General features: G+C 59.2%; 98 protein-coding genes, 1 tRNA gene and 1 pseudogene (2 of these 100 running past the window's edge). 35 read left to right on the top strand and 65 right to left on the bottom strand.

The annotated features are described in order from the left end of the window. On the bottom strand, positions 1-215 hold the 5' end (the start) of the coding sequence (epsC, locus tag PSH64_RS01240) for a serine O-acetyltransferase EpsC (RefSeq protein ID WP_305479709.1). Its footprint begins 712 nt before the window's first position; the window shows 215 of its 927 coding nt (coding positions 1-215); its start codon is at positions 213-215; the stop codon falls past the left edge of the window. Between the two features lie 190 nt (positions 216-405). Here epsC and PSH64_RS01235 point away from each other — a divergent pair, with 190 nt between their 5' ends. From PSH64_RS01235 to PSH64_RS01180, 12 genes are all read left to right on the top strand, one after another. Continuing rightward, positions 406-1,398 (top strand): D-cysteine desulfhydrase, encoded by a 993-nt coding sequence (locus tag PSH64_RS01235; RefSeq protein WP_105347323.1) that lies wholly within the window; start codon positions 406-408, stop codon positions 1,396-1,398. A gap of 339 nt (positions 1,399-1,737) precedes the next feature. Continuing rightward, positions 1,738-2,532: a cystine ABC transporter substrate-binding protein gene (gene tcyJ / locus PSH64_RS01230; RefSeq protein WP_105347327.1), complete on the top strand. Its 795-nt coding sequence runs from the start codon at positions 1,738-1,740 to the stop codon at positions 2,530-2,532. Next, on the top strand, positions 2,532-3,197 hold the full coding sequence (gene tcyL, locus PSH64_RS01225; RefSeq protein WP_007939566.1) for a cystine ABC transporter permease: 666 nt from the start codon (positions 2,532-2,534) through the stop codon (positions 3,195-3,197). The genes tcyJ and tcyL overlap by 1 nt, the downstream gene beginning before the upstream one ends. A 4-nt stretch (positions 3,198-3,201) precedes the next feature. Beyond that, positions 3,202-3,951, top strand: coding sequence for an L-cystine ABC transporter ATP-binding protein TcyN (gene tcyN / locus PSH64_RS01220; RefSeq protein ID WP_305410784.1), 750 nt, complete (start codon positions 3,202-3,204; stop codon positions 3,949-3,951). 501 nt (positions 3,952-4,452) lie between these two features. Beyond that, complete coding sequence (locus PSH64_RS01215) at positions 4,453-5,217, top strand: hypothetical protein (protein WP_305479705.1); 765 nt, start codon at positions 4,453-4,455, stop codon at positions 5,215-5,217. 359 nt (positions 5,218-5,576) lie between these two features. Then, positions 5,577-6,818, top strand: a complete 1,242-nt coding sequence (locus PSH64_RS01210) for an SfnB family sulfur acquisition oxidoreductase (RefSeq protein ID WP_305479703.1) — start codon at positions 5,577-5,579, stop codon at positions 6,816-6,818. A 23-nt stretch (positions 6,819-6,841) separates the two neighbouring features. After that, complete coding sequence (locus PSH64_RS01205; RefSeq protein WP_305479701.1) at positions 6,842-8,035, top strand: SfnB family sulfur acquisition oxidoreductase; 1,194 nt, start codon at positions 6,842-6,844, stop codon at positions 8,033-8,035. Next, positions 8,035-9,387, top strand: coding sequence for an LLM class flavin-dependent oxidoreductase (locus tag PSH64_RS01200; RefSeq protein WP_305479699.1), 1,353 nt, complete (start codon positions 8,035-8,037; stop codon positions 9,385-9,387). Before PSH64_RS01205 ends, PSH64_RS01200 begins: the two co-directional genes overlap by 1 nt. Before the next feature lie 146 nt (positions 9,388-9,533). Continuing rightward, positions 9,534-10,343: a MetQ/NlpA family ABC transporter substrate-binding protein gene (locus tag PSH64_RS01195; protein ID WP_305479697.1), complete on the top strand. Its 810-nt coding sequence runs from the start codon at positions 9,534-9,536 to the stop codon at positions 10,341-10,343. Positions 10,344-10,345: 2 nt separating this feature from the next. After that, positions 10,346-11,467: a methionine ABC transporter ATP-binding protein gene (locus tag PSH64_RS01190; RefSeq protein WP_305479695.1), complete on the top strand. Its 1,122-nt coding sequence runs from the start codon at positions 10,346-10,348 to the stop codon at positions 11,465-11,467. Continuing rightward, the gene (locus PSH64_RS01185; RefSeq protein WP_305479693.1) at positions 11,457-12,101 is read left to right on the top strand and encodes a methionine ABC transporter permease; all 645 of its coding nucleotides are present in this window, start codon (positions 11,457-11,459) and stop codon (positions 12,099-12,101) included. Before PSH64_RS01190 ends, PSH64_RS01185 begins: the two co-directional genes overlap by 11 nt. Before the next feature lie 208 nt (positions 12,102-12,309). Beyond that, positions 12,310-12,936, top strand: coding sequence for a bifunctional 2-polyprenyl-6-hydroxyphenol methylase/3-demethylubiquinol 3-O-methyltransferase UbiG (locus tag PSH64_RS01180; protein ID WP_305479691.1), 627 nt, complete (start codon positions 12,310-12,312; stop codon positions 12,934-12,936). A 135-nt stretch (positions 12,937-13,071) separates the two neighbouring features. Here the strand turns inward: PSH64_RS01180 and PSH64_RS01175 are convergent, their stop codons facing one another. The 3 genes from PSH64_RS01175 to PSH64_RS01165 are packed head-to-tail and all read right to left on the bottom strand — an operon-like array spanning position 13,072 to position 18,286. After that, on the bottom strand, positions 13,072-16,125 hold the full coding sequence (locus tag PSH64_RS01175; protein WP_305479689.1) for an efflux RND transporter permease subunit: 3,054 nt from the start codon (positions 16,123-16,125) through the stop codon (positions 13,072-13,074). After that, positions 16,125-17,189: an efflux RND transporter periplasmic adaptor subunit gene (locus PSH64_RS01170; protein WP_105347352.1), complete on the bottom strand. Its 1,065-nt coding sequence runs from the start codon at positions 17,187-17,189 to the stop codon at positions 16,125-16,127. Before PSH64_RS01170 ends, PSH64_RS01175 begins: the two co-directional genes overlap by 1 nt. Then, positions 17,186-18,286, bottom strand: coding sequence for an efflux RND transporter periplasmic adaptor subunit (locus tag PSH64_RS01165; protein ID WP_305479687.1), 1,101 nt, complete (start codon positions 18,284-18,286; stop codon positions 17,186-17,188). Before PSH64_RS01165 ends, PSH64_RS01170 begins: the two co-directional genes overlap by 4 nt. A 255-nt stretch (positions 18,287-18,541) precedes the next feature. On the opposite strand from PSH64_RS01165, the gene PSH64_RS01160 reads away from it, so the two are divergent. Then, positions 18,542-19,702, top strand: coding sequence for an AAA family ATPase (locus PSH64_RS01160; protein WP_305479685.1), 1,161 nt, complete (start codon positions 18,542-18,544; stop codon positions 19,700-19,702). Positions 19,703-19,848: 146 nt separating this feature from the next. Here PSH64_RS01160 and PSH64_RS01155 read toward each other — a convergent pair whose 3' ends face one another. From PSH64_RS01155 to PSH64_RS01120, 8 genes are all read right to left on the bottom strand, one after another. After that, positions 19,849-20,730: a transporter substrate-binding domain-containing protein gene (locus PSH64_RS01155; RefSeq protein WP_305479684.1), complete on the bottom strand. Its 882-nt coding sequence runs from the start codon at positions 20,728-20,730 to the stop codon at positions 19,849-19,851. Beyond that, a complete protein-coding gene (locus PSH64_RS01150; RefSeq protein WP_305479682.1) occupies positions 20,727-21,509 on the bottom strand; it encodes an amino acid ABC transporter ATP-binding protein in 783 nt (260 codons plus the stop codon). Before PSH64_RS01150 ends, PSH64_RS01155 begins: the two co-directional genes overlap by 4 nt. Then, entirely contained in the window at positions 21,506-22,165 is a 660-nt protein-coding gene (locus PSH64_RS01145; protein WP_305479681.1) for an amino acid ABC transporter permease, read from the bottom strand. Before PSH64_RS01145 ends, PSH64_RS01150 begins: the two co-directional genes overlap by 4 nt. Next, positions 22,146-22,811, bottom strand: a complete 666-nt coding sequence (locus PSH64_RS01140; RefSeq protein WP_305479680.1) for an amino acid ABC transporter permease — start codon at positions 22,809-22,811, stop codon at positions 22,146-22,148. The genes PSH64_RS01145 and PSH64_RS01140 overlap by 20 nt, the downstream gene beginning before the upstream one ends. A gap of 642 nt (positions 22,812-23,453) precedes the next feature. Next, a complete protein-coding gene (locus PSH64_RS01135) occupies positions 23,454-24,236 on the bottom strand; it encodes a MetQ/NlpA family ABC transporter substrate-binding protein (RefSeq protein ID WP_007941045.1) in 783 nt (260 codons plus the stop codon). Between the two features lie 271 nt (positions 24,237-24,507). Continuing rightward, positions 24,508-25,443, bottom strand: a complete 936-nt coding sequence (locus tag PSH64_RS01130; RefSeq protein ID WP_105347370.1) for a sigma 54-interacting transcriptional regulator — start codon at positions 25,441-25,443, stop codon at positions 24,508-24,510. A gap of 62 nt (positions 25,444-25,505) precedes the next feature. Beyond that, a complete protein-coding gene (locus PSH64_RS01125) occupies positions 25,506-26,087 on the bottom strand; it encodes an alpha/beta hydrolase (RefSeq protein WP_064615794.1) in 582 nt (193 codons plus the stop codon). A 487-nt stretch (positions 26,088-26,574) separates the two neighbouring features. Next, on the bottom strand, positions 26,575-27,648 hold the full coding sequence (locus tag PSH64_RS01120; protein WP_305479679.1) for a fatty acid desaturase: 1,074 nt from the start codon (positions 27,646-27,648) through the stop codon (positions 26,575-26,577). A gap of 100 nt (positions 27,649-27,748) precedes the next feature. Here PSH64_RS01120 and PSH64_RS01115 point away from each other — a divergent pair, with 100 nt between their 5' ends. Further along, on the top strand, positions 27,749-28,753 hold the full coding sequence (locus PSH64_RS01115; protein WP_105347375.1) for an AraC family transcriptional regulator: 1,005 nt from the start codon (positions 27,749-27,751) through the stop codon (positions 28,751-28,753). 153 nt (positions 28,754-28,906) lie between these two features. Here the strand turns inward: PSH64_RS01115 and PSH64_RS01110 are convergent, their stop codons facing one another. Together PSH64_RS01110 and PSH64_RS01105 are read right to left on the bottom strand one after the other, a co-directional pair. After that, complete coding sequence (locus PSH64_RS01110; RefSeq protein WP_305479678.1) at positions 28,907-29,272, bottom strand: response regulator; 366 nt, start codon at positions 29,270-29,272, stop codon at positions 28,907-28,909. Between the two features lie 77 nt (positions 29,273-29,349). Beyond that, positions 29,350-30,036, bottom strand: coding sequence for a Crp/Fnr family transcriptional regulator (locus PSH64_RS01105; protein WP_305479677.1), 687 nt, complete (start codon positions 30,034-30,036; stop codon positions 29,350-29,352). Positions 30,037-30,120: 84 nt separating this feature from the next. On the opposite strand from PSH64_RS01105, the gene PSH64_RS01100 reads away from it, so the two are divergent. Continuing rightward, positions 30,121-30,645 (top strand): DUF962 domain-containing protein, encoded by a 525-nt coding sequence (locus tag PSH64_RS01100; RefSeq protein ID WP_305479676.1) that lies wholly within the window; start codon positions 30,121-30,123, stop codon positions 30,643-30,645. Positions 30,646-30,688: 43 nt separating this feature from the next. On the opposite strand, the gene PSH64_RS01095 is transcribed toward PSH64_RS01100, so the two are convergent. The 9 genes from PSH64_RS01095 to dibA all read right to left on the bottom strand — a co-directional run bounded on the left by PSH64_RS01095 (position 30,689) and on the right by dibA (position 41,350). Further along, entirely contained in the window at positions 30,689-32,899 is a 2,211-nt protein-coding gene (locus tag PSH64_RS01095; protein ID WP_305479674.1) for a GMC oxidoreductase, read from the bottom strand. Then, positions 32,896-33,408, bottom strand: a complete 513-nt coding sequence (locus tag PSH64_RS01090) for a sorbitol dehydrogenase (RefSeq protein ID WP_105347386.1) — start codon at positions 33,406-33,408, stop codon at positions 32,896-32,898. The genes PSH64_RS01095 and PSH64_RS01090 overlap by 4 nt, the downstream gene beginning before the upstream one ends. Further along, positions 33,405-34,769, bottom strand: a complete 1,365-nt coding sequence (locus PSH64_RS01085) for a cytochrome C (RefSeq protein ID WP_305479672.1) — start codon at positions 34,767-34,769, stop codon at positions 33,405-33,407. Before PSH64_RS01085 ends, PSH64_RS01090 begins: the two co-directional genes overlap by 4 nt. A 270-nt stretch (positions 34,770-35,039) precedes the next feature. Then, positions 35,040-36,029, bottom strand: coding sequence for a sulfate/molybdate ABC transporter ATP-binding protein (locus tag PSH64_RS01080; protein ID WP_105347390.1), 990 nt, complete (start codon positions 36,027-36,029; stop codon positions 35,040-35,042). 3 nt (positions 36,030-36,032) lie between these two features. Further along, positions 36,033-36,902, bottom strand: coding sequence for a sulfate ABC transporter permease subunit CysW (gene cysW / locus PSH64_RS01075; RefSeq protein WP_007972954.1), 870 nt, complete (start codon positions 36,900-36,902; stop codon positions 36,033-36,035). A gap of 13 nt (positions 36,903-36,915) precedes the next feature. Next, a complete protein-coding gene (gene cysT / locus PSH64_RS01070; RefSeq protein ID WP_033058556.1) occupies positions 36,916-37,734 on the bottom strand; it encodes a sulfate ABC transporter permease subunit CysT in 819 nt (272 codons plus the stop codon). A 187-nt stretch (positions 37,735-37,921) separates the two neighbouring features. Further along, entirely contained in the window at positions 37,922-38,935 is a 1,014-nt protein-coding gene (locus PSH64_RS01065) for a sulfate ABC transporter substrate-binding protein (protein WP_305479670.1), read from the bottom strand. Positions 38,936-39,064: 129 nt separating this feature from the next. Further along, positions 39,065-39,247 carry a sulfur starvation response protein OscA gene (oscA, locus tag PSH64_RS01060; protein ID WP_007941032.1) on the bottom strand — a complete coding sequence of 61 codons (183 nt, stop codon included), beginning with the start codon at positions 39,245-39,247 and terminating at the stop codon, positions 39,065-39,067. Positions 39,248-39,424: 177 nt separating this feature from the next. Beyond that, positions 39,425-41,350, bottom strand: coding sequence for a phosphodiesterase DibA (dibA, locus tag PSH64_RS01055; RefSeq protein WP_305479668.1), 1,926 nt, complete (start codon positions 41,348-41,350; stop codon positions 39,425-39,427). 147 nt (positions 41,351-41,497) lie between these two features. Here dibA and desA point away from each other — a divergent pair, with 147 nt between their 5' ends. Both desA and PSH64_RS01045 read left to right on the top strand, forming a co-directional pair. After that, positions 41,498-42,679: a delta-9 fatty acid desaturase DesA gene (gene desA, locus PSH64_RS01050; RefSeq protein WP_305479666.1), complete on the top strand. Its 1,182-nt coding sequence runs from the start codon at positions 41,498-41,500 to the stop codon at positions 42,677-42,679. A gap of 239 nt (positions 42,680-42,918) precedes the next feature. Continuing rightward, positions 42,919-43,908 (top strand): sensor domain-containing diguanylate cyclase, encoded by a 990-nt coding sequence (locus PSH64_RS01045; protein WP_105347399.1) that lies wholly within the window; start codon positions 42,919-42,921, stop codon positions 43,906-43,908. 128 nt (positions 43,909-44,036) lie between these two features. Here PSH64_RS01045 and PSH64_RS01040 read toward each other — a convergent pair whose 3' ends face one another. From PSH64_RS01040 to gabD, 3 genes are all read right to left on the bottom strand, one after another. Then, positions 44,037-45,251 carry a response regulator gene (locus PSH64_RS01040; RefSeq protein ID WP_305479665.1) on the bottom strand — a complete coding sequence of 405 codons (1,215 nt, stop codon included), beginning with the start codon at positions 45,249-45,251 and terminating at the stop codon, positions 44,037-44,039. Positions 45,252-45,387: 136 nt separating this feature from the next. Then, complete coding sequence (gabT, locus tag PSH64_RS01035) at positions 45,388-46,665, bottom strand: 4-aminobutyrate--2-oxoglutarate transaminase (RefSeq protein ID WP_105347404.1); 1,278 nt, start codon at positions 46,663-46,665, stop codon at positions 45,388-45,390. Positions 46,666-46,863: 198 nt separating this feature from the next. Continuing rightward, the gene (gene gabD / locus PSH64_RS01030; RefSeq protein ID WP_008068633.1) at positions 46,864-48,306 is read right to left on the bottom strand and encodes an NADP-dependent succinate-semialdehyde dehydrogenase; all 1,443 of its coding nucleotides are present in this window, start codon (positions 48,304-48,306) and stop codon (positions 46,864-46,866) included. Between the two features lie 349 nt (positions 48,307-48,655). Here gabD and PSH64_RS01025 point away from each other — a divergent pair. The 3 genes from PSH64_RS01025 (at position 48,656) to PSH64_RS01015 (ending at position 50,678) form a co-directional block, all read left to right on the top strand. Beyond that, a tRNA-Arg gene (locus tag PSH64_RS01025) sits at positions 48,656-48,732 on the top strand. A 167-nt stretch (positions 48,733-48,899) separates the two neighbouring features. Continuing rightward, entirely contained in the window at positions 48,900-50,135 is a 1,236-nt protein-coding gene (locus PSH64_RS01020) for a tyrosine-type recombinase/integrase (RefSeq protein WP_305479663.1), read from the top strand. A gap of 249 nt (positions 50,136-50,384) precedes the next feature. Then, positions 50,385-50,678, top strand: coding sequence for a pyocin activator PrtN family protein (locus tag PSH64_RS01015; protein WP_305479662.1), 294 nt, complete (start codon positions 50,385-50,387; stop codon positions 50,676-50,678). A 53-nt stretch (positions 50,679-50,731) separates the two neighbouring features. Here PSH64_RS01015 and PSH64_RS01010 read toward each other — a convergent pair whose 3' ends face one another. Then, positions 50,732-50,953: a hypothetical protein gene (locus PSH64_RS01010; RefSeq protein WP_305481224.1), complete on the bottom strand. Its 222-nt coding sequence runs from the start codon at positions 50,951-50,953 to the stop codon at positions 50,732-50,734. Between PSH64_RS01010 and PSH64_RS01005 the strand changes: the two genes are divergently transcribed. The 9 genes from PSH64_RS01005 (at position 50,913) to PSH64_RS00965 (ending at position 56,923) form a co-directional block, all read left to right on the top strand. Further along, entirely contained in the window at positions 50,913-51,104 is a 192-nt protein-coding gene (locus PSH64_RS01005; protein WP_305481107.1) for a helix-turn-helix domain-containing protein, read from the top strand. The genes PSH64_RS01010 and PSH64_RS01005 overlap by 41 nt on opposite strands. 98 nt (positions 51,105-51,202) lie before the next feature. Continuing rightward, positions 51,203-51,457, top strand: a complete 255-nt coding sequence (locus PSH64_RS01000; protein WP_305481105.1) for an AlpA family transcriptional regulator — start codon at positions 51,203-51,205, stop codon at positions 51,455-51,457. Then, on the top strand, positions 51,454-51,759 hold the full coding sequence (locus PSH64_RS00995) for a hypothetical protein (RefSeq protein WP_305479660.1): 306 nt from the start codon (positions 51,454-51,456) through the stop codon (positions 51,757-51,759). Before PSH64_RS01000 ends, PSH64_RS00995 begins: the two co-directional genes overlap by 4 nt. 376 nt (positions 51,760-52,135) lie before the next feature. Further along, positions 52,136-52,294 carry a hypothetical protein gene (locus PSH64_RS00990; protein WP_305479659.1) on the top strand — a complete coding sequence of 53 codons (159 nt, stop codon included), beginning with the start codon at positions 52,136-52,138 and terminating at the stop codon, positions 52,292-52,294. Beyond that, entirely contained in the window at positions 52,291-52,575 is a 285-nt protein-coding gene (locus PSH64_RS00985; protein WP_305479657.1) for a hypothetical protein, read from the top strand. Before PSH64_RS00990 ends, PSH64_RS00985 begins: the two co-directional genes overlap by 4 nt. After that, positions 52,572-52,844 carry a DUF3077 domain-containing protein gene (locus PSH64_RS00980; protein ID WP_305479656.1) on the top strand — a complete coding sequence of 91 codons (273 nt, stop codon included), beginning with the start codon at positions 52,572-52,574 and terminating at the stop codon, positions 52,842-52,844. The genes PSH64_RS00985 and PSH64_RS00980 overlap by 4 nt, the downstream gene beginning before the upstream one ends. Beyond that, a complete protein-coding gene (locus PSH64_RS00975; RefSeq protein WP_305479654.1) occupies positions 52,841-55,735 on the top strand; it encodes a DUF927 domain-containing protein in 2,895 nt (964 codons plus the stop codon). The genes PSH64_RS00980 and PSH64_RS00975 overlap by 4 nt, the downstream gene beginning before the upstream one ends. A gap of 92 nt (positions 55,736-55,827) precedes the next feature. Then, the gene (locus PSH64_RS00970; protein ID WP_305479652.1) at positions 55,828-56,670 is read left to right on the top strand and encodes a chromosome segregation protein SMC; all 843 of its coding nucleotides are present in this window, start codon (positions 55,828-55,830) and stop codon (positions 56,668-56,670) included. A gap of 64 nt (positions 56,671-56,734) precedes the next feature. After that, positions 56,735-56,923 carry a hypothetical protein gene (locus PSH64_RS00965; RefSeq protein ID WP_305479651.1) on the top strand — a complete coding sequence of 63 codons (189 nt, stop codon included), beginning with the start codon at positions 56,735-56,737 and terminating at the stop codon, positions 56,921-56,923. Positions 56,924-57,123: 200 nt separating this feature from the next. Here the strand turns inward: PSH64_RS00965 and PSH64_RS00960 are convergent, their stop codons facing one another. From PSH64_RS00960 to PSH64_RS00940, 5 genes are all read right to left on the bottom strand, one after another. Next, on the bottom strand, positions 57,124-57,888 hold the full coding sequence (locus tag PSH64_RS00960; protein WP_305479650.1) for a hypothetical protein: 765 nt from the start codon (positions 57,886-57,888) through the stop codon (positions 57,124-57,126). Between the two features lie 5 nt (positions 57,889-57,893). Beyond that, a complete protein-coding gene (locus PSH64_RS00955) occupies positions 57,894-58,985 on the bottom strand; it encodes a hypothetical protein (protein WP_305479649.1) in 1,092 nt (363 codons plus the stop codon). A gap of 22 nt (positions 58,986-59,007) precedes the next feature. Next, positions 59,008-61,353: a sensor histidine kinase gene (locus PSH64_RS00950; RefSeq protein WP_305479648.1), complete on the bottom strand. Its 2,346-nt coding sequence runs from the start codon at positions 61,351-61,353 to the stop codon at positions 59,008-59,010. A 28-nt stretch (positions 61,354-61,381) separates the two neighbouring features. Further along, positions 61,382-62,692 carry a class I SAM-dependent methyltransferase gene (locus PSH64_RS00945; RefSeq protein ID WP_305479647.1) on the bottom strand — a complete coding sequence of 437 codons (1,311 nt, stop codon included), beginning with the start codon at positions 62,690-62,692 and terminating at the stop codon, positions 61,382-61,384. Between the two features lie 601 nt (positions 62,693-63,293). Next, positions 63,294-63,647 (bottom strand): hypothetical protein, encoded by a 354-nt coding sequence (locus tag PSH64_RS00940; protein ID WP_305479645.1) that lies wholly within the window; start codon positions 63,645-63,647, stop codon positions 63,294-63,296. A gap of 121 nt (positions 63,648-63,768) precedes the next feature. Here PSH64_RS00940 and PSH64_RS00935 point away from each other — a divergent pair, with 121 nt between their 5' ends. Together PSH64_RS00935 and PSH64_RS00930 are read left to right on the top strand one after the other, a co-directional pair. Next, a complete protein-coding gene (locus PSH64_RS00935; protein ID WP_305479644.1) occupies positions 63,769-64,380 on the top strand; it encodes a hypothetical protein in 612 nt (203 codons plus the stop codon). Between the two features lie 544 nt (positions 64,381-64,924). Continuing rightward, the gene (locus PSH64_RS00930) at positions 64,925-65,671 is read left to right on the top strand and encodes a Cthe_2314 family HEPN domain-containing protein (protein ID WP_305479642.1); all 747 of its coding nucleotides are present in this window, start codon (positions 64,925-64,927) and stop codon (positions 65,669-65,671) included. 176 nt (positions 65,672-65,847) lie between these two features. Here PSH64_RS00930 and PSH64_RS00925 read toward each other — a convergent pair whose 3' ends face one another. From PSH64_RS00925 to PSH64_RS00905, 5 genes are all read right to left on the bottom strand, one after another. Further along, positions 65,848-66,774 (bottom strand): DUF5655 domain-containing protein, encoded by a 927-nt coding sequence (locus PSH64_RS00925; protein WP_305479641.1) that lies wholly within the window; start codon positions 66,772-66,774, stop codon positions 65,848-65,850. A gap of 189 nt (positions 66,775-66,963) precedes the next feature. Next, positions 66,964-69,981 (bottom strand): type I restriction endonuclease subunit R, encoded by a 3,018-nt coding sequence (locus PSH64_RS00920; RefSeq protein ID WP_305479639.1) that lies wholly within the window; start codon positions 69,979-69,981, stop codon positions 66,964-66,966. 311 nt (positions 69,982-70,292) lie between these two features. Next, positions 70,293-71,762: an ATP-binding protein gene (locus tag PSH64_RS00915; RefSeq protein ID WP_305479638.1), complete on the bottom strand. Its 1,470-nt coding sequence runs from the start codon at positions 71,760-71,762 to the stop codon at positions 70,293-70,295. Beyond that, entirely contained in the window at positions 71,762-73,072 is a 1,311-nt protein-coding gene (locus tag PSH64_RS00910) for a restriction endonuclease subunit S (RefSeq protein ID WP_305479636.1), read from the bottom strand. Before PSH64_RS00910 ends, PSH64_RS00915 begins: the two co-directional genes overlap by 1 nt. Continuing rightward, on the bottom strand, positions 73,065-75,464 hold the full coding sequence (locus tag PSH64_RS00905) for a class I SAM-dependent DNA methyltransferase (RefSeq protein ID WP_305479635.1): 2,400 nt from the start codon (positions 75,462-75,464) through the stop codon (positions 73,065-73,067). Before PSH64_RS00905 ends, PSH64_RS00910 begins: the two co-directional genes overlap by 8 nt. Before the next feature lie 577 nt (positions 75,465-76,041). Here PSH64_RS00905 and PSH64_RS00900 point away from each other — a divergent pair. Further along, complete coding sequence (locus PSH64_RS00900; protein WP_305410755.1) at positions 76,042-76,335, top strand: DUF3077 domain-containing protein; 294 nt, start codon at positions 76,042-76,044, stop codon at positions 76,333-76,335. Between the two features lie 158 nt (positions 76,336-76,493). Here PSH64_RS00900 and PSH64_RS00895 read toward each other — a convergent pair. The 7 genes and pseudogenes from PSH64_RS00895 to PSH64_RS00865 all read right to left on the bottom strand — a co-directional run. Then, a pseudogene (locus PSH64_RS00895) lies at positions 76,494-76,676 on the bottom strand (type II toxin-antitoxin system HicB family antitoxin); the annotation flags it as partial. After that, positions 76,673-76,825, bottom strand: coding sequence for a type II toxin-antitoxin system HicA family toxin (locus PSH64_RS00890; RefSeq protein WP_305479633.1), 153 nt, complete (start codon positions 76,823-76,825; stop codon positions 76,673-76,675). The pseudogene PSH64_RS00895 and the gene PSH64_RS00890, both read right to left, overlap by 4 nt. Positions 76,826-77,233: 408 nt before the next feature. Beyond that, positions 77,234-77,503, bottom strand: coding sequence for a hypothetical protein (locus PSH64_RS00885; RefSeq protein ID WP_253417307.1), 270 nt, complete (start codon positions 77,501-77,503; stop codon positions 77,234-77,236). A 20-nt stretch (positions 77,504-77,523) separates the two neighbouring features. After that, complete coding sequence (locus PSH64_RS00880; RefSeq protein WP_305479632.1) at positions 77,524-78,144, bottom strand: hypothetical protein; 621 nt, start codon at positions 78,142-78,144, stop codon at positions 77,524-77,526. After that, the gene (locus tag PSH64_RS00875; RefSeq protein ID WP_230174042.1) at positions 78,141-78,722 is read right to left on the bottom strand and encodes an RNA polymerase sigma factor; all 582 of its coding nucleotides are present in this window, start codon (positions 78,720-78,722) and stop codon (positions 78,141-78,143) included. The genes PSH64_RS00880 and PSH64_RS00875 overlap by 4 nt, the downstream gene beginning before the upstream one ends. A gap of 8 nt (positions 78,723-78,730) precedes the next feature. After that, positions 78,731-80,464 carry a VWA domain-containing protein gene (locus PSH64_RS00870; protein ID WP_305479630.1) on the bottom strand — a complete coding sequence of 578 codons (1,734 nt, stop codon included), beginning with the start codon at positions 80,462-80,464 and terminating at the stop codon, positions 78,731-78,733. Positions 80,465-80,551: 87 nt separating this feature from the next. Beyond that, entirely contained in the window at positions 80,552-81,112 is a 561-nt protein-coding gene (locus PSH64_RS00865; RefSeq protein WP_105347433.1) for a YbhB/YbcL family Raf kinase inhibitor-like protein, read from the bottom strand. Between the two features lie 140 nt (positions 81,113-81,252). Here PSH64_RS00865 and PSH64_RS00860 point away from each other — a divergent pair, with 140 nt between their 5' ends. After that, the gene (locus PSH64_RS00860; protein WP_105347436.1) at positions 81,253-82,782 is read left to right on the top strand and encodes an apoptosis inducing factor family protein; all 1,530 of its coding nucleotides are present in this window, start codon (positions 81,253-81,255) and stop codon (positions 82,780-82,782) included. A 23-nt stretch (positions 82,783-82,805) separates the two neighbouring features. On the opposite strand, the gene pgaD is transcribed toward PSH64_RS00860, so the two are convergent. The 14 genes from pgaD to PSH64_RS00790 all read right to left on the bottom strand — a co-directional run bounded on the left by pgaD (position 82,806) and on the right by PSH64_RS00790 (position 99,661). Continuing rightward, positions 82,806-83,333 carry a poly-beta-1,6-N-acetyl-D-glucosamine biosynthesis protein PgaD gene (gene pgaD, locus PSH64_RS00855; protein WP_305479629.1) on the bottom strand — a complete coding sequence of 176 codons (528 nt, stop codon included), beginning with the start codon at positions 83,331-83,333 and terminating at the stop codon, positions 82,806-82,808. Further along, positions 83,330-84,685, bottom strand: a complete 1,356-nt coding sequence (gene pgaC, locus PSH64_RS00850; protein ID WP_105347442.1) for a poly-beta-1,6-N-acetyl-D-glucosamine synthase — start codon at positions 84,683-84,685, stop codon at positions 83,330-83,332. The genes pgaD and pgaC overlap by 4 nt, the downstream gene beginning before the upstream one ends. Before the next feature lies 1 nt (position 84,686). Next, complete coding sequence (pgaB, locus tag PSH64_RS00845) at positions 84,687-86,684, bottom strand: poly-beta-1,6-N-acetyl-D-glucosamine N-deacetylase PgaB (RefSeq protein ID WP_105347444.1); 1,998 nt, start codon at positions 86,682-86,684, stop codon at positions 84,687-84,689. Positions 86,685-86,696: 12 nt separating this feature from the next. Next, the gene (pgaA, locus tag PSH64_RS00840) at positions 86,697-89,177 is read right to left on the bottom strand and encodes a poly-beta-1,6 N-acetyl-D-glucosamine export porin PgaA (protein WP_305479627.1); all 2,481 of its coding nucleotides are present in this window, start codon (positions 89,175-89,177) and stop codon (positions 86,697-86,699) included. Positions 89,178-89,562: 385 nt separating this feature from the next. Next, positions 89,563-91,068: a YdgA family protein gene (locus tag PSH64_RS00835; protein ID WP_305479626.1), complete on the bottom strand. Its 1,506-nt coding sequence runs from the start codon at positions 91,066-91,068 to the stop codon at positions 89,563-89,565. A 299-nt stretch (positions 91,069-91,367) separates the two neighbouring features. Then, complete coding sequence (locus PSH64_RS00830; RefSeq protein ID WP_105347451.1) at positions 91,368-92,003, bottom strand: NADH:ubiquinone oxidoreductase subunit N; 636 nt, start codon at positions 92,001-92,003, stop codon at positions 91,368-91,370. A gap of 81 nt (positions 92,004-92,084) precedes the next feature. Beyond that, positions 92,085-93,533 carry an efflux transporter outer membrane subunit gene (locus tag PSH64_RS00825; RefSeq protein ID WP_305479624.1) on the bottom strand — a complete coding sequence of 483 codons (1,449 nt, stop codon included), beginning with the start codon at positions 93,531-93,533 and terminating at the stop codon, positions 92,085-92,087. Further along, entirely contained in the window at positions 93,530-94,417 is an 888-nt protein-coding gene (locus PSH64_RS00820; RefSeq protein ID WP_305479622.1) for an HlyD family secretion protein, read from the bottom strand. The genes PSH64_RS00825 and PSH64_RS00820 overlap by 4 nt, the downstream gene beginning before the upstream one ends. Continuing rightward, a complete protein-coding gene (locus PSH64_RS00815) occupies positions 94,414-94,623 on the bottom strand; it encodes a DUF1656 domain-containing protein (RefSeq protein ID WP_105347459.1) in 210 nt (69 codons plus the stop codon). Before PSH64_RS00815 ends, PSH64_RS00820 begins: the two co-directional genes overlap by 4 nt. Next, entirely contained in the window at positions 94,620-96,692 is a 2,073-nt protein-coding gene (locus PSH64_RS00810) for an FUSC family protein (protein ID WP_305479620.1), read from the bottom strand. The genes PSH64_RS00815 and PSH64_RS00810 overlap by 4 nt, the downstream gene beginning before the upstream one ends. Next, on the bottom strand, positions 96,689-97,117 hold the full coding sequence (locus tag PSH64_RS00805) for a MarR family winged helix-turn-helix transcriptional regulator (RefSeq protein ID WP_305479619.1): 429 nt from the start codon (positions 97,115-97,117) through the stop codon (positions 96,689-96,691). Before PSH64_RS00805 ends, PSH64_RS00810 begins: the two co-directional genes overlap by 4 nt. A gap of 133 nt (positions 97,118-97,250) precedes the next feature. Continuing rightward, positions 97,251-98,726 (bottom strand): Fic family protein, encoded by a 1,476-nt coding sequence (locus tag PSH64_RS00800; protein ID WP_305479617.1) that lies wholly within the window; start codon positions 98,724-98,726, stop codon positions 97,251-97,253. Positions 98,727-98,827: 101 nt separating this feature from the next. Further along, the gene (locus PSH64_RS00795) at positions 98,828-99,073 is read right to left on the bottom strand and encodes a DUF2789 domain-containing protein (protein WP_018929387.1); all 246 of its coding nucleotides are present in this window, start codon (positions 99,071-99,073) and stop codon (positions 98,828-98,830) included. Positions 99,074-99,193: 120 nt separating this feature from the next. Beyond that, complete coding sequence (locus PSH64_RS00790) at positions 99,194-99,661, bottom strand: aminoacyl-tRNA deacylase (RefSeq protein WP_305479616.1); 468 nt, start codon at positions 99,659-99,661, stop codon at positions 99,194-99,196. 213 nt (positions 99,662-99,874) lie between these two features. On the opposite strand from PSH64_RS00790, the gene PSH64_RS00785 reads away from it, so the two are divergent. Both PSH64_RS00785 and PSH64_RS00780 read left to right on the top strand, forming a co-directional pair. Then, entirely contained in the window at positions 99,875-100,408 is a 534-nt protein-coding gene (locus PSH64_RS00785) for an NfeD family protein (protein WP_305479614.1), read from the top strand. Between the two features lie 2 nt (positions 100,409-100,410). Beyond that, positions 100,411-101,169 carry a slipin family protein gene (locus tag PSH64_RS00780; protein ID WP_105347475.1) on the top strand — a complete coding sequence of 253 codons (759 nt, stop codon included), beginning with the start codon at positions 100,411-100,413 and terminating at the stop codon, positions 101,167-101,169. Here the strand turns inward: PSH64_RS00780 and PSH64_RS00775 are convergent. The 7 genes from PSH64_RS00775 to PSH64_RS00745 all read right to left on the bottom strand — a co-directional run. Continuing rightward, complete coding sequence (locus PSH64_RS00775) at positions 101,135-102,106, bottom strand: sulfotransferase family protein (protein WP_305479612.1); 972 nt, start codon at positions 102,104-102,106, stop codon at positions 101,135-101,137. The genes PSH64_RS00780 and PSH64_RS00775 overlap by 35 nt on opposite strands. After that, positions 102,094-102,879 carry an aspartyl/asparaginyl beta-hydroxylase domain-containing protein gene (locus PSH64_RS00770; protein WP_305479611.1) on the bottom strand — a complete coding sequence of 262 codons (786 nt, stop codon included), beginning with the start codon at positions 102,877-102,879 and terminating at the stop codon, positions 102,094-102,096. The genes PSH64_RS00775 and PSH64_RS00770 overlap by 13 nt, the downstream gene beginning before the upstream one ends. Beyond that, positions 102,876-103,481 (bottom strand): adenylyl-sulfate kinase, encoded by a 606-nt coding sequence (gene cysC / locus PSH64_RS00765; protein WP_305479610.1) that lies wholly within the window; start codon positions 103,479-103,481, stop codon positions 102,876-102,878. The genes PSH64_RS00770 and cysC overlap by 4 nt, the downstream gene beginning before the upstream one ends. Beyond that, positions 103,465-104,979, bottom strand: coding sequence for a TolC family protein (locus PSH64_RS00760; RefSeq protein WP_026331886.1), 1,515 nt, complete (start codon positions 104,977-104,979; stop codon positions 103,465-103,467). Before PSH64_RS00760 ends, cysC begins: the two co-directional genes overlap by 17 nt. Positions 104,980-105,019: 40 nt before the next feature. Beyond that, a complete protein-coding gene (locus PSH64_RS00755) occupies positions 105,020-112,888 on the bottom strand; it encodes an Ig-like domain-containing protein (RefSeq protein ID WP_305479608.1) in 7,869 nt (2,622 codons plus the stop codon). Between the two features lie 49 nt (positions 112,889-112,937). Beyond that, positions 112,938-113,783, bottom strand: coding sequence for a sulfotransferase (locus PSH64_RS00750; RefSeq protein WP_019581668.1), 846 nt, complete (start codon positions 113,781-113,783; stop codon positions 112,938-112,940). A gap of 151 nt (positions 113,784-113,934) precedes the next feature. Further along, on the bottom strand, positions 113,935-115,343 hold the 3' portion of the coding sequence (locus PSH64_RS00745; RefSeq protein ID WP_305479607.1) for a glycosyltransferase family 39 protein. The gene runs 163 nt beyond the window's last position; the window shows 1,409 of its 1,572 coding nt (coding positions 164-1,572); the start codon falls outside the window, past its right edge; the stop codon is at positions 113,935-113,937.

Genomic DNA, 115,343 nt, shown 5'->3' with positions numbered 1-115,343 from the left:
TCACTTTCCTCGCGCAAATCCACCGGGCCCAAGCGCATCGGGAACAGCGCACCGCACAAGGCTTCAAGAATGTCCGCCATGGCCGCTCGGGACGGCAACTCGCGACCGCCCTGCTCGCCGCTGGCGCGGCCGTTTTGTGCGCGCCACTGGTCGCGCGCCGTACGCAGTTGGCTGACGATGGTCTGCAATTGCCAATGGCTGGAACGCTCGCTCACGGTAAAAACTCCTCACGGGCGGCCGGACGGTCTGGCCGCGTTAACCGCGATTACTTTACGGCAACGGCTTGCAGCCGAATTAAGAACCAATAGTGCTGTGCTCAATACTTTTAGCTATAAGCGATTGGCAGTTGCCCCGCTAAATACCCGTGCCTATAGTCCTGACATCTTCCTCCGCCAGTACGGACCCATGATCAAACAACAGCTTGCCCGTTTTAACCGCCTGGACCTGCTCGGTCACCCTACCCCCCTGGAAAAACTCGAACGCCTGTCGACCTGGCTGGGCCGCGATGTGTACGTCAAACGCGATGACCTGACGCCATTGGCACTGGGCGGCAACAAACTGCGCAAACTCGAATACCTCGCCGCCGATGCCCTGGCCCAGGGCGCCGATACCTTGATCACCGCTGGTGCGATCCAGTCCAACCACGTGCGCCAGACCGCCGCCATTGCGGCCAAGCTTGGCCTGGGCTGCGTGGCGCTGCTGGAAAATCCACTCGGCACCGACGACAGCAACTACGTCGGCAACGGCAATCGGCTATTGCTGGACCTGTTCGATGCCAAGGTCGAGCTGGTGGAAAATCTCGACAATGCCGATGAACAATTGGAGGCGCTGGCCGCACGCCTGCGCAGCAACGGCAAGAAGCCTTATCTGGTGCCGATTGGTGGCTCCAATGCAGTGGGCGCTTTGGGTTATGTCCGTGCGGGCCTGGAACTGGCCGAACAGATCAAGGACACCGGGCTGCAATTTGCCGCGGTGGTCCTGGCTTCCGGCAGTGCCGGCACCCATAGCGGCCTGGCGCTGGCCTTGAGCGAAGTGCTGCCGGATTTGCCAGTGATCGGCGTGACCGTTTCCCGTAGCGATGAAGCTCAACGACCAAAAGTCCAGGGCCTCGCCGAACGCACCGCCGAGCTGCTGGGCGTGGGCCTGCCGGCGAGTTTCAAAGTCGAACTGTGGGACGAATATTTCGGCCCGCGTTATGGCGAGCCGAATGCCGGGACGCTGTCGGCGGTGAAACTGCTGGCGAGTCAGGAAGGGTTGTTGCTGGATCCTGTGTATACCGGCAAGGCCATGGCCGGTTTGCTCGACGGCATCGGACGTCAGCGCTTCGATGAGGGCCCGATCATCTTCCTGCACACCGGCGGGGCGCCGGCGTTGTTTGCCTACAAAGACTTTTTATAGCCGATAGTCCTGTGGCGAGGGGGCTTGCCCCCGTTGGGTCGCGCAGCGGCCCCTTGTGTCCGGCAGTCATATCGAGTCAGCAGACATTACGACTGCTTCGCAGCCGAACGGGGGCAAGCCCCCTCGCCACAGGAATGCATTCCTCCAATATTCATTTAAAGAATAACAAACTTAATATTTAGTATTTTCCTATCTAAAGACAGCATCATATAGTCACGCCGCAGGCGAATTTGCAGCAAGACGCATAAGCTGCTTTAGGGCAGGATATCGCAGTCGTTCAAATCCCGAATTTGCCAACTTTCCTTAAGCGTCTTCCATAAGAAAACACAGGGGCTTGTCATGAATTTTTCCGCACTACGTAGAAATCTGCTGGTGGGCTCGTTGGGCCTGGCACTCAGCGCCGGCCTGCTCGGGCAAGCGGTTGCCGGTGAGCAGCTGCAAAAAATCAAGGACGCCGGCGTGATCAACGTCGGCCTGGAAGGCACTTATCCACCGTTCAGCTTCGTCGACGAGGCCGGCAAACTGAGCGGCTTCGAAGTCGAGTTCTCCGAAGCCCTGGCCAAAGAGCTGGGCGTGAAGGTCAAACTGCAGCCGACCAAATGGGAAGGCATCCTCGCCGCCCTGGAATCCAAGCGTCTGGACGCGGTGATCAACCAGGTGACTATCACCGAAGAGCGCAAGAAGAAGTACGACTTCTCCCAGCCATACACCGTTTCCGGGATTCAGGCGCTGACCCTGACCAAAAACAAAGACACCATCAAGACCGCCGCCGATCTGGCCGGCAAGAAAGTCGGCGTAGGCCTGGGCACCAACTACGAGCAGTGGGTGAAAGAGAATGTGCCTAAGGCTGACGTCCGCACCTACGAAGATGACCCGAGCAAGTTCCAGGATCTGCGCGTCGGCCGCATCGACGCCATTCTGATCGACCGCCTGGCCGCGCTGGAATACGCCAGGAAGGCCAAGGACACTGCCGCCGCCGGCGAAGCGTTCTCCCGCCAGGAAGCCGGTATTGCCCTGCGCAAAGGCGAGCCTGAGCTGCTGGCCGCGGTGAACAAAGCCATCGACAAGCTGCGTGCCGACGGTACGCTGAAAAAGCTTTCGGAAAAATACTTCAGCGCTGACGTCACTCAATAATGGGAGAAGCTTTCCAACTCGCGCTGGACTCCGCGCCCTTTCTACTCAAGGGCGCGTACTACACAGTCATCCTGAGCCTGGGCGGAATGTTCTTCGGCCTGCTGATGGGCTTCGGCCTGGCGTTGATGCGCCTGTCGCGCTTCAAACTGGTGAGCTGGATTTCCCGCATCTACGTGTCGTTCTTTCGCGGCACGCCGTTGCTGGTGCAACTGTTCGTGATCTATTACGGCTTGCCGCAATTGGGTATCGAACTTGATCCGCTGCCGGCAGCCCTGATCGGCTTCTCGCTGAACATGGCCGCCTACGCCTGCGAAATCCTGCGTGCCGCGATCAGCTCCATCGAGCGCGGCCAGTGGGAAGCCGCCGCCAGTATCGGCATGACCCGCGCGCAAACCCTGCGCCGGGCCATCCTGCCGCAAGCGATGCGCACAGCCCTGCCCCCGTTGGGCAACAGCTTCATCTCGCTGGTCAAGGACACCGCGCTGGCAGCCACCATTCAGGTGCCGGAGCTGTTCCGCCAGGCGCAGCTGATCACCGCCCGTACCTTCGAAATTTTCACCATGTATCTTGCCGCCGCGCTGATCTACTGGGTTCTGGCGACTGTACTGTCGCACCTGCAGAACAAGTTGGAAGAGCGGGTCAATCGGCACGACCAGGAGTCCTGACCCAATGATTGTCGTGGAAAAACTGACAAAGCAGTTCAAGGGTCAGGTGGTGCTCAACGGCATCGATCTGCAGGTGAAGGAAGGCGAGGTGGTGGCAATCATCGGCCCCAGCGGCTCGGGCAAGACCACGTTCCTGCGTTGCCTGAATTTTCTGGAGGAACCCACCAGCGGCCGGATCAAAGTCGGCGACATCGAGATCGATGGCAGCCGCCCCTTGAACCAGCAGCAGACCCTGGTACGACGCTTGCGCCAGCATGTGGGTTTCGTGTTCCAGAACTTCAATCTGTTCCCCCATCGTACGGCCCTGGAAAACGTCATCGAAGGCCCGATCGTGGTGAAGAAAATTCCACGGGCCGACGCCGTTGCCTTGGGTAAGAAGTTATTGGCCAAGGTTGGCCTGGCGGGCAAGGAAGACGCTTACCCGCGACGCCTTTCCGGCGGTCAGCAACAGCGCGTGGCGATTGCCCGGGCGCTGGCGATGGAACCGGAAGTGATCCTGTTCGATGAACCGACCTCGGCGCTGGACCCGGAATTGGTGGGCGAAGTATTGGCGACCATCCGCGGCCTGGCCGAAGAGAAACGCACCATGGTGATCGTCACCCACGAGATGGGGTTTGCTCGGGACGTGGCCAACCGTGTGGTGTTTTTCGACAAGGGTGTGATCGTCGAACAGGGCGAAGCCAAGGCGCTCTTTGCCAACCCGAAAGAAGAACGGACCAAGCAGTTTCTCAGCAAGTTCCTTAATAACGCTTAATTGCGTCCTTTCAAAAAACCGTCAACTTCCATGGATGGAAGTGCCCCCCTTCATCTAAAAACCTCATACCCCTCCTTCCCGACCTATTTGATTCATCCAAACCATAAATAACTTCCGGTCACCCCGTGCGGTACATATATATGTCCTGCAACAGATTCATCTCTCTTAAAATCCATGAAATCCGTCACCACCCTCACTCAATGGGTTGCTGCCTCCAGGGCATAAAACCCACCAAATATTGGTCTAAATTCGACAGCACGATGCGGTTTACTAACTACATCGCGTAGGAAATTTCTGAATAACCCAAGAACCAAACTTTAACCAATCAGTTCTATTGACACCTATTCGATCGCACTCTTATCTAGTCTCCAACAGACGACTTTCATCAAACTCGATCACTCTTCAAACACACAAAAAGTGAATCGTTTTGTTGCCTGGTAATTCACGCCTTTCGATCTTTCAGAAACGGACTTCGCGGTAAGGCTTCAAGGAGAGAACCCCATGACAAGCACTTCGAACAAACCCGAACTTGCAGCCCCGACCCTGGCGCAAACTCACAAGGCTGGCATCAACATCACCTCGGCCGCTCATCTCATGATCGATGTGCCGCCCTACCCCGGCATGGACGAAGGCGACCTGATCGAACTGTTCTGGAACAACTGCTACGTGGCCTCCTGTGTATTGGGAGCGGATCATGGCGACAAAGCGGTGAGCCTGCGGGTGCCGGAAAGCTTCATTGCCAACGGTTCTGCTCGCGTCCATTACAAGGTCATGCAGGTCGGGCAAGGGCCGGCGGTATCTCCAGCGACGCGTGTCCAGATCAAACTGGATTGCCCCGGTGGCCTGCCCTCCCCACTTTGCGATGAGGAAAACCAAAGCCTGGCACCCGTGTTCATCCCCGAGACCATTCGCCGTCACGGGGTCAACCCGAACCAGGTCAAACGCGGCGTGCCATTGACCATCGAACCGTACCTGAACATGGCCGCCGACGACGAAATCACCCTGCGCTGGGGCGATGTGCGCATGGACCTGCCCAAACTCAAGGCCAGCGATGTGGGCCAGCCGATTCAGGTCTGGGTGCCGCCGGCGATCATTCTCGAAGCCGGCGAAGATCTTCGACTGGAAGTGACCTACTGCATTCTCGATCGGGTGGGCAACAACTCGCGCTGGGCACCGGCCCGCACACTGAAGATCGGCTGTGCCAATCCCTACCTGAAAGTGCCGCCGAAAGAAGTGCTCGAAGCCGCAGAACCCAGAAAGCGGTGAGGCCCTGTAGCAGCTGGCAAAGCCTGCGTTCGGCTGCGAAGCAGTCGCAAAAACCGTGTACCGCAGTCATTCAGGTTGATCGCGGGCTCAGGATTTACGACTGCTGCGCAGCCGAACGCAGGCTTCGCCAGCTGCTACAGGGAAGAGACTGATACCTCTTCTATCTATATTCCTAAAAGTTAGTTCATTAATTATTTATACGCGTTTAGGGTATATACACCGGACCACCGGACATTCGTGTTTTTCGTTCGCCGCAACACCTGCGGCGTTTTCATGAGATGTGAGGTAGGTATGGTCCGGAACACAATCACCCCAGTGCAAATCGCCAGGGCATTGCGTGCAGCCAAGGAGCGGCACTGATGTCCAGTCTGGCAGATGCAATCGTCCAGAGTGATCTGGACGTCGCCCCATTGTTGTTGCCCGCGCAGGTCTTGCGCAACGACGCACAAGCCATCAAGGCGGCCCATGAGCTGGCGCAAGTCGCCCGCCTGCAAGCCGCCAAACGTGACCAGCAGCGCAAGTTGCCCTGGTCGGAAATCGAGCAGTTCACCCGCAGCGGCCTGGGCAGCATTGCCATCCCCCGTGAGTACGGCGGCCCACAGGTTTCATTCGTCACCGTTGCCGAAGTCTTCGCGATCATTTCCGCGGCCGACCCGGCCCTGGGGCAGATTCCGCAGAACCAGTTCGGGATTCTCAATCTGATACTCGGCAGTGCCACTGAATCGCAAAAAAAACAGCTGTTCAAAAGCGTGCTCGAAGGCTGGCGAATCGGTAACGCAGGCCCTGAGCGCGGTACCAAAAATACCCTGGAGCTCAAGGCGCGAATCACTGCCGACGGCGATGGCTTCGTCATCAACGGGCAGAAGTTCTACTCCACCGGCGCCTTGTTCGCCCACTGGGTGGCCGTCAAGGCGCTGAACGACGACGGCAAGCAAGTGCTGGCCTTCGTTCGTCGTGGCACCCCGGGCCTGCGCATCGTCGATGACTGGTCGGGTTTCGGCCAGCGCACCACCGCCAGCGGCACCCTTTTGCTCAACAACGTGTGGGTCGACGCCGAGCTGGTGGTGGATAACTGGAGGATCAACGACAGCCCGAACACTCAGGGCGCCGTATCGCAGCTGATTCAAGCAGCCATCGACGCCGGCATCGCCCGGGGCGCTATCGATGACGCCATCGAATTCGTGAAAACCCGTGCCCGGCCCTGGATCGACGCCAATGTCGAACGGGCCAGCGACGACCTCTACGTGATCGCCGATATCGGCAAGCTGAAAATCGAACTGCACGCCGCCGAAGCGCTGCTGCGCAAGGCCGGGCAAGTGCTCGATCAGGTCAACGCCGCGCCGCTCACCGCCGAGTCCGCGGCCCGCGCCTCGATTGCCGTTGCCGAGGCCAAAGTGCTGACCACCGAGATCTCGCTGCTGGCCAGCGAAAAGCTCTTCGAACTGGCCGGCAGCCGCGCCACCCTCGCCGAATTCAACCTCGACCGCCACTGGCGCAATGCCCGGGTGCACACGCTGCACGACCCGGTGCGCTGGAAGTATCACGCGGTTGGCGCTTATCACTTGAACGGCACGTTGCCGGCTCGCCACTCCTGGATTTAACGACCAGATCTCTGGAGAAACACATGTCTCTTTCTCACCACGTCGCGGTCATCACCAGCGATGAACAAGCCCTGATCGTCGCCAGTGACCTGGCCGATGATTTCAAACGCGACAGTGCCCTGCGCGACCGTGAACGTCGGTTGCCGCACCCGGAGCTGGAAGTGTTTTCCCGTTCGGGTCTTTGGGGCATCAGCGTGCCGAAAGAATACGGCGGCGCCGGAGTTTCCAATGTCACCCTGGCCAAGGTGATCGCGTTGATCGCCCAGGCTGACGGTTCACTCGGACAGATCCCGCAAAACCATTTCTACGCCCTCGAAGTGCTCCGTGTGAACGGCAGCCATGAGCAGAAAAAACGCCTGTACGCAGAGGTATTGGCCGGTCAGCGCTTCGGCAACGCATTGGCGGAACTGGGCACCAAAACCGCCCATGACCGCGTCACTAGCCTGACCCGCGACGGTAGTGGCTATCGCATCAACGGCCGCAAGTTCTACGCCACCGGCGCGATTTACGCCCAACGCATCCCCACCTCTGTAGTGGACGAAAACGGTGTGCAGCAACTGGCCTTTGTCCCGCGCAACAGCAAAGGCCTGACGGTCATCGACGACTGGAGCGGCTTCGGCCAGCGCACCACCGGCAGCGGTTCGGTGGTGTTCGAGGATGTCTACGTCGCAGCCGAAGATGTGGTGCCGTTTCAAAGCGCGTTCGAACGCCCGACCACCGTTGGCCCGCTGGCGCAGATTCTCCACGCCGCCATCGACACCGGCATCGCCCGCGCCGCCTATGAAGATGCCCTGCATTTCGTGCGGACCAAAACCCGGCCATGGATCGACGCCACGCATGAAAAAGCCACCGAAGACCCACTGACCCTCAAGAGCTTCGGCCACTTGAGCATTCGTCTGCATGCCACCGAAGCCTTGCTGGAACGCTCCGGCGAATTCCTCGACCGGGCCCAGGCCGACACCAACACCAAAACCGTCGCCGCCGCGTCGATTGCGGTTGCCGAAGCCCGGGCCATCAGCACTGAGATTTCCCTCGCCGCAGGCAGCACGTTGTTCGAACTGGCCGGTAGCCAGGCGACCCTGATCGAACACGGTCTGGACCGTCACTGGCGCAACGCCCGGGTGCACACCCTGCACGACCCGGTGCGCTGGAAGTATCACGCGGTGGGCAATTACTACCTCAACGATGAAAACCCGCCGTTGCGGGGGACCATTTGATGAGCAAAAAGAAGATCCTGCTCAACGCGTTCAACATGAACTGCATCGGGCACATCAACCATGGCCTGTGGACCCATCCACGGGACACGTCCACCCAGTACAAGACGATCGAATACTGGACCGAACTGGCGCAACTGCTGGAGCGCGGACTGTTCGACGGTCTGTTCATCGCCGACATCGTCGGCGTGTACGACGTCTACCAGAACTCGGTCGACGTGCCGCTCAAAGAGTCGATCCAGTTGCCGGTCAACGACCCGCTGTTGCTGGTATCGGCCATGGCTGCGGTCACCAAGAACCTCGGCTTCGGCCTGACCGCCAACCTGACCTACGAGCCGCCGTATCTGTTCGCCCGGCGCCTGTCGACCCTCGATCATCTGAGTCGCGGCCGGGTCGGCTGGAACATCGTCACCGGCTATCTGGACAGTGCCGCCAAGGCCATGGGCCTCAGCGAGCAGGTGGAACACGACCGACGTTACGACCAGGCCGACGAATACCTGCAAGTGCTCTACAAACTCTGGGAAGGCAGCTGGGAAAACGCCGCGGTGCTCAACGACCGCGAGCAACGGATCTACGCCCAGCCAGACAAAGTGCACAAGGTCGAGCACAAGGGTGAGTTCTATCAGGTCGAGGGTTATCACCTCTGCGAGCCGTCGCCGCAACGCACGCCGGTGCTGTTCCAGGCTGGCAGCTCCGATCGCGGCCTGCTGTTCGCCGGGCGGCATGCCGAGTGCGTGTTCATCAGCGGCCAGAACAAACCGGCGACCCGGATTCAGGTGGACAAGGTACGCGCCAGCGCCGTCGAAGCCGGGCGCAAGCCTGAGGACATCAAGGTGTTCATGGGTTTGAACGTGATTGTCGGCGCCACCGAAGCGCTGGCCTGGGCCAAGCATGCCGAGTACCTGAGCTACGCCAGCGCCGAGGCCGGCGTGGCGCACTTTTCGGCGTCCACCGGGATCGATTTTTCCGAATACGAACTCGACGAACCGATCCAGTACGTGAAAAGCAACGCCATCCAGTCCGCCACCAAAAACCTGCAAAACAACGACTGGACCCGCCGCAAACTGCTGGAACAACACGCCCTCGGTGGCCGCTATATCACCGTGGTCGGCTCGCCTGAGCAAGTGGCCGATGAGTTGGAATCGTGGATCGCCGAAACCGGCCTCGACGGCTTCAACCTGACACGGATCGTCACCCCGGAAAGTTATGTGGATTTCATCGACCTGGTGATTCCCGAGTTACAGCGCCGTGGGTCGTACAAGACCGCTTACGACGACGGCAGCCTGCGGGAAAAACTGTTCCGGCGTGACGCGCATTTACCTGAGCAACATACCGGCGCCGGTTACCGGCGCTAAAAGCTTCGCGAGCAAGCCCGCTCCCACATTAGATCCGTGGTGAACAAACATTTTGTGCCCGACCCGATCCACTGTGGGAGCGGGCTTGCTCGCGAAGAGGCCCGACCCGACACCACACATTTCATGCCCTGACTGGAAGACATCTCATGACCAAAAAACTCTTTACCCACCCAGTCAAAGCACTGGCCCTGGCCCTCGGCCTCTTCAGCTCCATCACCTTCGCCGCCGACGCGCCGTTGAAGGTCGGCACCACCGCCGCCTTCGCCATTCCGCTGGAGGCCGCCGTAGAGGAAGCCAGCAAACAAGGCCTGAAAGTCGAACTGGTGGAGTTCAGCGACTGGATCGCTCCCAACGTCAGCCTCGCCTCGGGCGACATCGACGTGAACTATTTCCAGCACATCCCGTTCCTGGAAAACGCCAAGGCCGCGGCCGGATTTGACCTGGTGCCGTTCGCCCCGGGCATCATCAACAACGTCGGCCTCTATTCGAAGAAATACAAAAGCTTCGCCGAGTTGCCCGAGGGCGCCAGCGTGGCCATCGCCAACGACCCGATCAACAGCGGTCGCGGTCTGCAACTGTTGGCCAAGGCCGGGCTGATCACCCTCAAACCGGGCGTCGGCTACAAGGCCACTGAAGAAGACATCACCGCCAACCCGAAGAAAATCAAAATCCTCCAGGTCGAAGCCGTGCAACTGGTACGCGCCTACGACGACGCCGATCTGGTCCAGGGCTACCCGGCTTACATCCGTCTGTCGAAGACCTTCGATGCCAGTTCCGCCCTGCTGTTCGATGGCCTCGATCACAAGGAATACGTGATCCAGTTCGTGATCCAGCCGAAAAGCAAAACCGACCCGCGCCTGATCAAGTTCGTCGACATCTATCAGCACTCGCCAGCCGTTCGCGCGGCACTGGATAAAGCCCACGGCAAGCTCTATCAAGCCGGCTGGGAAAGCTGAGCATGACCGCCGCCATCCAACGGCGACTGGAGACTCCAGAGCCGCACAGTGCTGAACGCACCGAGCTGCACCCCGAACTGAACCGCGCCCACGTGCGCTTCATCGGCCTGGGCAAAACCTACACCGGCCAGCAAGGTCCGGTGGCGGCCCTGGACGGTATCGACCTGGCGATCCAGCGCGGCGAAGTGTTCGGCATCATCGGGCGCAGCGGTGCCGGCAAGTCGTCGCTGATCCGCACCATCAACCGCCTCGAACAACCGAGCAGCGGGCGGGTGCTGATCGATCAGGTGAATATCGGCGAGTTCGATGAAGAGCACCTGGTAGGACTGCGCCGACGCATCGGCATGATCTTCCAGCACTTCAATTTGATGTCGGCCAAGACAGTTTGGCAGAACGTCGAATTACCATTGAAAGTCGCCGGTGTGCCCAAGGAAAAACGCGAGCAGAAGGTCCGTGAATTGCTCGAACTGGTGGGTCTGCAAGGTAAACACAAGGCTTATCCGGCGCAGCTTTCCGGCGGGCAGAAACAACGTGTCGGCATCGCCCGTGCGTTGGTGCATGACCCGGAGATTCTGCTGTGCGACGAGGCCACTTCGGCCCTCGATCCGGAGACCACCCAATCGATCCTCGGCCTGCTGCGCGAGATCAACCAGCGACTGGGCCTGACCATCGTGCTGATCACCCACGAGATGGCGGTGATCCGCGATATCTGTGATCGGGTCGTGGTGCTGGAGCACGGGCGAATCGTCGAGCAAGGGCCGGTCTGGGAGGTCTTCGGCAACCCGCAGCATGAAGTGAGCAAGACCTTGCTCGCACCGCTGCAACACGGCCTGCCGGACGAACTGCAAAGCCGCTTGCGGGCACAGCCACAGTCTTCGGACGCTGCCGTGGTCCTGCGCTTGCAATTCACTGGCAATACACGCGACGAGCCAGACCTGGCGGCGCTGTTCAGCGCCCTCGGTGGCCGCGTGCGTTTGCTGCAAGGGGGTGTGGAACGGATTCAGGGCCATGCGCTGGGGCAATTGCTGCTGGCGGTGACCGGTTCGTCCCTCGGCGCCGAGGAATTGCGTCAGCGCGCCAGTCATTGGGCGCAACAGGTGGAGGTGCTGGGTTATGTGGTTTGATCGATTGCTGCAAGGCTTCATCGACACCTTCCTGATGGTCGGTGTGTCGTCACTGATCGCGCTGTTGGCGGGCATTCCGTTGGCGGTGATTCTGGTTACCAGCACCAAAGGCGGGATCTACGAAGCACCGGCGCTGAACCGCGCATTGGGCGCGTTCGTGAACCTGTTCCGCTCGATCCCGTTTCTGATTTTGATGGTGGCGTTGATTCCGTTTACCCGGTTGATCGTCGGCACCACCTATGGCGTATGGGCCGCTGTGGTGCCACTGACCATCGCCGCCACACCGTTCTTCGCACGCATCGCCGAGGTCAGCCTGCGGGAAGTCGACCATGGGTTGATTGAAGCGGCGCAGGCGATGGGCTGCCGGCGCTGGCATATCGTCTGGCATGTGCTGTTGCCTGAAGCGCTGCCGGGGATTGTTGGTGGTTTCACCATTACGCTGGTGACCATGATTAACTCGTCGGCCATGGCCGGCGCGATTGGGGCCGGTGGGTTGGGGGACATTGCTTATCGGTATGGGTATCAGCGGTTTGATAGCCAGATCATGCTGACGGTGATTGTGTTGCTGGTGGTGTTGGTGGCGATGATTCAGTTGGGTGGAGATCGATTGGCCCGTGGACTCAACAAGCGCTGATCGAGATAGCAGCCGTGGCTGAAGTCATTGGTCGCCAGTGATACCGCTTTCGCGAGCAAGCCCGCTCCCACACTGGATCGCGTCGAACACCAATTCTATGTTCACCGAAGATCAACTGTGGGAGCGGGCTTGCTCGCGAATGGCTGCGCAGCAGCCCCCGGCGTCATGGCGTATATTCGACACATTCCCATTGCCTGCGCAGCCAACCATGAAACAGACTCCCGACGACCTGGAGCAGATCACCTCCACTACCCTGGGCCATTACAACGCAGTGGCCGAGGACTTCCGTGAAGGCACTCGCGATCACGATGTCAGCCAGAATATTGATGCCCTGCTGCGGCATATTCAGGGTAATGCGCCCTTCAGTATTCTCGACTTTGGCTGCGGCCCCGGTCGCGACCTGAAAACCTTTACCCGCATGGGCCACATAGCCATCGGGCTCGATGGTTCGGAAAAGCTTGCGCAGATGGCCCGGGAGGACAGTGGTTGCGAAGTCTGGCAGCAGGACTTTCTGAAACTCGATCTGCCGGCCGAGCGCTTTGACGGGATTTTTGCCAATGCGGTGCTGTTTCATGTCCCGAGCCAGGAATTGCCGCGGGTGTTGAAGCAACTGCGCGCGGCGTTGAAACCGGGCGGCGTGTTGTTCAGTTCCAATCCCCGTGGCGAGAATCAGGAAGGCTGGAACGGGCCGCGTTATGGGGCGTATTACGATCTTCAGGTGTGGCAGGACATGCTGACCGAGGTGGGGTTTGTGGAGCTGGAACATTACTACCGGCCGGCGGGGCTGCCGCGGGAGCAACAGCCTTGGTTGGCCAGTGTTTGGCGTAAGGTGTAAGCAGCTCAAGTCTGAGGTGTCGGTACTGACGCTTTCGCGAGCAAGCCCGCTCCCACATTCGACCGAGTTGTCCAGACGGACGCGATCAAATGTGGGAGCGGGCTTGCTCGCGAATAGAGCGCGAAGCGCTCGCCTTTACTGCATCTCTTTCTTCGGCTCGCGCACCTTGTACCAGGCCACGTACAGCGCCGGCAAAAACAGCAGCGTCAGCAACGTCGCAATGATGATCCCGCCAATCATCGCGTAGGCCATCGGCCCCCAGAACACTTCCCGGGCAATCGGGATCATCCCCAGGCTCGCTGCCGCCGCCGTCAACAGAATCGGCCGCCGCCGATGTTCCGTGGCCTGCACCACCGCGTCCCACGGCGTGTAGCCGTCCTTCTCGAAGGCGTCGATCTGGGTCACCAGAATCACCGAGTTGCGGATGATGATGCCGATCAGCGCCAGAATCCCGAGGATCGCCACGAAGCCCATGGGCGTGCCCGTGGGGATCAGCGCCAGCACCACGCCGATCAAGCCGAGCGGCGCGACGCTGGCCACCAGGAACAGCTTCTGCACACTGTGCAGCTGGATCATCAGGAAGGTCGCCATCAAAAACAGCATCAACGGCACCACCTTGGCAATTGGCCCCTGGGCCTTGCCGCTTTCCTCCACCGTGCCGCCGGTGGCGACTTTGTAGCCCACCGGTAAACCGGCGGCGAACTTGTCGATGTCCGGTTGCAGCTGTTTCACCAGGTCGGTCGGCTGAATCTCGTCGCGCACGGCGGCCTTGATGGTGATGGTCGGTTTGCGGTCACGACGCCACACCAGCGGCTGCTCGAGTTCATAACCCACTGTGGCAAACGCCAGCAGCGGAATCGAAGTGCCACCGGGGGTGACGATCTGCAGGTTCTGCAAGGTTTCCGGGCTACCGCGCTCGGCATCTTCAGCGCGGCCGACCACGTCGATCAGGTAAATATCGTCATCGACCTGCGTCACCGGCGAGCCGACGACGATGCTGTTCATCAGGTTCGCCACGTCTTCCGACGACAGTCCCAGTTGCCGCGCCTTGTCTTGCGCGATGTCGATGCGCAGGACTTTGCCCGGCTCGTTCCAGTCGTAAATGATCTCGCCGATGTGCGGATTTTTATCCAGTTCAGTGGCCAGGGCGATCGCGTGTTTGCGCACTTGATCGATGTCTTTGCCGCTGACCCGGTACTGAATCGGCCGCCCCACCGGCGGGCCCATTTCCAGGGCCTGGACGTAACTGCCGATGCCGACGAACTCTTCACGCAAGCGCTTTTGCAAACGAGCAGTCAGCGCCGTGCGTGACTCCAGGCCTTTGCTGACGATCACCAGTTGCGCGTAGTACGGGTTCTGCAGTTGCTGGTCGAGGGGCAGGTAGAAACGGATCGCGCCCTCGCCGATGTAGGTGCTCCAGCGCACGATGTCCGGGTCGCCCTTGAGCGTTGCTTCAAGCTTGTCCACCACCTTGCGGGTTTCGGCAATCGAGGCGTTTTGCGGCAGGTTCAGGTCGACGAGAATTTCCGGACGGTCCGAGGACGGGAAGAACTGGTTCTGCACGAACTGCATCGAGAACACCGAGAGCACAAACAGCGCCACGGTAATGCCGATGGCCCACCAGCGATTGCGCATGGCCCATAGCAGGCCGCCATTGAACGCCCGACCGATGCGCCCTGGCTCTGCGTCGTGAGGTTTCACGTTGGTACTCAGAATGTGCACACCGAGCACCGGAGCGAACAGCACCGCGACGATCCACGACACCAGCATGGCCACCGCGATCACCGCGAACAGCGTGAAGGTGTACTCACCGGCCGAGCTTGCGTTCAAGCCGATCGGCACGAAACCGGCGACGGTGACCAGCGTGCCGGTGAGCATCGGGAAAGCGGTCGAAGTGTAGGCGAAGGTCGCCGCCTGTTCTTTGGTTTCGCCCATTTCCAGACGCGTGACCATCATCTCCACCGTGATCATCGCGTCGTCCACCAGCAGACCGAGGGCGATGATCAGCGCCCCGAGGGAAATCCGCTGCATGGTGATGCCGCTGTATTCCATGAAAAGGAAGACCATCGCCAGCACCAACGGAATCGAACACGCCACCACCAGACCGGCGCGCACGCCAAGGCTGACGAAGCTGACGATCAGCACGATCACCACCGCCTCGAACAACGCACTGGTGAAGCCGCCGACGGCGTCTTCCACTACTTCGGCCTGGTCGGACACGTTGTGCACGCCAACGCCCACCGGCAAGTCGGCGGTCAGCTCGTTCATGCGCAGGTGCAGCGCCTTGCCGAAATCCTGAATGTTGCCGCCCTTCTTCATGGCAATCGCCAGACCGATGGCGGGCTGGCCGTTGAAACGAAACTCCGGGGTGGCCGGATCGACATAGCCACGGCTGATGTCGGCGATATCGGCCAACCGGTAGAAGCGCTCGTTAAGCTTCAGGTTGACGTTGGACAGGTCTTTCTCAGAGACAAACTGCCCCGAGGTCCGCACCGAAATCCGTTCCGGCCCGGCCTCGATCACCCCGGCCGGGGTCACGGCGTTCTGCGATTGCAGGCTCTGCACCACCTGACGCTGATCGATGCCGAGGGCGGCGAGTTTGCGGGTGGAGAAGTTCAGGTACAGCACTTCATCCTGCTCGCCGATCATTTCGACCTTGCCCAACCCCGGCACTTCACGGATTTCGGCACGCACCTGTTCCACGTAGTCGCGCAACTGGCGCATCGACAGGCCATCGGAGGTAAACGCATACACCGAACCGAATACGTCGCCGAACTCATCGTTGAAACCCGGCCCTTGCAGGCCTTGCGGGAAGTCGCCGCGAATGTCGTTGATCTTCTTGCGCACCTGGTACCAGATTTGCGGAATGTCCTTGGCGCTGGTGGTGTCGAGCAGGTTGACGAAGACCGTCGATTCGCCGGGGCGGGTGTAGCTTTTCACGTAATCGAGCGAGTCGAGTTCTTCGAGTTTTTTCTCGATCCGGTCAGTGACTTGCTTGAGAGTTTCTTCCTGGGTCGCGCCGGGCCAACGGGTCTGGATCACCATGGTTTTGATGGTGAACGACGGGTCTTCTTCGCGACCCAGGTTCAAGTAGGAGAGCACGCCCATCAACAGCGCGACGAACATCAAATACCAGACAAACGACTGATGCTTGAGGGCCCACTCGGATAAGTTGAAACTCCCTTTCATTACGGGCTGTCCTCGTCGATTTTCACTTTCTGCCCCGGCTTGAGGCTATTCACGCCGGCACTGACCACCCGCTCGCCGGACTTCACGCCGTTGGCCACGACCACCGTGTCGTCGGTCCGGCTGATCAGGCTGACCTCCCGTGGGGCAACGGTTTGCGTCTGTGGATCGACGATCCAGATCCGCTTCTTCCCATCGACCTCCTGCAATGCGCTCGCCGGCAGTTCGAGGCGCGGTTTGATGGCGGAGCTGAGGGTCACGCTGATCGCCGTGCCGAGGTGAAAACCCGGGGGCGTATCAGTCAGGCTCAGGCGGGCACGACGGGTACGGGTCGCGCTTTGGGCCTGGGGTTCGATTTCGCGCACGATGGCGGTGCTGGTGATGCTCGGGTCCAGCTGTGAGGCGACCTGGAACACCACGTCGGCCGGCAAATCATCGACCAGGGTATCGGGCAAATCGATCACCGCTTCCTTGATGTCCGGCTGCGCCAGGGTCACCACTTGCTGGCCGGCGGTCACCACTTGCCCGGCTTCGGCATTCCACGCGGTGACAATGGCTTTGTGATCGGTGCGCAGCTCGACGTAGTTGAGTTGGTCCTTCGCCTGGTTGACTGCGGCCCTGGCTTGATCGAGGGATGCCTGGGTGGTTTTCAAATCGGTCTGGGCGATGTCCAGTTGCGCCTGGGCGCCGACCCCGCGATTGAACAATTCCTGCTGACGCCGGGCGTTGGCCTGGGCGTTGATGAGCTGCGCCTGAACACGCGCCAGATCACCCTGGGCCGAGCGCAACTGGTTCTGCTGATCGGTGGGGTCGAGGGTGGCGAGCAAGGCGCCTTTCTGGACTTCGGCGCCGACATCGACATTGCGGCTGGCGATACGCCCCGGCACCCGGAAACCGACATTGCTTTCGTAACGGGCCTGAATGCTGCCGGCAAACCGGCCGAGGTCCTCTTGATTGAGCACTTTCACTTCCACAGACAACACCGGCCGCACTGGTTCTGGCGGTGCTTCTTCCTTGGAACAGGCACCCAGCAGTACGGCGGCGGACAACAGCAACAGGCGTTTCATGGCTGGGCTCCTGCTGCTGGGGTCTGGGTGTTTTCGACGATTTCCACCCTCGCGCCCGGGTGCAGCAACTGGCCGCCCGCTGTGACGACTTTTTCGCCAGCGGTGAGGCCGGCGCTGACAATGACTTTGCCGGTCAGGTAGCGCCCAACGGTGACGGTGTGCAACTGCGCCTTGCCCTCGGCGTCCACCAGCCACACGGCCGGGTCGCTGAGGTTTTTGGTCAGGGCCGCCCAAGGCAGTTCCACGGCGGTTTTGCCCACTGGCTTGGCCGTGGCGCTCACCACCGACCCGAGCTGCATGCCCTCGGGAAGACTGTCGAGGCTGACTTTGACTTGCACCGTGCCGGTCTGCGCGGACACTGCCGGCGTGACTTCCCGAACGGTGCCCGTGGCCTTGATCTTCGGATTGTCGAGCAGGCTGACCACAATCGATCGGTCCGACGGCGGTTCGGTCAGCAGCGATTCGTAAACGTTGAACACCGCGTCACGCTCGCCGTCCCGGGCCAGGCTGAAAATCGGCACCGTGGCCTGTACCACCTGGCCGACTTCGGCCTGGCGCGCGGTAATCACGCCTGGCGCATCGGCAATCAACGCGGTGTAGCTCAATTGATCGCGGGCGTTGGCCAATTGCGCTTGAGCCGCGCTCAATGCGCTCTGGCTGCTGCGCAAGGCCGCTTGGGCAGAGTCGTATTCGCTCTGGCTGGTGTAGCCCTTGGGCAGGAGTTTTTGCTGGCGAACGAAGGCGGCGGCAGTCTGTTTGACCCGTGCCTGTTCGGCAACCACCTGGGCCTGGGCCGAGTCGACATTGGTTTGCAGGTCTTTCGGGTCGAGCCTGGCCAGCACTTGTTTGGCCGACACCCGGTCACCGACATCGACCATGCGCTGGATGATCTTGCCGCCCACGCGGAACGACAACTCGGTCTGGACTCGGGCCTGAACATCGCCGGTGAGTGTCACCGCGGCGGCGTAATCGGTTGGCTTGACCTCTTGCACGAAGACTCGCGGACGGTCCTTCTCGACGGGCTTTTTTTCGCCACAGGCGGTCAGCAAGGCGAAGAGGCTCAGGCCAACCATTAATTTCAATCCGGGACCCGCCATGCAAACTCCTTTGCGTTGTACGTACGTGCCAGTGACGATACGACTGTGAGCTTAGAACAGGGTTCAACAGCTGCATGGGCTTGTTGCTTACCTTGTTCCCGCTCGGCCGCGCAGCCGCCGTAAACCGGCTGGCGCCGTTATCCTGAAAAACGCGGTAACTGATTTTAGGGCGGCATCGCTACCCAAATGGGGCAAGTCCCCCCGCCCAAGGCCGACGATAAGGCAAACTGACGGCCCTGCTGCTGGAAGCTTCCCATGCTCAAAACACTCGCGGTGGCCAATTACCGCTCGATCAATAAATTGGTGATTCCGCTTCAACGGTTGAACCTGATCACCGGCCCCAACGGCAGCGGCAAGTCCAACCTCTACCGCGCCTTGCGCCTGCTGGCGGAAACTGCTCAGGGTGGAGTGGTCAATGGGTTGGCACGCGAGGGTGGACTGGATTCTACCTTCTGGGCCGGACCGGAAACCATCACCCAGCGCATGCGCAATGGTGAGATCCCGGTCCAGGCCACCATGCGACACGGCGCCAAGCGCCTGCGCCTGGGGTTTGCCGGCGAAGACTTCAGCTACTCGATCGCGCTGGGCCTTGCGGAACCGAGTCTCTCCATGTTTTCTCTGGACCCGGAAATCAAAAGGGAATGCATCTGGTCAGGGCCGTTCTATCGCCCGGCCAGCCTGCTGGTGGATCGCGACGGCCCGATGATTCGCACACGGGCCGGACGCGGCTGGGAGGTGCTGGCCCAGCGCACACCGAATTTCGACAGCCTGTTCGATCAGGTCGGTAGCTTGCGCACCTCGCCGGAGGTCTTGCAGCTGCGTGAATTCATCCGCCGCTGGCGCTTCTACGATCACTTTCGCAGCGATGCCGATGCCCCGGTGCGACAACCACGGCTGGGCACTCGCACGCCGGTGTTGCACCACGACGGTCGCGACCTCGCAGCGGCGTTACAGACCATCCGCGAAATCGGCGATCCCGAAGCCATGCAGGCGGCGATCAGCGATGCCTTCCCCGGCTCGACGCTGAACATCGCACTGCTGCAGGGTGGGCGATTTGCGATCGAGTTTTATCAGGAAGGGTTGCTGCGGCCATTGTCCGCCGCCGAGTTGTCGGACGGGACGTTGCGCTACCTGTTGTTGGTCGCGGCACTGCTGACGCCTCGACCGCCGACGCTGATGGTGTTGAACGAGCCGGAAACCAGTCTGCATCCGGACCTGTTGCCGGCGTTGGCGCGCTTGATTATGCGAGCGTCCGAGCAGTGTCAGGTGTGGGTGGTGTCCCACGCACGGCGCTTGATCTCGGCGTTGCAGCAAGACCCGGAGTGCAATTGCATTGTGCTGGAGAAAAATTTCGGCCAGACCGGGATGGTCGGGCAGCGGATGCTGGATGAGCCGGTGTGGTATTGGCCGGATTAAGCGGCGTCTGATAAGCCGCCTTCGCGGGCAAGCCCGCTCCCACATTTGATCAGAGACGTACACAAATCTTGTGTCCACTAAAGATCGAGTGTGGGAGCGGGCTTGCCCGCGAAGACGGTGGCAGGGTCACAACAAGGCCGAGAGAATCACCCCTGCCACTTCCCACCCTCGACAATCACGCTCTCAGGCCTGGTGTCATCGCTGAGTTCTTTACGCACGTACTGGTCGTACAGCTTGAGCAGGTACTTCTCCTCACCCAGCTTCGCCAGCTCGGCATTCACCCAATCGCGCAGTTCGATGTTGCCCTTCTTCACCGCCGGGGCGATCGGTGCTTCGGCACCCAATTTCTGCTCCAGTACACGGTAGCCCGGGTTTTGTTTGGCCCAACTGAACAGCACCAGATTGTCCTGCGCATAAGCGTCGCCGCGACCATTGGCCAGGGCTTGCAGAGACTCGGAGTTTTTCTCGAATTTCAGCAGTTTCCAGTCCGGATGATTTTTGGTCAGCCAGATGTCCGCCGTAGTGCCCGTGGTGACAATGGTGGTGCGGGTTGCCAGGTCATCGAGGGTCTTCACCGAACTCGCCTGCGGCACCAGTGCCTGCACCGCCACTTTGAGGTTCGGGTTGGTGAAGTCCACCGCGTCCTTGCGCTCCGGGGTGACGGTCATGTTGGCCAGGATCAGGTCGACCTTGTCGCTTTGCAGGAACGGAATCCGGCTCGCCGGCTCCACCGCCACGAACTCGACCTTGCTCTCGTCGCCCAACAGATCCTTGGCGAATTGGCGACCAATGTCGGTATCGAACCCCACGTAGCGCCCGGTCTCATCGACAAAACCGAACGGCGGTTTGTCGGTGAACACGCCGACAATCAGCTTGTCCCGGGCTTTGATCTTTTCCAGGTAACCGGCTGGTGCGCTGCTGACGCTGGCGACTTTCGGCTTGGCCGGTTCTTCGGTTTTGTTGCAACCGGCCAGCAGCGCCAGGCCGAACAGCGGGAGTAGCAGTAGAGAAGACTTGGCAGTTTTCATGGCAGTTCCAGTTCCTTTGTTTGAGTCGTTTTGGGTAGTGCGGCGACATAGGAGAACTTCTCCAGGAACTGCTGCGCTCGTGCGGTTTGCGGGTTCGTAAAGAAAATCTCGGGTGGGTGTTGCTCAAGGATGCGCCCGGCGTCCATGAATACGATGCGGTCGGCCACGGCGCGGGCGAAGGCCATTTCGTGGGTGACGATCAGCAGCGTCATACCTTCGCGGGCCAGCCCCTGAATCACTTCGAGTACCTCCTTGACCATCTCCGGGTCGAGGGCGGCTGTGACTTCGTCGAAGAGCATGACCTGGGGATTCATGCACAGCGAACGGACGATGGCGATGCGTTGCTGCTGACCACCGGAGAGCTGACGCGGGAACGCGTCGCGCTTGTCCAACAGGCCCACGCGCGCCAGCAAGGCTTCGGCCTGGGCGCGGGCTTCGCGACGTTCGCGTTTCTGCACCTTCAGCGGGCCGAGCAACAGATTGTCGAGTACGCTCATGTGCGGGAACAGGTGGTAGCTCTGGAACACCATGCCGATCTGCTGACGCACTTCACGCCAATCGGTGCCCTTGTCCAGCAGCTCGCGGCCGTTGAATTTCAAACTGCCGCTGTGGGCGACTTCCAGGCCGTTGAGGCAGCGCAGCAAGGTGCTTTTGCCACAGCCGCTGGGGCCGAGGATGACGATCACTTCGCCCGTTTTCACCTTCAGGTCGATGCCATTGAGCACCTGCTGCTCACCGAAAAACTTGTTGAAACCCTTGAACTCGATCAATGCGCTCATGCTTGCGTCCAGCGCCGCTCCAGCACGCGGGAAGCGGCTGACAGCGGGTAGCAGATGAAAAAGAAAAACAGGAACAGCGCGCCGTAGATCAGTACCGATTCGTAGGTGCGCTCGATGATCTGCTGGCCGACCTTGATCACGTCCACCACGCCGATCAGCACCGCCAGGGAGCTGGTCTTGATGATCCGCGTGTAGACGTTGATGGTCGGCGGCGTCATGCGTTTCAGCGCCTGGGGCAGCAGCACATAGCCGTAGAGTTGCGGGCCGTTCAAGCCAATCGACAACCCCGCCTCACGCTGCCCACGTGGCAATGAATGCAAGGCGCCGCGCACCACTTCCCCGACTTCGCTGGCGCCCCACAGCGACAGCACCAGCACCGCGCACCAGAAGCTCGGAATGCTCAGGCCGAAAAAAATCGGCAGGCCGAAGAACAGCAAATACAACCAGACCAGCACCGGGATCGCCCGGAACAGTTCCAGATAGACCCGCAAAATTGCGTTGAGCCATGTCGAATTCAGCGTGCGCAACACGCCGTAGAGCACCCCGCCGACGGTGCTGAAGGCGATGCTCAGGAATGAGATCGACAAGGTTTGCGCAGCGCCCCTGCCCAGTTGCGGCAACGACACCCAGAGCAACTCAAGACCCGAACTGGCCATGCTGGAGCCTCCTTTCCAGACGGCTGAGCAGCAGCGACAACGGTAAAAACAGCAGCACGCAAATCAGCGTCAGCACGGCGAGCATTTCGTAGGTTTTGTAATAGAGCGCGATGTAGCTCTTGGTGGTGTAGAGAATCTCCGGCACCGCCACCGCCGAGACCACCGTGGTTTCCTTGAGCAGGAAAATGAAATTGGCGAACAGTGACGGCAGGCTGAGGATCCCGGCTTGCGGAAGGATCACGTAGCGCAGCAATTGCCCGTGGGACAGGCCGATAGAACGGCCGGACTCAAGTTGCGCCTGGGGCACCGCATCCACCCCGGCGCGCAGGACTTCGGTGAGATAGGCACCGCCGAGAAAAGTCATGGTGATGATCGCCGCCGCAAAGCCCGAGACCTTGATGCCCAGCACCGGCAAGGCGAAGTAGACGAAGAACAACTGGATCAGCAATGGCGTGTTACGCGCCAACTCCACATACAGCCCGACCAGGCGCTGTAGATAAGGCGTGCGGAACACCAGAATCGTCGCGTTGATCAGCGCCACCAGCAACGAAGTGCCAATAGCGATCAAGCCGACCTGCAGCGTCACGCCAACGGCTTTGAGAAACGCCGGCAGGGTGCTGAGGATAAATGCGTAATCGAAGGTCATTGAACATCCTGTACGCCGCTCGGTAAGCGACGATGGCGCAGTCCATGGGCAGTGGATAACTACCCGGCAGGCACCGACTTTAAAGGTATAAAAAGAGGAATTTAAATACCGTTAAAGCATATTGATATCACGCAAAAAACTATCCTGCGGATTTGCGGCGGCAGGGGAAGACGACTATTTTCCCTTGCGCTGTAGGAGGGATCTTTTTTTCAAAATGCCCCTCCAAGGACGTGCAGCTTTTGGTCAGACTCCCTGGCCGAACCATCACAAGGAAGAGAACATGGCTGACGTAAAAGTGCCGCCGCGGCTGGATCCGCAGGACATCGTGAAATTGCTGGTGGCGCTGCGCAGGGCGTTGAAGGCCAGAGAGGCCTAGACCGAGAGCAGGTTCCCTGTGGCTGGGGACTTGCTGTGGCGAGGGGGCTTGCCCCCGTTGGGCTGCGAAGCGGCCCTAAAACCTGCATTCCGATTCCCTCTGACACACCTCATGGACTGATCGGCGACTGCTGCGCAGCCGAACGGGGCGAAGCGGCGTTCCGACAAGCCCCCTCGCCACAGGTGAAACACACCTCAATAAAAAACGCCGACGCTGTAGTAGCCGTCGGCGTTTGAAACCTTGAAGGGGTTCGAGACTGCGATCAATCAGAACGCCGGCAGTACCGCGCCGCTGTATTTCTTGTCGATGAACGCCTTCACTTCCGGGCTGGTCAGGGCCTTGGCCAGTTTCTGGATGGCAACGCTGTCCTTGTTGTCTGGACGTGCCACCAGGAAGTTCACGTAAGGCGAATCGGCACCTTCGATCACCAGCGCGTCTTTGGCCGGGTTGAGGCCCGCGTCCAGCGCGTAGTTGGTGTTGATCATGTCCAGGTCGACCTGATCCAGAACACGCGGCAGCATGGCCGATTCCAGTTCCTTGAACTTGAAGTTGTGCGGGTTCTTGGCGATGTCTTTCGGGGTGGCCAAAGCGTTTTTCGGGTCTTTCAACTCGATCAGGCCAGCCTTCTGCAGCAGGATCAAGGCACGGCCGCTGTTGCTACCTTCGTTCGGGATGGCGATGGTTGCGCCGTCTTTCAGCTCAGCCAGGGTTTTGACTTTCTTCGAGTAGCCGCCGAACGGTTCGACGTGCACACCGATCACAGTTACCAGGTTGGTGCCTTTGCCTTCGTTGAAGCTTTTCAGGTACGGCAGGGTCTGGAAGTAGTTGGCGTCCAGACGCTTCTGGTCGACCTGCACGTTCGGCTGAACGTAGTCGGTGAAAACTTTGATCTCCAGGTCCACGCCTTCTTTGGCGAGGGTCGGCTTGATCAGTTCAAGAATCTCGGCATGTGGAATCGGCGTCGCCGCAACCACCAGTTTCTCGCCAGCCTGGGCCAGGCCCGCGGTCAGGGCAGCCGCCAATGCGGTGAACAACAGAACCTTTTTCATGCAGTGTCCTTATCGAAAATCGCGGTCATCATCGACGACGGCTAGATGTTTAGGTGCCAGTGAAGTGCTATCGCTGGCGTGACGCGGACAATACCGGGATTTTTTATTCCAGAACAATATCTTTTATTCACTTTCATATTCCATTTTGCTCATAAAACAAAACCACCCCCACAACCTCTGTGGGAGCGGGCTTGCTCGCGAAAGCGGGCTGTCAGTCGACATTAATGTTGCCTGGCACACCACCTTCGCGAGCCAGCCCGCCCCCCCAGGTCTACAGCGTTCGGCTCAAGCTTTCGAGTAAGTCCTTTAGTGCCGAACGCTCGGCGGTCGTGCCATTTTTGCTCACTTGCGCGATTAGCCGCTCGATCTGCAGCAACGACGCCGGCGCCTCGGGCAGATTCAAATGCTCCGGCAAAATCTCGTCGCCGGTACTCACCAGCAGCGCAAAGTGAATGACGTTCTCCAGCTCCCGGGTGTTGCCCGGCCAACTGTGTTGCTCCAGCAACTGCTGCGCGGCTTCGCTGATCAGTGGCACCGGCAGGTCGAGGCGTTGGCTGTAGATGCCGAGGAAGTATTCGGCCAGCGACAAAATATCGCCCACCCGCTCACGCAAGGCCGGCAGTTCCAGCTGGCCCTCGCTGAGGTAGTGATAAAGCCGCTCATGGAATTTTCCGGCAGCCACTGCCTGGGCCAGATCGATGCTGGTGGCCGCCACCAGACGCACGTCCACCGGGCTCGGCTGGTGCGCGCCGACGCGGGTGACTTCGTGGTTTTCCAGGGCCGCGAGCAATTTGATCTGGATCGGCAGCGGCAGGTCGCCGATCTCGTCCAGGTACAGGGTGCCGCCGTTGGCCGAGCCGAACCAGCCGGCACGACTGCTGGCCGAACCGCTGTAACTGCCAGCGGCATAGCCGAACAGTTCAGCGTCGGCATAAGTCGGGCTGATCGCGCCGCAATTGACTGAGACGAACAACCCGCCACGGTCACTGGCGCGATGGATATGCCGCGCCAGCAATTCTTTACCGCTGCCGGTTTCACCGCGAATCAACACCGAGATCGAACGTGGCGCCAGCTGTTCCAGCTCCTGGCGCAATTGCCGGGAACGCGGATCGACGAACACCAGCGCCTTGGCGCGAATGCTCAGCGGGCTTTTCTCCGCATCGGGAAAGGTCAGCAATGGCTGACCGAAGGTTTCATGCAAACTCATGGCAGACTCCCGCCCAAAACCGCCGGGAGACGGGGGCGATTTTTAAAGAAAAAGAATGTGGTTCAAGCGCGGCGCAGGGCGTGCTGCTCCATGCGGTTCTGCAGCCGATAAAGGTAGGCAAAACCCTGCTCCCAGCGCCGGTGACCGGACTTCACGTTGATGTGCCCCGCCCCCGATAAAATCCCCGCCTCGGCGCCCCACTGACGCGCCAGTTCAAGCGCACGTGGCGCGCTCACGGCGGCGTCGTTGTCAGAGCTGACGACCTGGCTCGGGAACGGCAATAAATGGGTCGGGATCGGCGCAAAGTTGCGCAGGGCCGGCGCGCAGGCCGGGCGCTCGACGTCCGCCGGCGCGACCAGCAAGGCGCCGCGCACTTGACGCAAGAATTGCAGCGGCGCGGTGGCTGCCCAATGGGCAACGGTGATGCAACCCAGGCTGTGGGCGATCAGGATCACAGGCGTGCTGTCGGCGGCAATCGCCTCGGCCAACGCCGCGACCCAGTCTTCGCGACGAGGCGTCAGCCAATCGGCCTGCTCCACCCGCGCGCTGTTTGGCAGGCTGTTCTGCCAGTGGGTTTGCCAATGATCTTCTGGCGATCCTTGCCAGCCCGGCACAATCAGGTAGCGAATTGATTCGTTGCGCATGGGGGAGCTCTCCTGCTGCGTGTCTGTTCCTGATCGAGTATAGGGAGGAGAGTTATATTCGTTAAGGAATAAGAAGCTATTTATTAAGCTCTATATCGAATATATAAAAATCCCTGCGGGAGCGGACTTGCCCGCGATGGCGGTGTGTCAGGCAGCATTTACGTCGACTGATACAGCGCTTTCGCGGGCAAGCCCGCTCCCACAGGGTTGGGTGTTTGTCTGGAATAAAAAAGGGGCCGCACCCTGCCAAGGAGACGGCCCCGGAAACTCAAAACCTGCTAGCGCTGATCAACAGTCCTGAAGCCGATGATTGGCGAAATCAGTTATCCAATAAAGGAATATTTAATTACTTTATTAGGCCTGAAATGCATATACCAATCCCCCCTCAACAACCGTCGAACCATTGCTGCTTGCGTCACAACGTAGCGTCCCTTTGGGTCAAATTGATGACGAACGTTTTTCGCGTTTGAGTTTCCGGGTGCATTGCTCAAACCTGGGTGGCATGCACCTGACGGGGTTCTGTAGTCGCCTTGTGCGCAAATCGGTTCGCCCGTGCAAACGTTCCGAAATCATTGAACCGAACCCCCATCTCGCGCATCACCTCATGTGCCACCGGCACTGTCATCTGGCGGATGTAAAACGGTTCCTTCACCACAAAATGATGGATCCCGTGGCTGCTGCCGAAGTTGAAGCAGAATGCCTGCAACGGCCACAGCCACCAAGGGTTCAAGACCTGAGTCTGCTGAATCACATTCCCCGGCTCCACGTCACCGTAGTAGTGCATGTTCGAGCTGACAAAGTGCAGGCAGAACGTGCGCAACACGTTCGGACCGATGATCACCACGACAGCGATGTCGATCACTTGCATCACCGCCAATGTCGTCGCCGACCATTCGATGGGCGCACCCGATAGATGCGCGATGCCGTTGGCGGCGTGAAAGCCGAGAAACACGTACCACGCCCCCCAATGCATCAGCGCCAGCGGTGCGTAAACTTTCAGGGAGCGCTTGAGGATGCTGAACTTGTGCGCCCAGGTCTTGGCCCGTAGCAGGCGGATGAACGCCGACATCACGTTATCGCCGACCATCAACAGTCGCGCGATCCCCCAAGGTTCACCGTTGGTAATCGCCCGCTCTTCCATATCGGCTTCGGTGCCGGAGACCTTGTGGTGGTTGAGGTGCAAATGGCGGCGGATCCACGGGTTGATCGTGCTCGGCCGTGCCAGCCACACCAGGCCCATCATCAGGTTGTGCGGCAATCGCTGCTTGCGAAAGTACATGCTGTGGATCAGGTCGTGCTCAAGTTCATGGGTCAGCGAGGCGAAAAACCCGTTAAGCAACAGGCACGCCCACCAGACCAGGTAGCCGTTGATATAGAGCACTGCCGAACCGATCATCCCGGCCAGGGCGAAGGCCAGGATGCCCGCACCCAAGGCGTCCTGATGGTTGAGAATCGGGTAGCGCCGACGCAACTCGACGCCCTTGGCCAATACCACCTGGCGAATATGCGCTGATCGTTGTGCTGCATTCAGTCGCTGGGGACTTGCAGAAGTACCGTCCATGCTTCCATCCTCTGGTTATTGATGTTCGCATCCTGCCCTGTGATGCTTCATACAGTGGTAGCCGTGAACGCCAACCTGTTGACCGGACGCGCCAATCAACATGACTGAACCGACCTCCCTCGCCAGCTGGACCCGTGCTCTGCGCAAGCAGCTCGATGCGCTGGGACTGGACAGCACCGCCCTGTGCCGACAGGCGGGGCTCGACCCACGGTTGATGGACGACCCGAACGCCCGTTACCCGTTGTCCGGCACCACGCGCCTGTGGGAAATCGCGGTGCAGGTCAGCGGCGACCCGGCGATTGGCTTGCGGGTGTCGCGGTTTGTCAGCCCGACCACGTTTCATGCGCTCGGTTATGCGTTGGTGGCCAGCGGCAGCCTGCGGGAAGTGTTCGAACGCATCGTGCGTTATCACCAGGTGGTCAGCGATGCGCTGGACCTGGAGCTGACCCGCACCGAGGATCGCTACCGCTTTCGCCTGAAAATTCCCCAGGGCAACCCCGCGCCCGCCTTCGAAGCCATCGACGCCTTCGCCGCGATTTACGTGCGCACCTGCCGCAATCGCCTGGGCCCGGACTACGCGCCGCTGGCGGTGTACCTGCGTCGCCCGGAACCTGCCGACCCGCATCAATGGCACAAGGTGTTCCGCTCGCCGGTGTATTTCGCCGCCGACGAAGATCGACTGGAATTCGCCCTGGTGGATTTCGACAGCCACCTGGACGACGCCAACCCGGAACTGGCCGAACACAACGAAACCGTGCTCAAACGCACCTTGGCGCAACTCAAACCGCTGACGTGGGAACGCAAGGTTCGCGACGCCATTGAAGAGCAATTGCCCGAAGGCGAACCGGCGGCCGAACGCATCGCCGAGGCGCTGCACTTGAGCTTGCGCAGCCTGCAACGGCACCTGGCGGACGAGGGTTGCCGGTTCGATACGCTGCTCAACGAAAGCCGGGAAAACCTGGCGCTGCTGCACCTGCGCGATCCGCAGTGCTCGTTGAGCGAGGTCAGTTACCTATTGGGATTCGCCGACACCAGCAGTTTCAGCCGCGCGTTCAAGCGCTGGACGGGGATGACGCCGGGGCAGTTTCGGGATGGGTTGCGGTGAAATATCCAAAATATGGGTTGCCTCGACTGGCCTCTTCGCGAGCAAGCCCGCTCCCACAGGGGATTTCCGTTGCTCACCGATTTTGCGTTCACTAGAGATCAAATGTGGGAGCGGGCTTGCTCGCGAAGGCGGTAGTCCATTCGCCGCAAACCTTCAGCGCCCCCGATCCCGCCGCAGCACCTTGCGCACCCGCTTCACCAGCTCACTGACGGTAAACGGCTTGAGCAGGTAATCATCCTCATGCAACTCCAGCCCACGCAGCCGGTCCTCAATGCCGTCCGTGGTGGTGAGCAACAGCACCGGCGTATCGCCGAGCTTGCGGATCTGCTGCAGCAACTGCCAACCGTTGAGGCCGGGTAACATGACGTCGAGGATGATCAGTTGATACTCGCCGGACTCGATGAAGCGACGGCCGTCCATGCCATTGAGCGCCACATCCACCGCATAACTCGCTTCGCTCAGGCCTTTGGCCAGGAGCCTGGCGGTCTCGGGTTCGTCTTCCACTAACAGCACACGCATGGCACACCTCGATTGTCGTCGTTACAGGCTAGGCGCGTTCGGGAACAAAGCCCACCAATACCGTGGCGATCTTTTTTTCAAATCACCGCCAACGCTCGCAACCGCTTTGCATCCAGAATCTCGATCTCGCCGTACTTGAGATTCAGAACGCCTTGCCCCTGCAAGTCCTTGAGGATCTGGTTGGTGGTCTGGCGCGACAACGACAGCATCGACGCCAGTTGCTCCTGGGGCAGTTGCAAGACCCGGCGCGGCGGGTCGATTTCGCCGTAGCCCTCGGCGATCATCAGCAAGCGATGGGCCAGGCGCGCCGGGGCCGGCATCAGGCTCAGCTGCTCGAGGTTGATGAAGGTCAGGCGCAGTTTGTGGCTCATCAGCAATGCCAATTGCCGCCAGTACGCCGGGTGTTCGTCGAGCAATGCCAGCAGCGCCGTTTGCGGGATGTGCAACAGGATGCACTGGCCCACGGAATAGGCATCATGGGTTCGCGGCTGACCATCGAACAGGCAGATTTCGCCGAACCAGTGCGGCGACTCCACCAGGCTCAACAGCGCTTCCTTGCCCTGCTCGCTCACCGCGCCAATGCGCACCGCCCCCTCAAGCACCGCGTACAACCCGCATGGGGGATCGCCGCGCTTGAACAGCCGCTGCCCCGGCGACAGCCTTCGAACCCGGGCGGCAGTCAGCAGACTATCCTGTAAGGAAACAGGCAAGTGACTGAACCATTGCCCCGTCATCAGGCGCGAACGCCAAACCTGCATGTCCATGAAAACTCCTGGAGATTGTCGCCTGGCTGACAGAGCGAGAGATGAACCCGGGGCATCATCAATCACCCTACAGGAGGAATAACAATGAAAAGCCTCGTTGACCATCTCAGTCAATACGCCGCCTACCATCGCGACCCGCGCAACATCGCCAGCCACTTCGTGGGCATTCCGTTGATCGTTGTGGCGGTCGCGGTGTTGCTGTCACGGCCACAGTGGTCGCTGGCCGGGCTCTGGCTGTCACCGGCGGTGCTGTTGGCGTTGGCCTCGGCGTGGTTTTACCTGCGCCTGGAACTGCGGCTGGGGGTGCTGATGACGGTATTGCTGGGCCTGTCGGTCTGGCTGGGGCATGTGCTGGCGCAGCAGAGCACGTTCCTCTGGCTTACCAGCGGCATCGGGATGTTTGTGGTGGGTTGGGCGATTCAGTTTGTCGGTCATCATTACGAGGGGCGCAAACCGGCGTTTGTCGATGATGTGACGGGGTTGATTGTCGGCCCGTTGTTTGTGGTGGTGGAAGCAGGTTTTCTGTTGGGGCTTCGGAGCGAACTGAAACGGGCCATCGAAGAACGCGCCGGGCCAGTGGCCTTGCGCAATCAACGCTCAGCCGCCTGAGAAAAAGAGCGGTAACGGATTGATGCCGTTACCGCTCAAGGTTTCACAACGTGCCGAACTCGACCCGAACCGTCAGTGCACCGAAGTTGTCCTTCAAACCCGCACCATAGAGGCCTAGCAGGTCATCATTGATACACAACTGCAGCTCGCCTTGCTGGCCGGCCGGAATCTGCGCCAGATCACCGATCAGGAAGGGAATGCCAAAGTCACCAACACGGCCGATCAAAGCACCTTCGGCGGCCCCCATCAGCGTATAGCCGAACTTGGCGATGTAGTTCGGATTGCCCTTTCCATCCACCCAGTTACCCTCCGGGCTGGCGCACCATAAGCCAAGGACACAACGAGCCAGACGTGGCACCAGCCCGTTGATCTGTACACCGGTGCCCTGCCAGGGCAGATTGGCCAGAACCTCCACCGTCGCAGCCTTCAGGTCGTTGGCCAGCGTATCCCCGGCCTGGAACGACAACGCGGCAATCGTCAGGCTCGGATTCGAGGTGCCGGTGCTGGGGAAGACGCCATCCCCCACCAGGAACAGGTTCTTGTGGTCCCAACTGCGCTGGTATTTGTCGACGACCGATTGGGTTGGATCATCGCCCATGCGATAGGTCCCCATCAGGTGCCCGGCGCCCTGGAAACTGTAAGGCTCATTGTCGTAGGTGAACGTCCCGGGCGTGAGAGGCTTCGTCAGCTCCACCGCGCCGAGCAGTTCGGTGATGATGTGAGTCGCCAACTTCTTCGCCTGCTTGAAGCCCTCCTTGGTGTATTTGGACAGGTCATAGTGAATTTCCGGCCGGGGAATGCCGAGCCGGTCCTTGTACTCGGTCGACGGCACGATGTAACACGTGGGGTGATCGGGATCGTCCTCGACCTGCTCCACCAGAAACGCGATCCGGAACTGACGGATGAACAGGTCGTTGAGCTTTTGAACCAGCGCTGTCCCATAGAGCACTTGCTGTGGTTGCACGGCCGGCGGTAGCGGGTTGGTTTGACTGTGATTCGTCCCGTCAATGAAGTCAGCCACGGTGGTGTAAGGATCGGTGGCAGGCCAGTTCCAGCCCTCGTTACCGATTTCGATGCGCCACGCCGCTCGAGATTTGCGAAAGTCACCGTCACGCAAACTCTCGATGCCCGCCGTGGACAGAGGTCCACGGTACGGAAAAACCGCCTTGCCTTCAGGCATCAGCCCCCATGCCAGGTAGATCGGGTGATCGGCCAGACTGCACCCTACTTGCCCGCTGCTGTTGGCCACACCTTTGGGCCAGGCAGCGCTGACCGAGTTGAGCAATAGCTTGGGTGTCTCGATGGCATGGGCGGCGATCACATAACGCTGCCCGATAGCGACGCCGGTTCCAGTGACCGGGCCGTCGCCAAGCTGATACTGAATGAATTCGATGCCGTTGATATTGCTGTCCGCCCCGACGGTCACTTTGCTGGCCACGGTTCGGTACAACACCTTGACCTTGCCGGTGGCCAGGGCCTTGTTCATTGTCACTGTCGCATCGTACTTGGCCTGGATCGGACAGATCGGTGTGCAGTTGGTGTTGCCGGCACACACCCGGCGCCCCGCGTAAGGTTGGGAATTACGCCCGGCGGGCGTCGGGCTGACCACCAGCGGCAAGCCGTCGAACGTCTGCCCCGTCACGGCCGCGACAAAACTGCCATCGACCAGCGACAACGGAATGCTGTGCATCGGGAATGAATAGCCTTCGGGAAAGGTCATGCCCAGATAGGCCTGGTCGGCGACATTCGCCGCCACGCCGATTTCCGCCTCGGCCCGGCAGTAGGCACTTTGCAGATCGTCGTAGCCGATCGGCCAGTCCACCCCGACGCCGTATTTTGAGTTCAGGCAAAAATCGTTCGGCACCATGCGCAGGCACGTCCCGACCCAATGCCAGGTGGTACCGCCACCCACCCGTTCATAAGTGCTGGTGAAGGGCATCGGGCCTTTCTGTACCAGGTAGCTGATCTTCGGATCGTCCCAGCCCAGAATCAGATCGGCGATGGTCGCTCGCGGAGCGTTCTGTTCGGCCGGATCACGAGGCGTATCCAGGCTCGACACCGGAGGGTAAGGCGATTCCGGGGTTTTCAGCGTCGAGGTGTAGAAGCGTTCCATGTATTGCGAGCGGTTGACCGGAATCTCAGGACCGGACTCGAGCACCAGCACTTCCACCCCGGCCATGCCCAGTTGATAAGCGATGATGCTGCCGGCCAGGCCTGCGCCAACTATCACTACGTCCGCTTGTTCGATACTCATGACGCGGCTCCTTTCTGCGAGTTGGCGGGTACCCCGGTGTAATCCTCAAGGCTCGGCGGCGTGGTGTTCCAATAGCCGAAAAACATCTCGCTGGAGCCCATGGGATGGGCCTGGGCAATTTTCCAGGCCCAGCTGTGGATGTACGCCTGATCGGACACCACCATCGAATCACCCTTTTTGAAATCTCCTGCGTCATAAGGCTGGTACCAGACGCCCAGCAACCACAGCTTCATGATTGCGCGCGCGGCCAGAACGGTTGGCGGAACCGTCGGTGACGCCGAGATATCCAACACCTGCCGGGCGATCTTGTCCGGGGGCACATTGTCGACAGCCAGGTCGGCGTACTGAGTCAGTAACGCATTGAGCACATCGGGTGTGATGCGCGGGGTGACGAAATCGAGAAAGATCGGCGGCAACCCGACCGGGTCGATCTGCGGCGCCAGTCGTGTAGCGGGAATGCCGGTCAGGGCCGACGACAGGCCTACGAAATTGTCCAGGTTACTGCTCATGGGTTGACTCCTTGTCCGCCAGTGGACTGCGCGCGTTCGAGCAAATAAGTGAAATCCGCGAAGCTGGTGCGCGGGGATTCGGTGACGTGGGTGGCCGCATTGCCATGGCAAGCCATGCAACTGGAAGATGTCTGGGGCACCGTGCCCTGGATGTAGGTTTCCAGCGTGGCGTTGGCCAGGAACAAGGGCGCGGGGCTGCCCAGTGGGTTGCTCGCCAATATCTGGCAATTGGGCTGTGGAGGGGCTGACGGCCACTGGGTGCTGATCAATTGATAGTTCGCCCAGACACTCTGTGGATTGACCGTCCGCAGCAGGGCCTGGTACGTGCTGTTCAGGGTTTTGGTGGCATCGCTCAGCGGCGCGTCACGCACGATCTGCGAGGGCGTCGCCTTGACTGCCGGGTTCCACGGCCGTGGCGGAGGCTGGTTGACTTCGCTCTTGCTGTTGGCGTTGTAGAACAGATACGGGCCCACCCGTTGGGCAGGAGGCGTGGATTTCTCCGGTACATTCTTCACATGTTCAAAGGTTGACCACACCCATTGCGCGGCATTGGCGGTTTTATGAACGATGTGCAACCCCACCAGCCCGACCGGCTCGGATACGCACGACTCCTCGACAATCGGCCCATGACTCGGATCGCTGTTGCCCGGCGTATAGACCAGCGCATCGACGGTGTGGAAATCCTCTCGGCGATCATTGGGGCCAAGCACTTTCCACGACGCCTTCACCATCACCGCACCCACCTGTTTAGTGGGGGCGGAGCCACAACTGAAAGCCACGGCGTTGCTCGGGTTCGCGGCGAAAAATTTTTGCTGGCCTTCGATGCTGTACAACCCGTTGTTGACGATGCCGTCGAACATCGATTGGTTGACCACGATTTCGTTGCGCGTATAGACGCCGTTCTGGTCCACCAGCGGGCCACTCTCGAAGGGCTGGATAAACTCATCCAGCACATCGGGTACCTTGCCCATTTGCTGCAGCAGGCGGCCAGGCTTGAGCGATTTGCACGCTTCGGGGAGGGTTGCCGGGGCATTCCAGGGCAGCGGTGTCTGGCCCTTGGCCCGGAATATCTGGTAGCTCTCTTTCCAGCTTTCCCACACCGTGGCCCCATCCTGCTTGCCGATGGGGGTGCCGGTATTTGGATCGCCATTGTCCAGCGCCGGCCAGCTCAGGGCGATGAAGGTCTGCCACGACAAGTCATCGAAATCGGCCTGCAGGCTGGGCAGAGAAACCGGTTGGGTAACCGTGACATCAAAGGGTATCTGCGGCGACAGTGAGGGGGCGGCAATGGCGGACGAGCCCAACAAAGCGCTCAACAAGGCACAGCCAAACGGGCCATGCCGACTGACTTCCATTCTCATGTTTTATCTCCTTGGCATCAGGGCGCCAGGAGATAACACCGGTCCGTCATGGACTCTCACTGCCTCCTGGCAAGTCAGAGTCTAGGTAGGGTTTGAGGCAAAAAAATCACGGGAGTAGAACCGATCGAAGCAAGGTCGGTTGGTGTTATTACAGATTGGGCGAGGTGTTCTTGGAGACGCCATCGCGAGCAAGGACTTTGGGTTGCCGACAGAGTTTGTGGTCAACACCAATCCACTGCTGGAACGAGCCTGCTCGCGATGCTTTGGCCCTTAAATGTTGGCGACTTTCTGCCAGACCTTGGGTTTGAAGAACAACGTTTCACCCTTCGTCAATCCAACCAGGCTGTCGTGATCCTTCACCACTTCAGCTTCAATCAACTCGCTCTGGCCTTCGACCTTCAGCGTCACCCGCGTAGTGGCGCCCAGCGGGCGGATATCCCGCACTTCAGCGGCGTGGTGGCCTTCCAGTTCATGCCGCGACAGCGACACTTCGTGTGGACGGAACAGCACATGCCGGTCTTCGCCCAAATGCAGGCGGTTCGAATCGCCGAGGAAGTGATAGACGAAATCGCTGGCCGGATTTTCGTAGACGTCGCCCGGTGAGCCGATCTGCTCGATCACACCCTTGTTCATCACCACGATCCGGTCGGCCACTTCCATCGCCTCTTCCTGATCGTGGGTCACGAAGACCGAGGTCAGGTTGATGTCTTCGTGCAGCCGCGCGAGCCAGCGCCGCAGTTCTTTACGGACCTTAGCGTCGAGGGCGCCGAAAGGCTCGTCGAGCAGCAGCACTTTCGGCTCCACCGCCAGGGCGCGGGCCAACGCGATGCGCTGACGCTGGCCACCGGAGAGTTGTTCCGGGTAGCGATCGGCCAACCAGTCCAGTTGCACCATGTTCAGCAGTTCGTGGACTTTCACCGCGATCTGGCTCTCGTTCGGGCGCTGGTTTTTCGGCTTCATGCGCAGGCCGAACGCGACGTTGTCGAACACCGTCATGTGGCGGAACAAGGCGTAGTGCTGGAACACGAAACCGACGTTGCGATCACGCACATCGTGGCCGGAAACGTCTTCGCCGTGGAACACGATGCTGCCCTGATCGGGGGTTTCCAGGCCGGCGATGATTCGCAGCAAGGTGGTCTTGCCGCAGCCGGACGGCCCCAGCAGCGCCACCAGCTCGCCGCTTTGAATGTCCAGGTTGATATTGTCCAGCGCCTTGAACGCGTGGAAGTTCTTGCTGACGTTACGCACTTCGATCGACATGACTTATTCCTCCGCGGCGCTGGCGCGCAGGCGGTTAATACGGTTTTCGCTCCACTGCTTGAGCAGCAGGATGAAGAGCGCCAGGATCAGCAACAGGCTCGCCACGGCGAACGCGGCCACGTGGTTGTATTCGTTGTAGAGGATCTCGACGTGCAGCGGCAGGGTGTTGGTCACCCCGCGAATGTGCCCGGACACCACCGACACCGCACCGAACTCACCCATCGCCCGCGCCGTGCAGAGCACCACGCCGTAGATCAGGCCCCATTTGATATTCGGCACGGTGACGTGCCAGAACATCTGCCAGCCATTGGCGCCGAGCAGGCGCGCGGCTTCTTCTTCTTGGGTGCCTTGTTCCTGCATCAGCGGGATCAGTTCACGGGCCACGAACGGCACGGTGACGAAAATCGTCGCCAGCACAATGCCCGGCAAGGCGAAGACGATCTGGATGTCGTGGTCCTGCAACCACGGGCCGAACAGACCCTGGGCGCCGAACATCAGCACGTAGACCAGACCTGCGATCACCGGCGACACCGAGAATGGCAGGTCGATCAGGGTCACCAGCATGCTCTTGCCACGGAATGAGTATTTGCTCACGCACCACGCCGCGCTGACACCGAACACCAGGTTCAGCGGTACCGAGATCAGCACCGCAATCACCGTGAGCTTCAGCGCCGACAAGGCGTCCGGCTCAAAGATCGCGGTGAAGAACGCACCCAGGCCCAGCTTCAGGCCCTGGGACACCACGATGAACAGCGGCAACAACAGAAACAGCGCAAAAATCAGCCAGCCGAGGCCAATGAGGATTCGCCGCGACGTGGCGCTGCCACGGCGGGCGGCGTTCGAGGAGGCTGCTGCAATAGACGATTGGGACATTTTTTGCGCCTCCTTATGGGGTTTCGATGCGTCGCTGCAACAAGTTGATCAGCAGCAACAGGACAAAGGAAACCACGAGCATCAGTACACCAATGGAGGTGGCGCCGGTGTAATCGTACTGGTCGAGTTTGACCATGATCAGCAGCGGCAGGATCTCGGTTTTCATCGGCATGTTGCCGGCGATGAAAATCACCGAACCGTACTCACCGACCCCACGGGCAAAGGCCAAAGCGAAACCGGTCAGCCAGGCTGGCAGCAGTGCCGGCACCAGGATATGACGGAAAACCTGCAACGGTTTTGCTCCCAGGCAAGCCGCCGCCTCTTCCACTTCACGGGGAATATCGGCCAGTACAGGTTGTACCGTACGTACTACGAATGGAAGTGTCACAAAAGTCAGCGCCAGGGTGATGCCCAGGGGGGTGTAGGCGATCTTGAAGCCCAGGTCCGCCGCGAACTGCCCCACCAGGCCGGTGGGGGTGTACAGCGCGGTCAACGCGATACCGGCCACGGCAGTGGGCAATGCGAAGGGCAAGTCGATCATCGCGTCGATGACTTTGCGCCCCGGGAAGGTATAGCGCACCAGCACCCAGGCCAGCAGCGTGCCAATGATGCCGTTGATGATCGCGGCATAGAGCGCGGTGCCGAAGCTCAGCTTCAACGCCGCCAGCACCCGAGGGGCCGAGATAATTGCCCAGAACTGGTCCCAGGTCAGTTGAGCGGCATGCACGAACATCGCCGCCAGTGGAATGAGCACAATCAGGCTGAGGTACACCAAGGTGTAGCCCAGCGTCAGCCCGAAGCCGGGTATGACGGGGGAGATACGACGCGACATAAAAGTCCTTGGTTGAGAACGCGCTAAGCCCCGACAGTGAAATCGGGGCCCGTTGATGCGTAACCTGTGGGAGCGGGCTTGCTCGCGAAAGCGGTGTGTCAGACGACATCTATATTGACTGTGCCGCCGCCTTCGCGAGCAAGCCCGCTCCCACACGAATTGCGCTTAACTGCTGATCTGTTTCAGGCTACTGCGCCTGATAAATCTGGTCGAACACGCCACCGTCATTGAAGAATTTCGGTTGCGCGGTTTTCCAGCCGCCGAAGTCCTTGTCGATGGTCACCAGTTCCAGGGTCGGGAACTGCTTGGCGTACTTGGCGGCGACGTCCTTGTCACGTGGACGATAGAAGTTTTTCGCCGCGATTTCCTGCCCGGCCGGGCTGTACAGGTGCTTGAGGTACGCTTCGGCGATCTCGGTGTTGCCCTTCTTCTCGGCATTCTTGTCGACCACGGCCACCGGTGGTTCGGCGAGGATCGACAGCGAAGGCACGACGATGTCGAACTTGTCGGCACCGCCGTCTTCTTTCAAGGCCAGGAAGGCTTCGTTTTCCCAGGCCAGCAACACGTCGCCCTGACCGTTGTTGACGAAGGTAATGGTCGAGCCGCGAGCGCCGGTGTCCAGCACAGGCACATGCTTGAACAGGGTCTGCACGTACTCTTTGGCCTTGGCTTCGTTACCGCCGTTGGCTTTCAGGCCATAGGCCCAGGCCGCGAGGAAGTTCCAGCGTGCGCCGCCAGAAGTTTTCGGGTTCGGGGTAATGACCTCCACGCCGTTTTTGGTCAGGTCACCCCAGTCCTTGATGCCTTTCGGGTTGCCCTTGCGCACCAGGAAAACGATGGTCGAGGTGTAAGGCGTGCTCGCCTCCGGCAGACGCTTCTGCCAGTCAACCGGCAGGCTCTTGCCGAGTTTGGCGATTTCGTCGATGTCACCGGCCAGGGCCAGGGTCACCACGTCGGCCCGCAGACCGTCGATCACCGCCCGGCCCTGCTTGCCCGAACCACCATGGGACTGCTGTATTTTCACGTTGTCGCCAGCGTGGTCTTTCTTCCAGAAGTTGATGAACTCGGCGTTGTAGTCCTGATACAGCTCACGGGTCGGGTCATACGACACATTGAGCAGTTCGTAATCCTTGGCAACCGCAGAACCAGCAAAAAGGGCACTGGCCAGGACGACCAACGCAAAATGGCGAATCGACGACATGGTGAAAGCTCCTGGAATTCTTGGTGTGTTGGCTTTTTCTTATGGTCTGGAACGGGTTGCCTGTTTGAAAGGATCGCGGCCTGCGGCGGCCCCTGCGCGGCTGTAGGCACCACCGCAGGCTGCGATCTTTTAGCTCGGTTTGTTACCCGGATTCTGCAAACGGAATTTCTCTTTGCGTTCGATCTGAACCACCTGAGCGTTGTGCACGGTGATTTCCACCGCGCCGAAGCGCAGATCGCGCAGGGCACTCTGGATTTCACGCAAAATGGTGGCTTCGTCCTGCCCGTCAACACTGCGTAGGGATGCGCTCATGGTGCTGCTCCTTTAATGAGATGTGCCCGGCAGTGGCGGCACTGCTTAAGGCTTGGAGCAATAGTAGACAGGTGCGGTTATTCTTAAAAAGACTATTTAAGAATGTTTATATAACCAGAATACTGATCGTTCCCATGCTCCTGTGGGAATGCCGCCCGGGACGCTCTGCGTCCCTGATCAGCGCGGGAAAATCACCGGTGCCCGAGCCCAATCCAATGACGCTGCCGGCACCGGCCGCCCAAACCAGTACCCCTGCCCCAAATCACAGTCGTGCTCGAGCAGGAAAGCCGCCTGCTCGACCTGTTCGATCCCCTCGGCATGCACTTGCATCCCCATGCTTTGCGCCAGCGCAACGATCACCCGCGCGATCGCCGCGTCATCCTCATCACCTGGCAAGCCCGCGACGAATCCCTGGTCGATCTTGAGTTTTTGCACCGGCAAACGCTTGAGCCGCAGCAACGACGAATAGCCCGTGCCGAAATCATCGATGGCCAGGCGCACCCCCAACTCGCGCAACCGATGCATCTGCTCCAGGGCTACTTCCGGGTCCTCCATGACCGCGCTTTCGGTGACTTCCAGCTCCAGATACGCCGGATCCAGCCCGGTGTCGTGCAGCGCCTGAGCCACCTGCTGATACAACTCGCGGCGGGCGAACAGGCGCGAAGAGACATTCACCGCGACAAATGACAACTCCACGCCCACCGCTTGCCACTGGCACATTTGCCGACAGGCCTGGCGCATGACCCAGGCATCGATCTCGGCAATCAGCCCGGTGCGTTCGGCAATGGGGATGAATTCAGCCGGTGACACCAGCCCACGCTGCGGATGCTCCCAGCGCACCAGGGCTTCGACGCCGATCAGGCGACTGGTCTTGAGGTCGTGCACGGGTTGGTAATAAACCCGCAACTCCTGCTGTTCCAGTGCTCGGCGCAACTCGAACGCAATCTCCACGCGTTGTTGGGCATGTGCGGTCAACTCTTCGGTATAGAGGGCATAACCGTCGCGGCCCGCGCTCTTGGCCTTGAACAGCGCCGAGTCGGCGTTGCGCAACAATTGCTCGGCACTCAAGGCATCACTGGGGAACAGACTGATGCCGACACTGGCGTTGATGAACAACGAATGCCCGTCGATCTGGAACGGCTCCTTGAGCCCATCGACGACCTGCTGAGCCAACGCCGCGGCATGCCCCGGTTGCGGGCAATTTTCAGCCAATACCGCGAACTCGTCGCCACTGAGCCGCGCCAGGGTGATGCCCGGACCGAACAAGGCTCTCAAACGCTCCGCCACGGCCTTGAGCAATTGGTCACCGACGCTGTGGCCAAGACTGTCGTTGATCAATTTGAAGTGATCGAGGTCGATCATCAGCAATGCACAACCGCGCTTATGCACCTGCGCCGAGGCCACGGCCTGCCCGGCACGGTCGGTCAACAGCAGGCGATTGGGCAGATCGGTGAGCGGGTCGTGGTGGGCCAGGTGCGTCAGTTCATGCTCGGAGTTCTTGATCGCGCTGATGTCGGAAAATACCGCAACGTACTGGCTGAGCCGTCCCTGATCATCGTGAACAAGGCGGATCGTCTGCCATTGCGGATAAATCTCGCCGCTTTTGCGACGGTTCCAGATTTCCCCGCTCCACTCACCGAGACTATCGAGTGTCGCGAACATCGCCTGGTAAAAAGCCGGTGGGTGATGACCCGACTTGAACATGTTCGGTCGCTGCCCCAGCACTTCTTCGCGCTGGTAGCCGGTGATGTCGATAAACGCCCGGTTCACATGGACGATCAGCCCGTTGCTGTTGGTGACCAGGACCCCTTCGCGGGTGCAATCGAACACCGCTGCCGCCTGGCGCAAACGCTCCCGGTCGGCATTACGTTCACGCAATTTGGCGCCGACGCCCAGGCAGCGAAACAATCGTGCCCGTGCGATGAAAATAAGCCCGGCACTGAAGGCCACCCAGGCATAACCGTTGATCAGTTGCCAGCGCAGCAGGTCGGTGGAGTTATCGAAGAAACTGTTCAATAAATAACCACTAAACTGCAGCCAGACTACAGAAAGCACCAGATAGAGCAGCGTTGCACGCAAGGCATCGCGATATGTGGCTGACATTAGAGCGTCCATGTCCCTACAAAAAAGGCTGGAATTATAGATTAAAGAAACATCCGGCCACTCTTATCTGAAAGGGCGACTGGTTTTATCTGTGGGCTAAGTGATAATGCAACGGCTGTTTTTTCTTAATCGAGGGTCCTATAGGCTATGTGGTACGAAGGTTTTCTTGGCTTATCGCCCTGGTCACTGGTGGCAGTCACCCTACTGATGACCCACGTGACGATCGTCGGTGTCACGGTCTATCTGCATCGCTATTCAGCCCATCGCTCGCTTGAGCTCAATGCCGGCCTGAAACATTTCTTCCGCTTCTGGCTGTGGTTGACCACCGCACAGAACACCCGCGAGTGGACCGCTATCCACCGCAAGCATCACGCCAAATGCGAAACCGTCGACGACCCGCACAGCCCGGTCATCAAAGGGTTGTCCACCGTTCTGCGCAAAGGCGCCGAGCTGTACCGCGCCGAAGCGGAAAACCCCGAGACCCTGCGCATCTACGGCAAGAACTGCCCCGAAGACTGGATCGAGCGCAACCTCTACAGCCGCTTCCCGCTGCTGGGCGTGGCGATCATGGGTGTCATCGACCTGCTGCTGTTCGGCACCATCGGCATCACCATCTGGGCCATCCAGATGATGTGGATCCCGGTCTGGGCCGCCGGCGTGGTCAATGGCCTGGGCCATGCCATCGGCTACCGCAACTTCGAATGCCGCGATGCGGCGACCAATCTGGTGCCCTGGGGCATCCTGATCGGCGGCGAAGAACTGCACAACAACCATCACACCTACCCTAACTCGGCCAAACTGTCGGTGAAGAAGTGGGAATTCGACCTCGGCTGGGCCTGGATCCAGGTCTTCAGCTTCCTGCGCCTGGCCAAGGTCCAGCGGGTGGCGCCGATCGCCCACCGTGTCGAAGGCAAAGGCAGCCTGGACATGGACACGGCCATGGCGATCCTCAACAACCGATTCCAGATCATGGCCCAGTACCGCAAGCTGGTCATCGCGCCGCTGGTCAAGCAAGAGCTGGAAAAGGTCGATCACTCGGTCCGCCACCAGTTCCACCGGGCCAAGCGCCTGCTCTCGCGGGAAACCAGCCTGCTGGACGACAAACACCATGTGCGCATCCAGACCATGCTCGAACACAGCCAGGCGCTGAAGGTAATTTACGAGAAACGCCTGGCCCTGCAGCAGATCTGGGTCAAGACAAGCTCAAATGGTCACGACATGCTGGCCGCCATCAAGGATTGGGTACACGAGGCCGAAGCCAGCGGGATTCAATCCCTGCGTGATTTCGCCGACCAGCTGAAAACCTACTCCCTGCGCCCCGCCACCTGACCTGTAGGAGCTACCGCAGGCTGCGATCCTTTGAACTTGAAAGAGCAAAATCAAAAGATCGCAGCCTGCGGCAGCTCCTACAAACGCGTCGCCAATACCGCCCGGCGGGAGCAAGCTCCTTCGCCATAAAAGGCGGGAACTTCACCCCAAATCCCCTATCTCAAAGACACTTCGCCATCCAGGCGGGCTTTGTGTTGGCCGCTGTCGAAATAGCGGCACGCCCTTTGAGATTTGTGCCGATGGTCAATAAAAACCTACAAGACTCATCCCTTCCCCAGTGGCCCGAGGCCGCGCAAACGCTGATGGCGCTGATGCATGCCCAGGGTGAAGTGGCGCGCCTGAGCGAGCGCGAACAGCTGTTCAGCTCGCTGCTGGTCAGTGTCAACGCCGTGCTTTGGGCATTCAACTGGGAAACCCGTCAGGTGCTCTACGTCAGCCCGGCCTATGACCGGATCTTCGGCCGCCCCGCCGGCCTGTTGCTGTCCGACTACAACCACTGGCGCGACAGTGTTTATCCCGACGATCTGGACTACGCCGAGCGCAGCCTGGCGCAAGTGCTGGTCAACGGCGCCGTTGAAGACCGCGAATACCGCATCATCGCGGCCGACGGCCAGGTGCGCTGGCTCAGCGACAAGTGCTTCATCAACCGTCAGGCCGAGCCGGGCCAACCGGTGATCATTGTCGGCATTGCCGAAGACATCACCGAAAAGAAGCAGATGGAAACCGAGCTGCACCGCCTGGCCACCACCGACGTACTGACCCAAAGCAGCAACCGCCGGCACTTCTTCGATTGCGCCCACCGCGAATTCGAGCAGGCGCGACTGCAAGGTGCGCCGATGGCCTTCCTGCTGCTGGACATCGATGACTTCAAAGTGATCAACGACACCTACGGCCATCCGGAAGGCGATAAGGTGCTGCAACGCATCGCCGAGAGTGGCCGCGCGGCCCTGCGGCGTGGTGATCTGTTCGGGCGGATCGGCGGCGAGGAATTCGCCGCGGTGTTCCCCGGTTGCGCACCGGATATGGCCATGCAAGTGGCTGAGCGCCTGCAACGGGAGATTCAACGGTTGAGTTTCAGCCATGGCGGCCAGACGTTCGGCATCACCGTCAGCCAGGGCCTGAGCAGCCTCACACCCGAGGATGAAAACCTCGACAGCCTGTTTGCCCGCGCCGATGCGGCGATGTACCAGGCCAAGCGCCAGGGCAAGAACCGGATAATCTCCGGCTGACAGCCCCCTACACAGACCTAATGTGGGAGCGGGCTTGCTCGCGAAAGCGGTGTGTCAGCCACCATCAATGTTGACTGACACACCGCTTTCGCGAGCAAGCCCGCTCCCACAAAGGTTTGGTGTCGGATTCACTTTTTGCGCAGACGCATCAGCTCCGGCAATCCGATCTTGAGCAACCGCGCCGTGCGGCTCTTGGCCAATGCCTCGATCCCCTCATGCTCGGTCAGGCGCGCCAGTTGCGCGGCCATGTTCATCACCAGCGCTTCGCGGGAGTAGACCCCGCCACCGAGCTGATAAACCGCCGCAATCAGCTCACGCAGCTCCAGCGGCAGGCGCCAGCGGGTGCGTAGTGCCGAACCGTAGGCCGCGCCGAATTCGGCCAGGGCATCGCCGACTTCTTCCCATTCATCCAGCTCACCACCGGCCTGCGTCCACTCCTGCAAACAGCGCAACAACGCCAGATCGCCGAGGCGGTGCAGCATGCCCGCGCAATAACAGCGCTCCTGATCCAGATCCAGCAAGCGCGCCAGCGTTCGCGCGTATTCAGCGGTATGCAGGGACAGTTCCCAATAGCGCTCGGCGTAGTCCGCCAGTTGTGGATCGCTGAGCCGGGCACTGCGCTTGAGGGCGAGGCCCAGAATCAGGTTCATGCTTTGCCCGGTGCCCAAGCGATGCAGCGCCTGGGCCAAAGTTTGCACAGCCACACCATGATGCTGGGCCGCACTATTGGCGGCGGCAATCAGCACGGCGGTGATTTGCGGGTCGGTGCGGATCTCGTCTTCCAGCCGCGTCAGATCGAGACCATCGGGATTGAGGCTACGTTTGATCGCCACCTGTACATCGGTCATCAGCGGCGCACCCTCCGCCAGTTCACGCCGCCGCTCCAGGTACACCGACAAGGTCATGCCCGGCGCCAGTGAGGGCACTTCGCAAGACACCTCTTCACCCGCATTCAGCAACAAATCCTGCAGGCGCTGGGTCAGGTTTTCCATGTTCAGGGGTTTGGTCAGGTACGCCGTGGGCGCCAGGGGCAAGACCTCGCGCACGCTGGCGCTGTCGTTACGGCTGCTCATCAGAATGAAGGGCAGCGGCGGATTACGTTTGCGCTGACGAACACTGCGCAACACATTCAGGCCATCGACGCCGGGCAACTCCCAGTCGACGATCACCAGGTCATAAGGATTTTCCGCCAACAGCTGCAGGGCCTCCTGGCCATCGGCACACAGGTCCAGCCGCGCGTCGCAGCGCACATTCAACAACACCTGCTTGAGCAGGTCGCGGGACCAGGGGTCAGCCTCGGCAATCAGCACACGCGGTACAGCGGGTAACACCACAGCAGTCATCTGCACACTCCAACGGCAATGCTTGCACCTTAGTCAATGCTGGCCATTCGATACAGCCCGATTGCCCCTGTTGTGTTTCAAGGGACATAAAAAAACCCGCCGAAGCGGGTTTTTTGTCGATCAGTTCACAAACCGATCAGAGCTCGGCGAAGCACTCTTCCATGATCGCCAGGCCTTTATCCAGCAGCTCGTCCGACGCGGTCAGCGGTACCAGCACGCGCAGAACGTTGCCGTAGGTGCCGCACGACAGCAGGATCAGGCCCTTGTCGCGCGCCTTGGCCACAACGGCGGCTACAGCAGCCGGGTTCGGCTTGTGGCTGTCGCCGTTTTCGAACAGCTCGACAGCGATCATCGCGCCCAGGGCACGCACGTCACCGATCACCGGGTACTTGGCCTGGATGGCTTTCAGACCAGTCACCAGACGCTCGCCAACCGCTTTGCAACGGTCCAGCAGGTGCTCTTCTTCAAACACTTCCATCACGGCCAGGGCCGCGGCGCAAGCGATCGGGCTACCGGCGTAAGTGCCGCCCAGGCCGCCTGGAGCGATGGCGTCCATGTATTCGGCCTTGCCGCACACACCGGCCAGCGGGAAGCCGCCAGCGATGGATTTGGCGAAGGTGGTCAGGTCGGCGGCGACGCCCATCTGTTCCATGGCGAAGAAGGTGCCGGTACGGCCAGCGCCGGTTTGCACTTCGTCGGCGATCAACAGGATGCCGTGCTGGTCGCACAGGGCACGCAGACGCTTCATGAACTCTTTAGGTGCGACGTAGAAACCGCCTTCGCCCTGCACTGGCTCGATGATGATTGCAGCGATGTCACGCGGCTCGGCGTCGTTCTTAAAGATGCGCTCGATGCTGGCGATCGAATCGTCGATGCTCACACCGTGCAACTCGTTCGGGTACAGCGCGCGGAAGATGCCGCCTGGCATCAGGCCCATGCCGGCCGAGTAAGGCACGACTTTACCGGTCAGGCCCAGGGTCATCATGGTGCGACCGTGGTACGCGCCGGTGAACGCGATCACGCCGGCACGGCCAGTGGCGGCGCGGGCGATCTTGATGGAGTTTTCCACGGCTTCGGAGCCGGTGGTCACCAGCAAGGTTTTCTTGGCGAAATCACCCGGCACCTTGGCGTTGATTTTTTCGCACACTTCCACGTACGGCTCGTAGGCCAGCACCTGGAAGCAGGTGTGGGTCAGCTTGTTCAGCTGCGCAGTCACGGCGGCGATGACTTTCGGGTGCAGGTGACCGGTGTTCAACACGGCGATACCGCCGGCGAAGTCGATGAACTCACGACCTTCAACGTCAGTCACGGTGGCGTTCTTCGCGTGGTCGGCGAAGATCGGGTGAATCTGGCCAACACCACGAGGTACTGCAGCGGTGCGGCGGGCCATCAACTCAGCGTTAGTCTTGCTCATACATTCCTCATTCGCCGCTCATCGGTCGGCGTGGTTCAAGGATTAAGCGGCGGGGAAGCAACTACGGCAGCATGCGATGATCGACTGCCACAGCGTTCCCGGCCGCAGAGAAAATTCCGTTTTGAAGCGCGCAAAGGGACAGCGCTCTCGTGCCCTTTGCGCTTGAAGCAATGCCTTGCCGGGCTTATCCCTTCAGGCTTAGATGCCCAGGCAGAGGTATTTGATTTCCAGGTAATCCTCGATGCCGTACTTGGAGCCTTCACGGCCCAGGCCCGACGCCTTGATGCCGCCGAACGGCGCGACTTCGTTGGAGATCAACCCGGTGTTGACGCCGACCATGCCGTATTCCAGGGCTTCAGCCACACGGAACACACGGCCCAGGTCACGCGCATAGAAGTACGAGGCCAGGCCGAATTCGGTGTCGTTGGACATCGCAATCACGTCGGCTTCGTCTTTGAAGCGGAAGAGCGGCGCCAATGGACCAAAGGTTTCTTCCTTGGCCACGGCCGCGTTGTTCGGCACGTTGGTCAGGATGGTCGGCTCGAAGAAGTTGCCTTGCATGCTCTTGCCACCCGCCAGCACGGTAGCGCCTTTGCCAACGGCGTCAGCAATGTGCTCTTGCACCTTGGCCACGGCTTTTTCGTCAATCAGCGGGCCAGTGGTGGTGCCGTCTTCCAGACCGTTGCCGATCTTGAGTTTGGCCACGGCCACTTTCAGTTTTTCGGCGAACGCGTCGTACACCGAATCCTGAATGTACAGGCGGTTGGCGCAGACGCAGGTCTGGCCGTTGTTGCGGTACTTGGAAATGATCGCGCCTTCGACGGCCTTATCCAGGTCCGCGTCGTCGAACACGATGAACGGCGCGTTGCCGCCCAGTTCCAGCGAGACTTTCTTAATGTCCTTGGCGCACTCGGTCATCAGCTGACGCCCGATTTCGGTCGAACCGGTGAACGACAGTTTGCGCACGATCGGGTTGCCGGTCAGCTCGCTGCCGATGTCGCCGGCGCTGCCGGTCACTACACTGAACACGCCGTTCGGAATACCGGCACGCTGGGCCAGTTCAGCCAGGGCGAACGCGGAAAACGGGGTTTGCGATGCAGGCTTGAGCACCATGGTGCAACCGGCGGCCAGGGCCGGGCCGGCTTTACGGGTGATCATCGCGGCCGGGAAGTTCCACGGAGTGATCGCAGCGGTCACGCCGATTGGCTGCTTGATCACGATCAGGCGCTTGTCTGGCTGGTGGCCCGGAATCACGTCGCCGTAGACGCGCTTGGCTTCTTCAGCGAACCACTCGATAAAGGAAGCGGCGTAAACGATCTCGCCCTTGGCTTCGGCCAATGGCTTGCCTTGTTCCAGAGTCATCAGGCGAGCCAGGTCATCCTGGTTCTCGATGATCAGCTCGAACCAGCGACGCAGCTTGTTCGCGCGCTCCTTGGCGGTCAGTCCACGCCAGGCCGGCAGCGCCTTGTCAGCGGCTTCAATCGCACGGCGGGTTTCGGCAGCGCCCATTTTCGGCACAGTGCCCAGAATTTCGCCCGTTGCCGGGTTATTGACCTTGATCGTCTGACCGTTGTCCGCATCGACCCAAGCGCCATCGATAAAGGCTTGCTGGCGGAACAACTGGGTGTCTTTAAGCTGCATGTCGGCTTTCCTTAACAGCACCGCGGCCAGCGCGGAGCGAATTATGATTGTAGAAAGGCGCCTTATAGGCTGCCGTCAGGGAAATCATTCACCGGGCTGAAGCACATAAATAGCGCACTGATCGAACTCGTGCGGTTCAGCACCCAGACAAGAGCGTTTGAAATCTCAAACGAATCCTAGGATCAAAGGGGGTAAAGGACAATAGGCTGTTCGAAAAAAAGAACGAAAACGCCGCATTTGCTTATTTTTTCTGATCAACGTAGCAAACGCAGGTTACGCTTTGGAAAAACGCAGGCGATTCAGCGGCATGGACGCCCGCAGCGCATATGAGTATCATGGCGCCCGCATTGCACCAGTAGCTCAGCTGGATAGAGTACTGCCCTCCGAAGGCAGGGGTCGTGGGTTCGAATCCCGCCTGGTGCACCATATAGCAGTCTAGGCCTGTCTCAGACAGTCTACGAAACTCCCCAAGAAGCCCGCCCCGTGCGGGCTTTCTTGTTTCTGGCTATCCATCCCTGTCTACCCCTATAACTTCACGCCGTGTATGCCCACGTGTATGCTTTGAGATTCCTTGAACTGGAGGCATACACGCAGTGAAGCGTACTGAAATCAAACGCCGCCCACTGGCAGACACAACTCTGGCTGGCCTGGAACCAGAAAGCGCGACCTACCGAGAGCAAGACGGCAACGGACTGTACTTTCGGGTCAAAGCCAATGGGCAGAAGTCTTGGGAGTTGCGCTACAAAAAGCCGGACGGGAAATGGTCTTGGCTGGGACTAGGCGGCTACCCGGAAATCAGTGGCTCAGTAGCCAGACAGAAGGCAGCCCAACTGCGAGATGACGCATCGACTGGCAAAAATCCTTTAGTCAGCAAACAGGCTCGCAAGATTGCTGACCGCGTGGCTGCCAACAACACATTCGAAGCATTAGGCCGCGAATGGTTTGAGGCGAGGCGCTCAAGCTGGGAAGCCGGTACGTCCCGTCGAGTCCTTGGTGCCCTGGAACTTCATGTGTTCCCCGTTTTCGGCAAACGCACCTACACAGAAATACTGCCCCTTGAATGGATGGAGTTTCTGCGCGGCATGGAGCAGAAAGGGATCATCGAGCAAATGGGCAGAGTTCGCGCCTTCTGCAAAGAGATCTACGACTTGGCACGCGTGACAGGCCGAGCCATACACAATCCCCTTGAAGGCCTCAATAAATTCCTACAGACGCGTAGCGCTGAAAACTATGCGCACGTGTCGATAGAAGAGCTGCCAGCATTGCTCCGGGCGATTAACTCTTACCCTCACGCAAAGGATGTTCGTCTAGGGCTCCGCTTGCTTGCTTTATTAGCGGCGCGCCCGAGCGAGATTCGAGAAGCACGCTGGTCAGAAATCGACCTCAACAAAAAGCTTTGGACAATTCCAGCCGAGCGAATGAAGCGTCGTCGCGAGCACGTAGTGCCTCTATCTCGCCAGGCCATTGAAGCGATAACGGAACTGCGCACACTCACAGGGGCCTACCCTCTCCTATTTCCTGGAAGAAAAGATCGCACCATACCTCGTAGCAATACCGTATTTCTGATGGCGTTGCGTAGGCTGGGATATGCAGGCAGGCAAACTGGTCATGGTTTCCGTCACATCGCTAGCACGATCCTGAATGAACAGGGATTCGACGAGAACCACATTGAGGCTCAACTCTCCCACGTAAAAGAGGGAATTGCAGGTGTATATAACAAGGCCGTGTACCTGCCGCAGCGTAAAGTCATGATGCAATGGTACGCCGACCACCTTGATGAATTGGTGCAAGGCAACATTGTTCAGGGCCAGTTTGGAAAGGCTGTCTAAGAGTTTGCCACCCTCGAAATATCGGTGTAACAGGTGTGTCACGTGTTACAGATTGCATCATCTTATTGATTTATATGGATTTATCCTGCGTAACACGCATTCAACTTAATGCTGGAGATTGGTGTAACAGGACGAAAGGGTGTAACACATGACCAGAGCCAATCGCATGCTGCTGGCGCCTCCAGCGCTGGGAAATTGCCGAAAATGCGCGCTGCTTAACCACAACCAAATGGGGCACGGGGAGCCTGAATGACTGATTTTCCGACGTTGGAATTCTTAACAAAGAAATACGGTAGCGTGTGCATTCCGCTGGATATCGTCAGACGCCATTACGCGAGCCACCTGGGGATGCCACAACTTCTACGCAAAATCCGAGAAGGGAAGATAACGCTACGCGTAGTGAAAGGGGACTGGGGTGGCCGGACGCAGCGAGTGGTTTATCTTCACGACCTCGCGCAGTGGATCGAAGGCGCCGATTGGAAAATGATCTATCCACCAGGCTGGAACGATACCCCAAATGATGACGACCGTTCGTCGGAGTGATCTGGTGCGTCTAGTAGGCGTCGTACTGCCAACTAGATGTTATGTGGATAAGATCAGCACAACAAAATATTGCTCGTTTCCTTTATCGAATAAACCGCATAAATAGATGGCCCTGTGACCTTCCACAACCACAGGGGACCATCAATGACTATCACCGCCCAAGATTCAAAACGCGACACAACCGCAAAATCAGCGCTCCAAAATATCGCCATTTCTACTCCCGTTTTTGGTTTGATGACATCAAGCCAAGTTGCCGCCGCGCTGGCACTCTCCAACAAAACCCTCGCTGCCTGGCGTTGTTCCGGGCGTAGCCCACTGCCTTTCCTCAGACTCGGTTCTCGGGTGCGTTATCGCTCAGAGGATGTTTTTGCATGGCTCGAAAGTCGGAAGTGCTCCGCTGTCGATGCTGCGCGAGGGCCTCTTTGATGAGTAGAGTCGAACAAACACAAAAGCTTTTAAAGCTCGCTCCTGCACTGCCTTCAGCCAATGCATTGCAAGAAAATGCGTTGCCCTTGACCTCAGCAATGCAGGCGCGCGATCTAGAGCTAGGACACTTCGATCCTGCTGCAACGCTTATCCGCGTTCCCATGGTGATGTCCATCACTGGCATTGGCAGAGCCACCGTTTACAAGCTCATGAGCCAGCCCGAAAGCGGCTTTCCACAGCCCGTAAAACTTACCGATAGCAATGCCCGTGGAGCTCCAGTTGCTTGGGTTTTGTCTGAAGTCTTGAATTGGACACGTGCACGTATTGCCGCTCGCGACAAGGCTGCTGCATGAGACTACACATAGCCTACAAGGCAGAGCTAAAGCCGTTCTCAGTCCTTCGCGAGATCGGTCTATCGGCATCCTACATGCAACGCCTCGAGCGCTACCGGACCAAACACGAACGCCTTAATCGCGTCGTGGGAGTGTTGAAGTGGCCTGATGGAACCTGGTGCGCCCTAGCCATCCATAGCGAAAAATTCAATGCAGTGATTGTCGACGAAGGCCAGCAAGCGGCCGCCTACGAAGATGCTCGCTCCATGATCGATGGAGACTTCCTGCCCCTGCTTTCCCTGCGCTGGGAAGTTCATGCCTGAAATGAAAACGCCTCCGGGGGCGATCCGGAGGCGCTGAGGTAAATCTACATGCCCGAACAATTTATGCCGCGCTTGAAAAATATACAAGCCATCCACACGGTTGCACTTTCGAAAATGGGACGTTACTCTCTGGCCGTCGCTGCAAAATCAGCGACCGGGTTTGGCGACCCGAGTTTAAGAAGGCGCACAGGCGCCCCCATCTCGATTGCAGGCGCTTTTTTTGTGCCCGCATTCCTGCTTTATGGCGGCTGTGCGTGGGAGACCTTCGGGTCTGCCGGGTTCCTTCTTACCCGGTTCGCCAACCTGCGCACAGCTGCCACCCCAATTCGTTTGGCGACGAATCGTGGCAGTTCCTACTTAAGAAGGAGCTCCACCTATGCACACCCTCAATCCGTCCAAAATTCGCGCCGCTGCACACCGTGCAATGGCTCTCGCCGCTTTACACGCCAACTCCAGTCTCACAACACGCCTCAGCCGCTACAACGCACACATGGCCAAAGCCCGCGAACTCGAAACCGCAGGCGGTGCCCAATGAACAGCCCCCTGAGTTTCGCCCTGCCCGAAGATCTGCTGTGCGTCACTGCGACCGCCGAAGCCGGTGTACCCATCGACGCCATCACCTGCGCCATTGACCGCGCCGACTCTGTGCTGACACTACTTGAAGATCACTTCGACAGCGAGTCGCCGCGTCTTGCCAACCACGTCATTGCCGCCGTCCTTTGGGACGTGCGCGGCACCCTCGGCCTGATCAAGACACTCGCCTTGCACGGCGACATCACCTCGATTCCTGCGGCGCAGAAAGGCGGTGCGCTATGACCTCGTCAACCACACTGGGCCATGCCACCTTTTCCCGCGTCAACGCCACCGATTTGAAGCTGTTTCGGGTTAATGCCGGCATTCCGGTAGAGGATGCTTTGGAGATGGTGTCACTGCTACAGCATCACGCCAACCAGCTCACTTTCGACGCCGCCATGAGCGACCAAGGCGAGCGTTTCAGTTGGCCAGCCCTGTACCTCGGTGAAATGGCCAAAGCCCTGATCGACGACATCAATGACGCGCTGTTTCTGCCGAGGGCCAACGCATGAGCCAACGCCCGAACAGCACTGCGAAACGTCCGAGCTTCGCCGACGTAAAAGCCGCCTCTCTGAAGGACATTGATCGCGTCTTGTCTCACTGGCTACCGAACGGCAAACGCATCGACGGCGGCAAGGAATACACAGCTCCCAATCCAACACGCGCCGACATGCGGGCCGGCTCCCTCAAGGTCAATTTGAGCAAAGGCACTTGGGCTGATTTTGCCACCGGCGACAAGGGCGGCGACCTGATCGATCTGGTGCGCTATCTGGATGGTGGCACCGACGTCGGAGCCTGCAACAAGCTGGCAGATCTGCTGCACATTACCGCAAGGACGGACCAATCGAAGCCGAGCCCCAGCAAAAGCAAAACACCGGAATGGCTCGCCATCCAGCCGATCCCGGCCGAGGCCATGAACAAGTGCCCGACCAAACACCGGCAACACGGAACGCCGTCCAATATCTGGATTTACCGCGACGCTCAAGGCCAGCCGGTCATGGCGCTCTATCGCTTCGATTTGAGCCCGGACGAAGACGGCAAACCGCGTAAGGTGTTTGCCCCCTTGACCTGGTGCCAGCGTACCGACGGTCAAACGCAGCAATGGCGTTGGCAAGGTCTGCCTGAGCCACGTCCTCTGCTGCGCTTGGATGAACTGACACAACGCACAGAGGCTCCGGTCATTCTGTGCGAAGGCGAAAAGGCCGCCGACGCCGCAGCGGAGCTGCTGCCCAGCTACGTGGCCACGTGCTGGCCGAATGGCTCGAACTCCTGGCACAAAGCCGACCTCACACCGATCATAGGTCGGACAGTGGTGTTGTGGCCCGACAACGACGCCAGCGGCAAAAGCTGCATGAGCGCCGTAGCCGAACAACTGCAACAGATCGGCGCCGCGTCGGTTCGCGTGATCGCCCTAGACGTCTTCAAACGCAAGCCCACCTTCAAAAGTGACCAACCGACCTTCGCCAAAGGTGGTCAATGGGATGACGGCGACGACGCAGCCGATGCACAGGCCAAAGGTTGGACGGCGGCGCACGTCGCCGAGCTGGAACGCAGCGGTGAATTGTTTGGCGTCGAGCCGGAGAAAGCACCGGCCGAACCACCCGAAGCCAAGACTAAGCCGGCGACCAAGCGCGCCGCGAAACCCAAAAACGATCTGTTGCCCGGCGGCTTCCGCCTGACGCCCGAAGGCGTGTTTTATTCCGGTGACGATGGCGAGGCACGTCCAGTGTGCTCGCCACTGGAGATCCTAGCGCGCACCCGAGATGCGCAGGGTCACAACTGGGGTCTGCTGGTCGAGTTCGACGACCCGGACGGGGCGAAAAAGCGCTGGAACATCCCGGCGCGAACCATGACCGGAGACTTCGGCAAGGACGTGCTCGGCCCGCTCGTCGACATGGGTTTGCGTCTCGCCGGCAGTCGCTCAGGTCGCAATGCCCGCAACGATCTGCAGAGTTACCTTGGCGGCTTCGACAGCGCCCAGCGCGCTCGACTGGTCACCCGTTTGGGTTGGCACGACAGCGCCTTCTTGCTGCCCGAACAGCAGGTCGGTTCACACGCCGAACACCTGCACTTTTATGAGGCCGGCGCGCAGCTGCCGCCGATCAGCGAAGCCGGCACCTTGGAGCAATGGCAAGAGCAAATCGGAGCCTTGTGCATCGGCAACCACCGCTTGGCGTTTGTGGCCAGCGTGGCGTTTGCCGGTCCACTGCTGCACCTACTCGGCCACGAGTCGGGCGGTTTTCACCTCTATGGCGACAGCTCAGGTGGCAAGACCACGCACCTGCAAGTGGCCGCTTCGATCTACGGCGGGCCGCGTCTGGTGCGCTCCTGGCGCTCTACGGATAACGCTTTAGAATCCATCGCCGCCGCGCATTCGGACGGGCTCTTGGTGCTGGATGAAATCGGCATGTGCGACCCGCGCATCATTGGCGAAACGGTGTACATGCTCGGTAACGGCACCGGCAAGGCTCGCGCCAATGATCGAGGACAAGCAGGCCGACAGGTGCAGGAGTGGCGCGTGCTGTTTCTCTCGACCGGAGAGAAGACCTTGGCGCAGCACATGGCCGAAGCCAACAAAGAGCTGAAAGCCGGCATGGAAGTGCGCATGCTCGCCGTGCCAGCGGACGCCAGTAAAGGCCTAGGCATGTTCGACGTGCTGAACGGTTTTGATGATGCGGCGGCCCTCTCCGATGCACTCAAGGCACGGGTAGCCAAGTACTACGGCACACCGCTCACCGCGCTCCTGTCGGCTCTCTGTGAACCAGGCAAGCTGCACGGTTGGTCGGCCATCTTGCGCCACACCTTGGAGAGGTTCATCACCAAAGCACTGCCTGCCTCGGCTAGCGGCCAAGCGCACCGTGCCGCCACTCGCTTTGGTCTGGCTGCAGCTGCCGGCGAGCTGGCCACCGCAATGGGCATAACGGGCTGGCCCGATGGCACAGCCACCACCGCCGCCCGAGTTTGCCTCAGCGCCTGGCTCAACGAACGCGGGGGCGCCGGAAATCTTGAAGGTGATGCGATCCTGGCACGGCTGCGCCAAGTCATCGAGCGCTTCGGCGAAAGCCGCTTCACCCGCTGGGAGTCGGCGGCCGCGAAGGTCGATGAACACGGCCCCCGCACCATCGACCGCTTGGGCTTCCGCAAGACGCTGGAGCACGGCTTGGGCGACGCATTGCACACCACCAACACCTACTACGTGCTGCCCGAGTCATGGCGCTCCGAAGTGTTCAAAGGCATGAACATCAATGCAGTGAACAAGGAGCTGATTCGCCGTGGCGTCCTTGAGCCGGGTCCCAACGGCAAAGCCTCCTGCTCCGTCCGCTTACCAGGGATGGGCACCCAGCGTTGCTATGTAGTGAAGACCGTACCGGTAGCGGATGAGAGCGAGGCACAGGCCGCCTAGTGGCCAGCCTACTGACAGAGGTAGAGCCGGCCCGATTCCGGCCTCGCCAGCCACTCATTGAACCCACATACATATTGCACAGGACCAAACACATGAACAGCATTCAGCAATTGAAAGACGCTCGCGCCAAATTGGTCATTGAAATGGAAGCCATCAACACGGTGCTTCCATCCCTTAAGGCTTCGCTTGACAGCGAAGACGTCATCAACTCTGGCCAAGAAAGCGCGGTCGAGTTCAACTCCAGCGATCGCAAACGAAGGATCGATTCAATCAAGCTTGAGATTCACATGTTGGATCAAAAACTTAATCGCCTAGAGACGCTGGCCAATCGAGAAAGCTTGATGGCGGGCTACATTGCCGACATGGCAAATTGGGTGGCGGATGAGCTCGAACTCAATGCAAAACGGGAAAGCCTCAGCACTCGCTTGGAGGAAGTTCGCAAGCTGTCTCAAGAAGAGATAGCGAGTGCACGGCAGGCTGAGACCCTGGCGGCCACCGCTTACGCACAAGCCGTGGCGTGGGGCGACGTAGAAGGCGAAAAAGTTGCTAGCAGCGACGCTCAGAAAGCTGCGAAAAATCTCACTACTGCCACGGAACAGCATCGCCGTCAGCAACTGATTATCACAGCCCTGGAGCAGGAGTTGGCCACCGTCGACCATCATATCGCCGAGGCTCAGGAGGAACACCAGAAAATCGAGCGAAAAGCCTTACAGCTCGCCCACGACGCCCTACAAGAAAAGTGGAATGAAGCCGCTCAGGCGCTGCTCGATGCAGGGGGTAAACTCTATGCCGCCGCTCGACTGATCGGCCGCGACCCAATGTCGTTGCTCAAGCTCGACATTCCCGAACAGGGTGGAGACTTTGGCAGTTGGAAATGGCGCGACTTGGCAGACCGTGGGAGCAAGCATTGCACGCGCGATCTGCTCTCGATGTAACTACCGACTCCCCTGAAACAGCCTGCTTTCGCGGGCTGTTTAAATCACTCCAAGGATCGAAGCCATGAACGCAGCGACACAAAACAGCTCATCCATATCCGAAACGCTTAAATCGAGAAAAGCTCACCTGACCGCCCTGCTCAAGATCGTGGATACCAAAAACGGAAAAAGCACAGCGATGCAAAAGTTCACCATCAATGCAATCGAGGCAGAAATAGGGCTTATAGAAAATAAGTTAAAAAAGCGAATATAACGCCAAGCGGAAGCCCGCCAAGCTTCCGCACCGACGCCGTGCAAGGACTGGATGCCGATCAACGCACGTCACAGGGGCAGCTAGAAGTTCAATAGCGGGCCCATCCAAATGAAGGGGAGTTTAATCCTTGCTTTGACTTCGTTATCGTCTCTGCAACTCGGATGCAGGTTACTGACCCAGTCAGACAATGAATGCCGTAGTTACCTACAGCTCTCTTGATACCAATGGGCGGCGGAGAAAGGAGGGGTGTTTTGCCCGGCATTCGCCCAGCGTTGCTCCAAACGAATCGACTGCCTTCCAACTCGTGCTTCGTTCCTTGAGTCCATGACCTTCTGCAGAAGTCTTTTGAACCCAGACTTTACCTCGTGAGTGCTGTTTTTCTCGCAGAAATAATCCGCGACAACCATCACTAGCATCGATAGATAATCCATCTGAGGAGTCGGTATGCGAACGTCTCGGGTAGGCATGTCCATATCCCTATTTATCGCAACCTTTGAAACATCTAGTCTTGTTAGTTCGGCAACTCGACCTTGGAGCGCACCAAGATCCCAGCGGTGGTTTTTTCCGAACTGGACATGAAACATTGGATGAAATGGAGACTGCTGAGCATGAGGTTCGATGTCGAAGTGCATCGCTTCAAGGAGCTCGAGCTTGTACCCCTCTGAAGAGCGGGACGCGCTGTAGACTTCAAGAGATGCACCTCCTTTGTCAAAAGTACCATCTTTGAAATAAAAGCAGCCATCCATCACGATCGCGCGCTTGGCCAAAGCACTTGAGGACGCTCTAAGGGGAGCATTCCAAATGATCGCTGGCTGAGAAAACTCCAACTTTATACCTTCATCTCCAGCGTCGCTCGTTATGAGATCGGGCCATACCGCCTTTGTAAGCTGCTGTTTGGCGATCACGATGCCGGCGGCATTGTGGATTTCATGCACATGCCGTTTGAACAATGCGAGCTCTTCCATGATATTCAGATCCCTGCCAACGGCCCAAGCTCGTCCAAGACGTCTTCTTTGATCTTCGCCTCGCTTGCGCCGGAGGGGACCCAGTCAGGGTTCACAGCAGCTTGGTCCAGCGTAATTGGCTCGCCGGAAATCATACAAACATAAGTTGGCGCGCCCATATTTTCAGGATCAACGCGGCGAAGTGATTTACCGGTTAAAATTTCATGCTTTCCGATATCTCCACCAGTCGCTTCCAGTAGCTCGATCAGTCGGGATCGCCAGTAGTAACGCTCGACCTTGTCAAAAGGTCCGTGATACTGAGCAGGCTCCATCGTCTTTAGTAGCTCAGCCTGCGCGGAGAGCTCGTCTGGGTGGACGTTGATGTAAGCCGCTGCGGCATCATCCCGCAGGATCGGCCCAGGGAAAGTAATAATGTAATTGAACAACCAGTAGCCCAGCTGCGTGGCATAGCGTCGTACTTTTGAGATCTGATGATCTTCGACATCAGCCTCTGGCTTGGCAAAATAGACAAGATTCTGCGCGGCATATCCCAGAAACTCATAGGAAATTTCTGGATCGCCGAGCACTGTAGCCATAACATCATTAGGGCTGTGTGCACTCGCCAACAACTCCGGCTGTGCATTGAGCGCGCTGAGGATGTCTTTGAACCCTTTGCTGAGAGCAATCAAGCGAGGAACAAGCTCGTTAATGCGGTCCCCACTCACAAGAGCCTTCGGGATCCAGATCGCTGACGCTCCATCTCGGATGGTTCGTTGCAGCTGAGGCAATTGTGCCAGTTGAGTTGCGCTGCCTCCTTTCTGATACCTGCACACTGGCATCCCAAGCTCTCGCAAGGCCGCTTTGTAACTAGAATGGGTCTGCAACGAACGCCCACGCGAGAGATCTGTATCAAGCAGAACCAAATCAATGTCGTGCTCAGCAATCTTTTCTTTTAGGTACTTTGCGAGTTGCTCTTCGACGGACTCACCCTCTTCGGTATCTAGCTCGGTGAGCCCCACCTCGGAGGGAGCCAGAAAGGTAAGCCCCGTACCTGCCGCCAAAGCCTTGAATTTCTCGATCGTTTCCAGTTGGTCTTCAATGATCAGTACCTTACACACAGCGCCCCCTATCAATCTTTATTTAAACTGGAAACGAAACCCTGAACGCCGTCACAAACCCTGGAGGCGACTTCTTCATAAGTTCAACCTTCCCGCCAACGCCATCAACGACGCGCTTCACTACCGCAAGCCCCAAGCCCAGTCCCGAATTTAATGGGTTCCTCTCGTCTAGGTTCTCCGTCGTGGTGAAGAGTGGGTCCCAGATTCGACCCTGGAGATACTCTGGAATGCCAATACCGTTGTCAGCGCAGACCAGGACGTGCTTGGTCTCATCATTGACCGCGTAAACCTTGATTTTTCGATTACTGCTGTTAACTCTGGCCACGAGGGCCTTCATCGCGTTGGAGATAAGATTGATAGCAACGCCATGGTAAGCAGCCAATGGCACGGCAGGCCCAGGTAGCCTTGCGTCGACATCGATCTCAATATCGATATCGTGCTCCTCCGCCAAGGCTGTCAAGGTTCTAATCGCGACATTCAACTGGGATTTCGCCTTGAACGGAGTCACTGTTATGTTGCGGGAAGCCCCAACATACAGCCGCATGTACTCTGCCTGTTGGGCAAGAGCAACTTCGTTCTTCAGTACCAACGCGGCATCATCGGCGAGTTCAGGATGATCAACTGCCAACCGCTGCAGGATGCTACCTACGTTGTGGATACTCTCGAGTGTCTTGTCGAACTCATGGGTCATGAAGCCGGCCATTACCCCCATCATTGACATGAGTTCAAGAGACATCCGAACGCTCTTGTCATGCTCCTCAGCGATCGAGAACTGCTGCTCCACCTCCTGAAGCTGCCGCAACATGGCCTGCTTGTGCTCGACGTTGATCTCGGGAGACGAACTGATCTGAGCAATGGCAGAGGCAAGCCCTGACCGCGCGTTCTGCCGGGCCTCTTCGTCTCTGTCTTCATCGTCCTTCAGACGAAAAGACCGGTCAAAGTGTGCCAGCGCCTCTACAGTGAACCTGACCAGATGCCACAACAGTCGAAATGCGCCATTATCCCTGAGCTGCTCGCGGTCCATGTTGGGCTGCAGCCAATTATCGTCTTCCTGATTGCCTGCGGGCACCTTACGCGTCGCCACATGGACGCGGCCTATTAACTGCGACATCCGAGGCAGCGCTAGCATAGGGTTCAGTGCAGGACTGCGCTTTGCTGTAGGGTCCATCGGATAAATTGATGGTGTGAAAATAGACTGCCAGTTGCGTTCGTTCGAAGCCTTGGATGCTTCAATTGCGAGCCAGTCACTGTTTTCATCGGCATAAGCCGGCATCGCGAAACCATTGTCCACCACGGCAACGCCAGAGTTCTGCTTGACCCATGCCATGGCCTTTTTGCCATTGACCGAGAGACCGGTAAATGTACCTTGGCGGCTCGGGAAGAATCGAAGGTCCAAAAAAACTGGACTATTAAGGGTGTTAGCGAGGGGCAGGTAATCAACGCCTGCAAGATCCTCAGGCAAGCCCCGGGGGTCTTTATCGCCGGCGTGGGCCGATAGAGCTTTTGACGAATAAGGTTTGGCCAGACGATCTAGGTGCAGAGTGCGCTTCTCCACAGGCTTGGCCAAACCTTTCCAGTAAATCCGAAAATCAACCACGCCTTTTTCATCAACACTTACGCGTGCACGTGCGACATACCGACCAAGGATGGATTCGGCCAAATCTTCCTGCTGCGCATCATTTGATGCACCCTGGGGGAATACAACACGGAAACCGGGGTCCTCTTCAGTGCCAGGCGGGCTACTGCCGAAGTCCGGCTGCTCAAGGCCACCGTCAGCTTTGACCAATCGAAGCACATCGGTACGTACTTTGGTCACAGGCAAGTCAGAAACATTCTCACGGAGGGAACGAATCGATAGCGTCGTTCCTGTAGATACGCCTTTTGCGGCGGGCACTACCGTGTATTCAATTTGAATATCCGCGACATCATTCTTTTTGGATATCTCAAGCCAATCGAACGTAGCTTTCAACGTCCTGAGTTTGCCGGTACTGGGGTCAAGTGCAGTGGTCTCCACCACGAGCACGGTACCCAAAAAACGAGCAGAAAATCGACCCACGCCCTTGGACCCGGCCATGTGGCGCTGAAATTTGCGCGAGTTCCTACGCTTGGCTTTATTGGTGCTACTGACGACCATCCAGTTTTCGAGAAACTCTTTTTCGGTCAGCCCGTGGCCGTCATCACTAACGACGATCTGATCATTAGCGATCTGCACCGTGCAGGAAATTGCGTCAGCGTCATAGCTATTCTTGATCAACTCAGCGAGCGCGATCTCAGGCTTGCTGACCAACCGTTCGCCAAGCTCTTCGAACAAGGCCGCGCTAATGTGGAACTGCGCAAACTTGACGTCTTTCTGGTCATCCTTAGCCATATGATCGCGCTCAAAATTTTTCAATGCTTCAAGCCGGAAGCAGGTCGGCCAAAACGGCGTTCAATTGACGGACCTCAATCTTTTTGAGGCCGTTGGAATGATGCACTAATCGCCTGTGGAAATCATAGTCTCGCAGCTTATCGAACATCATTCGGGCCAGATTCAGAGTTTCGTCAATCAGAACGCCGTATACGGACCCGACCGCCACTGCCCCCACCTCATTCACTAGCACTTTGGGGCGCTTCTGAGTAAAACCCGACGCTACCAGCAACGCGGGAGCCGGGTGAGCCCGATACCTCCACCAAATTTTACGAGCCGTACAGGTACTGTATCTGGCCCAAGCAGGCTCATTGATGCCAGAAAGGTAGCGCGTTAGCTCAGGCGAAAGTTTCTCTTCGTCGCTTCTGATCAACCAACAACGAGATCCTGTGCGCACGAAGATTCGCTCAAAGCTATCTTTATCAAGTAGCTCCATATCTTGGCTGACGGATCGAAGAGACGTAACACAAGGGCGAACATCCCTCCCCCTCTTGAGCGAGTGGAATAGCCGCTCCTCTTCGGTCAATACGAAAAGCTCCTGCCCACCCGGACTCAGGCCTCGAATGGCTTTACAAGTGTCAGATCCATCGGAATATGAGAGGACCTTGGAGCGGGTTCCGGAGGCATGATTCGCCAACTTTATCGAACCAGACCGGTTAATAACCCCAAATTTCCAATCGCCGTCGCTGGATCTTTTATCAATTATGGTTATAGACGCCGTAGTAAGCACGGTGGGAAAAATATTCGAATCGAAGCGATATACATATACATTCCAGCCTTTACCCTCGATAAACGCCCGAAGTTCGCTAGCACTCGGCCGAGTCACCCACTCATAAGGAACTACTTGAGCAACAACTCCATCATCTTTTGTGCGCATAAGCGCTTGAGTTAAAAAAATAATGAACGCGTTTGCGGTCTTCTTCAGCGCAGGGCCACCAGCAGTTCGAATACTTTCCAAAGCCGAGTCACGCCAGACAGTCTCAAGACCGTGATGACGAATATAAGGCGGATTTCCAACGCAAATCTCGTAATCCGATCCTTTCCATTGCAAGGCGTCGGCTACTACTAGCTGAGCTCCGGGAGGAAGCTTGGCTTGAGAGACTTTCGCCACATCCCGTTCAACACCTGTATATTCTCTATAAGCCCCATCCACATGGCTAAAGCGGCCATCACCAGCGCCAAGATCCAATACAGAGTTAAAGACTTGACCAGGTCGCTGTTTTGAAACTAACGACCAAACCAAGCGAACAATGTCAGGTGGCGTTTCAACTTGGCAGCGCGTTAAATGAGCCTCTTTCATCTCAAAATATTACCAAACTCTACTGAAAATTTTTAACAAGCAAAGGTTCGCACCCCCACTACTATGATTATTTATTATCTACCTTCCATACAAAAACCCGTAACAAAAATCTTATGAAAGCGACTTAGGAGCATGAGCGTTTCGAAACTAGTTAACCAATCACTAAAACACAACACCATACCTTCTCTCGCAGTCTTTACATGATGACATAAAAGCCCGCTGTTGATAGCCAAATCTAACACGTCAAATGGAGATTTTGCTCCTCGTCATTCTCAATGTCCTCTGAAAATCGGGCATAACTGAGTAGCGGCATCTGCCATTTTTAGCCGCTGGCACACGGTACGGTGTGAAGCGAGCGATCCGTCAGGAAAGGAGCCTCAAAATAATCGTTGTAGCAGGGCAACCGTCAGAATGGATGTTTTAAGGTGGGTACGAACCTGGTTCGAGCGCTCGCTACTCGCTGATTACAGCCCACGCCTGTCCCCAATTGCTCGATTTTTCTGTAACACGCATCAGGTCTGCAACACGCCGGCTCCAGTGAAGCACGACCAATGTGTAACAGCAGTTAAATCTATTAAATTCAATAGGTTAATAAAATTCGTTACACCTGAAACACCTGTAACACCAATTTTCGAGCAACCTCCCCCGCCCCCCCAGAGCTGTTAGCACCTTCAGCGAAGACAACACAGTCTTGACGCCGATTCACGGCAGATTTTTCGAGCGCTAGAGATGTTTTGGGCCGACTCAAGGATTGAAGGGCTGCCAACCAACGCGGGTCGGGCGTTACCGATACCTCGCGATCGTCACGAACCTCATCCGCGTTGAGCCGATCTGCGTCAAGAAGTAATCTGGCATCCTTGGCAAGCCGTACCGCGTTTCTTAACGCGGCGTTCATTCCATTCGCTGTTTGAGAATTGGAAAGTGGACCCTTGTAGCTGTCGAGTTTTTTCTGCATGGCGGTCCCCTCATGCGTTTTATGGATGAGTGACGTTAGCTGGGCCGGTGGAAGTTTCCGCTGCCACCGGACATTTGCCGGTGTGGCGGCTTGTCCAAAACCAAGAGAAGAGTGATCAACAATGCATTCCAACCAAGCAGTAAGCCAAGCTTTGCAAATTAGATTCGCTACTTTCGAACGGCGCAAGGAGGATGATTACGAAAGTGAAGACATAGCTCATGGCGCTGCTCATCTTGCTTTGGACATCGGAATCATAACGAATGACCCCTTACTGATCGCCCAGGCACAAGAGGTCCTCACGACCATTAACCGTTGGCGTGAGCTTCAAGACGAGCAGGACGCGCAGTACATGGCCGACAGTCACGCCGCTTGGGATGCTTCACAAGAGAAGCACAGGCAGGCGTATGTAATGGTGAAAGAACTGGTGGGGAAAGAGTTTCATGATCCACGTTGGAGCGCGCTGATTGAAATCTACCAAGAGGCGTTCCCGACTTTTCTGGTTAGAGGTTCGGTCTATGCGAGGATTGATCCCAAACAGGGAGCTAGTCGACTTCGTCACGAGCTAGCTGAACTGGTGAAGGACAAGCGGTTGGACAGAGCTCCCACACCAGGTGAGGTTCACGCACTGCTGCCCTCTGCCAAAGCCCTTTTAGAAGAGCGCACCATTAGCTACTTAGAGCGGGCGTTGCCGGGATTCGATTTTCGAGGTCATCCGATTTTGAGTTCTAAATAGGTGCCGGGGACCCTGCAAGCTTTGTAGTTACACGGGGTCGGAAACCCGCGTCATCGTGTTAGCGGAAAAGTGCCCAGCTTAGTGAACAGGTGAACCGGGTGAACTGCTGTTCACCAGTGCGTTTGCACTATGAATCAAATGTCGCTGGGGACCCTGGGCATTTCGGATAGACACGGGGCAGAGAACCCGCGCGTTCGTGTTAGCGGCTGGATTTTTGAAGTTGGTTGACAGGTTGACGGAGTTGACTCGGTTGACGAACGCCATGCGTGCGTTATCAGCAACACAAAGGGGCATCTTTACCAACACGGTAACGATGCCCTTTTTTCTTCAATATCCTTTCAATTTCAACGTTGAAATTTCAGTAAGCTGGGGAAACTACCGCTAACAAGATCTCGCGGGTTTCCGACCCCGTATGATCCTAAGATCCACAGGGGCCCCAGCAGTTTTGGAGCCGTATTCGGATAAAGCTCCCTCACCAATGCGATTCGGGACCAAAGCAATCGTATTCCCGTAGGGCCGAGTCACTACCGCCGATAGGAAAGAGATGAGCACATCGACCGAAGGGCAAGATGCCCATAAACAAGCCCTGGTTGAACACCCAGCCTTAAAGATCTTGCTTCCTCACCTGCAGAGTTATTACTGGAAGTGCCTTAAGGCACATAGATCAGAAGGGGAGAAACCGTCTCCTCTAGCGACTGAAAGCTATTCCTCCTTCGTATTTGACAAGGTCTGCGAACTGGATAATGCATTGGCCTCGTTAAGGCTAACCTTGCAATTCCTGATGGACCTTGGGTCGGAAACCAACGCAGATCCAGAAGCATACCGCTATCACTACGAAAACTTCATGCTTCGAGTGATCGGTTTCATTGACCGTGCCCATCGGCTGGTTGGTGCAGCCCTCTTCATGCCACCGAAGAAATTTGAGTCCATAGGGGGCAATACGTTCGTCAAGAAACAAACGAAGATCAATCACCCTGGTATTCACTCCGCTCTGATTGGGGTAACCGACGTCGTTGAGAAATATCGAGAACCTAGAAACGAATTGATCCACTCAAGCGCCTACTCAAACCGCGAGCTAGGACTATATTTGGCGGTCAGTACGTTAAGCATCGACACTGGTGAAATTGATGTGAAAGAGCTGAAGCGAGAGCACATCATGAGCGGGGTATCAGAGGTTGCCATTGCAATAGCAGAACTGGTCGGAGCTCTGAAGGCGCTACTAGATGAGCTCGCACCCAGCTTTGTCGACGCTCAAAGAACGTTCTCCGCTATGGGAAATGAGGACCAGTAGCCCGGAGCGTGTATGCCCACGTGTATGCCTTGCTGAAGCACGACCAGACAACCCCTTACAGAATGGGCCTCGCAGCCTTCAGTTCAAACGACGCCTGGCCATATGTAGAAACGAGAAAGCCTCAGGCCGTTGGGTCTGGGGCTTTTTTGTGGCTGAGATTCGGCAAGCCCTCCGCTCTAGTTCTCCCGGTAGCTGCGCTCAATCAACACCTTGGCTCTTTCCAGATCGGCCTGAGTGCGCAGGCTCAACTCCAAATCGCCGGTACCCCAGTGACCGATGTTGCGTACATCACGACTGAAACCCTCAACAAGCTCGACAGAATCAGGATTGAGTTTGAGGTAAAGCTGCAGCCGCTTGGACTGCACCACTAAGCTGGCGAAGTTTTTCAAACGACGGAATGCAAGGTAGACCTTCAGGGGCTTCTCCTGCACATCATCACCGAGAGACTGCAGGTAGCTGGTGGTCTGTTCGAAGAGTACAGAGATTTCCAACGTCGCTTGGGACAGTTGTTCCTGCCAAGTCTTGTCTCTTCCAGCAGGAATCGGCTTGTCTGCTCCACTCTCTAAAGACTTGGCTGCTGCGGAGGTATCCGCCACGCTCACCACATTGACCAGCTCAAGCAGCAATAGATCATCTGCGAACAGCTTGTAGCGGATCAACTCGATGTTGCGCTGTATCAGCTGCACGGCGTGCTGATCGTAACGGGTGAAGTCAGCGGCGATACAAAGCAGTCGCGTACCACTCCACTCAATCTGCTCAGCGGCCTCTTTCCCCAGTTTTTCCATCACCAACCAGCGAAACTCGGCCTGATGATCCAGCAACCAGTCGAGGTAGAACAGGCCCTGATTAATCACATTCTCGTTACTGTGACGCTTATATTCGATGATGACCGGACAGCCATTCTCATCGAGCCCGAGGGAGTCGATGCGCCCCTTGTGGGTTTTGCCGGTGGTGTATTCGGTAGCGAGAAAGCGCACCCCGAGGAAGGCTTCCATCTGCGCTTCGATTAAGCTTTGTAGCTGTTTTTCTACCGCCACTGCACGGCTAGGTAATTCACAGGCGCCGTTGGCGGTGTTCAAACGAAAGAGCTGGATATCGCTCATACAAAATCCTTTTAACAACCCGCGTATACGATACCGGTATCAGGTGCTGGATTACTCGAATCCCGCTTACCCATCAAATACATGCGAAAAAGACCCTCTCTGGGAATATGCCGGGGCCTTCTGTGAATCCATTTCGAGGTTTAACCACTCATACCGGAGAGCTAGCCTCGAGAAACAGCAGGCCGGCGCTCACCCCAACAACCCTCGTATATTCCCCTGCAACGTCGACTTGAGTGCGGGATCGCTGGCCACCAATCGGTACAGTTCTAGATCCTGGCGTCGGCGCATCAGCATTACTTCATCAAAGATCTTCTCGAAAGCCAGATTGCGGTGGTCTTCGTCCTGACTCTTCTGATACTTCGTTTCGAAGTCCGGATGCTCTTGAATACCCTTAACAATGCTCAGGAACTTCACGCGTTTTTCTTCGTTCGTTACGCCCCAGGCCTGGAACCAGCGTTCATTGAAAGACTGGATGATCTGATCCAGCGGGTCACTTTCCTGATCAACGCCATGTATCCCTCTCGGATTGGGGTTGGCCGGATCCAGTGTGGTCTCGGAGTCGTCTAACACAATTGAGTGGTTGAGCTTTACCCGCTCTAGCCCGTACGAGGAAAGATCCACCGAGTTGAGCAGGGCGTCGATCTCGTCGGCGTGCTTATCCTTGACCTTTAGCTTCGGGATCAGGAATTTGAGGAACCAAAAGAGCTTTTCCCAAGCGATGATTTCGTAAGGCATGATCGAGGCCATCTGGCCGTAGATCTTCACGAACTGCTTGGCCTTGATCTTGAAATCGACTTTCTCCTCATCCTCCAGCTCCAGTTCCACATCGAAACGCTCGACGGCGATATCGATCAGCACAGCCAACTGCTCGGCATCTACATTGTCGAAGTACTGCGCGGCGAACGCCTCCACCTCCGGCCACTCGTAGACGCCCACTTCGTCCAGTTGATCCTTGAGTTCATGGAGCACATTGATGTCCGTGGCGCCGGATAGGCTGGTGGCTGTGTAGAAGGGGTCGAAGGACGTCTTGATGTCCTCCACTGGGTTGAAGAAGTCGAGAACGAACAGATCTTCGGTCTTCTTGCCCCATTTGGGCGCGGCGCGGTTGAGGCGTGACAACGCCTGCACGGCGAGCACGTCCTGCAACTTCTTGTCGACGTACATGGCACATAGCTTAGGCTGGTCGAAACCGGTCAGGTACTTGTTGGCTACGACCAGCAGGCGGTACTCATCGGTGTCAAACTTGTCACGGGTATCTGCCTCAGCGAAGCCGTTGACCTGAGCTTCGCTGTATTCGATGCCATCAACCATCTTGTCGCCGGAGAAGGCGATCAACGCCTTGAACGGGTTACCCCGCGCATCCAGCAGCCGGCAGATGGCCTTGTGATAACGGATGGCCGCCTCGATGTTTTGAGTGATGATCATGCCCTTGGCCAGATTCTTGAGCTTCTTCGGGATCACTACCTGATCGATGAAGTGATCCAGCATGATCTCGGCCTTGGCGTTGATGGTCTGCTGGTCGCGCTCTACATAACTACGCAGCTTCTTCTGTGCCTTAAGCTTGTCGAACAGCGGGTTGTCCTCAATGGACTTGCGGATTTCGTAATAGCTTTTGTAAGTGGTGTAGTTGGCCAGTACATCAAGAATGAAGCGCTCCTCAATGGCTTGCTTCATCGAATACAGATGGAACGGCTCGAAGCGGCCATCGGCCTGTTGTTGACCAAACTTCTCCAAGGTGCTGCTCTTCGGCGTAGCGGTGAAGGCGAAGTAAGAGGCGTTGCCACGCATCTTGCTCTTCTTGATGGCGCTAAGGACCTTCTCCTGGGCATCATCCAGCTCGTCACCGCCCATCACCTTATTCATCGTCCCGTGGGAGCTACCATCCTGCGAGCTGTGTGCCTCGTCAATAATCACGGCGAAGCGCTTGCTGCCCATGTCGTCGATACCATCGACGATTACCGGGAATTTCTGGATGGTGGTGATGATAATTTTCTTACCTTGCTCCAGTGCCTGCTTGAGATCCGAAGATTTCAGCGCCGGGGCGATGATGTTCTTGACCTCAGAGAACTCGCGGATGTTCTCGCGCAATTGCTTGTCCAGCAGGCGCCGGTCGGTCACCACAATCACTGAATCGAACAGCGGCACATCCAGGCCCCTGGCCCCAGCTACTTCCAGCGAGGCCGGGTAGGTTTCGATCAGCTGATAGGCAACCCAGGTGATGGAGTTCGACTTGCCCGAACCGGCCGAATGTTGGATCAGATAGCGCTGACCCACTCCATGATTGCTGGCATGCGCCACCAGTTGCCGAACCACATCCAGTTGGTGGTAGCGCGGAAAGAATAGCGTTCGTTTGGTCAGCAGCGTTTTGCTGCTGCCATCCAGACGAACGAAGTGCTGGATGATGTTGGCCACGCTTTCACGGCTGAAGATTTCCCGCCACAGGTAGGCGCTCCTGTGGCCGTTAGGGTTGGGCGGGTTGCCTGCACCATGGTTGTGACCCTTGTTGAATGGCAGAAAGAAGGTCGCGGCACCGGCCAGTTTGGTGGTCATATAGACCTCATCGGTATCCACCGTCATATGCACCAGGCAACGGCCGAATTGCAGCAGAGGCTGACTGCTGTCGCGATCCTGCTTGTACTGCTTCTGTCCGTGATAACGGGCGGTCTGGCCGGTCCAGGGATTCTTCAGTTCCAAGGTGGCGAAGGGCAGCCCATTGATGAAGAGCACCATGTCGATCTCTTCCAGGGTATTGCTCAGGGAATACCGCACCTGGCGGGTGCTGCTGAAGATATTCGCCGCGAAATTGCGCTTGACCCGCTCCGAGCTGCTGGCCAGCGGCGCGGGGTACATCAGGTTGAAGTGCACATCGTCGATGGCCAAGCCGCGTTTGAGCAGATGCAGTACGCCGTACTTCTTCGCCAGCCGGTCGAAGCGCTCCAGGATACGCAGATCCCAATCGTCGTAACGTTGTTTGAGGCGCTCCAGCTCATCGGCCTGGCTGTCATGCAGGAACTTCCATAGCCAGCGGGTATCCACCGCATAACGGGCATTGAAGTCCTGGGCGCGGCCCAGCCAGTATCCGTGGTTGGGATCAAAAGGCCGCTCAGCCGCGCCGTCGCGTACCATCACCTGCTCTTCTAAACAGGTGCCGGTCAGGTGTTTCTCGATGCTCGCTTCCAGCGCCTGTTCATTGGTCTTGCTTACCATGCCGGTTTCCTTATGCCTTGCTTGCCCGTCGGTGCAAGGCTACCCCGACACGGCATACGAATATCTGAAAATGTCCAGGTGGCGGAAGCTTAGACATTCGCCGACTCAGGCTAATCCATCGATTTATCGAGGCCTTGATTTCAAATCTGGTCTTACTGATAGCCCACTGCTGGTCCACCCACTTGGGCAGTTCGTCCAACGACATCCCTTTCAGTCAAATGAGCGCTTTTTTCCAACCCCCTGAAAATACTGGGTTTGGAGGCTTTCCCCGGCGGTTATGGGCGCCTCAGTCAAATGACCGTCAAATGAGGTCATGCCCAGCCAGGTACATAGCGATAAGCTTTGCGATTGGCCTTAGGATCATACAATCGGATCAGGCCCGCTTCGATGGTCTGCTTGATAATCCGGCTGGCCATAGCGCTGTTGCCCTCGTCGATCTGGAAGCGTTTGCGCAGCGAGGTGTTGTTCATTGGCTCGCGGTTCACGTAACTCAGGCAGCAGTGCTGGTAACAGGCGCGAATGCGGTCCTCCGGCTCCATGTCCCTGTAGTCCTTGTGGGCAAACAGCACCACGCGAGTGTGTTCGTCGGTTTGCTCGAAGATGGGCGCCGGGAGCTGGTACAGCTCGATCTGGGCGATCACCTTGTCGATGCCGCTGCCGCGCTCTTCGCAGATGCCGATACGGCGCATGAACGAGGCCAACGCCTCGTTGCGGCTGCGCGGGGGACTGTCGAGAAAGCGCTGCGGGTCCACCAGAGGCACTCCGGGGTTGGTAATTTCCATCCGCCGCTCGAACAGCTCGATCATCGGCCCGGTACCGCTCAGGTTGAAGTCCTGGTGAATGATGGCATTGGCCACCAGCTCGCGCAGGGCCAGTTCCGGGTACATAGGCACTTCCTGACGGAAAGCCTTGCCAATTTCCTCGTTGGTCGGCAGCAGGGTTTTCAGGGTGTCGATCACCCCTTCGAAGCCCAAGGCGTAGCCCTTATTGCCAGTGATTTCACGATTGGTTTCCAGTCTGCCACTGCCCTTATAGTGGATCAGGCGTACAGCTTTGCGTCCCAGGGCGGGGAAATCCTGCAAGCGCTTGGCGAACAGAATGGCGCCCAAGTTGGTGATATGCCATTGCCCACTGTCGCTGCGCTGGATCATCCGGTCGGCCGCCAGCGCCGCAAGAATTGCGTCGCGCCCCTCCGGCAAGGGCTGGTTGGTCAGGTCGAAGTAAACCGGATAGTTGAGCAGCTTGAGCACCTGATCAACGCCAAGGTTCTGTGCGGCCAATTGCTGTTCGAAGGGCACTCGGTCGAACACGCGCCAGAGCGCCCGCTCCTTTTCGGGAAACTCGCGCAACTTCTTCTTGTAGGAGCCGACCCGGATATATTCGACGCCATCGAACTGCACCGGGGTATGGCTGGCGGCCTGGACTTCCAGTATCACTACCGGCTGGCCATCAGTGGCGGCAAACTCGAAAAAGCGAAAATGGATCTTCGGCGCGGTTTTCTGCAGCAGCCAGCTTTCCAGCTCCTGCTGCTTGTAACGGGAGGCGGCGGGCTTGAAAGCCGTACCAATCACGGCATGACTGGCATCGTCGATGCCCCAGAGCAGATAGCCATACTGCTTGCCGAGCAGAGCGGCGGCATTGGCCAGCGCCGAGATGTATTCGCCGATCATCGGCGCATCGTCGTTGTCCTGCTTGAACTCCACCCACTCGGTTTCCTGCGGCAATGCGCACAGCTCCCTGAGCAGGGATTGCAGATAGCCAAGGTCACGCTCCACCGTCATCAGGCGATCTCCCGTTCCTTTATCTCGGTAGGCTCCACCACGCCCGGCACCTTGATCTTGCCGGTGACGGCGCTATTAATCACGGTGGATTTATATTCTTTGAGTTTGGTGATTTGTTGTTCAAGCAAGGCAACGGCAGCCTCCTGCTTCAGCATCGCCTGCTCGATAAACTCAACGATGGCCCGTTGTTCCTCAACAGGGGGTACCAGGGTTATCAGTTGCTTGAAGCCATCCCAGTAGAGCCTTTTGCGGAAATCTGTAATGCCTTTTGAGTAACGATCCATCTGCTGGATAAAGCCGGGCGTACGGTACTGGTACTCGAAGAACCGGGCATCGAGGCGCGAGCAAGGAACCGCAATGGTATAAGCGGGGCTGACCATACCCTCCACGCGCACCGCACCAATTGCCCCCTGCCACGCCCTCATCATGTTGAAGGCGATATCGCCTGGTCGAACACGGATGTACTTGGTTTTATCTTCTATCTTTACGCGACCACGGATGTTCTCGTCCTCGGACATCTCTTCGTCGGACACGCCGGAATGGATGGAAACCGAAAGCAGAGGCAGTTCCTCTTTTCCAGGTTCGACTCGCTCACGGAACAAGGCACGGTTGGCCATAATCCCCCAATGCGTCGGAATCTCGCCAATCCATTCACTGCCGGAATCCCGCATGGGCGCATCAGGGTTAAGGCCACGGGTTACAGCACGTTGTATCAGTATTTGCTCGCGCTCTTTAAGCAGATTCACCTGCCTTTCTTTAACACTGATAGCCTGGTTGATTTGCGCCGTTTTGCTGTTTAAAAAGTTGGCTATATGCGTTATTTCATCTGTTGGCGGAACAGGTATTCTCACGCCACCTAATCTGTCGCGTGTCAATTTCGGCTGAGCGGCACCAGAAATGAAAGCGGTATAATCAAGAGAGCTAAGCAATTCAGCCCAATAAATGAATCCAAAAGAATTCGGCCTAAGAATGTGTGCGTGATTATTTACCCAGTATCTACCCTCGGCGACAAATGCTAGCGGTGTAGACTTGCTTAGAAGATTTGCGCCGTCCTCAGCAATCAAAATCAAGGACTCGTCAAATAGATACCCATCTACATAATCAATTATTCCGCTCGCACCATAATATGGGTACTCTCCTTTACGAGCCTCTCGCTGAGAAGCGCTCAGAGGGATACGCCGGCTGTTCAAAAACTTAAAAGCGTAACGAATGGATTTAACGCTCCATCCTTGAGGAATACATTCAATATTTTCTATTGTCGACTTCTTATATGCCGCGTACTTAGGCATTACCTCTAAGAAATTAGTCATTCCTCACCCCCGAAACATCCTTGACCCGAATCCCGAGAATCTCTGCAATCAACCCCTCCGCCTGCTGCTCCAGCGCCACGATCTCCCGTGCTACTTCCCCCATGCTGCGCAACGGCTGGTGCTTGTAGAAGTACTTGTTAAAGCTGATCTCGTAGCCGATCTTGACCGACTCCAGATTGATCCAGGCCTCCTCGACATGGGGCTGCACTTCGGCCTGGAAAAAGCGGTGGATAGAGTCCGCCAGCGGGATGCTCTCGCTGTCACGCAGTTCGCTGCTGGACTCGTAGGTAATGAACTCGCCGGGCTTGCCGTTGGAGTAGTAGCCGAAGTCGGGCAGTTCCGGCTCGCGGCAACCCAGCCTGTGCAGCAGGGCCGGCAGTTCCTCGCGGTCTAACTTCTCGATCTTGCGGATTACCTTTGCAGCGTTTTCGTCGTACCAACTCACGGCATTGAGCAGTTGGTTGCGCTCGCTGGCACCGAGCTTGATGCCGGAGTCACGGCCCAACTGCTTGAGCACCTTGTCAACCTGCTTAGCGAACAGGTTGAAGTCGTCGAACTCATCGGTGCCGACTGCCTGCATCAGGTAGTTAGACACAGTCACCAGCAGGGACTGCTTCATCCAGGTTTCGAGATTCAGCAGCTTCTTGCGCTGTTTGGCGTTAAGCTCCAGGCCCTGCTCTTCGCACCAAGCGAGAATGGCCTTTTCATGCTTGGCCAGGGTCTGATCCTGGTACACCGCCTCGCCCCACTGCTGGTAGATCCACTCCATAGGCTCGCGCAGGGCCTTGTCGAAGCGCAGGGTTTCGATGCGCTCGGCACTGAACTGCGCCTTACGCCGGTCCGGCCGCTCGATGTTGACCTTGTAATAGCCGAAGTCGCGGTTGTCGAATACTCGAGCGGCGACGCCGTCACCGCCGGCCGGGCGGTCGATGTTGTCCAGATTGAGGTAGATCTGGGTGATCCGCTCGATATGTTCGGCAGCAAACTCGCAGTTCTTGTTGCCCAGGTTCTTGCGCAGCTTGCGGTACAACAGGCTGGCATCAATCAACTGCACTTTGCCTCGTCGACGTGCCGGCTTGTTACTGGACAGCAGCCAGATATAGGTGGTGATACCGGTGTTGTAGAACAGGTTGTTAGGCAACTGGATGATTGCGTCCAGTAGATCGTTTTCGATGATGTGACGGCGGATATTGCTCTCGCCACCGCCTGCGTCGCCGGTGAACAGGCTCGAGCCGTTGTGCACCGAGGCGATGCGCGAACCCAGACCGGCTTCACCCGGAGCCTTCATTTTGCTGACCATTTCCATCAGGAATAGCAGCTGGCCATCACTGGAGCGCGGGGTAGCGTCCTGCACTTCTGCGTTGTCCCAGTAGTCCCGGAGCGTGACCTTGAAGCGCGGGTCGATGACGTCGCCACCGTCCTTGATGAATTTCTGTTCGCTGGCCCAGCTCTTGCCATAGGGCGGATTGGACAGCATGAAGTCGAAGCGGCTGCCGGCAAATTCGTCGACGGACAGGGTGGAGCCGGGGCGGATATGGGCGGGGTTATTGCCCTTGATCATCATGTCCGACTTGCAGATGGCATAGGTCTCGTCGTTGATTTCCTTGCCATAGAGATAGACGTCCCGCTGCGTGCTCGGATCCGGATACTTCTCTTCGATGAAGTTCTGCGACTCGGTGAGCATGCCGCCGCTGCCGCAGGCCGGATCATAAATGGTCATGACCGTGGGCAGACGATCCTTGATTGGGTCGAACACCAGATGGGTCATCAGCTCGATCACTTCGCGCGGGGTGAAGTGCTCGCCCGCTTCCTCGTTGTTCTCTTCGTTGAACTTGCGGATCAGTTCCTCGAACACATAGCCCATGCCCAGGTTACTCAAGGCAGGCAGGCGGTTGCCTTCCGGATCCTCGATATCCTTCGGAGTCAGGTTAATGTAGGGGGAGGTGAATTTTTCCAGCACATCCAGCAGCACGTCTTTGCTGGCCATGTGGCGCACCTGAGCCTTAAGGTTGAAGCGCCGGATGATGTCCTTGACGTTGCCGCTGAAGCCGTCGAGGTATTCCTCAAAGTTGGACAGGAGGATTTGCTGATTGTTGGTGGCAGTCTTCTGCAGCTGGTTCAGTGTCCACTTGCTGATGTTATAGAACACATAGCCGGAAGCGGCTTGCAGGGCGCTCTCATCCAGTTCGGTCAGGCCCATCTCGCTCTGCTGCAGCGCCAACTCGTCCATCACCTTGGGTTTACTCGGCTCCAGCAGGGCATCCAGGCGGCGCAGCACCACCATGGGCAGAATGACGTCGCGGTACTTGCCGCGCACATAGACATCGCGCAGGCAATCGTCAGCAATGGACCAGATGAAAGAAACCAGTTTGTTGTGGACCGCGTGGTTCACTGCAGATACTCCGTGTCGAAACGCTGGCCAACTGGGCGACTTGGCAGCCCAAGGGTTGGCTAAACGCAGCATCTTAACCAAATGACACCGTTGCAGGGCCGAAATCTGGCCAATGGAACAGCTCCTCGAAACTGAAGACATCGACGTCATCTCCTTCCGACTGATTCAGCAGAAAATCCCTACGAATCTCGGAGGTTGCAGGAGCTCAGCCTGCACGATACCCTTCTGCCGTCGCTGCCAATTCAGCGACCGGGCTTGGTAACCCGATGGAATAAGGCGCAACAGCGCCCCCAACACGATTGCAGGCGTTTTTTTTCGTCTGTGGTCTTGTGTTATGGCGGCTGTGCGTGGGACGCCTTCGGGCGTGCCGGTTTCCTTGATTCCCCGGTTTACCAACCTGCGCACAGCTGCCACCCATTCGCTTGGTATCGGATGCGGCAGCTTCTCAAATCAAGGAAGTGAATTATGCGCAGCATTAATCCGTACAAATTTCGGCTTTCCCTCACCTCGTTTCCACATCGCGTAACGCCCCATCGCTTGTTCCCATGCACTGCTTCGCCAACATCGGAGGTGGTCAATGACCAAGCAATCTGAACTGAAAACCATCGGTTTCACACCCTTCCACTACGGCTCTGTTGAACCGCTGTTTCGAGTGAATGGTGGTGTGCCCATCAGCGAAGCGTTGGCGCAGGCGTCCGACCTGTTGTTCCTGGCTAAGTCGTTTGCTGAGGATGCGGCCTACGCAAAAGACACCGACCGCCACGCCTGGGCCGCGCACTATTTGACGGCGATGGGTAAGGCGGTGGTTGATGATGTGGTGAAAGTTCTGACGCAACCACCGCAGACGGCGACGCAACAAACCGCAGAATAGCGGCGACTCACCCATGAAATGCGCCTCGATTTTTCGGGGCCTCCAAAACTGTCAGATGTGAGCGGATGCGTGTTGATGCTGACTTCTGGCGTCCTACCACTCATGCAACTGCATAGTCGTGCAATGGCAGTGGTCAGGCATGCGCCCGGTCTTCATCAGAGCTTGGCGCAAGTTTCCAGATAATCAGTGACAGCCTCTTCAAATGCGTTTCGAAGCTCCTGTACTGACTCGCCATGAAATCCAACGACATCTCTGATATCAGCAATATGGCCGACAAACAGGCCATCTTCCTCGCTGTGCTCAATTCGGGCGGCATAGCCTTTGTAATTCATTACGTTCATGCGGTGACTCCTGATTGCTCAAGGAAAGCGCGAACCTGGTAGGGCTTTGCTTCTTTATCCGGGTGTGTTCGATGAAAGGTGCCGACAACACCGTTCAGCTCAAAGCGTACCCGGGACCCAACGCGATTGGTAAGGCGGAGAAATCCCAAGCAATAAAAAACCCCTGAGCAGTCTCAGCGCCGAAGCGCATCAACCGACAGGGGCCGTGTTGTGGGCGATTGTAAGCGTTGAGGACTTCTCGTCAACTGCCGGTAGGCACTGGTGATCCAGTCAAGGCAGAGGCAACCGTAAAGGAAAACTTGACGGTTCAAATCGCTGACTCGTTTCAGGTCAGCCGCGTGCGGATGAACCAGTCGCTGCCGACGCTCATCGCCTTACCCCACAACATTTTCTGGGTAGTTCTTGGGTAGTTTCTTGGGCGGTTTCTTGGGTAGTTTCTTGGGTAGTCAGCGGCGTTGCTGCCACCGCCCCCCTACACCTGTTGCGTAAAACACGCCCTGATGACTCCAGATCAAACAGTGTTTCTTAAATGACAAAAAACCGCCAAAGCGGTTTTTTCATTCTGTCGTCCAATCAAACTCGTCGTATTCATCATCGTCTTCTTCGTCCTCGATCAACTCATCATCAAGAACGTCTTCCTCAAGATCATCTTCTGCCTGCTTCGCCAGAAGAAACTCCTTACGACTCTCAGTCACTGCTCGCCGCAGTTCCTCACCCTTCACCGGGCAGTTGAGCATTTGGGCGATGCGGTCGATTTTTTGGGCCACGGCATCCTCCAACGCATCGGCTATAGGCCGATAGTGCGCGCTTTCGGGTGTTGTTGCCAAATTGTCGACCGCTGTTCAGCTCATTTCTTCTGCAATTCCTTGAGTTTGGCCGCCAGGTTTTCCTTGGAAAAGCGCTTGTGCAATGTCGTCATCAGCGCTTCGGCGGCTTGGGTTTGTCCGGCCTCTTGCAGGCGTATCACTTCACGTAATTGATCATCCAGTGACTTAACCGGCGCGGCGGCGCGTTTGCTGAGTTTGGCTTCGTCGGCCATTTCGCTGTTGATCGACTCTCGTTGCATTGGTGCAGCAAAATCCGCCATCGGCGCAGCCGGTGCGGGCGCGGACAAGGCCTCGGCCGGTGCGGCCTGGGAGCGGGCAGCGGCTTCCGGTTTGGCGAGCGGTGCGGAAGCTTTGGGCGCAGGGGCGAAGTCGTAACTCGGCAGTTGTTCCGGCGTGCGTTGCACCAATGCCAGCATCAGTGCGACGCCGACGAGACTGGCGAATGCCACTTGCCAACGGGGCTGTTGGCAGGCGCGGAGCCAGCGTTGCCACAGGCTGGGCTTCGGCGCGGGGGCTTCGCGGTGCGCAGTGGCGAGAATGAAGGCGTCGAGGTGCGCCGGTGGTTCGCCGCTGCTGTGGTCGCGGAAATGCTTGAGCACTTCATCGTCAGGCGATGGCGGTGTCTGTTTGGCGTCAGTCATGTCAGTACCTCCTCGGCCAGCAGCCGACGCAGTTTTTGCTGGGCGTAGCGCAAGCGGCTTTTAACGGTTTCCAGCGGTGTTTCGGTGAGGGTGGCGATCTGCGGCAGGTCGAGGTCGCCGTGGGCGCGTAGCAGGAACACTTCGCGCTGGTCCGCGGGCAGGGTTTGCAGGGCGGTTTCGAGGCGTTGACCGTCGCGGCTCAGGCTCAGCAGTTGTTCGGGGTCGGCTGCGTCGTCGATCAGGGCGTGGGCCTGTTCGTCGTAGCTGTCGTGCAAGGGGTTGTGGATGCCGTGTTTGCGCCAGTGATCGATCAGGCGGTTGCGGGCGATCTGGTAGAGCCAGGTACGAAAGTTCGCCCGGCCTTGTGGCTGACTGGTGCTGCGGATCAGGCTCAGCCAGGTTTCCTGGTACACCTCTTCGGCCAGTTCGGGTTTACCGCTGAGGCCGAGAAGGAATCGATACAGGCCCTGGCGGTGGCGGGCGTACAAAACTTCGAACGCCGGCCCGTCGCCCGAGCGGTAGCGCGCCAGCAGCGACTCGTCGCTGCTGGCGGTTGAGCTGATTGCAGGATCGGACATGTCAGCTTTCACTCTATCCGGTTGTCGTTGGGCGGTTGATTCGAGGCGGTGGAGGCTCGCAGGCTCTGCGCCAATTCCACCAATTGCACGAACTCTCCGCGCAGGCCGAACTGATCATCACCCCGTGCGCCACGGGCCAGGGTTTCGGTGTCTTTCAGGCTGAAATCACCGGTGTAGCGCCCGTCCTTGAGCTGCTGGGAAAAGGCAGCGACGGCGGCGGCAAAACGCAGATCATCGCTGGCGGTCGAGAGTTTGCCGGTCTCGCCCTTCAGTATTGGCCGTTCGATCAAGCGACTGTTCCCACCTTCCGGCAACTGATAACGCACCCGCAGCATCGCCAATTCTCCGGTTTTTGCGGAAACTTCTGCCCCGGAATTGCCGTAGCGCAGCGGTTCCAGCCAGCCCTTCTCGCCCTTGGGCACAATTTCGTACAGCGCCGTCACCGTGTGCCCTGCGCCGATTTCTCCGGCGTCGACTTTGTCGTTGCTGAAATCCTCACGCTTCAAGGCGCGGTTCTCATAACCCAACAGCCGATATTCGCTGATCTGAGCGGGGTTGAACTCCACCTGCAGCTTCACGTTTTTCGCCACTACTGCGAGGGTTGAGCCGAGTTGATCCACCAGCACTTTGCGCGCTTCGCGCAGGTTGTCGATGTAGGCGTAGTTACCGTCGCCGGCGTCGGCCAGTTGTTCCATCAGGTGTTCATTGTAGTTATCCACACCAAAACCCAGGGTGGTCAGGGACACGCCAGTCTTGCGTTTATCCACAGCCATTTGCTTGAGGCTGTCGAAGTCGCTGATGCCGACGTTGAAGTCACCGTCGGTGGCTAGCAGGATGCGGTTGATGCCTTTGGGGATAAACGCCTGTTGCGCCATTTGGTAAGCCAGTTCGATACCCGACGCGCCGGCCGTCGAACCGCCCGCCGTCAATTGCTCGATGGCGGTACGAATTTTCGCTTTTTCCCGTCCGGAAGTCGGCTCCAGCACCACATGGGATTCTCCGGCGTACACCACCAGCGAAACCCGGTCCTGCTCGCGCAGTTGATCGACCAGCAATTTCAGGGTGCTTTTGACCAGAGGCAAGCCTTCACGACGGTCCATGGAACCGGACACGTCCACCAGAAATACCAGGTTCGCTGGGGCCAGCGTTGCCACCGCGCGATCGGAGGCCTTGATGCCGATACGCAGCAATCGGGTATGCGGGTTCCAGGGTGACGGTGCCAGCTCGGTGGTCACACCGAACGGTGAGCCGTCAGTGGGCAAGGCGTAATCGTAGGGGAAGTAATTGACCATTTCTTCCAGCCGCACCGCCCCTTCTGGCGGTAAACGCCCCTGATTGAGCAAGCGCCGGACATTGGCGTACGCGCCGGTATCGACGTCGGCGCTGAAAGTCGAGACCGGCGCTTCGGCCACGCTGTGAATCGGGTTATCGGCCAGCGCCTGATATTGCTCGCGCTGTTCATCCCGGTAGCCCTGTGGATAAGTTTCACCGGCGGGCACTGGCGCGAAAGCGACCAGCGGGCCCGGTCTTGCGTTGCGTTTGGCCATCGCGGTGTCCGCCATGGCCGATTCGCGCACTAATGCTTCAGTTTTCGGCGCATTTTGAGCCGGGGGCGCAGCCGCTGCCGGGTTGCCCGTCTCAGAGGCTGGTGTGGATGAACCGCCGCAACCGGCAACGGCCAGCAGTAACCCGACGGCGAAACCCTGGGCGGCCGGGCGGAGGACATGCAGAGGAAGGGACATGGGGGCTGACCTCAGGAGGAAATTGACTCATTCATCCTCTGAGACGGACAGCCCGCCGGGTTCGGGTTAAGCCGAAGTGAAAAATCTTCAGCGGTGATAACGCCGCACCACACTGCTGTTTTTCAGCACATGGCCTTTGATCTGTTCCAGCAACTGCGCGCGGGTCAGGCCGGCAGGCAAGGCTTCTGGCGCCAGGTCCAGGGCGTAGATCTGGATGATGTAGTGATGGGAGCTGTCACCGATGGGCGGGCACGGGCCAACGTAGTGAGTGGTGCCTTTGATGTTGGTGCCACCCACGCCTTCGAGAGTGGATTTGGCGCCGACACCAGCCGGGATCTGCCGTGTCGTGGCCTTGATGCCGTAATGAATCCAGTGATCGACGCCCAAGCCTTTCTGGCCGTCCGGGTCGTGCATGACGATGGCGTAGCTGAGGGTGCCCGGGGGCCCGGCGCTCCAGCTCAGGGCCGGGGACTGATTCTTGCCGCCGCAACCGCTGGCATCGCTGGCTTCCGCCGACGTGAACAGCCGATTGTCCGAAACACCGGGGATGCTGAGGGTGAAACGCTCCTGGGCCTGCGCCGGCAACTGCACGCAAAGGGCGACTGCAACGGCCGCCAGCCAAGGGTTCAAAGAGGTCAATCGGGTCATACCGGAGCACCTTGTGCGGGGTGGGGCCGTCGTCGGCACGCAAACTATAGCCGGACCGTTCGTGCGGTGGCAGAGGGAATTGGCTGAACCTGTGAATAAGCACCAAACTCCTAAGTGAAACACCTGCCTGGAGATCGATCATGGCACTGCACCGCGTCGCCCGTTTTGCCGATGTGCCCCTCGACCGTGGCCTTGAGGTCCGTATCGACAAGATGAAAATCGTCTTGCTGCGGGTCGGCGATCAATTGCGCGCCTATCAGGGCAAATGTCCCCACGCCGGGGCTCCTTTGGCCAAAGGTGCGCTGTGTGAGGGACGGCTGATCTGCCCGTGGCACAAGGCAGCCTATCGGCTCGAAGACGGCGCGCTGTGCGAGCCACCGTCCCTGGACAGTCTGCGGCGCTACCCGCTGGAATTGCGCGACGATGAGGTCTGGGTCGATGACCAGCCGATGCCCAGCCCCAGCACACCGCCGGCGGACGATAAGCGCACCTTTGCGATCATCGGCGCTGGTGCCGCCGGTACGGCCTGCGCGGCGGCGCTGCGGGAGAAAGGCTTCGGCGGCCGGGTGCTGCTGATCGACCGGGAACCCGAAGCCGGATACGACCGTACGGCATTGAGCAAATTCGTGATTGCCGGGGAGATGCCGCCGGACGAAATTCCGCCGCTGCGGGATGAAGATTTTTATCGTGAACAGCGCATTGAACGGATAAACAGCGATGTGATGGGCCTGGATGCACCGAACCGGACGCTGCGCCTGGCCGATGGCCAATCGCTGAGCTATGACGCCGCGGTGATCGCCACCGGCGGCATCCCCAAGCCCTTATCGCTGCCTGGCGCGGACCTGCCGCAGGTATTCGTGCTGCGTTCCAAGGCGCAGGCGCAGCAGATTCTGGCAGCCGCAAAACCGGGTCAACGGGCAGTGATTGTGGGCGGCAGCTTCATTGGTCTGGAATCCGCTTCATCCTTGCGTCAGTACGGCCTGGACGTCACCGTCCTGGCCCGCCATGCCATCCCTTTCGAGGCGCAATTCGGCGAGGCCGTCGGCAAGGCGATTCGTGCCCTGCACGAGGCCAATGGCGTGGTGTTTCATACCGATGGCGAAGCGGCGAAGATCGAAGGCGCAGGCAAGGTCGAAGCAGTGCTGCTGGACAACGGTCAGCGCTTGCCGGCGGATCTGGTGCTGGTCGGCATTGGCGTCACCCCGGCGACCACCCCGTTTACCGATCTGCCGAAGGAAAAAGATCAGTCATTGAAGGTCGACGGCGGCATGCGCGTGACTGACGGGCTCTGGGCCGTCGGCGATATCGCGACCTTCCCGCTCAACGGCCAGCCCCAACGGATCGAGCACTGGCGCCTGGCCCAGCAACAGGCGCGGATTGCGGCGGCGAATATGCTCGGCGGCGACGAACGCTACCTCGATGTGCCGTATTTCTGGACCTGGCACTTCGGCAAAAACTACGACTACCTCGGACACGCCGAGGCCTGGGACGAGGTCGAATTCAAAGGCGACCCAGAGCATCCACCGTTTATTGGCCTGTTCGCCAAAAACGGCGTGGTGGCGGCGGCCGTTGCCTGCGATCAAGAACGGGCCATGGCGATGCTCGCCGAACGGATGAAACAACCGCTGTCGATGGACGAGGCGTGGCGCCTGGTTCGGGATTTTGCCTGACGCACGTCTGCAACGCGTCAGGCTCAGATGTGGCTTATCGGCTCGCGGTTGTCGTCATCTTCAGCCGGCAGGCGGATCACCAGTGGATGTTCCAATGGCGCCAAGGGCAGCGGCAGTTGAGACGGGTCGACTGGGGTGAAGTGCGTAACGACATGGCTGACGTCGCCATCCTGATCGTTGTGAATGGTGATTGAGCCCGGTGTGCGCAGCTTCTCCAGCCGGTCACCGGTGAGCTTGAAGCTTTTGCTCAGCCCCTGATCGTCCACCACTGGCGCCGGCAATCGGCGCTGGGCGAAGCTCTTGCTTTTGCGCTGTTGATAACGCGCCCAGCCAATCAGGATCACCGCATTCACCAGCGCCACCCACAGGTAAATCTGCAACGTGCCGAGGGCGTCGAAAAACGATGCATCGATGCGCGGGCCGTCATGGGTATCGATCAGCGGCCACAGACCCCGCGCCAGCAAATACAGCAGCCCGATCCAGGCCAGCACGGTGAAGACAACATCGATCACGACCAGAAAAGGCCGTTGCCGGGTCCTGATGATTTTCATTTGATGACCTCCTCTTCATCGTCATCCAGCGGCTTGATGCCCCGGTCCGGACTGACCCAGCGCGCGCGCTTCTGATGTTGGCCGAACAGCACTTTGGGAAAGCTGACCAGGGTGGTGAGCAGGCTGATGAACCAGAACACCAGCGGATACCAGACCACCCAGAACATGGTCCTGCCGAGCCCCTTTTCGTAACGTCGGTCGATCATGATGCTGACCGCGAACTGCACCAGGCAGACCACCGCCAACAGCAGCCCGGTAAAGGCCGGTGGCATCAGGTGATGGACGGCAATGGCGGGCGGCATGTCGACGAATTTGCCGACGCTCCAGAAGATCACCGACAGCAGAAAGGTGAAGGCCCAACCGGTGGACAGGCAGTACTCGAACAGCAGCGGCCAGAGGTAACGATGGCGGTATTGCCAGATGCCCCGGATGTTCTTGAACAGCACCTCGGCACCGCCCTGGGCCCAGCGCAGACGTTGCTTCCACAGGCCGCCGAGGGTTTCGGGCATGAGGATCCAGCACAACGCGCGGGGCTCGTAGAAAATGCTCCAGTGATCCAGCTGCAGCTTCCAACTGATGTCGATGTCTTCGGTGATCATGTCCGGGCTCCAGTAGCCGACCCGGTTCAGAGCCGTGCGACGGAAGGCGACGATCACCCCGGAGACGGTGAAGATCCGCCCGAACACCCGCTGGGTGCGCTTGATCAGGCCGATGATCGAGGAGAACTCGCCGACCTGCACCCGGCCGATCAAGGTCGAACGGGTACGGATTCGCGGGTTGCCGGTCACAGCGCCCAGTCGTGCGTTGTCGAGCATCGGCGCCACCAGATAGGCCGCGGTATTCGGCGCCAGCAGCGCGTCACCGTCGATGCATACCAGGTACTCGCTGCGCGCCGCGATGGCGCCCATGCGCAGGGCCACGGCTTTGCCCTGGTTTTCCGCCAGGTGCAGCACCCGTAAACGCGGATCCTGCGCCGCCAGTGCGTCGAGCACCGCAGCGGTGTTGTCCTTGGAGCCGTCGTTGATCGCGATCACTTCGATGTTCGGGTAATGCTGGGCCAGCGCCGCGTGGATGGTATCGGCAGCGTTGTCGCCTTCGTTGTAGCAAGGGATCAGGATCGAAATCAGCGGTTCGCCGGCCAATGGTGGCGGCAAGGTGTCGTCCTGCCACGGCCAGTGCCGCTCCCAGTGCAGCCAGAAATACAGGCCGCCAGCGATCCACAACCCCGACATGAACAGTGGGTAGAAGAACACGAAGTCCATCAGGAATTGCCCGGTGACCAGAAAGATCAGCCCGAGGGGAACCCCCAGGACGATCGCCAGAACCAATAGGGCCAGAAGTCTGTCCAGCATGTTATGGATTCCACTTGTTGGAGAGCGCGGGCCGCACGGTTTTCAGGTCCGGCTGGTTTTCGAGAAAGTTGTCCGGGTAGTAGCCGAAACTGGTGGCGCCCTGACGCTTGAGGCGGCCCATCCAGTCAGCCAACTGCTCGCCGTCGATGTCGGCGTCTTTGTTTTTCCTCCAGTCGCGGGCCTGCAGCTCGAACACCGTGCGATCGAGGGCGCCGGGGCGCGATTTGACCGTCGCCACCAGCGTTTCGAGCCAGGGGCCGGATTGCTGGAGGCTCTGTTTTTCCATCAGTGGCATGGCCATCGGCGCTGTCCAGTCGTAGGCGCCCAGGAAGTCGTCGAGGTTCTGCGCGAACCAGGCTTCGCTCTCGGGATTGAGCATTGGTTCGGCGAAAATATTGCGCGCCGTCTGCACTTGCGGGCCGCGAATGGCACGGACCTTGGCGGTCAGCTCATGAGTGAAGTCGATCAGGTAGCGACTCTTGAAGCGCGTCCAGCGTTGCAGGGTGGCCGGATCGTCGCGCAGGGTGGCAATCGAACCGGGCAGACCGTTGGCGGCATAGACCTTCAGGGCTTCGGGGCCGGCGTCTTCGAAGTCCGACAGCACCGCGTCATCGTGATAGAGGATGCCGTCGACCGAGGTCAGGCGCGCCACGTCTTCGTAGATTTCACCGATGATGCGCCGCACGTTCGGATCGAACGGTGACAAGCGTTTGTACTGGTCAGGATCGACTGACGTGGTGCCGGTTTTCGGGTCCCAACGGGTGACTCGCGGCAGCTTCGAATCCAGGGCAAAACTCAGTACCGGCATCCAGGCATAGACTTTGACGTGAGCCCGGGTGCGCAACTGCCAGGCCACGCGGTCAAAGAGGTCGGCACGCATCGGCAGGTGGCGGTTGGGGAAGTACAGCGAATGCACCAGGCCATCGCCCACAGGGTCGGCGAAAGCTTGCAGGAACACCGTGTTGGCGCCCATGTCGGCCATGCGCTGGATCAGTTTGCCGAGGTTGATTTCCTGTTGGGCCGGGTCCGGGTCGTAGACGTTGTCCAAGTCCACATGCACCACCCGCATCGGCGATTCGGCCTGCACCGCGACGATGCTGTTGGCGAAGTGTTCACCATCCGGGTCCGAGGCCACCAGAAAGCGCGGGCCGCTCATCAGGTTGTTAAGGGTATCGAGACCGTCGTCCAGGGTCAGGGCCATCTGATAACCCTGGTCGTTGATTACTTGCAGCGAGGTGCCATCCGCCACGCCGTACGGCCACACCCAGACTCGCGGTTTGTAGCCAGTGACCTTGCGGATCTTCTCCGAGATGGCCGCTACGTCAGCGCGCATCCGGGCCTGGAATTGGGCTTCGGTTTCGTAGCGCCCGGTCGCGGCGTCATAACGCCGGGTCGCGGCCGCCGGCTGCAGGTTGCCTTGTGGGTTAGCCAGCACGCCTTTGTGGCTGGCGTCGGTGTGGGCGGCGATTTCCACCAGGCCGGATCGGGAAATCTCGCGGATCTGCTCCCAGGTCAGGAAGTCCGAACGCTTGCGCGGTGTACCGGCGAAATCCACCGGCTGGTTCTGCGGCGTGTCGATCCACACCCCCACCGGCGCCAGCAAGGCGTGCCAGTTATAGGCGCGCAGCACCGGCATTACGCGGGTGTAGAAGCTCGAGTAACCATCATCGAAACTCAGCACGATCGCCCGTGGCGGCAGCTCGGGGCCGCCGTTGCGAGCGGCCATGACCTGATCGACGGTGACCGGTGTGTAGTTGTTCTCCCGTAGCCACGCCAGTTGCTCGAGCAGGCGCTCGGTGCGCACGGCCACCACCGCCTGATCGGGGTCGCGGTCTTCGACATCGTGGTAAGCGATCCCCAATACATGGTTTTTCGGCCAGGGCTTTTCATTGGCCGACACCGGGCGTTCGGACGGCGGCGCGAAGGTTGGGGCTTGCTGGGCACAGGCGCTGATCAACAGCACTCCCAGCAGGAGGATGAAACGCAAAATAAAAGGCATCTTCAAACTCTTCTAGAAGCGGTAAGTAAGGTCGACGAGCAGGCGCAGATCGGTTTCGCGGTCGCCGTCATAAGGCCGGTTGATCACGCTCAGCAGGCCGCCCACCTCGAACACGTCGTTCCAGCTGTAGCGCTGGCCGTAACCCAGCAGGGCGATGCCGCCGGTGCCGTGATCACGTTGGCTATAGGTGCCCGCACCGGCCTGGAACTGCTGGCTCCAGGAGGTTTCGTAGCGGTGATAGAGCACATGGTTGACGTTCACCGTCGGCAGCACGCTGAAGTCGGATTTGGGGTTGAAGTACGGCACGTCGTCGGACTTGGAGTTATGGCTGCTGCCGACTTCCAGGCCGAGGTCGACCTGCAACCCCGGCGCGCGGTAAACGCCCTCGCGACCGGTGAGCACCGCTTCGACACGGTTGTTGCCGTCGCTGAAGTGCGAGGGGCTGACCGCCAGTCTCCACTCACGGCTTTCATTGGCGCGCCAGCGGATAAAGCCGCTGCCGCCGTTGGCCGTGATGTCGCTGTTCAACGCTCGCAACGGCGTTTGTGCCGACAGGTATTCGAGGCTGCCGCCGTACTGCCAGTGATCGTCGATGTCTCGGGCAATCGCCAGGCGCGCGCCCTGTTTATCGCCGAAGCCATAGGAATGGTTGGAGACTTCCGCTTCCAGAGACATGTCACGGGTCCGCCGTTCGAGCCCGACGCGCTGGAAGCGATGGTGGCCAGTGCCTTCCTGGAAGTCGCCGGTGGCGTAACCGGCACCGGCGAACAGGCGCCAGTCTTCATTGATGGGCGGGCTGTACAGTGTGGTTTCGATGCCGAAATCGCGACTGCCGTTGACCGCCCCGGCGTCGCCGTTGCCACCGCCATAACTCTTGCCGCCATAGGCCTCCACCCGCAGCTCAGCCATGTCATGGACCGCACGCTGACGCTGCAAACGCTGCACCTGACGGTTGTCCGGGAAACGCGCGACCACATCGTCGGTCAGCGCGTCCATCTGCCGCCATTCCTGCAGGTCCATGGCCGTGTGGCCCTGAGCGACTTCCAGGCCGATATCCCGCGGGGCCATGCTTTCGGTTTCCTTGAGTTGATTCTCGGCGCGCCGTGGCCAGTCCCGGGCCAGGTACAGATCAGCCTGGGCCAGACGCAGTCCGACGTTGCCCGGCGCCTGATCCACCAGCGTCTGCAATCGCTGCTCGCCCGACGGCAGGTCGGCGCCATAGGTGCCGGCCTGGGCGGCGAGTTGCTGCGCGTCCATCCATTCATCGTTGGGGTTACCCACCGGCAAGCCCTTGAGCTCGACCCGTGGCTTTTGGGTCTTGGCCAGGTCCTCGGCGACCTTGCGCGCGTCATCGGCCTTGTCACTTTCGAGCAAGGCGTAATAGAGCGCGGTGCTGTCTTCCAGGCGATCGCCGACATCGGCATCCGGCGCTACCAGCACCTGGCGATACAAATCGGTGGCGATTTCCGGCTGACGCTGATCCAGATAGGACGACGCCACCCAACGCAGGGCATAGGTCGGAATCTTCACGCCTTCGGCGAGCAGTTTCTGGTATTCGGTGATCACATCGGCGGTGCGTGCACGGGCCTTGAGGGCGCCCATGCGATCGATTCGCCAGCGGATGACGTCATCGTGGGCCGCAGGGTCCGGCGTCCAGGTCGCCAGTAACTGGTCGTAATCGCCCAGGGCCCGGTCGGCGATCACATACCGTTCCGTTTCGCTGCGGGTGGCCAGCTCCGCCAGGCGCACGCGTTCGGCGGCCAGGTCACCTTCGAGACGGCGTTGCGTGACCGGATCAATCAACCCCGGCCGCTGACGCGCCAGGCGCAAGGCCGGTTCCGGCAAACGGGCACGTTGCAGGGCAATCACGTATTCGCGAGCGACTTCGGGTTTACTGCCGGCGCGAATGAAAGCCTGGTCGTATTCAAACAGTGCGTCGTAGGTGGCACCGGCGCGGGTCAAGGCGTAGGCCAGGGCCAGGCGGCGGGAGGGGTCATCCGGTTTCGCCGCCACCAGTGCCCTGGCGCGGGCAACCGCCTCGTCAGGTTTACCGGCGTCGGCCTGGGTCATCGCCAGGCCCAGCTGCAGGTCGGCATTTTGCGGTTCAAGGGCCAGGGCCTTGTTGTACACCTGGGTCGCCGAGTCCCAGCGCTTGAGGTTGCGATAGGCCCGCGCGGTGGCGGTCAGGGCCTGGACCGGCAACGCCCGATCTCGCCCTTGGGTTTCATAGACCTGTACCACTTCCGCATCCAGCCCCGCCCAGCTGGCGATCTGCAAGTGATCGCTGATCTGGCCAGTGGAGGCCTGGCTTACCGGCACCTGGCGCAACACCGTCAGCGCAGGCGTGTAGTTGCCGGCCCGCGCATCGCGAACCATTTGATCGTAAGGGGTATCGGCGAGCGCCAGCGCCGGCCACAGCAATTGGCCGCACAACGCAACGCGAAACAAGGGGCGCAGCCCACGATGAATAAAGGGACCAGCAATACGCGGCATTCGTCAGCATCCTTACATGGCCAGCCGGGTCCTGATGTCCCCTTGCCCACTCGTAACGGAAAGCCGGGTCGAAAGACCCAGCCAGGCTTTATCGAAGCAGTCTTGCATGCAAGCGTAGTCAATTATTCAGGGCACAATATTTCTTCAGATTCGTGACGCCCTCCAATGCCAGTTGTGGGAGCGGGCTTGCTCGCGAAAGCGGCGTCTCAGTCACTGTGATGTTGAATGTGCCGCCGCCTTCGCGAGCAAGCCCGCTCCCACAGGTTCCACGCTTAACTGACTGGTGTTGGGGCTTACCCCTCACCCCCGTTTCGAAACCCCAGACAGCAAAACGCCCGGCATCTGCTTGTTGCAGAGGCCGGGCGTTGCGCGAGAGCCTGCGGTTCTACTGGATCGTGGTAGTGCCGCCGAGTTTGCCCATCACGAAGCCGACAAATTCCTCAAGGGTCATTTTCTGGCCGTTGAAGTCCACCTGATTGTTGGCGTAATGCAGCTTGGTGACGACATTGTTACCGTCCAGTTTCGCCAGTTGCGTACCGACCGCCATGCTGCCGAACATGTCGGCGGTTGCACTCGCCTGATCGGCGATGAGCTTGGCGTCGGTCTGGCCGTCGATCTGCGACTGCACGGTGAGCACATCAACGAGCATTGGCTTGGACACCCGTACGTTGAAGTCCAGCAACGCGATCAACTGCTTGACCAACTGGTCTGGCGGCAGGTCCATGGATTGCGGCTTGGTCAGGTCCAGCACCAGGTTGGCGCGACTTTCACCGTTGCTGGTATTGAATGACAGGTTTTCCAGCGCCACCTGAGGGCCCGCGGCCAGCAGCTTTTCCAGACCGGTCTTGACCTGGGCCTCTTCGGCCGGGGTCAGGTTCAGTTGCGGCGCCGGCAGCCCGGCGGCAGTGGCTTCAGCAGCAGCCCTTTCATATGGCTGCAGTTTGGTCTGGTAGATCTGCATCAGCGACATCGTGGACGGGATGTCGAGGTTTTTCAGGCTCATGGCCATCTGCGCGGAACCGACAACCTTGCCGTTCAAAGACACTTCACCAACCTTGTAATCGGCACGCCCCGAAGCGTTGGTGCCCGACTCCTCGGTCTGGTTCTTCATTTCAAAGTTCTTGAAACCGAGTACCGACTGTTTGGGGCCGAAGGTGGTTTTGCTGTTGGTCAGCTCGAGGGTGTTTTCGCCGACGTAATAGCCGTACGTGCTTTTGGTCAGATTACTGGCCAGGGTCAAGCCGTTGAGCTCGACCTGAACCGGGGTCTGGTCTTCAGCCACGGTGGTCAGTTTCAGGCTGTCCATGTAACCGTCGGCCTTGACCTTTTGCGCCTGGGCACTGGCGGCCACGTCGAGTTTCAACCCGGTGAACGTCAGGTTGGACTTGTCATCCAGTGCCGCTTCCAGCGGCAGAAATTCGAGAGTGCCCTTGGTGGAGTTGTCATAACCGATGTTGACCACGCCTTTGACCGGCGATTTGTCCTTGGCGGCGGCAAACCACTTCTCGGTCAGCGGCGTTTTTTCCAGCTCATAGTGACTGGTGGCCAGCACCGGCAACCACTTCAGCGACATCAGACGCGAGAACGGCAACGGGCCGTGTTCGATGTGGTCGACGAACAACATCTCCATCGGCGTTTCACCAAACATCTCGCCCTCGCCCTTGAGGCGGTAGTGGGCGGTGCTGCTGAACACATGACGCTCCAGCGATACCAGCTCCAGCGACGCCGTGCCGTTGGAACCTGCCAGCGAAGCTTGCAGTTCCTTGTTGGCGTCGGCGATCGAGCTGTTCAGCACCCCCTCGAGTTTGCTGCCGGTGTACCAGGCGCCGCCAGCGCTGATTGCACCGATGGCCACGACAATTCCTAGAAGCACGCCTGCTGATTTATTCATGAAGTACCCGATCAATGTCCATTGTTGAAAGTGTGGTCGTCTTCCCTGAACCCATGACAGGTCGCGGTCACGACTGCGCTGAAAGTGACGAGGAGATTAGCATTTGCGCCGCGGAGCGGCCCAATGATTAAAGGTGAAAGAGTGTCCATAGGGTGCGGCTGCCTGTGGACAACTGGCAGGGGTCGAGAGTTTCGGCGATCGTTCAATCGCCTTCGCGAGCAAGCCCGCTCCCACACTGGAATGCGTTCCACTGTGGGAGCGGGCTTGCTCGCGAAGGCGTCAGCCCTGCCAATCCAACCTTACGAATACTGAACCTCGATCTCATCAAGCTGATGATCAAAGCTTTTCAATCGAGCGGTCCACGTATACACCAGCACTTCAAAATCCCGATTGATCACCGCCCCGCCGGTCACCTCCCCGCGCGGGTCGCAGAAGTCCAGCTGATAGCGTTCGCGGGCCATGGCGGTGGCGACATCGGACAGTTCACGGGCATTGTTGAGCCAGTGCCACCCCTCGTCGGCCACTTGCTTGTCCAGCGCCAGGCATTGTTTCTTCAAGGTTTCGAGGCTTTTTTCCAGTGGCGTGCCGGTGAGTTCCCCCATGACTTCCTGGAACGTGCGCCCCGGTTGCCAGTAACTGCCCCAGAAATACCGGTCGAACACCGTTTCAACCCGGCGCAAAGCCACTTTGGTGTCCCAGATCAGCACCAGGGTTTTACCTTGTTCGAGTTGTCGCTTCTTGATGCGCTGGTTCTGGAGCGAGGCCCAGGCGACCACCACGATGGCCATGACGGCGATCAGCGCCGCCGCGCTGTCGAGGAAGATCAGCGCCTTGTCGAGCTGGTGGGCCAGCATGACGCCGTAGAAATAAGTGGCCGACAGCAAAACCAATGCCGCAATGGCGCACCAGAAGCCGGGAGCATAAGGGTTTTTCATTATTAGATCCCCATGACCAACGCAAGCCTTGATCGACGGGTTCGCCGCGCGACCCCATCAAATCAAAGCATAGCAACGGCCTCAGGGTTTGCCGGGTTGTGAGCCTTGCGTTCGTCCACTTTCCCAGCCACCGCCCAAAGCGAGGAACAAATCGATCTGGCTCATGGCAACCTGGGTGTTGGCCGAGGCCAGTTGCGCCCGTACGTCGGTGTAGGTGCGGGTGGCTTGCAAGTCCGCCAGGAACGATGCGCGACCGGCCTGGAAGAAGCGGTGAGTCTGGTCTGCCGCCAGTTGCGCCGACTGTTCGGCATCCGCCAGCGCATCGCGACGCTGAAGTTGTGCGGAGTATTGCGCCAGGCCGGTCTGAGTTTCGCGGATGGCGTTGAGCACCACGCCATCGAAATGCGCCAGCGCGCCTTGGGTTGCGAACTCGGCCTCACGGATTCGCGCGCGGGAGCCGTTGGACGGCACGGTCCAGGTCAGCAACGGACCGAAGCCCCAGCGATTGGTCGACGGTTTGCCGAGGTTTTCCAGGATGCCGACCGTACCCACGGTCGCACCGATACTGATGTCCGGGTACAACTCGCCGGTGGCAATGCCGATGCCGGCGGTGGCCGCCGCCAATCTGCGCTCGGCCTGGCGCACGTCGGGTCGACGTTTGAGCAGCGTGGCCCCGTCTCCCACCGGTAACAATTGGGCAATTTTCGGCAGTTCGGCGCAGTCGCTGGTGCCCGCCGGCAATTGCTCGACAGGTTTGGCCAGCAGCATCGACAAGCGGAACAACCCGGCCTGACGTGCGGCTTCATAGCGCGGCAATTCGGCGCGCAAGGATTTGAATTGGGTTTGCGAACGGGTGACCTGGGTTTCATCACCGCGTCCGGCATCGCGCAAGCGCTGGGTCAGGGAGGTGCTCTGGGCTTGCAGGTCGAGGGAATGCTGGGCGATCTGCCGCTCTTCGTTGGCCGCGCAGACCTGGGTGTAAGCCCGCACCACATCGGCCACCAGGGTGATGCGCGCGGTATCCGCTGCCGCCTGGGTCGCATCGGCATTGGCTTTGGCCGCTTCGATGCCGCGCTGCAAGGTGCCGAACAGGTCGAACTGATACGAGGTCGCGATGCCGATATCGCCGACGTTGGCCACGGGCACTTTCTCCGGCAGCAAGAACGCTTCGCCGGACTCCTGCAAACGCTGGGCGCCGACCTTCACGCCGCCGCTCCAACCGCCCGCCGCCTGCGCTTCGTCGACCTGAGCGCGAGCCCGCGAAAGATTCGCCGCCGCCACCCGTAAATCGGTATTGGACGCCATGGCCTGCTGCACCAATTGGTCCAGACGCGGGTCCTGATACAGTCGCCACCAATCGCTGGGCACCGGCGCCGAGACCACATTTTTGCCGTTCACCGCCAGGTTGCCCTGAAAGTCTTCACGGTGCACGGCTGCCTCATCCGGCAGGTGATAATCCGGCCCCACCACCTGGCAGCCCGACAGCAGCAAGCCCAATCCGGCAACCGCCAAACCCGAGGCCCTGCTCATTTCGCCGGCTCCCCGGTTTGATCGTCGATGATCGACACGGTGGCCGTACGACCGGCAATCATGCGGAAATCTTCCGGCACCTCATCGAAAGCGATTCGCACCGGAATCCGCTGGGCCAGCCGCACCCAACTGAACGCCGGGTTGACGTTGGGCAACAGGTTGCTGCCACTGCTGCGGTCGCGGTCTTCGATGCCGGCGACGATGCTTTCGACATGCCCGCGCAGGCGCGCACGGTCGCCGATCACCCGAATGTTGACGCTCTGGCCGACATGAATGCCGTCCAGTTTGGTTTCTTCGAAATAACCGTCGATGTGGAAGGAATTGCTGTCGACCACCGACAACACGGGGCGCCCGGCGCTGACGAACTCCTGGGAGCGCGGCGCCCGGTCGTTGACGTAGCCATCCACCGGGCTGCGGATCACCGAGCGGTCGAGGTTGAGCTGGGCGCTATCCACCGTTACTTGCGCCTCCATCAACGCCACTTCGGCGCGGGCCACCCGGGACTGGCTTTCTTCCAGTTGCTCGGCCGGGACCAGATTGCCCAGGCCTCGGTTACGCTTGGCCTCGCGCTGGGCCTGGGCCAGGGTTTCCTGACGGTCGGCGACCGCCGCTTTGGCTTGGCGCAGGGCCAGCTTGAACCGGTCCTGATCGATGCTGAACAGCACCTGGCCGCGCTTCACCCACTGGTTGTCGCGCACCTCCACTTGCTGGATCAGCCCCGATACATCCGGGGCAATCTGCACGATGTCGGCACGGATGTGCCCGTCCCGGGTCCAGGGCGCGAACATGTAATACATGACCATGCGCCAGACCACGACAACGGCGAAGGTCACGATCAACAACGTCAGGACCACACGGCCAAGGGTCAAAAAAGGTTTTTTCATGTCATCAGGTATCGACTGAGTGAGTCCACGACGCCGAGCAGCACAGCGTAGAGAGCCACGTTGAACAATGCCCGGTGCCAGACCAGACGGTAAAAGTGCAGGCGCGTCAGCACCCCGTGCACCAACAGGAACAACACATAGGTAATGCCCATCAGCACCAGCAGCGTGGGCAGGAACACCCCGCTGATATCCAGATCACCGATCATAAAGGCGCTCCATCGATGCCATGGGGAAGCGGTTCCTCGAGTTCGCCCGTTCCGACAAACTCGACGCCCGGCAACAGCGCCAGACGCAGGCCGCTCAAGGCGTGCAGCAGATGCAGACGGGTTTCCTCATCACCTTGGCCGCCGAGGGCGCGGCGGGTGCGATCGAGGGTCATCAGCAACGGGCTAGGCGCCGGCAGACGTTCACCGGCCTTGAGGCAGGCCTTGAAGTACTCGCCGACTTCAGCCACCACCTGGCGCAGCAACGCCTGCGGCGCACCGGGCACTCGCGGCGAATAGGCGAGCAGGTCCAGCAGATTCAGGGCCACGCGCACTTCGCGCAGGGCGATGCCAGTGTCCTGGCCGGTCATGGCCAGTCGCGGCAAATGCTGCATCAGGCGATCGAGCATCTGCACGCCCATATGCCGGTGTTCGGCCAGCGTGGCCGGCTCGGTCAGGCCGACGATGTCGCGCCAGCTGAAACGGGTCAGGCGCTTGGCCGCCAGTTCCGCACCGAATGGCCGGGCGATCAGGGTCCAGATGAACGCGAACAGTAACCCCATGGGCCCGGCCAGGTTGGAGTTGGTGAAACTGAGAAAATCCGCGTCGTAGGCGCCCTGAATACTGATGAAGGACGAGGTGTTGACGATGGTCAGCAACATCCCCAGATAAAAGCGCGGCTGTACCGTCAAGGTACCGACGCAGATGAACGGGATGGCGAACGCCAGCACCAGCATCGGGAAGTCATGCAGGTTCGGCAGGATCAAAAACAGATAAAGGCCGGCGAACAGCACCGACATTGCGGTCCAGAAAAAGAACCGGTAGATCTGCGGTGCCGGGTCGTCCATTGACGCAAAGAAACTGCACGCCACCGCCGCGAGAATCACCGCGCTGCCGCCGTCGGTCCAGCCGAGCAGAATCCACAGCACCGAGGCGACGATGATCGCGGTGACCGTAGAAACCGCCGAATAGAGCATCAAGCCACGGTCGAGAAATGGCGACAGCCGACCCAGGCGCCAGTGCCGATACACCGCGCGCCAACTGTCCTGGCTCTCGCACTGAATGGCGTATTGCAGGCTGCGACAGTCTTGCCACAGATCGATCCACTCGCCGAGGCGATACAGCGCGTTGGAAAACAGCAATTGCTTGCGATCGTCTAGCGCCTCGGCACTGGGTTGCAGCGCCTGGAGCCGGTTTTTCAGAGCCTGCCAACGATCGAGGTCAGAGTCTTTATGGGCGAGCCACTCACTGGTTGCGGTCAGCAGTGGCGCGAACTTATCCACAAGCTCCGGTGTGCGCCGCTCGAGGGCATAAAGCGCATCGTCGAGGGCGTCGATCACCGGCAACAGATGAATCATCCGACCGCGCAGTTCCTTGGTATTGCGCACTGTTTGCGGTCGCGCGCCCTCGTGGGACAACTGACCGATCATCAATTCCAGACTGTTGAAGTTCGCCACCATCGATGAACGCAGGGCGCTGACTTCCTCCGGCTGCACGGTGCGACTGAGGAAACGCAAGCTGTAGGTCGAGGCATCGGCAAACCATTTGTTCACCGAATCGTTGAACACCGGCGCCAGCCGCCGTGGCCAGAACATGGCGCCGACCACTGCCGCGCAGGCGATACCGAGGAAGATTTCTTCGGTACGCGCTTCGGCCACGTCCCACACCGCCAACGGATTATTCACCACCGGCAAGGCGATCAGCGGCAAGGTGTAACCGGCGAGCATCAAGGCATAGCTGTTGGCGGTGCGCAGATGCAAGGACAGGAACAGCAAAATCCCGGTCCACAGTGCGATGACCACCACCAGCACATAAGGGCTCTGAACGAACATCGGCACAAACAACACCGCCGCCGCCGCACCGAGCAAGGTGCCTACCGCGCGGTACAACGCCTTGGAGCTGGTAGGGCCGAGGAACGGGCTGGAAACGATATACACCGTGGCCATCGCCCAATACGGACGAGGCATTTGCATGAGCATGGCGATGTACAGCGCGATCATCGAGGCCGCGAACGTGCGCACCCCGTAGAACCAGTCTCGCGCCGGGGGCACGCCGGTGAAAAAACCGCTCAAGGCTGAACCACCGGCAGATGATTGGCCGCTTCGAAGGCTTTGAGTACCCGTAGCGCCGCTTCCAGATCACTCTGGTCGATGCCTTCGAGCACCTCCTGGCGCAAACGCACCAACTCAGCTTCGACCGCCTGCACCAACTCGCGACCGGTCGCGGTCAGGCTCAGGCATTTGGCGCGTCGGTCATGAATGTCTTCGGTACGGCAGACGTAACCGGCATGACACAGCTGATCCAGCAGCCGCACCAGAGACGGGCTCTCCATCCCCGCCGCCTGCGCAACCGTCACCTGCCGCACACCCTCGCCCAAACGCCCGATCATCAATAGCGGGGCGGCGCAGGCTTCGGAGATCCCATAGTTGACCAGCGTGGTCTGGCAGATCTTCCGCCAATGCCTGGCGGCCACCACCATGGAGCTGCTGATGTTCATCTGGAGAGCGGCGAGATTCTTTGGCACGAGAGAATGTACACACTGTTAGTTTGCTAACTATCAATATGGCATTGGTGGGGAAAGCTGGTCAAGTTTTGAAACAATTCTCATGCCTGAAGCACATCTGACGTGCCTAGATATCACTCAATAACCTTCCGGCTTCTTGTTCAATAAACTCAAAAACCTCCTCCGGCACGCTGTACTGAAACTGCTTGCGCCGGTTCTTGGAGACCTTCCCGTCATTGTCCAGACACATCATCACCAGCTTCGACAGATCACTCCCGCGCACATCAAAACGTTGATTCACCGCCTTGATCACACGATCGTACCTGTCGAGAAACTCGGTCTCTTCCCGCAGTTCAACCTCCAAGGCACGACGAGCCATTTGCAGGGTGAATTCGACGCAGCGGGTGGCGTCCCAGTAGCGATAAATAGACGGGTGGCCGATGAATTCGAAAGCCATTTGATCGACGTCCAGCCAAGTGACATTCCAAAAGTCGCGAGCAGAATGCGAGAAGTCCTTGAGGGCAGCCAAGTAGTTGGACTCTTCGTGTTTCATCGCTACGGAAACAGGCAGTAAAAGGCCATTTTCCAGCGCACCGGAATGGCAAAGGGTCTGGTGGATCAAGAAACGTGATAGCCGGCCATTGCCGTCCATGAACGGGTGAAGGAAGACGAAGCCAAATGCGGTCACTGCAGCCGCCACCAAGGGGTCGACCTGTTTTGAGGACCGATTGGCGAAGGTCATCAACTCTTCCATCAGTTCACGACACAGATCCGGAGCGGGAGGGACATAGCTGACGCCGGCGGCACCTCTCAAGCCGTTATGCAGGTGGTTCTGTTCATGGCGAAACAGGACGGCCTTATCGAAAGGGTTGGAAACGGTGCTGTTCTGCAGTTCGACCAGATAGTCTTCACTCAACTCGCGCCCCTCATGAGCCTGGCGCAACAGTTGAACAAAACGACGAGACTTCTCTTCGCTGGGTTCTTCTTTCTCGATGGCGAAGGAGTCGCGGGTTTCGTGGAGATAAGCCCAGTTGATGGCACGATCCATCATTTCGGGCGGCAAAGTCGCCATGAAGGCTTTGGCTCGACCGAGAATGTCGAGACTGAGCAGGGTTTCGAGTTCAGGTGTTCGTTCCACGGTGGCACAGTAACGCAGAGAACCCAAACCGTTGAAATCGATACGCCAGCGGCTGTTGCGCACAGCCGGGCCGGTTACATAGAGCTTTGGATCAAATAGCGCGACGACACCGCCCCGCACCGGCACCGAATACTCAAGCTGCTGCCCGGTGAAGCTCTCCCACAAGAAACAGGCCTTGCGGATAAATACGCCATTTGGGGATTTGGCCAACTCATCCAGCAGTTGCTCAGCAGAAACAATTTCAAGCGCCTGGGCAAGAATGCAGAGATTGACGCCTTCGTGCTTGAGGGCAAAAAGAATATGCTCAAGCATTGAACCTTGAACGGGTGCCACAGACTGTGGAACAGCCAAGCAATCACCGATCAATGTGATACGAGTGACAGGCTTGATCATCGCCGCGCGTTTGGGTGCGAAGGCCTTGAGATTCAGCGCATCGCGCAGGTAGGCGTATCCAACAACAGGCATGGCGAGCTTCCACGGAAAAAATTCACTTTGGCGATTAAAGCCCAGATTTTTTTACCACTCACCAGTTTTTTTTACATTTCGCCATTTTTCTCCAGATTTTTTTACACCCCCCGCCCCTTCCTCAGCATTACATCCAACTGATCCACCACCTCCGCCCAATCCGCGTCATCCAGAATTTCCTCACGCAGTAACTCTGCCTGGCTCTCGCTCCAGAAGAACGCGTCCGCCAGGTGCAGTTCGGGTTTTAGCGGTGAATGGGTGGCGATGAATTTATCAATGCTTTCGGGGTCGTCAGGCAGGCCGAGTTGTTTGAACAGGGCCGGGAGGCTGTGGGTGGGGGATTCCATGTCGGGCTCCTTCGTGATGGCTGAATGAGGGTGACCGCGACGCGGCCATTCGCGGGCACGCCCGCTGCCACAGGTTTTTTGCAATTCCTGTGGAGGTGGGCTTGCCCGCGATGACGGCGGTTACGCCGACAGACTCAACTCGCAGACCTCGGCATGCGGCACCATTTTCAGATATTCCGGTACGCTCATGTGTACCAGGTTGTTGTGGTTGCCGGCTTCGAGGTAGATGTCTTTCTGCCGGGTCAGCATCGGGTCAATGACCATGTCCAGTCCATAGGATTCGCCCAATGCAGGCACGGCGCCGCGTTCGCAATCGTCGAACAGGCGCGGCAAATTGCTTTCCCGGGTGACTTGCCATTCGCTGCTGCCACGGACTTTGCTCAGGTCCAGGTGACGGCTGGCGGGCAGTACGGCCATCAAGTAATGCCCGTGGCGATCGTCGAGGATCACCGATTTGGCCACCCGTTCAGCGGGGATGCCCGCGAGCCGTGCCGTTTCAAGGCTGCTGGCCGAGTGCGGATGGGAAACGATGTCATATTCGCAGTGCGCCTTTTCCAGGCTGTTCTGCACGGTTCTTGCCATACGCATGATGCACCTCGGTGTCCGCAACAACGAATGGCGGACGATGGTTGAAATTTTTCTCTCCATTAAAAGTCTAGGCCCGCTGGTGGGATCCGGCGGGAAATCCGCCCGTCGGATACGGTCTACAACTGGTCAAAAATCATACAGCCGCAGGCTCAACTAGACTTGTATACAGAGCCACGAACGGCTCGCGGACGGATGACTCTCCCGGAGGGTCAAGTGAACATTCGTTGCTGGGTAATTGCGCTGCTGTTGGCCCTGAGCGGACCGGTTTTCGCAGCGGACACCGTTGTAGTGCTGGTTCCCGACCCGATCGGGATCTGGCTGATCACCTTTGGCATCGTGTTTATGATCGCCGAGGCGGCCTTGCCCAATTTCGGTGTGGTCGGTTTGGGCGGCATTGTGATGTTTGTGATCGGCGCGGTGATTCTGACCAATGCCGAAGTGCCTGTTCCGTTGATCATCGGCCTGGGGCTGATCAGTGGGCTTCTGTTGATTTTCCTGCTGATTCGCGCCTTGAAAACCCGACCGCGCCGCAACTTCAGCGGCGACGCCGAATTGCTGGGCAGCGTGACGCCGATAACGTCGTTGCAGGCTGGCAATGCTTATGTCGGCTGGGTGCACCTGCAAGGCGAACAATGGCAAGTCATGAGTGCCACACCGCTTAAACCGGGACAACAGGTCCGGGTGGTGGCACGCAAGGGTCTACTGCTGCAAGTGGCCGCGACTGACGCGGCACCGGGTGGAGAATAGTCATGGGTCTGCAATTGGGTTTTGCCGCGCTGCTGTTATTGCTGATTGCACTGGCGGGGTCGACTTTCCGCATTCTGCGCGAATACGAACGCGGCGTGGTGTTCCAGCTCGGACGCTTCTGGCAGGTCAAGGGCCCGGGTCTGATCCTGCTGATTCCGGCGGTTCAACAAATGGTTCGTGTCGATCTGCGGACCGTGGTGCTCGACATACCGCCGCAAGACGTGATCACCCGCGACAACGTCTCGGTCAAGGTCAATGCAGTGCTGTATTTTCGCGTGCTCGATCCGCAAAAGGCGATCATTCAGGTCGAAGACTTTCTCATGGCCACCAGCCAACTGGCCCAGACCACATTGCGGGCGGTGCTCGGTAAACATGAACTCGATGAGTTGCTGGCCGAACGGGAACGACTGAACGTCGACGTCCAGCAAGTGCTCGATGCCCAGACCGATGCCTGGGGCATCAAGGTGGCCACCGTCGAGATCAAGCACGTAGACCTCAACGAATCGATGATTCGCGCCATCGCCAAACAGGCCGAAGCCGAACGGGAACGCCGGGCCAAGGTGATCCACGCCGAAGGCGAATTGCAGGCCTCGGAAAAACTCATGCAGGCTGCCGAAATGCTCGGGCGCCAGCCGGGAGCCATGCAGCTGCGTTACATGCAGACGCTGAGTGCGATCGCGGGGGACAAGAGTTCAACCATCGTCTTCCCGCTGCCGATCGAGTTACTCAAGGGGATGGCGGATTTGTCGTCAAAATCCTGAGCCGATCTTTTTCCAACGCCTCATACGGTTCCCGCGCCCAGCGTTCCACCCGCTCACGAAGCAACGCCGAGGCTTCGCGATGCTTGCCTTCGCTGTCGTCGACAAACACCTGCGACGGTTGCTTGGCATGTTGCCCCGCCGCCGCAAACACCTGCCGGCGCTGCTCGATGTCCAAAGCAAAGAACGTTGCCAACCGCCCCGCCATGGCCTGCGGCAATTCGCTGTAATTCACCGCCCGGCCACCAAACGCCTGGCATTGCGCCAACCCCGACGCCAGCAACCGCGCCAATCGCCGAGCGATGTAATCCTCACGGCCGCTGAACGCAAGTTCGTCATCCAGCACACTGGCGCCGATCATCCCCGGCACCATGTGCACGCCCGGGCGACGCAGATGCGAGACAGCGATTTCCAGCGGATCGCGATAAAGAAACAGCCACGGCGTTTCGGGGAAGCATTCACGCAGCAACGGCAGTTCACCGATGTTCCAGGCGTCGAGTTTGATCACCAACCGTTGCTCCACACCACGTCGACATTGTCCGTAGGCCGACAGTAACCCCTTGATCGCGGCACGACGCTCGACGGCAGGCAAATCGCTGCGCAGCAACACGTCCAGTGGCGGTGGTTCGCTGATGACAATGTGATTGTCGAGTCGCGCCAGCATCTGGCTGATCAGGGTCGAGCCACAGCGGGACGCGTGAAAGATAAAAGCGCTCGGCGTCAGGCCGGGACTGCAAGCCCGCCAGTCCGCGAGGGTCGACAACGCCGTTTTCCGCCGAAACGCCTGATTGAACGGCAGCCGCAGCGCATCCTCCACGGCATCACGAAAAAACGGCTGATGCAGCCGCGAGTCACCGAACCAGCACCAGTCGACTTGCCATGCTCCAGCCTCTTGCCACACGCGAATCGGCAACCAGCCCTTGAGGTTCAGGCGCTCCATTGTTCAGTCCACTGTCGGCGACCGTCGCGCATCGCCGCGCGCAGTTCTTCGCGGGTGAACACGAGGCCACGCTCGGCGGCCAACGCCAGGGTGCAGGCGATAAAGGCTTCGTTGTCCGGCAAACCTTGCAAGGTCTTGCACAGCTGCGGATCGCTGGCCAACAGTGCCTTGAATTGCTCTAAAGCTTGATGACCGATTTGCGGCGACGGCGTGGTTGCCAGCCCGTCGATAATCGCCTGCTCCAGCCAGGCGCCGGGCCGGCAATCGAGCACCAGATGAATCCGTGCCCGGGTATCGCGATTGTCCACGCGATGGGGCCGCGAGAGGTCGAGATACCAGCATTCACCAGCGGTCATCGGCATGCGCTGGCCGTCCAGCATGAAGTCCACATGGGGTGGGCTGAGCAGCGGGATATGCAGACGCAAGTCCGCATCCGGTTCGCCCAGGTCATAGTCACGATGCTCATGGATACGCCCGCCAGGGCCGAGCCGCAACAGGCGCGCGCAGACGATCTCCAGCGGCAGATCCCGCAGGCCTCGCTGCCATCGAGCATCCCGCCGCCAGGGTTCGCGCCACTGCGGCTCACCGCGGCCGGGTGCCAGTTCCGTCAAGGCATCGGTTGCGGAAATCAGCGCCACACCGCTCCAGTCGCCGGTGCAGTAAGCGCTATTGAAGTGACCGTGCCAGTCGTTCTCACCGATCGCCGCCAACGCCTGCAACAGCAACGGTAAATCCACCGTCACCGGCAACCGTGAGAATGCCGGTCGGCTCATCGTTTTGGCAGCACCGCACATTCGCCGAGCCAGGTCAGCAAACGGTCAAGACAGGCCTCGACCGAATGCGTGCCCGTGTCGAGCACCAATGACGGGCAAGGCGGCGGTTCGTAAGGCGCCGAAACACCGGTAAATCCCGCCAACTCACCCCGTCGGGCCCGAGCGTAATGACCTTTGGGATCACGCTGTTCACATACCGCCAAAGAAGCACTGCACCAGACTTCGCGATAATCCTCGCCCAACCGTCCGGCGAACAATTCACGCAGTTCCACCAAGGGCGCGATCATCGCGAGGATGACTATCTGCCCGTTCTCGACCAACAGCGCCGCCAGTTCACTGGCACGACGGATGTTTTCCAGACGATCGCCATCGGTAAACTCCAGGTCACGATTGAGCCCGACCCGCAGTCCATCGCCATCGAGCACCACACTCTGCATGCCATGTTCGAACAACTCGGCGTGCAGAGCCTGGGCCAGCGTCGACTTGCCCGCCGCTGGTAAACCAGTCAGCAGAATCGCTGTGCCGCGATGGCCGTTGCGGGCCTCCCGTTGGGCGCGGCTGATGCTCGCCGTCGGCGCCAGCAGATCAGCGGACCGGGGCATGGGCCACCGGCACCGTGATATCGCCCGCCGCCCACGCCGCTTCGCGATTGGCCAGCGCCGTGGCGATGGACTGGACTTCGGTAGATTGCACCTCGTCCGGCAGCGGATCGAGACCGGCGCTGGCGAAGATTTGCCCGTAAGCGTTGCGCAGGTCAGCGTAGGACAGGTCGCGACGCAGATCGGCCTGCAACGTGTTCAGCTCGCCCTGGATCAGATCCAGTTCGCCCAGCCCGGCCGCCTGATAGCGGTTGCGCAGCTGGCCGATGATTTGCCCGTCGATGTTCGACAACTGCTGATTGGTCTGGAACTGCCGCAGTGCTTCGCGGTAGTTGGCGTTGGCCACGTAGAGCTGGGCCAACACTGCGATGGACATCGCCTGACGACGTGCCGTGGCGACTTCTTCGCCGGCCTTGGCGACGTCGATCGCGGCGGGTGCGGAAATCACATTGAACAGGTTCCAGGTGACTTTCACCCCGTAATCCGCCCAGCTCTGTTCCACCAAAAACGAGTTGCTGTCGTAATGCCCGCCAGCGGAGAACTCCAGCCCTGGTAACAGGCGCAGCATGGCTTTGCGGGTTTCGGCCGCGCTGATGCGGGTCTGGTAATCCTGCTCTCGCAGCTCCGGCCGACTGGTCAAAGCTTCCTGTTCCAGGCTGGCGAGGTCGACCTTGAGTTCCGGAATGACATAGTCGTCCTGGGTCGCCAGCGTCAGATTGGTACTCGGAGGCAGGTTGATCAGGGTCGCCAGTTCGGTTTTCGCCAGCGACAGTGCGCGGCGTTGCTCCTCCAGTTGCCGCGTGGCTTCGATCAGCGAGCGCTGATAACCCAGCGACTGAATTGGATCGCCGATGCGCTGCTCGCTCATGCTCTGGCTATTGTTGCGAGCGGTTTCGACTCGGGCCATCAGGCTGTCGATCTGCTTGAGCAAACGTTCGGCGGCCATGGCTCGCCAATAGGCCGAGCGCACGTCCTGGACGATGGTGTTGATCACCTTGCGCCGACGTTCCTGCACGATCAGCCGCTGATCGCCCTGTTGTTTGGCGCTGATATAGCTGACGCCGAAGTCGAGCACGTTCCAGACCATGGTCAGGTCCGCCACGTCACGGTCGCGGTCCTGGGAGGTCGACGGCTCCAGGGACTGGGTGCCGGTGCGCACGCTCTGGCTGCTGGAGGCGTTGACGTTGTTGCGTCCCACGTAACCGGCATCCAGCGCCATGCGCGGCAGCATGTCGAAACTGGCGAGGTCGAGTTGGCGTTTGGCCAGGGCCTCTTCCATGATCTTGAGCCGGCCTTCGAGGTTGTATTTCACCGCGCGGGCCATGGCCTGGTGCAGGGTCAGCGGTCCGCTGAGGGGCTCCTGACCCTTGTACATGTTTTGCAGATCGCTTTTGGCGCGCTGTTGGCTGACGCTGCGTTCGATCGGTTGACTGGTAACTGCACATCCGCTGATCGCCAGCGCCAGCAAGCTGGCGCCGAACAACTTCTGACTTCTTTTCATCCCTGTATTGCCCCCGGTGCCGCACTGCTTTAATGGTTTTTCAGGCCTGCATTTCACTGATGCCGACCTGGCGCAAAGCCGCGGCCAGGCTGTCGACCTGCCGTTGCTCGGTGTCTTTGAGTTGTTGCAATTGCTGGCCTAGAGTCGGTGCGCCAAACACGCCGCGCAGCCCTTGGGAAGCATCCCCCGCTTTGATTGACTGATTACCAAAGGTGTTCAGCGAATCCCCCTCGCTACTGGTGTTCTGATTGAACAAGCTCGACAGCGTGCTGCTGCCGAAGACCCCTCCATCGCCCCCGCCAAAGCCGAGGAAGCCGTGGCCTGAGCCATCGCCACCGTTGTCGCTGCTGGTGAATACCTGGGCAATAAAACTCGGCGTCAGCGCCCCGTGGTTAATGAAAATGTCGCCCAGAGGCCGAATGCCATTGCCCATCACCCGTTGTTCAAACAACGGGGCAAAGGTCAGTGGCGAGCCGAGATCGCCAGTGGGTGGGGTGAAGATGATCGGTTGCAATGGCACGTTCGGTGGATCGGCCACGACCACCGGTGTCAAGACCAAGGGAGGGGGCGTCGGTACGGTGTCGATCGTGTAGTTATTGGATACCGCAACGCTGGCGCCCAGGTTGCCCGCCAGGTCCGTCACATTGCTGGTGTCCAGCGCAATGAAATTACTTGGGTCGGTGATGTTCGCGGTGGGCGTGAAGGTGCCGGTCCAGGTCTTGCCGCCGTCGCTGCTGGCCAGATTGGTCAGTTCACCGTTGGTCACGCTCAAGTCCGACAAATCGAAGTTGCTGACCGCTTCGCTGAACGTGAAGGTCACCAGCGACGTCTGGCCAATCCCCAGCACCGGGTTGGCAACCACGATGCTGACGGTCGGGCGGGTCGCATCAAGTGCGTAGTTGTTGGAGATGGCGATGCTGGCGCCGGCATTGCCCGCAACGTCGAGCACATTGCCGGTGTCGAGCAGGATCAGGTTGGTCGCATCATTGATGCTTGCGGTCGGCGTGAGTGTGGCGGTCCAGGTCACTCCGCCGTCGCTGCTGGCCAGGTTGGACAACACGCCATTGGCCACGCTGAGGTCCGACAGGTCGAAACCGGACACCGCTTCGCTGAAGGTAAAGGTCACCGTGGTGGTCTCGCCGATACCCAGTTTATTGTCCGCGACCACAATGGTCGCGGTCGGGCGCGCGGTGTCGATGGCGTAGTTGTTGGAGTCAGTCACGCCGACGCCGCTGTTGCCCGACACGTTGGTCACACCGCTGTTGTCCAGGCTGATCAGGTTCGTGGTGTCCGTGACGCCGGCTGCAGGGGTGAACGTCGCGGTCCAGGTCACGCCGCCATCGCTGGACGAAACGCTGCTGAGGGTGCCGTTGGCGACTGTCAGGTCAGCATTGGTAAAACCGCTCACCGCTTCGCTGAAGGTAATGGTCACCAGCGAGGTTTCACCGGCCTTGAGGGCACTGTCGGCAACGACGATGGTGGCGGTCGGCACCTGGGTTTCCACTACATAGTTGGCCGAGTTGGTGGTGCCTGCTCCAGTGTTGCCAGCCACGTCCGACACGCCGCTGTTGTTCAGGGTAATGAGGTTGCTGGCGTCGGTAATCCCGGCAGTCGGGGTGAAGGTCGCGGTCCAGGTGAGGCCACCGTCGCTGCTGCTGACCGCGCTCAAGGTACCGTTGGCGACGCTCAAGTCACTGTTGTCGAAACCCGTCACCGCTTCGCTGAAGGTGATGGTCACCAGGGCGGTTTCCCCCGGCTTCAGGGTCGAATCACTCAACACAATAGTGGCGGTCGGGCGCTGGCTGTCGATGGCGTAGTTGTTGGAATCCGTGGTGCCGCTGCCGGCGTTGCCCGCCAGATCGCTGATCCCGGTGTTGTCCAGGGTGATCAGGTTGGTGGTGTCGTTGATGCCCGCCGAAGGCGTGAAGGTCGCCGTCCAGGTGATGCCGCCATCGCTGCTGCTCACCGCGCTCAGCGTACCGTTGGCGATGGTCAGGTCGGCGTTGGTGAAACCGCTCACCGCTTCGCTGAAGGTGATGGTCACCAGCGAGGTTTCGCCGATTTGCAGCGCCGTGTCCGCGACCACGATGGTAGCCGTCGGGCGCACGGTGTCGATGGCGTAGTTGTTGGAATCGGTGGTGCCGCTGCCCACGTTACCGGAGGCGGCCGCCTGCACGCCGGTGTTGTCCAGGGTGATCAGGTTGGTCGCGTCGGTGTTGCTGGCGGTCGGGGTGAACGTGGCCGTCCAAGTGATGCCGCCATCGCTGCTGCTCACTGCCGTGAGCGTACCGTTGGCGATGGTCAGGTCGGCATTGGTGAAACCGGTCACCGCTTCACTGAAGGTAATGGTCACCAGCGACGTTTCACCGATTTTCAGCGCGTTGTCGGCCACCACGATGGTGGCCGTTGGCAGCACCGTATCGATGGTGTAGTTGCCCGAGTTGGTGGTGCCGCTGCCGGTGTTGCCGGCCACATCGGTCACACCGGTATTGTTCAGGGTGATGACGTTGCTCGTGTCATTCACGCCGGCGGTTGGGGTGAAGGTCGCGGTCCAGGTGATGCCGCCATCGCTGCTGCTCACTGCCGTGAGCGTACCGTTGGCGATGGTCAGGTCGGCATTGGTGAAACCGGTCACCGCCTCGGAGAAGGTGATCGTCACCAACGATGTTTCTCCGGCACTCAGGGCGGCGTCCGCCAGGACGATGGTGGCCGTCGGGCGTTGGCTGTCGACGGCGTAATTGTTGGAGTCGGTGGTGCCGCTTCCAGTATTGCCGGCCCCATCGGTCACCCCGGTGTTGTCCAGAGTAATCAGATTGGTCGCATCGGTGATGCTCGCCGCCGGTGTCAGGGTTGCGGTGTAGGTGATGTTATCGCTGGTGCTCAGACTGCTCAGGGTACCGTTGCTCACCGTCAGGTCGGCGAGGCTGAAGCCGGTCACCGCCTCGGAGAAGGTGATGGTCACTACCGAAGTCTGACCCACCGCCAGCGCCGAGTCCGCGACCACGATGGTGGCCGTCGGGCGCACGGTATCGATGGCGTAGTTGTTCGAATCGGTGGTGCCGCTGCCCACGTTACCGGAGGCAGCCGCCTGCACGCCGGTGTTGTCCAGGGTGATCAGGTTGGTCGCGTCGGTGATGCTGGTGGTCGGGGTGAACGTGGCCGTCCAGGTGATGCCGCCGTCGCTGCTGCTCACCGCGCTCAGCGTGCCGTTGGCGATGGTCAGGTCGGCGTTGGTGAACCCGGTCACCGCTTCGCTGAAGGTGATCGTCACCAGTGAGGTTTCACCGATTTTCAGCGCATTGTCGGCCACCACGATGGTCGCCGTCGGCAGCACCGTATCGATGGTGTAGTTGCCGGAGTTGGTGGTGCCGCTGCCGGTGTTGCCCGCCAGATCACTGACCCCGGTGTTGTTCAGGGTGATGACGTTGCTCGAGTCATTCACGCCGACGGTCGGGGTGAAGGTCGCGGTCCAGGTGATGCCGCCGTCACTGCTGCTCACCGCCGTGAGCGTACCGTTGGCAATCGTCAGGTCGGCGTTGGTGAAACCGCTCACCGCTTCGCTGAAGGTAATGGTCACCAGCGAGGTTTCGCCTGCGGTCAGCGTCGTATCCGCGACCACGATGGTGGCCGTCGGACGCACGGTGTCGATGGCGTAGTTATTGGAATCGGTGGTGCCGCTGCCGGCGTTGCCCGCCAGGTCGCTGATCCCGGTGTTGTTCAGGGTGATCAGGTTGGTGGTGTCGTTGATGCTGGCGGTCGGGGTGAAGGTCGCGGTCCAGGTGATGCCGCCGTCGCTGCTGCTCACCGCAGTGAGCGTACCGTTGGCGATGGTCAGGTCCGCATTGGTGAAACCGCTCACCGCTTCGCTGAAGGTGATGGTCACCAGCGAGGTTTCGCCGATTCTCAGCGCCGAATCCGCGACCACGATGGTGGCCGTCGGGCGCACGGTGTCGATGGCATAGTTGTTGGAGTCGGTCGTGCCAGTGCCCACGTTACCGCTGGCGGCCGCCTGCACGCCAGAGTTGTCCAGGGTGATCAGGTTGGTCGCGTCGGTGATGCTGGCAGTCGGGGTGAACGTCGCCGTCCAGGTAATGCCGCCGTCACTGCTGCTCACCGCGCTCAGCGTACCGTTGGCGATGCTCAGGTCGGCGTTGGTGAAACCGGTTACCGCCTGATCGAAGGTGATGGTCACCAGTGAGGTTTCACCGATTTTCAGAGCGTTGTCGGCTACCACGATGGTCGCGGTCGGCGGGGCGGTGTCGATGGCGTAGTTGTTCGAATTGGTGGTGCCGCTGCCGGTGTTGCCCGCCAGATCACTGACCCCGGTGTTGTTCAGGGTGATCAGGTTGGTGGTGTCGTTGATGCCCGCCGAAGGCGTGAAGGTCGCCGTCCAGGTGACACCGCCGTCGCTGCTGCTCACCGCGCTCAGCGTACCGTTGGCGATAGTCAGGTCGGCGTTGGTGAAACCGCTGACCGCTTCGCTGAACGTAATGGTCACCAGCGAGGTTTCACCCGCGGTCAGCGTTGTATCGGCCACCACAATCGTGGCGGTCGGGCGCACCGTGTCGATGGCGTAGTTGTTGGAGTCGGTGGTGCCGCTGCCGGCGTTGCCCGCCAGGTCGCTGATCCCAGTGTTGTCCAGGGTGATCAGGTTGGTGGTGTCGTTGATGCTCGCCGAAGGAGTAAACGTCGCGGTCCAGGTGATGCCGCCGTCGCTGCTGCTTACCGAGGTAAGCGTACCGTTGGCGATGGTCAGGTCGGCGTTGGTGAGGCCGGTGACCGCTTCGTTGAAGGTGATGGTCACCAGCGAGGTTTCGCCGATTTTCAGCGCATTGTCCGCCACCACGATGGTGGCCGTCGGGCGCACCATGTCGATCGCATAGTTGTTGGAGTCGGTCGTGCCGCTGCCGGCATTGCCGACAGCATCGATGACCCCGGTGTTGTCCAGGGTGATCAGGTTAGTTGTGTCGCTGATGCTGGCGGTCGGGGTAAAGGTCGCCGTCCAGGTGATGCCGCCGTCACTGCTGCTCACCGCCGTGAGCGTACCGTTGGCAATCGTCAGGTCGGCGTTGGTGAGACCGCTCACCGCTTCGCTGAAGGTGATCGTCACCAGTGAGGTTTCGCCGATTTTCAGCGCATTGTCCGCCACCACGATGGTCGCGGTCGGACGGAGCGTATCGATCGCATAGTTGTTCGAATCGGTGGTGCCGCTCCCGGTGTTGCCCGCCAGATCGCTGATCCCGGTGTTGTTCAGGGTGATCAGGTTGGTCGTGTCATTGACGCTGGCCGAAGGCGTGAAGGTCGCGGTCCAGGTGATGCCGCCATCGCTGCTGCTCACCGCCGTGAGCGTACCGTTGGCAATCGACAGATCGGCATTGGTGAAGCCGCTGACCGCTTCGCTGAACGTGATGGTCACCAGCGAGGTTTCACCAACACTCAGGCTGGTATCGGCCACCACCAGGGTCGCGGTCGGGCGCACCGTGTCGATGGCGTAGTTGTTCGAATCAGTGGTGCCGCTCCCGGCGTTGCCCGCCAGGTCGCTGACCCCGGTGTTGTCCAGGGTGACCAGGTTGGTCGCGTCGGTGATGCTGGCGGTCGGGGTGAAGGTCCCCGTCCAGGTAAGGCCGCCGTCACTGCTGCTCACCGCAGTGAGTGTACCGTTGGCAATGGTCAGGTCGGCGTTGGTGAGGCCGGTGACCGCTTCGTTGAAGGTGATGGTCACCAGCGAGGTTTCACCCACCTTGAGGGCCGTGTCGGCAAACACGATGCTGGCCGTCGGGCGTACGGTGTCGACCGTGTAGTTATTGGAGTTGGTGGTGCCGACGCCGGCGGTGCCCAGGCCGTTTATCACGCCGGTGTTGTCCAGGGTGATGACGTTGGTCGTATCGGAAATACTGGCGGACGGGGTGAACGTTGCCGTCCAGGTGATGCCGCCATCGCCGCTGGTTACCGCCGTCAAGGTGCCGTTGGCGATGGTCAAGTCCGCGTTGGTGAAACCGGTCACGGCCTCGGAGAACGTGATCGTCACCAAGGACGTTTCGCCGATGCTCAGCGTGGTATCAGCGACCACAATGGTCGCAGTCGGCGGTGGCGAATACGCGGTGTTGAGTACACCGCCGTCGTTGTAGATAGTCGAGAAGGAGGTCGGCGAGGTGCCGGTTGAACCTCCGCCCTGCGCGGTACCGCCTGCACCACTGGCTGCGGCATTACCGGCCAGGGCCGCGAAGTTGGCGGCCGTGATCAGCAGCGTGCCTTTGTTCCAGATCGCACCGACGCCCCGACCGCCAATGCCGCCATTACTGGCATTGCTGCCTTGGCCGCCACCACCGCCACCGCCGCCACCGGCGCCGATGTTGTTGCTGATGGTCGACGTGCCGATGACGGTTATGGTGCCGCTGCTGGCGTTGTAGATCCCGCCCACAGCGTTGCCGCCGGCGCCACCTACCTTGTCCCAACCGGCCCCGCCGCCGCCACCGCCAATGGAAATCGTGCCATTGGTGGCCGTCGCACCGTTACCGCCGTTGCTGTAATAGGAAACGCCCACCCCGCCAGCACCGCCAGTGGTGGAACCACCGCGACCGCCCATGTGGGTGGCGTCATAACCGCCGCCATAACCACCGACACCGCCGCTGCCCGCCTGGCCGCCCAATGTGCCGGTGCCCGGCCCTGCCGAACCGCCGTGCCCGCCGCCCTGGCCGCCCAAACCGCCGCCGCCACCGCCGCCACCGCCGTAAAAAGCGCCCGTGACACCGCCGCCACCGCCACCACCGGAAGCCCCGTTGGAGGTCACGGTAACGTTGTTCAGGGTCAGAACCCCGGCGTTGAAAATCCCCCCGGCCATCGCGCCCGTGGCACCGTAGCCGCCGTTGCCGCCATTGCCCGACACCAGGCCACGGGTGATCACCAGGCCATCGAGCGTGACGATACTGCCTGAGCTCACTTCAATCACTCGGGTCTGGTACTGACCATCGAGAATCACATCCGCCGCGCCATCGTTGTTCAAGTCGCCATCAACGGTGACGTTCTTGTTGATCAACAGTTCGGAGGTCAACTGCACCGTCATGCTGCCGCTGAAGGTGACGATATCGCCGTTCTGCGCCGAGGCGAGGGCGGCACGCAACGAGCCGACGCCCGTGTTGGCGTTGTTGGTGGCAGTCCAGGTGGCCAGGCCCCACTGATACTCGCTCATGGCCGTGGTCGAGAGCACGTTGGCGCTTTCGATGTTGCCGGTGGCAATTTCCAGATTCCAGTCGCCACCGACCCCGGTGCGGTTGCTGGAAGCGGCGATATCACGGCCGGTCAGTTGCGCCAGCGAGTCGACGAAACTCAAACCACGCTCACCTTCGGCGGTGTAGCAGCCGTAGATCATGATGTCGCCGCCGACGTTCATGTCCTTGCCGATTTCCGCCAGCACGGCGCTGCGGGCCGCGACGTTATCGGCCGACAGATAACTGTTACCCAGCCACAGATCGCCTGCGTTGCCGTGGGCGATGATCTGCACCGAACTGATGCCTTGATGGGTATCGAGGTAGTCGGCAATCTGCTGCAAGCCGTCCTTGCTCGCGTCCAGCTGAACCACCTGAGTGCCAGGCGCGACGCCTTTAAGCAGGCTGTCGGCGTCCTTGACCCGCGAATCGACGAACACCACGCTTTGCCCCGGCACCGCGACAGGTGTCGGGGTTGGCGTGGCATCGGCCTGGCCGTGGGTGTCCTTGCTGGCGACCGGCTGATCGGCGGTCGGTGCCTTGACCGCGTCGGCCGTGGCATGGGTGTCAGCCTGGGCGGTATCGGCCACCGTGGCGGCTACCGCGCCGTCGAACAGCATGCGGGGCTCCAATGACATGATCATTGGCGAGGCCAGCGCTCGTGCGCCTTCGGTAACCCGCGACTTGCCTTTGCTCCACCACATGCTGCTCACCCGGACTCGAACTTTTGACAGATCAATGAAAACGCCGCGATCAACTGATCGCGGCGTCGGCTTTCATACGAATGACATTGGCGGCGCTGGCTGAACCATCGAGCCAAAAGGACAACTCGGCGTATTGCTTGAACAAATCCGGCGGCAGGATCGTGCGCCTGGACTGCAATTGGACCTTGGCCTTCACCTTGTGCAGCCCCGAGAGGCCAAGGGCCTGGTCGAATTCCGGCGCGTCGTAGGCCAAATGATCGAAATCATGTTCGAACCAGGGTTCACCAATGAAGTCGTAGACCAGCCGCATCACCCGCTCTGGCGCCTGGCTCAGCAGGTCATAATCGATGATCAGCAGTGAGTCGGCGTGTTCGCCGTAATAGGCTTCCTTGAGGGCGGCCCAGGAAAAACCCACCAACCGATTGCGTTGGGCCAGGGTTTCGCAGCGGCTGTAGACCGTGTTGCGTTCGACTGCATCGCCGAACAACTTGGTGTTTTCAAAGGGATTGGCGCGGTACAGGCGCTCGATGCTGTCCATGACCCAGGCGACATTGCGCACACAGGCAATGATCTTGGCTTGAGGGAACAGATCGCTGATCGCCGGCAGGCGCGAACTCCACAAGCGGTTGGTGTCGAACACCACCGGTTTGTCGGCCTTGTCGGCATAGTAAGAATCGAACAGGCCACGCAACAGGCGGCGACGCATAGCGGTGTCGATCACCGCACCGAATTCGCTGCCGGCGCTGCATTGCTCCAGAACGCCGGAAAAGAGTGCGCCCACGGGGCTGGTCATGCCGGCATGAAAACGCGGATTCTGCAAAAGAATCGCAGAAAGCAGGGTCGAGCCCGAGCGCGGCAAGCCGGAGATAAAGTGGAATTGCTGCAATCCATTCACCCGTCATTCAGTCCTTTGTACGACGGAGCGTAGACCATGAATGGCCTTACAGCTAGTGGTGTTTTGATATCAAATCGGAGCTAAATCGACTGGAAAACGCAATTTATATAACTGTTTAAAAGTTGAATCGTTTAAGCCCTGCAACCACGAATTACTTCAGCACATACAAGCGTGCCACGGCGCCTCCCCCCCGGGCTTCGTCGACGCGTCGCCAGCCCGCGGGCAATGGAGCGAACTCGTCCGCCCCCTCGATGCTACCGACCAGCCATACCCGACCAGTGCCTTTGGGCAAGGTGCCGAGGCTATCCAGGTAGATGTCATTGGTCACCAGCGTACCGAAACCGTAGGCGTTCGGCCGGCTCGACCGGCCATCGGCCAATGGTGGCGTGTACAGCATCGGTTTGGTGCTGGTCTGGTTGTAATAGACGTAACTCAGGTACCAGAGCATGTCGCTGGTGACGATTCGGTCACCGGGCATGAAGTGCTGGTTCACGTGGTTGACCATGACGCTGATCTGATCCTCAGTATCCACCGTGGCATTGTTCTTCACCCCCACCAGCTCGACACCGGCAAACAGCAGCAGCACGGCCAGCGCCACGACCTTGAAGTCTGCGTACAAGCGATCGACGGCCAGCGCGACAACCATCGGCAGACCCAAGGCGTAAGCGGTCAGGTAACGCTCGATGAACACCGGCGAGATGAACGACACCGCAAACACCAGCAATAACGGGACCGCGGTGTAGATCACCGCCAGCGCACTGCCACGGAACACACTGCGGTCGCGGGCCAGCGCCACGCCCGCCAGGGCCACCAATGCCAATGGCAGCGCGATAAAAATCAGCGTGGGCAGGTTCTCGCCATCGTCCTGGATCAGAAGCGACCAGATCATCGACGGCAATGAGTCGAGCATGACGGGGGGCTCCCACCCCACATCACCATTGGCCTTGAGCAGATCCAAGTGCTGGATCAGATCGATCAGGCTGGGCACCCACGGCAGGTACAACAGCACAATCGCCACATTGGCCAACCACCAGCCCGAGCGCTGAATGTGCCGCAGCCGATACCCTGGTTGCACACGGATCAGGCCCAGATACAACCAGTGACACAGCACGCACAGCGCGGTGAAGTAATGGGTGTAGAACGCAACTGTCATCAGCAGGGTGTAGATCACCAGATAGCGCGTGCGTTGTGGCCGTTTTATCCAGTACACCAGGGCGATCGTGGCACCGATCAGCCACATCCCCAACAGCGAATACATCCGCACTTCCTGGCTATACCGCACCGCCGTCGGCAACAGCGCCAGCAGAACCCCGGCCAGCAACGCGGCGCGGCGGGTCGCGAGCAGGTCCACCAGCCAGACACCGAGCCCGACCGTGGCAATCCCCGGCAGCGCGCTCAGGCAACGAATCGAAAAAATGCCGTCGCCGAACAGCTCCATCCAGCCATGCAGCAGCATGAAATATAGCGGCGGATGCACATCATGGGCTGCGTGTTCCCAGATCCCGGCCAGGGAGTACTGGCTCAGCAACAGGCTGGACCCTTCGTCACCCCAGATCGCCG

Source organism: Pseudomonas sp. FP1742 (assembly GCF_030687145.1).
Taxonomy (GTDB): domain Bacteria; phylum Pseudomonadota; class Gammaproteobacteria; order Pseudomonadales; family Pseudomonadaceae; genus Aquipseudomonas; species Aquipseudomonas frederiksbergensis_D.
Note: the sequence above shows the minus strand (reverse complement) of the source record. Positions and strands in the feature narration are given on the sequence as shown.

Coding starts and splice junctions, on each gene's coding strand:
- PSH64_RS00985 (WP_305479657.1), top strand. CDS start 52,291: ATGAACAGCCCCCTGAGTTTCGCCCTGCCCGAAGATCTGCTGTGCGTC.
- PSH64_RS01135 (WP_007941045.1), bottom strand. CDS start 24,236: ATGAAAAAGGTTCTGTTGTTCACCGCATTGGCGGCTGCCCTGACCGCG.
- PSH64_RS00830 (WP_105347451.1), bottom strand. CDS start 92,003: ATGAAAAACCCTTATGCTCCCGGCTTCTGGTGCGCCATTGCGGCATTG.
- PSH64_RS00995 (WP_305479660.1), top strand. CDS start 51,454: ATGAGACTACACATAGCCTACAAGGCAGAGCTAAAGCCGTTCTCAGTC.
- PSH64_RS00790 (WP_305479616.1), bottom strand. CDS start 99,661: ATGCGTATGGCAAGAACCGTGCAGAACAGCCTGGAAAAGGCGCACTGC.
- PSH64_RS00920 (WP_305479639.1), bottom strand. CDS start 69,981: ATGGTAAGCAAGACCAATGAACAGGCGCTGGAAGCGAGCATCGAGAAA.
- PSH64_RS01155 (WP_305479684.1), bottom strand. CDS start 20,730: ATGAAAACTGCCAAGTCTTCTCTACTGCTACTCCCGCTGTTCGGCCTG.
- PSH64_RS01015 (WP_305479662.1), top strand. CDS start 50,385: ATGACTGATTTTCCGACGTTGGAATTCTTAACAAAGAAATACGGTAGC.
- PSH64_RS01195 (WP_305479697.1), top strand. CDS start 9,534: ATGACCAAAAAACTCTTTACCCACCCAGTCAAAGCACTGGCCCTGGCC.
- PSH64_RS00870 (WP_305479630.1), bottom strand. CDS start 80,464: ATGTCCCTTCCTCTGCATGTCCTCCGCCCGGCCGCCCAGGGTTTCGCC.
- PSH64_RS00805 (WP_305479619.1), bottom strand. CDS start 97,117: ATGAACATCAGCAGCTCCATGGTGGTGGCCGCCAGGCATTGGCGGAAG.
- PSH64_RS00975 (WP_305479654.1), top strand. CDS start 52,841: ATGAGCCAACGCCCGAACAGCACTGCGAAACGTCCGAGCTTCGCCGAC.
- PSH64_RS00770 (WP_305479611.1), bottom strand. CDS start 102,879: ATGAGCCGACCGGCATTCTCACGGTTGCCGGTGACGGTGGATTTACCG.
- PSH64_RS01120 (WP_305479679.1), bottom strand. CDS start 27,648: ATGGACGGTACTTCTGCAAGTCCCCAGCGACTGAATGCAGCACAACGA.
- PSH64_RS01175 (WP_305479689.1), bottom strand. CDS start 16,125: ATGAAAGGGAGTTTCAACTTATCCGAGTGGGCCCTCAAGCATCAGTCG.
- PSH64_RS01115 (WP_105347375.1), top strand. CDS start 27,749: ATGACTGAACCGACCTCCCTCGCCAGCTGGACCCGTGCTCTGCGCAAG.
- cysT (WP_033058556.1), bottom strand. CDS start 37,734: ATGTCGCGTCGTATCTCCCCCGTCATACCCGGCTTCGGGCTGACGCTG.
- PSH64_RS01085 (WP_305479672.1), bottom strand. CDS start 34,769: ATGAGAATGGAAGTCAGTCGGCATGGCCCGTTTGGCTGTGCCTTGTTG.
- PSH64_RS01105 (WP_305479677.1), bottom strand. CDS start 30,036: ATGGACATGCAGGTTTGGCGTTCGCGCCTGATGACGGGGCAATGGTTC.
- PSH64_RS00760 (WP_026331886.1), bottom strand. CDS start 104,979: ATGAAAAGAAGTCAGAAGTTGTTCGGCGCCAGCTTGCTGGCGCTGGCG.
- PSH64_RS00880 (WP_305479632.1), bottom strand. CDS start 78,144: ATGACTGACGCCAAACAGACACCGCCATCGCCTGACGATGAAGTGCTC.
- PSH64_RS01210 (WP_305479703.1), top strand. CDS start 5,577: ATGTCCAGTCTGGCAGATGCAATCGTCCAGAGTGATCTGGACGTCGCC.
- PSH64_RS01005 (WP_305481107.1), top strand. CDS start 50,913: ATGACATCAAGCCAAGTTGCCGCCGCGCTGGCACTCTCCAACAAAACC.
- PSH64_RS00910 (WP_305479636.1), bottom strand. CDS start 73,072: ATGACTAATTTCTTAGAGGTAATGCCTAAGTACGCGGCATATAAGAAG.
- PSH64_RS00950 (WP_305479648.1), bottom strand. CDS start 61,353: ATGGCTAAGGATGACCAGAAAGACGTCAAGTTTGCGCAGTTCCACATT.
- PSH64_RS00915 (WP_305479638.1), bottom strand. CDS start 71,762: ATGACGGTGGAGCGTGACCTTGGCTATCTGCAATCCCTGCTCAGGGAG.
- PSH64_RS00825 (WP_305479624.1), bottom strand. CDS start 93,533: ATGAGCAGGGCCTCGGGTTTGGCGGTTGCCGGATTGGGCTTGCTGCTG.
- PSH64_RS00970 (WP_305479652.1), top strand. CDS start 55,828: ATGAACAGCATTCAGCAATTGAAAGACGCTCGCGCCAAATTGGTCATT.
- PSH64_RS00865 (WP_105347433.1), bottom strand. CDS start 81,112: ATGACCCGATTGACCTCTTTGAACCCTTGGCTGGCGGCCGTTGCAGTC.
- PSH64_RS00965 (WP_305479651.1), top strand. CDS start 56,735: ATGAACGCAGCGACACAAAACAGCTCATCCATATCCGAAACGCTTAAA.
- gabD (WP_008068633.1), bottom strand. CDS start 48,306: ATGCAGCTTAAAGACACCCAGTTGTTCCGCCAGCAAGCCTTTATCGAT.
- tcyN (WP_305410784.1), top strand. CDS start 3,202: ATGATTGTCGTGGAAAAACTGACAAAGCAGTTCAAGGGTCAGGTGGTG.
- PSH64_RS01110 (WP_305479678.1), bottom strand. CDS start 29,272: ATGCGTGTGCTGTTAGTGGAAGACGAACCCGAGACCGCCAGGCTCCTG.
- PSH64_RS00775 (WP_305479612.1), bottom strand. CDS start 102,106: ATGGAGCGCCTGAACCTCAAGGGCTGGTTGCCGATTCGCGTGTGGCAA.
- PSH64_RS01125 (WP_064615794.1), bottom strand. CDS start 26,087: ATGCGCAACGAATCAATTCGCTACCTGATTGTGCCGGGCTGGCAAGGA.
- PSH64_RS01045 (WP_105347399.1), top strand. CDS start 42,919: ATGGTCAATAAAAACCTACAAGACTCATCCCTTCCCCAGTGGCCCGAG.
- PSH64_RS01150 (WP_305479682.1), bottom strand. CDS start 21,509: ATGAGCGCATTGATCGAGTTCAAGGGTTTCAACAAGTTTTTCGGTGAG.
- PSH64_RS01040 (WP_305479665.1), bottom strand. CDS start 45,251: ATGACTGCTGTGGTGTTACCCGCTGTACCGCGTGTGCTGATTGCCGAG.
- pgaD (WP_305479629.1), bottom strand. CDS start 83,333: ATGAAAATCATCAGGACCCGGCAACGGCCTTTTCTGGTCGTGATCGAT.
- PSH64_RS00835 (WP_305479626.1), bottom strand. CDS start 91,068: ATGAATAAATCAGCAGGCGTGCTTCTAGGAATTGTCGTGGCCATCGGT.
- PSH64_RS00800 (WP_305479617.1), bottom strand. CDS start 98,726: ATGCCTGTTGTTGGATACGCCTACCTGCGCGATGCGCTGAATCTCAAG.
- pgaB (WP_105347444.1), bottom strand. CDS start 86,684: ATGCCTTTTATTTTGCGTTTCATCCTCCTGCTGGGAGTGCTGTTGATC.
- PSH64_RS01000 (WP_305481105.1), top strand. CDS start 51,203: ATGCAGGCGCGCGATCTAGAGCTAGGACACTTCGATCCTGCTGCAACG.
- PSH64_RS01190 (WP_305479695.1), top strand. CDS start 10,346: ATGACCGCCGCCATCCAACGGCGACTGGAGACTCCAGAGCCGCACAGT.
- PSH64_RS01130 (WP_105347370.1), bottom strand. CDS start 25,443: ATGAGTTTGCATGAAACCTTCGGTCAGCCATTGCTGACCTTTCCCGAT.
- PSH64_RS01100 (WP_305479676.1), top strand. CDS start 30,121: ATGAAAAGCCTCGTTGACCATCTCAGTCAATACGCCGCCTACCATCGC.
- PSH64_RS00780 (WP_105347475.1), top strand. CDS start 100,411: ATGGGTCTGCAATTGGGTTTTGCCGCGCTGCTGTTATTGCTGATTGCA.
- oscA (WP_007941032.1), bottom strand. CDS start 39,247: ATGAGCGCATCCCTACGCAGTGTTGACGGGCAGGACGAAGCCACCATT.
- PSH64_RS01090 (WP_105347386.1), bottom strand. CDS start 33,408: ATGAGCAGTAACCTGGACAATTTCGTAGGCCTGTCGTCGGCCCTGACC.
- PSH64_RS01185 (WP_305479693.1), top strand. CDS start 11,457: ATGTGGTTTGATCGATTGCTGCAAGGCTTCATCGACACCTTCCTGATG.
- PSH64_RS01145 (WP_305479681.1), bottom strand. CDS start 22,165: ATGGCCAGTTCGGGTCTTGAGTTGCTCTGGGTGTCGTTGCCGCAACTG.
- PSH64_RS01200 (WP_305479699.1), top strand. CDS start 8,035: ATGAGCAAAAAGAAGATCCTGCTCAACGCGTTCAACATGAACTGCATC.
- PSH64_RS01065 (WP_305479670.1), bottom strand. CDS start 38,935: ATGTCGTCGATTCGCCATTTTGCGTTGGTCGTCCTGGCCAGTGCCCTT.
- PSH64_RS00820 (WP_305479622.1), bottom strand. CDS start 94,417: ATGAAAAAACCTTTTTTGACCCTTGGCCGTGTGGTCCTGACGTTGTTG.
- PSH64_RS01080 (WP_105347390.1), bottom strand. CDS start 36,029: ATGTCGATCGAAGTGCGTAACGTCAGCAAGAACTTCCACGCGTTCAAG.
- PSH64_RS00935 (WP_305479644.1), top strand. CDS start 63,769: ATGCATTCCAACCAAGCAGTAAGCCAAGCTTTGCAAATTAGATTCGCT.
- PSH64_RS00945 (WP_305479647.1), bottom strand. CDS start 62,692: ATGAAAGAGGCTCATTTAACGCGCTGCCAAGTTGAAACGCCACCTGAC.
- pgaC (WP_105347442.1), bottom strand. CDS start 84,685: ATGCTGGACAGACTTCTGGCCCTATTGGTTCTGGCGATCGTCCTGGGG.
- gabT (WP_105347404.1), bottom strand. CDS start 46,665: ATGAGCAAGACTAACGCTGAGTTGATGGCCCGCCGCACCGCTGCAGTA.
- PSH64_RS00860 (WP_105347436.1), top strand. CDS start 81,253: ATGGCACTGCACCGCGTCGCCCGTTTTGCCGATGTGCCCCTCGACCGT.
- PSH64_RS00815 (WP_105347459.1), bottom strand. CDS start 94,623: ATGATCGGTGATCTGGATATCAGCGGGGTGTTCCTGCCCACGCTGCTG.
- PSH64_RS01160 (WP_305479685.1), top strand. CDS start 18,542: ATGCTCAAAACACTCGCGGTGGCCAATTACCGCTCGATCAATAAATTG.
- PSH64_RS00875 (WP_230174042.1), bottom strand. CDS start 78,722: ATGTCCGATCCTGCAATCAGCTCAACCGCCAGCAGCGACGAGTCGCTG.
- PSH64_RS00795 (WP_018929387.1), bottom strand. CDS start 99,073: ATGGAATCCCCCACCCACAGCCTCCCGGCCCTGTTCAAACAACTCGGC.
- PSH64_RS00925 (WP_305479641.1), bottom strand. CDS start 66,774: ATGAGCGATATCCAGCTCTTTCGTTTGAACACCGCCAACGGCGCCTGT.
- pgaA (WP_305479627.1), bottom strand. CDS start 89,177: ATGCCGCGTATTGCTGGTCCCTTTATTCATCGTGGGCTGCGCCCCTTG.
- PSH64_RS00940 (WP_305479645.1), bottom strand. CDS start 63,647: ATGCAGAAAAAACTCGACAGCTACAAGGGTCCACTTTCCAATTCTCAA.
- PSH64_RS01140 (WP_305479680.1), bottom strand. CDS start 22,811: ATGACCTTCGATTACGCATTTATCCTCAGCACCCTGCCGGCGTTTCTC.
- PSH64_RS01180 (WP_305479691.1), top strand. CDS start 12,310: ATGAAACAGACTCCCGACGACCTGGAGCAGATCACCTCCACTACCCTG.
- tcyL (WP_007939566.1), top strand. CDS start 2,532: ATGGGAGAAGCTTTCCAACTCGCGCTGGACTCCGCGCCCTTTCTACTC.
- PSH64_RS00900 (WP_305410755.1), top strand. CDS start 76,042: ATGACCAAGCAATCTGAACTGAAAACCATCGGTTTCACACCCTTCCAC.
- desA (WP_305479666.1), top strand. CDS start 41,498: ATGTGGTACGAAGGTTTTCTTGGCTTATCGCCCTGGTCACTGGTGGCA.
- cysC (WP_305479610.1), bottom strand. CDS start 103,481: ATGCCCCGGTCCGCTGATCTGCTGGCGCCGACGGCGAGCATCAGCCGC.
- PSH64_RS00930 (WP_305479642.1), top strand. CDS start 64,925: ATGAGCACATCGACCGAAGGGCAAGATGCCCATAAACAAGCCCTGGTT.
- PSH64_RS01205 (WP_305479701.1), top strand. CDS start 6,842: ATGTCTCTTTCTCACCACGTCGCGGTCATCACCAGCGATGAACAAGCC.
- tcyJ (WP_105347327.1), top strand. CDS start 1,738: ATGAATTTTTCCGCACTACGTAGAAATCTGCTGGTGGGCTCGTTGGGC.
- PSH64_RS01095 (WP_305479674.1), bottom strand. CDS start 32,899: ATGAGTATCGAACAAGCGGACGTAGTGATAGTTGGCGCAGGCCTGGCC.
- dibA (WP_305479668.1), bottom strand. CDS start 41,350: ATGTCAGCCACATATCGCGATGCCTTGCGTGCAACGCTGCTCTATCTG.
- PSH64_RS01235 (WP_105347323.1), top strand. CDS start 406: ATGATCAAACAACAGCTTGCCCGTTTTAACCGCCTGGACCTGCTCGGT.
- cysW (WP_007972954.1), bottom strand. CDS start 36,902: ATGTCCCAATCGTCTATTGCAGCAGCCTCCTCGAACGCCGCCCGCCGT.
- PSH64_RS01170 (WP_105347352.1), bottom strand. CDS start 17,189: ATGAAACGCCTGTTGCTGTTGTCCGCCGCCGTACTGCTGGGTGCCTGT.
- PSH64_RS00960 (WP_305479650.1), bottom strand. CDS start 57,888: ATGGAAGAGCTCGCATTGTTCAAACGGCATGTGCATGAAATCCACAAT.
- PSH64_RS00980 (WP_305479656.1), top strand. CDS start 52,572: ATGACCTCGTCAACCACACTGGGCCATGCCACCTTTTCCCGCGTCAAC.
- PSH64_RS00990 (WP_305479659.1), top strand. CDS start 52,136: ATGCACACCCTCAATCCGTCCAAAATTCGCGCCGCTGCACACCGTGCA.
- PSH64_RS00755 (WP_305479608.1), bottom strand. CDS start 112,888: ATGTGGTGGAGCAAAGGCAAGTCGCGGGTTACCGAAGGCGCACGAGCG.
- PSH64_RS01165 (WP_305479687.1), bottom strand. CDS start 18,286: ATGGCGGGTCCCGGATTGAAATTAATGGTTGGCCTGAGCCTCTTCGCC.
- PSH64_RS01215 (WP_305479705.1), top strand. CDS start 4,453: ATGACAAGCACTTCGAACAAACCCGAACTTGCAGCCCCGACCCTGGCG.